Below are 115,343 nucleotides of genomic sequence, written 5' to 3' on the forward strand. Positions count from 1 at the left end.
GTTTTGGGCGTAGTGCTCTTTCAAAGACGGCTTCTGCGTTGCCGGCTGAACCGCTCACAATGCGGTCATTACCTTCTGGTAAATCTTCGGGAATAGCACTAAGGTCTTCGGTATGGATTGCCATGCGACAAGTGTAGTGCTTATTTTGAGAGTGTACTTTTAGACTTGAGAATTAGGCTTTAGAGAGATACTTCAAGCCCATTCGAATCCCGTCAGAAACAGTGCAATCTGGAGGAATTTGTTTGAGCGCCAGTTGCGCTTCTTTTTCGGAATAGCCTAATGCCAAGAGTGCCTGCAATACCTCGCTGCTTGTTTCAATAGCCTGAGGTTTGCCGCCGGTCATTCCTAAGTCTGGCGCTAACTTACCTTTCAGCTCTAAACAAAGTCGTTCAGCTGTCTTTTTGCCAATACCAGGCACTTGAGTTAGGCGACCCGCTTCTTGCATCGCAATGGCTTGGACTAATTCATTGACGCTCATGCCGGAAAGAACGGCTAATGCTGTACGTGAGCCTACGCCACTGATCTTGATTAGCTGCCTAAATGCTTCACGCTCGGTTTCTGTGGCAAAGCCAAATAGTTGTTGAGCATCTTCACGCACTTGGAAATGCGTGAGTAGGGTGATCTTTTGATTGATCTCAGGTAGTTGATACAAGGTGCTCATGGGCACATCGATCTCATAGCCAACGCCTTGGCAATCTACCAGGAGGCGAGGAGGGTGAACTGAAACGAGAATGCCTTGAATGCGACCAATCATAAGAAGATCTTAACCTGTTTATATTGTGATTGCGTAATGGTATGAGGTCTTACTTGCTTCGCTTCTTGGGTGCAAATGCCGTAGTAATTGCCTTTGGAATCTGTGCATGGTGCGCAGCGCAAATAGCTACCCCTAAAGCATCTGCTGCATCTGTTCCAGGGGCACGGCTTAAGCGAAGCAACCGTTTCACCATTTCTTGAACTTGGGGCTTGGTGGCGCGACCTGTACCGACAATGGATTGCTTGACTCGGAGTGCGCTGTATTCGGCAACAGGGAGTTTGTCTGAAACTAGTGCTGCAATGACGGCACCTCGCGCTTGTCCCAGCATGAGGGTTGAGCGTGGGTTGACATTGAGGAAGACTTCTTCTATTGCCGCAGATTCCGGGCGATAGGTTTCCAGAACCTCTTTCACTCCAGCGTAGAGAGCGCCTAATCGCTCTGGCAATCCCTTTGCAGGATCGCCGCTTTCAATCGTTCCAGAGGCTACATAAGTCAGCTTTTGGCCATCCACATCGATCACTCCGAAGCCAGTGGTTCGAAGGCCTGGGTCGATTCCTATCCAACGCATCAATTTGTTATCGATTCTGTGTTTACTTGTTAATGACGGAAGTGACGAATGCCGGTAAAGATCATGGCAATACCATGCTCGTTTGCTGCTGCAATGATTTCATCATCACGCATGCTGCCACCGGGCTGGATGGCGCAACTTGCCCCACCATTCACGACAATATCTAGGCCATCGCGAAATGGGAAGAAAGCATCACTCGCTACCGCTGAGCCTTGAAGGCTTAAACCCGCATTCTCTGCCTTAATGCTGGCCATGCGTGCAGAGTCTACGCGACTCATTTGGCCTGCACCAATACCGAGAGTCATGCCGTTAGCGCAATACACAATGGCATTGGATTTCACAAACTTCGCAACACGCCAAGCAAACATCATGTCATGCATTTCGGTGGGGGTTGGCAAACGTTTGCTAACAACGCGCATTTCCTGTTCAAGTACATTCTTGGCATCGGGAGACTGCACTAGTAAGCCACCGCCAACCCGTTTGAAATCAAACCTGTTGAATGCGCTACCTAAGGAGATCTCTAAAAGGCGAACATTTTGTTTGGTAGCAAAGATCGCTTTAGCTTCATCGCTAAAACTAGGGGCAATCAGCACTTCCACGAACTGTTGAGAGATCGCTTCAGCTGCTGCACCATCACACGGCACATTAAAGGCGATGATCCCGCCGAACGCTGAACTGGGATCCGTCTGAAATGCTTTTTGGTAGGCTTCAAGAGGATTAGCGCCAACAGCTACTCCACACGGATTGGCATGTTTGATAATGACGCAGGCGGCAACGCCGCTAGCATTGCCAGTAAAACTCTTAACGCATTCCCAAGCGGAGTCCGCATCAGCGATATTGTTATACGAAAGTTCTTTACCTTGGAGTTGTTTGTAATTCGCGAGTGCACCCTCGACTGGCTCAATGTCTTTATAGAAAGCGGCAGATTGATGGGGGTTCTCACCATAACGCATCTCCTGTACTTTTTCGAATGCCAGGTGCAAGGTTTCTGGATACGCAGAGCGTTTCTTGTGATCTAAGTCATTTCCTAATGCAGACAAATAATTGGCGATGGCGCCATCATATTGAGCGGTATGCGCAAAAACTTTTTTAGCTAGACCTAGATTCGTCTGATAGGAAACCATATTCTGGTTGGCTTTCATCTCCTGCAGCACAGGTGCGTAATCTTCTGGCGAGATGAGTACGGTGACATCCTGATGATTCTTAGCGGCAGCACGCAGCATGGCTGGGCCACCAATATCGATGTTCTCTACAGCATCTTCAAAAGAGCAATCAGCTTGAGCAACAGTTTCGTTAAATGGGTAGAGGTTAATCACGAGCATATCGATGGTATCAATGCCATGCTTTTTTAAAGCAGCCATATGCTCAGGAAAATCTCTGCGTGCTAGTAAGCCGCCATGCACCATCGGGTGTAAGGTCTTAACACGGCCATCTAGCATTTCCGGAAACTGAGTTAATGAGGAGACCTCCACTACGGGTAACTTATTTTCAGCTAAGAGTTTTGCGGTCCCACCTGTAGAGATCAGCTTGACGCCTTGCTCATGCAGTGCTTTAGCCAAAGGGACAATACCATTTTTATCAGAAACAGAAAGTAGGGCTGTACGGATCATATTGAGCAGGTAGTTTGATTGAAAGAGAATTCAGTTTTTAGTAATTGAGTATTTAGTTTTGGGCAGACTTATTTCAAAAGTTGGTGTTCAACCAGCTTTTTGTGAAGGGTGTTGCGGTTAATGCCGAGGTACTGAGCGGCCAAGGATTGATTTTGCTTAGCATGTTGCATGACGAGTTCAAGCATAGGCTTTTCAACCACTGCTAGAACCATTGGGTATAGGTCAGATGGCGGCGTTCCTTTAAGGTCATCCAAATACTGCTGTAGCTGGGTTTCAATACATTCGGTAATGGGGTGCTTATTAGTCATAGAAAAAGTAATTAATTGAAAACGGAATTTAAGCTGCTTCTAAAAATAACAAACGATCTGAATGGGATTTCATTTCATCAAAAAAATCATTCACCATTTGCAATTGAGTCTTGCAATCATCAGCGGTATTCATTCTTTGGCGAAAGGCATGAGAGTTACGCAAGCCCTTGCAGTACCAACCGATGTGCTTACGTGCTGTACGTAAGCCAATGTATTCACCATAAAACTCATAGTGGTCAATAAGGTGTGCATTCATGATGTCTTGTATCTCATTGATCTGGGGTGTGGGAAGTTTTCCGCCTGTTTCTAGGAAATGATTAATCTCCCGAAAAATCCAAGGGCGTCCCTGGGCTGCCCGGCCAATCATGATGGCATCAGCGCCGGTCTCTTGTAAAACGAATGCTGCTTTTTCTGGGGTGGTGATATCGCCATTCGCGACCACTGGAATAGCAACGCTGCTCTTTACAGCGGTAATCGTTTCGTATTCAGCCTCACCAAGGTACAGGTCCGCTTTCGTGCGGCCGTGAACCGTGAGCATGGAGATGCCGGATCTTTCTGCAATACGGGCTATGTTGAGCGCATTCTTATGTTCGCGATCCCAACCCGTTCGAATCTTTAAGGTAACCGGTACGGCATCAGGTCCGATACCTACTGCTTGGACTACGGCTTCCAAAATTTGCTGTACTAAAGGCTCATCTCTTAAAAGTGCCGAGCCAGCTGCTACATTGCAGACCTTTTTGGCGGGACAACCCATATTGATATCAATGATCTGGGCGCCATGATCGACATTGAGTTTGGCTGCTGCAGCCATCATCGCGGGATCAGCGCCAGCGATTTGGACGGCGATCGGCTTAAATTCACCTTGGTGATTAGCGCGACGCTGAGTTTTTTCACTCTTCCACAGTAAGGCATTGGACGCGACCATTTCTGATACCGCATAACCAGCCCCCAGTTTTTTGCATAGCTGCCGAAATGGGCGATCAGTTACCCCAGCCATGGGAGCAACAAATAATCTATTGGCGAGCAGGTGTGGGCCAATCTTCATGTCTTTTGGGTTGGGGATGGGTGAAGGTATTAGTGAGGATCTAATTGCGCGAAAGGATGACACTTTAGCACAAATCTGCCTAAAAAATAGGCAGATATAGTAATTTAGATCAAACCAGACAGGCTGGTGTTTTAGAGGCGATATAAGCGGCTTAGCGCCTACCAAACATCATCTGGCGAGCTAAGGCTGTTTTGACTGGGGGGAGCCACTGCAGAGCCGATAAAGCCAATCCACGACCGATCACAATCGGAAATAGATTGGCGGTAAAGATTCTGGCCATGAAATCAGTAAGACCAATAGTGGCAGTCCGGTCTACTTTGCGACTGGAAGCATATTCTTGCAATGTTGCCTCAATCGCTACGGCGGTTTTTTGATCTTCTGATTTAGAAAAAAGCGCGCTGAGTTTTTCAGCTAAGAGATAAGCATCTCTTAATCCAAGGTTGAGGCCCTGTCCTGCAACGGGGTGCAAAGTCTGAGCCGCGTTGCCAATCCAAACTTCATTACCTTGAGTAATGTTTTTGCGGTAATTAAGGCCCAACTCATAGAGGCGGCGATCTTGAATTTTGAGGAATTGACCAATTCGTGACCCAAACTCCGCTTGTAAGCTTTTTAAGAAATCCGCATCACTCAGTTTTAGTCGCGTCTTTGAAGATATTGGAGATCCGCACCAAACAAGATTCAAAATATTAGGACCATAGTGACTCGGTAAAACGGCTAAGGGACCTTCAGAGGTGAATCGCTCCCATGCTTGATGGGGCTGCGCATTCTCAACCTCCACTAAGCCTACTAATGCAGATTGTTCATAGTCTCTACCAGTCTCCACCCAATCCTGGGTTTTAAATAAACCCCCTTCAGCATGCACAATACATTTCGCCTGAATAGAATTCATGTCTGTATTGGAGTCAATATGCCGCCAAACAAAATTCGGGCTTTGGCTTTGAATTGCTCTTAATGCGCTTCGTAGTGTGAAGTGAATATCACGGTAACGAATAATATGACCAAGAGCCTCTTGCTTAAGCTCTTCACGCGTCATGAGCGCACGACCAAAGCGGCCTGCTTGTGAGACGTGTACGCGATGAATATCAGCGCATTCACTTGGCCAAGCATTGATCGTGTCAAGCAAGAGTTTGCTACCGTGCGACAGTGCCACACCTCGAGTGTCTGCAGCAGTTAAGTCAGCATCATCAACTGGATTGCGATCCAATAATAGGATCTTGGCATCTGGAAATTTTTGTAGGTACCACGCAGTACAGGCAAGGCCTACTGGCCCACCACCTTGAATCACCACATCGAAATTTTCTACTTGCATATTAATTATTTTTCATCAACGCTTCAATTTCATCGGGCTTTACTGGGACTCCACGAGAAATTAATTCGCATCCAGCATCATTCACTACTGCATCATCTTCAATGCGGATGCCGATATTCCAGAAGCGCTCATCTACATCATCTGCTGGCCGCACATATAAGCCTGGCTCGATAGTAAGGACCATGCCAGGCTTGAGAAGACGCCATGGCTTTTCTGAAGAATCTGTTGCTGCGCCAAGTGGTTCGCGATAAGAACCCACATCATGTACATCCATACCTAGCCAGTGCGAGGTACGGTGCATATAGAAACGACGATAGGCCCCAGTCTCAATTGCATTTTCCAGAGAACCTAATTCCGCAAGCTTGAGAAGCTTTTCGTCGAGTAATCCTTGAGTCAGTACTTTAAGTGCAGCCTCATGTGGCTGCATAAAAGTATTACCTAGCTTTGTCACAGCAATTGCAGCCTCTTGTGATGCTAGTGTGATGTCATACAAGGCACGTTGTGGGCCGGTAAATTTTCCATTCACCGGGAATGTCCGCGTGATATCAGAGGCATAACCATCTAACTCACAGCCAGCATCGATCAGGCACAGTTCGCCACTGTGGAGTTCAGCATCGCTAGCGCGGTAGTGAAGAATGCAAGCGTTGGCACCACCAGCAACAATGCTGTTGTAAGCAACACTTTGTGCACCGCTGTAACGAAACTCGTGGAGTAATTCAGCTTCGAGATGGTATTCACGCAATCCTGGCTTACAGGCTTGCATAGCCCGGATATGGGCTCGTGCAGAAATGGCTGCGGCACGACGCATGATGTCAATTTCGTGAGCGTCTTTAAAGAGGCGCATTTCATGAATCAAGCTTTCAACATCATGAAACTCGGAAGGTGGATTGATGCCGGCACGTGCTTGGCTTCGCACTTGCTTCATCCAATGCCGTAAACGTCTATCGGTTTCTGCACTCTCGGCAAGGCGAAGGTAAATCGCTTCTTGGTCTGCTAATAACTCAGTCAACTTAGTATCTAGCTCATCAAGATTATGGGCGTATTCAAGGCCCAACACTTCCGGCGCTGCTGCTGGCCCTAGGCGAATGCCATCCCAAATCTCTCGCTCAGCATCTTTGGGTCTGCAAAATAAATGGGACTCTAATTGGGGTTGTGAGTTTGATCCTGCGATTTTTAGAACTAAGGTTGAACCAGGTTCATCAAAGCCAGTAAGGTAGAAAAAATCACTGTCATGCCGATAAGGAAATTCACTATCTCGATTGCGGGCAGTTTCAGGCGCTGTAGTGATGATGGCAATGCCACCCCCCGTTTTAGAGCAGATCAGTTTTGCCAGTTCAATTCGGCGTTGTTGGTAAATATTGGATTTATTCATTAGCTGCATTGAGCTCTTGTAAGCGTTGTGGCGTACCTACATCGTGCCATGTTCCAGTATATTTTTCACCGGACACGCTATTTTCAAGCATGACCTCTTTAAGTAGGGGTGCTAGCTTGGCAGGAAGGCCGATTTCTATGTCTTTAAAAAGGTCTCGGTGGTAAAGCCCAATTCCTGAAAAAGTCAGCTTTTCAGCGCCACTGATAGGCTTATTAGATACTTGGGAATCTTTGAGGTAAAAGTCCCCATCAGGATGTTGGATGGGATTGGTCACCATGACAAGATGGGCTAATGGCGGATGTGGCTGTTTACGCAGCTGATCTAACTTGGAAATTAGTTGCTCCACTGGGAAATTAGGGCAAAAGACATCTCCATTAATCACTAGAAAATAGTCTTCTGGATTGAGCAGGGGTAATGCCTGACGAATGCCCCCCGCAGTTTCCAAAGCATGGGCTTCCGGGGAGTAGGTGATATTGACGCCAAATTGACTGCCGTTACCCAAAGCATCCTCAATCTTCTGGCCAAGCCATGCGTGGTTAATCACCACTGTATTCAAACCTGCCTTACACAAGCTTTCTAGATGCCAGGCTAATAGAGACTTATGGTTGATCGTGAGAAGTGGTTTAGGTAGCTCATCCGTTAAAGGACGCATGCGCTCCCCTCGACCAGCAGCAAGTAATAAACAGGGAATGCGATTACTTTGGTTCATCATGAATTAAAGATCATTCCTTAGTTGGACGGGTCGCTTCTAAAATGCGCGCTAAGGGCTTTAATTCAATATAGCGGTGAGCAGTAGCAATCGCATACTCGAGTACTAATGGAATATCTCTGAGATACCCCTCCTTGCCATCACGATAAAAAAGTCTCGCAAAAATACCTAAGACTTTAAGGTGGCGTTGTAAACCCATCCATTCGAAGTCACGATAAAACTGCCCAAAATCATCCGTCATTGGTAGGCCTGCCTTGCGACCTTCTTCCCAAAACTTGATAACCCAATCAATAACTCGTTCTTCTGGCCATGCAATGTAGGCATCACGCCAAAGAGAAGCGATATCGTAAGTAATGGGTCCATACACTGCATCTTGAAAATCAATCACTCCTGGATTATTTTTCTCAGTCACCATGAGATTGCGTGAGTGATAATCACGATGAACATAGACTTTGGCTTGGGCTAAATTATTTTGAATAATTAATTTAAACGCTTGCTGGATTTGAGAATTCTGAAGTTCCGTTAATTCGATGTGTAAATGTTTTTTTAGATACCACTCCGGAAATAAATCTAACTCACGTTGTAACAACGCTTCATCGTAGTTGGGTAACACATTAGGAGTGCTTGCCAATTGCATTTGCACTAAAGCATGGCTTGCGTCTTGATAGAGAGAATCTGCCGTCTCTTTGTTTAATGCTGCTAGGTAGGTTTCATTGCCCAGATCAGTGAGTAAAAGAAAGCCATCAGCAACATTTTTTTCTAGGATCTTAGGAGCATTTAAACCTGCATTTTCGAGCAATAAATCCACCTTGATGAAGGCATCTAGAGGCTCATATTGGGGTGGAGCATCCATGATGATCAGAGTCGGGAAATCTGGGTTTTTGGACTCTATCCGAAAATACCGCCGAAAGCTGGCATCTGCCGAGGCTGGGGTCAAAGTGGGGAGATCTAATTGCCAGCGAGGTTCGAGGCCTGTTAGCCAGTTGTTGAGGGTGTCTAAGCGAGAGTCAGTCATGGTCGATTCGTATAATAAGACGGGTCTGTATCTATGAGTCATTATCGCCGTTGCGCTGGCCGTTGCGCCCCTCTTTTTTTAGCTGTCACCCTGCGCATAATGCTGGGGGTCGCATTGTCACAATTTTCGCTTTTAGCATGTGCTCAAGCCCCTGCTCCTTTGCCCCAGTCGGCACGGTCCTTAAGTAACTCTGCAAACTCTATTTTGATACCCGATCGTGGTGACGTTACTGTTTTAAAGCTGGACGATCAACTGCGGGTTGGAAAACCGATTGAGGATGGCAAAGCATTGACCTTCACTTCTAGTGATTCAATTGATGGAATTGTCGATCGGGAAATGCGCCTAAAAGGACGTGCACAAATTCGTCGGAACGGAACTGTTATCAAAGCAGATGAGATTAAATATGATCCGGATTCTGATGTGGCAAATTTATCGGGCAATACTGAGTTCTCAAAAGGAAATGTAATCTTTAAGGGACCTAAAGCACGTTTCAGAGTCGATGCGCGAGAAGGTGAAATGGAAACCCCGAATTACGAACTGCGTGATAACCGTGCTAGGGGTAATGCCAAAAAATTAACGATTGAAACATCGGATATATTTGTATTTGATAAAGCTACTTACACCACTTGCACTCCAGAAAATCTCGATTGGTATTTCACGAGCAGTACTCTCGAGATTGATAATGAGCAAAAAGAAATGGTGGGTACTCACGGTGTGATGCGATTCTTTGATGTGCCTATTGCATACGTTCCTTATTTCACTGCACCCACCTCTAATCAGCGTCGTTCCGGAATATTGTCGCCAGTAGCTGGCTATAACTCCAATAATGGTATTGATGTAACTCAACCGTATTACGTCAATATTGCGCCCAATCGCGATTTGCTATTACTACCCCGAGTGATGGGTCAGCGTGGCGTTCAGTTAGGTGCAAAATATCAATTCATAGACAAGCAATACACGGGTAGTTTGGGCGGAGACTATCTTCCTTATGACCGCAAAATTGGAAGGGATCGCTGGCGCTATGACTGGCAGCAGAGACAAAACTTTAGTGGCGACTTATTGGGATTGGGTGGAATCCCTATTGCTGGTGCATGGACGGGTTATGCCAATATTGCGCGGGTTTCCGATAATTTGTACCCCACAGACTTCTCGCAAAGTATTGCGGGCGCAGTAACCAGTCAGTTCCGGCAAGAGGTTGGTACGACTAAAAACTTGACGGGTAGCTTGAGTAATTGGACTGTGGGTGCGAGGGCAACGACCTTCCAGACCTTGCAGCCAGATCCAACGGTAACGGTGCAGTCCCCATACAATATTTTGCCGAACATTACAGCTACTTATAACAATCGTTTAACGCCAGCAGTTGCTGATACCAGCGGAAAATACATTACCTTACCAACAGGCCCTGCAACGACTTTTTCAACCGATTTCACGCGCTTTTCTTACAACATTGGCGGTAACTTGGCAGCAACTGCTCCGGGTGCTTACAGCCAAGCTGATCGAACAGTCATTAAAGGTGGCATGGCCCTCCCCCAAATTACGCCTGGCTACTACATCACCCCAAAGATGAGTTTTCAGTCAAACACCTATAACGTAACGCCCTACAACCCTGTCGGTGCGCCAGCTGTACAGGGCTTTACTATCCCTACATTTAGCTTGGATTCAGGGCTAGCGTTTGAAAGAGATGCGGCTGAGCTGAAAGGTTTTTTTGGTCGCGATATGCTACTCACTATGGAGCCAAGAGCTTTTTACGTTTACACACCATTTCAGAGTCAAGCTCAAACCCCTTTGTTTGATACCGCGGATGCCGGTTTCGGTGTTTCCCAGATATTTAGTGAAAATACTTTTGTGGGTAATGACCGTATCGCAGATAACAATAAGCTTACTGGTGGTTTAACTAGCCGCATGATTGAGGCGAGTACTGGTGCAGAAAGGGCTAACGTCACTCTCGCTCAGCGACAGGCCTTCGCAGGACAGAAGGTAGGTCTAAATGGCACTATCGCCAACCCAACAACTTATTCTGATACCTTAGGCTCTGCTTCAGTACGCCTGCTGGGTAACTTTAGTACAGACGTATTTGGCCAGTACAACACCCAGCTGAATCGTTTAGTGCAGACAACCGTAGGCGGAAGTTGGCGCCCTACGCCTGGAAGAAGTTTGAACTTTGGCTATAGAAATGTGTGGAGCCCACCAACACAAGCATCCGTTCAAAATAATCAGCCTTTTGTCCCTTCAGCAACCACTACAGATCAATACAATATTTCAGGACAATGGCCTTTAACCCGTGAAGTATCTGTTTTAGCTCGCTGGGGTTATGACGCTTTAACAACTAAAACGCTCAATACGCTTGTAGCCCTTGAGTGGACGCGGGATTGTTGGACTTTGCGGGGAGCCTATTCTCAGATGCTCAATACCTCACAAATAACGACCACCCAAGTGTTGTTCCAATTAGAATTTAGGGGTTTTGGTAGCGCTGGAAGTAATCCAGTTGATATCATGAAGCTGAATGTTCCTGGATATATGCCTACTTCTAAGCCCATACCACCTTCAATATATGAGAACTATCAATGATGCGTAGGAATCGATTGAACCAAGTGCTTGTAGCCGTAATATTGGCAAGCACTGCTTTATTTCCCCAGTTCGCCTTTGCACAAGATAGTTCGAAGACTTCGGCAGACAGCAAAATTCGTAATATTGACGGTGTCGCGGCTGTGGTAAACACGGGTTACGTCACGCGTAAGGAAATTGACGACCGTATTGCTGCGCTTCAAAAGCAGGGAGGCAAACTGCCTGATGCCGCTACTTTGCGTAAGACTATTCTTGAGCGTCTCATTATCGAAAAGATTCAGCTACAAAACGCGGATCAAGAGGGTGTTCTAGTAAGCAATAAAGAGCTCGACAAAATTATTGCTGATATTGCGGCTAAAAATAAATTAACGATCGCTGAATTAAAGGTCAAGATAACTGCCACTGGCACCACCTATGATCGCTATCGTCAATTATTGAAAGATGATGTGATTATCAGCCGCTATCGTGAGCGCGAAGTAGAGGGCAAGATTAAAATTTCTGATGCGGAAATTGATAACTTTATTACTGATCGAAATCGTGAGATCGCTGGCGGAGGCAAAGTAGCGCGCTCAACTCCTGCCGCTAAAGGTGAACTAGAGGAGATCGATGTCGCACAGATTTTTATTCCTGCTGATGCAAATGCAGGTGCCGGTGCTCAGGCTGAGGTAAAGAAAAAAGCGGAATCACTCTTGCGTGAGGCACGCGGCGACGTGGATTTCTTGCAACTAGGCGCAATGGCTGCAAAAGAGAATCCGAAGATTAAGTTTCAAGATCTGGGATATCGCACCCCAGACCGCCTGCCGCAACTATTTTACGAAGCAGTTAGAAACACTGGTAGCAATCAGGTCGCCAACACAGTCGTGAAAAGTCCTGCTGGCTATCACATTCTTAAGGTTCTAGATCGTCGTGCACTAGTTGCAGGAGCATCTGAGGCTCAACAGGCTGCCCCACAGGAAAGCGCTTCCTCAGTGCCACAAAATATTATGGTGACACAGACGCTATCCCGCCATATTTTGTTGCGTAGTCGCGAGGGATTAACTGATCAGGATGCGGAAAGACGTTTGGCAGGTTACCGCGATCAGGTTCGTGCAAAGACTGCGGATTTTGGTGAGTTAGCTAAAAAATATTCTGAAGATGGATCTGCCGCAAATGGTGGAAATTTAGGCTGGATGGGTCCTGGTGATCTGGTTCCAGAATTTGACCAGGCAATGAATCGCTTGCAAATTGGTGATGTTAGCAACCCAGTAAAGACAGAGTTTGGTTGGCACTTAATTCAAGTGCTCGAGCGGCGTGATGCTCAGTTAACCGTAGAGAAGCAGCGTCAATTTGCTCGTGCAGCTATTCGGGAGCGAAAGTTTGAACAGGCTTATCAAGATTGGTTGCGCGAATTACGCGATACTGCCACGGTGAAGATCATTAATGCAGATGATCCAGCAGCCAGCCCCCGTTAATCTTGCCATTAGCTCTGGTGAGCCCGCAGGAATTGGTCCAGAGATAGCTATCTCAGCTGCACTTGCCTTCTTGCAAGAGCAGCCAGTAGCGACCATTACCTTGCTGGGTGACTCCAGTCTATTTCCAATAGCTTCATTGCCGGGGGAGCTAGCAACCCGCTTGAGGGTCGAGTCCGTTCCAGTAGCCTTACCAGTAAAGCCCGGGCAGTTAAATCCCGCCAACGCTCAATATGTTCTGAATCTCCTCGATGCTGCAGTAAAGGGATGTCTTGATGGTCGATTTGATGCCATGGTGACTGCGCCTATTCAAAAGAGTGTGATTAATGAGGGATTTACTAAAGGCGAGACCCTTTTTACTGGACATACAGAATATCTCGCCAAACGATGTAATCAAGATCACGTCGTCATGATGTTGTGCGCAACCTTGCCACCAGGCTTTTTAGATCTTCACAGCAGTCGTGAGCTGAGAGTGGCCCTAGTCACAACCCATCTGCCGTTGAGAGCGGTGCCTGATGCGCTCGATCAGAAGCATATTCTGGAAACGATACAAATCGTTGAGCATGATTTACGTACCAAATTTGGGCTTACTAAGCCTGTGATTCGGGTTGCGGGTGTTAATCCTCATGCGGGTGAATCCGGTTATCTGGGGCACGAAGAAATTGATGTGATTGCACCAGCCATCCAAGCAGCAAAAGACTTAGGTATTCAGGTAAGCGGGCCTTATCCAGGTGACACCATGTTTGATGCTGGCTGCCTAGAGAAAGTAGATGCATTCATTGCGATGTATCACGATCAAGGTTTGGCACCATTCAAATTTGTGAGTTTTGGTAGTGGTGTTAATGTTACTTTAGGCCTGCCCATTATTCGTACTTCGGTGGATCATGGCACTGCGTTAGATATTGCCGGTAAAGGCATTGCTGATTCTGGTAGCATGCTCGAAGCCTTAAGGCTGGCTTATCGCTTGGCGGTCAATTCCCGAAATGTCCGTACATGATGCATCGCGCCCGTAAGCGATTCGGTCAAAACTTTTTACACGATTCAGGTGTCATCTATTCCATCGTTGCTGCAATCAATCCAAGCGAAAATATGCATGTGATTGAAATTGGTCCCGGCCTTGGTGCGCTGACTAAGCCTTTGCTGACTAATCTTGGGCACTTGGATCTCCTCGAAATTGATCGGGATTTAGTTGCTTATTGGAATCAAGAAAACCTCCCGGGCTTGAATGTGATTGAGGGAGATGCCCTCCAGTTTGATTTCTTGGGATGGGCAAATACCCGACCTACTAATAGCGGCTTGTGTAAGGTGGTTGGTAACTTGCCTTACAACATTTCCTCGCCATTACTCTTTCATCTGGTATCCGCTGCCTATGCAATTGATGAGCAGGTATTTATGTTGCAGGCTGAAGTGGTAGAGCGAATGGTCTCTAAGGCGGGTGGATCAGAGTTCAGCAGGCTATCTGTGATGCTACAAGCGAGATATGACATGGAGCTAGTACTTGAGGTTCCTCCTGAAGCATTTGATCCTCAGCCTAAAGTGAATTCTGCAGTAGTGCGCATGATTCCTCGACAAGACTTCGATTTAAGTGCCGCCCAGTGGCTTGCTTTAGAAAAAGTAGTAGCAGCGGCTTTTTCTCAGCGAAGAAAAATGCTGCGTACCAATTTATCCGCTTTCGCTGATCGATTGACTTTGACGGAGTCTGAATTAAAAGCGCGTGCCCAAGATATCTCTGTGGAGCGCTACATTGAATGGGCTAAGCTCTTAGCCACACCAATTACAAAATAGTAATAGGCTGCTACTTACTAGTATGCAGTCGGATCGATTACTCGCATTTCATCTTCGATCCACTTTTCTACTTCACTGTGAAGTTGACCACCCGTTTTACCAGCAGAAGTGATAGCGGGGCCAATTGAAAAGATCACCGTTCCAGGCTGTTTCAGAAACTGATTCTTTGGCCAGCAACGACCCGCGTTATGGGCAATGGGAATGACCAATGCTTCTGTGGCGCTCGCAAGCCTGGCACCACCTTTGTTATAGGGCTTATGGGAGCCAGTAGGTGTTCTAGTTCCTTCGGGAAATAATAAAATCCACTTGCCTTCACTAAGTCGTTTTCGGCCTTGGCCTACCACTGAAAGTGCGGCAGTTTCTTTACTATTGCGGTTAATGTGGATCATTTTGAGCAAAGCTAAGGCCCAGCCAAAGAAGGGGATCCAGAGTAACTCCCGTTTAAAGACAAAACAGAGTTGTTTTGGGAGTAGGGCAATAAATGCAATCGTTTCATAAGCAGATTGATGCTTACTGAGGACAACTACAGGTTGATCGAGTACTGCCAGCATATTTTCCATGCCACGAATTTCATAATGAATTCCGCAAAGGGGTTGCAAAATCCAAATCACCACTTTGTTCCAGAAGCCGATAAAGCGATACCGATTCTCAGGATTTAAGAATGGAAAAACGAGGATGCAGAGTACAGACCAAATTGGCGTGAATATCAGCAAGAAGAGGGCAAACAGGGTGGAGCGGATCAAAGTCATATTGGTATTAAACCTGATCTTGTAAGAGCGCATGAGCAAAAGCCATGAGATCGGCATGAATTTGCGTGTCCTCCGGCAGATCTCCTTTTTCGAGCGTTTTTCTACCTTTGCCCGTCAATACCAAATGTGGGCTTGCACCCAAGCTCACTCCTGCCTGTAGGTCACGTAAGGAGTCACCTACAATCGGGACGCCCAATAATGGAGAGACATGATTATTTTTTTTGTAACGCAGGGCAATTTCTTTCATCATCCCTGGTAGTGGCTTGCGGCAATCACAAGCATTGGCATCAGCATGGGGGCAGAAGAAAATACTATCAATATGGCCGCCCAGCGGTTTGAGTAGTTTATCCATCTTGGCGTGCATCGCATGTAGATCATTGATATTGAAATACCCGCGCGCCAAACCGGATTGATTGGTTGCCACTGCAATTTGATAGCCCGCTTGATTGAGGAGTGCAATCGCTTCGAGGCTTCCCGGCAAGGGAACCCATTCATCGACTGACTTCACATAATCATCTCGATCTTCATTGATCACGCCATCACGATCGAGAATGATGAGTTTGGAAGAGCTCATGCTAATTTGCCGAGATCGGCAATGAGATTCATTTTCTGGTGGAGATGTTGCAGGAGGGCTAGGCGGTTATCGCGTAACTCTGGATTAAGATCCATCACCATGACGTCGGCAAAGAATTGATCAATTGGAGCGCTCAGCGCTACCAGTGCTTTTAGTAGGTCTACAAACTGACGTTGTTCATAAGCAGCAGTAAGTGTAGGGCTAATTTTTTCAAGCGCCTGATGCAATGCAATTTCAGCGGGCACTTGCAATAGCGTACTTGAGCAATGTAAAGGAATAGCCGTAGCGTTCTTTTTTAAGATATTGCTAATACGCTTGTTGGCGGCAGCTAGTTGGGTAGCTTCGGGCAGGGCATTAAATTCACGTAGGGCCGTCAAGCGCTCAATTAAATCATTGAGCTGGGCAGGAGACTGACTTAAGACCGCATCAATTTCTTCGGTAGTAAATGGCTTTCCAGCCACTGCTTGATCACGTAAGTAAGCGCGCAGACGATCAATGATGAAGCTATAGATCTCTTCAGCATTTGCTTTATCTTGAACCTCTTTCTGCGGAAACTGCTTGCGAGCAAGCTCAATTAAATTAGGTAAATTTAAAGCAAGATTCTTCTCTAGTAAGAGACGGCAGATGCCCAAAGCATGACGACGTAAAGCGTAGGGATCCTTGTCACCGGTAGGAGCTAGGCCAACACCCCAAATACCTACGAGGGTTTCAAGCTTATCGGCAATCGCTAGAATAGTGCCTGTTTGGGTTTGTGGCAGAGTATCGCCAGCAAAGCGGGGCATGTAGTGCTCGCTACAAGCCGCTACTACTTCTGCATTTTCCCCATCATGAGTGGCGTAGTAACCACCCATAATGCCCTGAAGTTCAGGAAACTCCCCAACCATGTCAGTGAGCAAATCGGTTTTAGCAATTTCAGCGGCACGGCTAGCCAATCCTTCATCAGAAGATAAGGCTTTGGCGATTCCAATAGCGATTCCTTGCACACGCTTAGTGCGATCTAATTGATTGCCTAATTGGTTGTGATAAACCACTTTACCCAGGTCGGCTACCCGAGAAGCCAGCGGACGTTTTTGATCCTGCCGAAAGAAGAAACGCGCATCAGATAGACGTGGACGAACCACGCGTTCATTACCAGAAATGATGGCCTGTGGCTGATCAGTCTCAATATTGGAAACGATTAAAAAGCGATTCCGTAACTGGCCTTGCTTGTCTGTCAAGGCAAAGTATTTTTGATTGGTTTGCATCGTCAAGATCAAGCATTCTTGTGGAACTTCCAAAAACTCTGGATCAAAGTGGCATTCATAAATTGCTGGCCACTCAACTAAGGCGGTTACTTCATCTAATAAACTATTTGGCATCAGCACTAAGTCATCGCCCGCAGCCTTTAATAAGGCGGACTGAATATATTCATGGCGAAGATTGAAGCTAGGAATTACTTTTGCTTTATTACTGAGATCGGATTCGTACTGATCTGCAGAGCTAATCGTGATGACACCCGGAGCAAGAAAGCGATGACCTTCAGTTTGATTGCTAGCATCAATGCCTAGCGCGCTGATGTTGAGTATGTTCTTGCCATGCAATGCAATGATGCGATGCGCTGGACGAGCAAATTCAACCTCTACTAACTCACCATTTTTCTTTCGCACTTGGTAGTGCATCATTTTGGCGATAGGTAATTTTTTTAAGGTTTGCTCTAGTGCTTCTTGTGTAGTCAGCTCTAATGTCGCACCTTTTGCGATAGCATTAAGAAAAAGGGCTTCATTTTTTCCTTCGCCTGATTTTTCTAGAGTGGCGAGGTCAATGTCACTATAACCCAGAGCGGCTAATTTCTTTTGTAGGGGCGCAGTGGGTTTTCCCTCGGCATCAAATGCAATGCTAGTAGGTAGCAGTTTCTCCCGCACTGGATAGTCGGGTGCCTGACTCAAGACATGGGAGATCTGAACTGCTAGTCGACGCGGTGTCGCATAGCTAGTCGCAATGGAGTTCTGACTGAGAAGGCCTGCAGCTTGGAGAGTGGAGTACAGACCATCACTAAATGCATCACCTAGACGACGTAATGATTTAGGTGGCAGCTCCTCAGTAAATACTTCAATCAGAAGATGATCTGATGGCAAGAGGGGGTTTGAAGGGTTCGAAGAGTTCGGTATGCTCATCTTGAGATTACGCCTCTAATACTTTGGATTGGCGGTGGCACATTGGAAATCCCAACTTCTCTCTAGACTCAAAATAAGCCTGCGCTACTGCACGCGAAAGATGGCGGATGCGACCAATATAGGCCGCACGCTCTGTGACTGAGATAGCGCCACGGGCATCTAGTAGATTAAAAGTATGCCCAGCCTTGAGTACCATTTCATAGGCAGGCAAAGCTAATGGCACTTCCATTAGGCGCTTGGCTTCACTTTCATAGTTTGTGAAATTTGCAAACAGCAGTTCGGCGTTCGAGTGTTCAAAGTTGTAGCAGGATTGCTCCACTTCATTTTGGTGATACACATCACCATAAGAAATACCATCTGCCCAAACTAAGTCATACACGTTGGAACAATTTTGGATGTACATCGCTAGGCGCTCAATGCCGTAAGTAATTTCACCTAAGACCGGTTTGCAGTCAATGCCACCTACTTGCTGGAAATACGTGAACTGCGTCACTTCCATGCCGTTTAGCCACACTTCCCAGCCCAGTCCCCAAGCACCCAAGGTTGGGTTTTCCCAGTCATCTTCTACAAAGCGTACATCGTTCTTTTGAAGATCTAGGCCCAAAGCAGAAAGGGAGCCTAAATACAGTTCAAGGATATTTTCTGGAGCCGGCTTCAGAACGACTTGAAACTGGTAGTAATGCTGGAGCCGGTTTGGGTTCTCACCATAGCGACCATCTTTTGGCCTACGTGAAGGTTGTACGTAGGCAGCCTTCCATGGCTCTGGACCAATAGCCCTCAAAAAAGTAGCCGTATGGGATGTCCCGGCGCCAACCTCAAGATCAATAGGTTGTAAAAGGGCGCAACCTTGTTGGTCCCAGTAATCCTGAAGTGTGAGAATGATTTGCTGAAAAGTAAGCATGATTAACCTGGCTAAGCCTTTGATTTTACATGGCTTAGCGAGCAAACCAGGAAATAAGAGTTAAATCCGTCTTTGGCGAATGAACCCTAGGGCTAGGAGCAGGCAAGAAAGACTCAAAATGGGGGCATTCCCCCAAAACACATAAGGAGTCGTACCGGAGTAAGGTTGGATATTCGTCTTTAGGACGCCTTGGGTAAATTGGGGAAGTTCTGCCAAAATTTTCCCATCTGGACCTAATGCTGCTGTGATGCCAGTATTGGTAGCACGAAGTGCAGGCAGACCTGTTTCTAGCGAGCGCAATTGTGAGAGTCGTAGTTGTTGTGCTGGTGCTTGGGAATTCCCAAACCAGGCGAGGTTTGTCATATTGATCAGTAGATTAACTGGCTTACTGCTCTGATGAATTCTGGTGGCTAATTCCCCACCAAAGACATCTTCATAGCAAATTGTGATCGCGGCATTAATGGTTTCTTTGCCGGTACGAACAATGCTAAAGGGAGGTTGATCTAACTGGCCACGTGCAAAGTCACTCATCGGTACATGAAAGGCATTCACAAACCAATGAAAGCCCGGCGGAATAAATTCTCCAAAAGGTACCAAGTGGGATTTATCGTATTGGTAGGTAGCTAAGTTAGGGGATAGTCCAAGCGCACGGTTGGTGTATTTCACTTCAGAAGAACCTGAGCTTTCACCAATCACACCAAGCAAGATATTGCTGGATGTCTTGTTAGAAAACTGTTGAATAGATCCTATGAGTCCGGCAGGAAGATTACTCTGAGGCCAGGGATACGCGATCTCTGGGGTGATGATGATATCGGCCGGCTCACTCTCAATGGCAACAGTATAAAAACTAAACTGGTCTTCAATAGCCTGGGGATTGAATTTCAGACTTTGCTCAAAATTACCCTGAATTAAACGAATACTCAACGGTTCACCAATGGGTTTGATGAAAGTCCACAGGCCGGCGAGCTGTGAAAGGACGATGGTAGAAATGATGCAGACTCCACTAAGGAGAATATTTTTCTTTAGTTGCAAAAACTCCCAAGCAACCCACACTACTAGAAAGGTGCAGGCTAGACCACCGAAGAATGGAGCGACTGGCGCAAATGGGCCATTAAACTGGGATTCCGCAAAACCCATCCAAGGAAAGCCTGTCAGTACCACGCTGCGCAAATACTCAATCAGGACCCAGCTAGACGCGAGCATCAATCCTGTAAGGCGATTACGTTGAGTGAAGTAAAGGGGAAGACAAGCACTTGAGAAAAATAAAGCCATTCCTGCTGCCAGCAAGAAAACTGCCATACAAGAAACAACCGGATGCATTCCACCAATATCGTGCAAGCTGATATAAATCCACCATAAACCGAGAACAAAATAGCCTAGGCCAAATGACATTCCCGCCAGAAATTGTTGTTTAGCGGATGCGGTTTCTTGTTGGCTAATCTGCCACCAAATCAAGCTCAAAATCGGAATCTGTATCCAACCGCCATAGGGCAGCTCTGCTGCTCCGGCTAGCATTGTTCCAAGAATAAATAACACTACCAAGTTGATGCTGTTACTAGGCTTGGGTAAAGACCAATCAGTCAATGGAGCTCTCAGGCAGACTGTTTGGGAAGTTGGCGTGCGAGCAGAATGTGAATCTGTCTGGGATCGGCACGTTGAACCTCAAATTCAATCCCATCGATCTCAATGAGCTCACCCATTTTAGGTACTCTACCCAGATGCTGAATCACAAGACCAGCAACAGTTTCAATATCTTCGATATCAAATTGAGTGCCTAATCTCTCATTAAATTGCGCAAGTTCGGTAATGCCCTTAACGCGAATGTCGCCATTGTCTAAAGCAATAAGATTGTCTGCTTCTTCATCAATGTCATGTTCGTCTTCAATATCTCCCACGATTTGCTCAAGAACATCTTCAATAGTGATGACACCGGCAACGCCGCTATATTCATCGACCACAATAGCTAAATGATTACGATTATCTTTGAAGTCGCGTAGCAAGACGCTTAAACGCTTTGATTCTGGAATAAATACTGCAGGACGTAACCAGTCTCGTATCTGAAAGTCTTTTTCAGAAGAATGGCGTAATAAATCTTTTGCTAGCAAGATCCCAATGACATTGTCACGAGTGCCTTCAAACACTGGAAAGCGCGAGTGAGCAGCAGTGATCACATTTTGAATGATCTCTGACAACGGTAGGCTGATATCAATCCAGTCAATCTGTGCTCTAGGTATCAAAATATCGCGTGCGCACAATTGACCTACCTGGAAAACTCCCTCAATCATGGAGAGTGCATCTGCATCAATCAAGCCATCAATCTGAGCTTCTCTGAGGGTGTCAATGAGCTCTTGGCGGCGCTCAGAAGTACTAATGGGTTTAGGCGTTAGAAAATCAGCCAGGCGTTCTAAAAGGGATTTATTGGGGTCAGGCATATAGCAAGAATATCGTAGAAATAAGTAAATTCAATGAAGTGGCGAGGAAGGCTACTTTAAATCGAAGTGTAGGGGTTAGAAAAGCCGAGCAATTTCAAGAGTTTGATTTCTTGAGACTCCATTTTTTGGGCCCCTTGATTATTCTCATGATCTAGGCCTTGTGCATGCAAGCAGCCATGAATAATCAGATGAGCTAAATGCGCTTTGACGGTCTTGCCTTGCGCTGATGCCTCTGCTTGAATCACTGGAAGGCAGAAAACAATATCAGCAACTAAAGTCCTCTTAGTCAGTTCGTAGGGAAAAGTTAGCACATTGGTTGCTTTATCTTGAGCACGAAAAGCATAGTTCAGTTTTTTTCCTTCGGCTAGATTGACAAAGCGAAGCGTGATGGAGCCAAAGTGCTTGTTAGCCTGCTTAACCCATTTTTTGATTACAGCTGGAGATGCAATTGCATTCACTTTGGTTTTAATGGCTGAGCTGGCATATTGAATATCAATCACCAACTTGATTGCAGGGGCAGATTTACTAGACATCTTGCTTGGCATATGCCTGAATCAGCTCACCTCTGAGGGTGTAATTGAGTACTTCAGTAATATGAATATCTACCATTTGTCCTATGAGAGATTCAATCTCTTCATCTGGCGCAGTAAAGTGGATAACACGATTATTCGCAGCTCGACCTTGCAGATTCACACCATCTTTTGCTAAGCCTTCAATCAGAACTTTCTCTGTGTTGCCCAACATATTCTGGCTAATCTGAGTTGCCTGTGACTCAACGAGTGCTAGTAATATTTGCAGTCGTTTAAGTTTGACCTCATAAGGGGTGTCATCACTTAAATTGGCTGCAGGCGTCCCGGGTCTCGCGCTGAAGATGAAGCAAAAGCTATTATCAAAATTCAGCTCTTCAACCATTTTTAGAAGCTTGGCAAAGTCCTTATCAGTTTCTCCAGGAAAACCCACAATGAAATCGCTAGAGAGCGTTAGATCTGGCCGTACAGCGCGCATCTTGCGAATGATGCTCTTGTATTCCAGGGCGGTATAACCACGTTTCATAGCGGATAGTACTGAATCTGAAGCATGTTGTACTGGTAGGTGAAGGTGGCTGACTAGCTTGGGAACTTTTGCATAGACGTCAATCAAGCGCTGCGTAAATTCCTTAGGGTGGCTCGTTGTAAAGCGAATTCTTTCTATTCCCGGAATTTCTGCAACGTATTCAATCAGTAGTGCAAAGTCTGCAATTTCCTGGGTATCCCCCATCTTACCTAGATAGGCATTGACGTTTTGCCCTAACAAGACAATTTCTTTAACGCCTTGATCAGCAAGGCCGGCTACTTCAGTAAGTACATCGTCAAAGGGACGTGAAACCTCTTCACCCCGTGTATAAGGGACCACACAATAACTACAGTATTTTGAGCAACCTTCCATGATGGAGACATAAGCAGAGCCACGTGTTTGTCGTGATGCGGGTAGGTGATCAAACTTTTCAATTTCTGGAAAAGAAATATCTACTTGCGGCCTACCTGTCTCACGACGCTTTGTCAGCAGATCTGACAGGCGATGCAATGTTTGTGGTCCAAAGACGACGTCGACATAAGGTGCCCTGCTAATAATTTGCTGACCTTCTTGACTGGCAACACAACCACCTACGCCGATCAATAAATCAGGCTTTAATTTTTTGAGCTCACGCAGACGGCCTAAGTCAGAGAACACTTTATCTTCTGCTTTTTCACGAATAGAGCAGGTGTTCAACAAAACTACATCAGCATCCTCGGGAGTATTGGTTACGACCATGCCTTCATCGGCATGTAATAGATCGGCCATCTTGCCCGAGTCGTATTCGTTCATTTGACAGCCAAAGGTTTTGATGTAAAGCTTTTTCATATGCCGTTCTCAGGTTTATAGCTGGGGGCGAAGATCAGATTCTACGGGATAAAGCTTCTAGAGTAGGCGTAAGGCAAGAATGGCAACAATCGTGGGCGGAATTGCTGATAACAGGAGTAATCCCGCAGAAACCGTAGCATTAGGGAAGTGGCTACGCAAAATAGCAATACCTGCTGGATTAGGCGCATTAGCAATCACGGTTAAGCCACCACCAGCAACTGCGCCCCCCACTAAAGCCAGCTTAAACTCAGGCGAGGTTCCTTGCACTAGCGAGCCTAAATACGTGAGTGCCGCATTATCAGTAATTGCCGTCAGGACTAGGCTGCCATAAAAGACTGCAGTAGGACTCATATTTTGCAGGATGGGTTGAAGCCACCAACCTTGAAGCGCTCCCAAGACAACTAATCCAGCCAAGAAGAATCCCACTAACAAGGCTTCACGCAAGATCAGTGGGTTTTGATGTTTAGGATAGGCTGTTGTAAATCCAATGAAGAAAAGCAGTAGCCACATAAATATTACAGGGTCATGAGCAAACCCTACAATGCCACCCAAGAACAAAAGATGGATTGCGGTAATGTCAATAGGAATGCGAGTAACTGCTTTTTTAATTTCGGGCTCAACGAGTTGCTTATGAAAAAGTAAAGTCACTATCAATGCGTTGATAAAAATAGCAACGCATGCCTCAAAGCCGAAGTTCTGAAACATAAATATGGTATCCCAGCCCCAAGTAGAAGCCACCATTAACACGGGAGGGGCAGCAAAGTTCGTGAGCGTGCCGCCAATCGAAATATTGACAAACAGTACGCCGAGCGTACCAAACATTAAAGGGGTAGAGCATTTATGGCGATAAACGAGGTCACGCAATAAGAAGGCTGCCAGCGTCATGGCTGCTGGCTCAGTAATTAATGAACCTAATAATGGCGTAACGCTCAAGGTCAAAAAATAGAGTGTTGACGCCTGTTTGGTACGCAAAACAATTTGCAGGCCAGATCCCATTTTATGCAAGAGCTGCGTCGCGAAATGCAGAATCGGTTTGCTGCCCGCCACTACCATAATAGAAAAGACAAACAGCGGCTCAGTAAAATTTCGTTTGGCAGCAAATTCTTTGGCGGTTTCTAAATCGTTTGCAAGCCACATAAAGATAATGAGAATGGCGGCCCAAAATCCAAACACGATTTCCACTTCACCTAACAGATGCCATAAACCTGAATGCCTAGATGACTTTTTAGCAAGGGTCTCAAAATAGGAGGTGCAGAAGGTGTGCAGTACTGCGATGGCGAAAATAATGCTTGCGCCAAGCTCTGTAGGGGTAAAGTTCATAGAAACATATTATCAGGGGATTATTGCGAACTTTGCCTTAAGATTGACCAAATAAAAACGTTGGCAATTTAGGAGATTTTGATGAAATTGAAATTAGGCTATCAAGAATTGATTGCCCAAGCGATGGCTCAAATTGACACTCTTTCTTTGGCCCGAGCGCATGCGCTTTTAAATGACGAAAATACCGTTTTTGTGGACATCCGTGACATCAGGGAGTTGGAGCGTGACGGCATGATTCCGAATGCAATTCATGCCCCTCGCGGTATGTTGGAGTTTTGGGCTGATCCTGATAGCCCTTATTACAGACCTGTTTTTGGTGAGGGTAAGCGTTTAGTGCTGTATTGCGCTTCAGCTTGGCGCTCTGCTTTAGCAACTGAGGCCCTCCAAAAAATGGGGGTTCCAGGTATTTGCCATCTAGATGGGGGCTTTAATGCTTGGAAAAAGGCTGAATTGCCCGTGGTTGAGAAACCCGCAAAGCCTCAGCCTAGCTAAATTCTTAGTCGTGTAGATCTTGAAATGCGGTAATTAGGCCCCATTTACAGAAGGTTAAGTTCATTAATGAAGAGGGTATTCGTATGTCTGTAGCTAGCAAAGAAACATTGGGATTTCAGGCTGAGGTAAAGCAACTTTTACAGCTGATGATTCATTCCTTGTATTCCAATAAGGAAATTTTTCTCCGTGAGTTGATTTCCAATGCATCTGACGCATCCGACAAATTGCGTTTCGAGGGCATTGAGCATCCCGATTGGTATGGCGATGATCCTGAACTGAAGATCAAGGTGAGTGTCGATAAGACCGCAAGAACAGTAACTATTGCTGATAATGGTATCGGCATGAGCCGCGATGAAGTGATCTCTAATCTGGGAACCATTGCCCGCTCTGGTACTAAAGAGTTTTTCTCAAAACTCTCTGGCGATCAGCAAAAAGATGCTGCATTGATTGGTCAGTTTGGCGTAGGTTTCTATTCCGCATTTATTGTGGCTGACCGCATTACTGTGGAAACCCGTCGTGCAGGCTTACCAGCCAGTGATGGAGTTCGCTGGGAGTCAGATGGCTCAGGTGAGTTTACGGTAGAAAACATTGATCGCCCACAGCGTGGCACATCAATCACTATGCATCTACGCGAAGGAGAGGATGATTTCCTTTCTACGCATCAGCTCAAATCCATTATTCGCAAGTACTCCGATCACATCTCCTTGCCTATTCAAATGAATAAAGAGGAGTGGGACGCCGAGAAAAATGAACAGATTGTTAAGGATGAGCTGGAAAGTATTAATCAATCGAGCGCTCTATGGGCGCGTCCTAAATCTGAAATCACAGAAGAGCAATACGCTGAGTTTTATAAGCATCTATCGCATGATTATGAAAATCCTTTGTGTTACTCCTTAAATAGAGTTGAGGGTCGCAGCGAATTTACACAACTACTGTATGTGCCAGCACGCGCCCCTTTTGATTTATGGGATCGCAATAAGCGCGGTGGTATTAAGCTCTATGTGAAGCGCGTGTTCATCATGGATGATGCGGAGCAATTAATGCCGATGTATCTCCGCTTTGTAACGGGCGTGATTGACTCAACCGATTTACCGTTAAATGTCTCTCGTGAAATTCTGCAAGAGTCACGTGATGTCAAGATCATTCGTGAAAGCTCGACCAAGCGTGTGCTGAGTATGTTGGAGGATTTAGCTAACAGCGATGATGATGTTAAGAAAGAAAAGTACCGTACTTTCTGGACTCAATTTGGCCAAGTACTCAAAGAGGGCATGGGGGAAGACCAGCCGAATCAAGATCGCATCCTCAAGCTCTTGCGTTTTGCAAGTACGCATTCCGATTCATCTGATCAAACGGTTTCTTTGGCTGAGTATGTTGCGCGCATGAAAGAAGGCCAAGATAAGATCTATTACGTGACTGGTGATACCTTTAATGCGGCTAAAAATAGTCCCCATTTGGAGATCTTCCGTAAGAAGGGTGTTGAGGTTTTATTGCTGTCTGACCGAGTGGATGAGTGGATGCTCTCTTTCTTCACCGAGTTTGATAGTAAACAGATGACCTCCGTAGCTAAAGGTGGACTGGACCTTGGCAACTTAAGTGATGAAAAAGAAAAGAAGGAGCACGAAGAAACTGAAAAGAGCTTCAAGGATCTGCTCGATCGCATGAAGTCCGCTTTAGAAGATAAAGTGAAAGATGTTCGCGTGACTTTCCGATTAACGGATTCTCCAGCATGCTTGGTCTCTGATGAGAATGAGCTTTCTGGTAATTTATTACGGATGCTTAAAGCGGCAGGTCAACAAGCGCCGGATACAAAGCCGATATTAGAGATCAATCCAGAACATCCTTTGCTCTTGAGGCTGAAAGCAGATGATCAGCATTTTGATGAATGGACACAGGTTTTATTTGATCAGGCTCTTTTGGCTGAAGGTGGTCAGTTAAATGATCCTGCTGCTTATGTAAAGCGGATTAATCAGCTACTACTTTCCTAATTTGCTAGAGCCTCAAAGAAAAACCCGACTTGAGAATTAATCAAGCCGGTTTTTTTGTTCTTCTAAGACAGGCTATTAGTTAGGCGATTTTGCTGGCTGATTATTTTTACCAGCGTTGTAACCCGAGTTGTACTCAGAAGCTTGTTCTTTTTTGTAGGCATCATAAACATAACCAGACGCTGCACCAACTGCTGCACCACCTACTGCACCCCAAATGGGGTTGCCATGGAAAATGGCTGTACCAACTGCACCAGCGGCAGCGCCGATACCGGCACCAGATAAAGTACGCTGCTCAGTGTTGCTCATATTTGAGCAGCCAGCGATAGCTACAGTTGCAGCGGTAATGGCGATAATTTTTTTCATATCAACAGTTCCTTAAGTCTAGGTATTGAATTAGCTAAATGGCTTAAATTATTTTTTGGCGCAAGGAAAGCGTGCTGCCAAAAAGCCCAAAAAGACACCAGATGCAGGTCTATCAGAAACCGGTTGGTTGCCTTGAGCAAATTTTACAAAATCACCAATTACTTCATCACGTGATGGGGCTGGTTGCTTAACGCAAATATAGGGTTTTGCGTGCTGTGGGTGGCGAGTCGCTAAATAAGTGTCATAAATAGCAGTTGTATAACCAATACAGAAACTGCGGGATTCTGGGCTTGCTGGCAATTTGCAAACATTCACGAGCTCTTGAGTACTCAGCACGGGAATTTTTTCTTGGGCTTGGGCTAGGCCACTAAAAGCGCCTAGAGCGACCAATAAAGCTAAATTTTTTTTCATGGATTTTTCCTTGGGTGTTAATAAGCGAATCATAAACCATATTAATGGCATTAATTTGCACTAAATAGGTGCATTATTGCCCGCAATAGATCTCACTATTCCCCATAATGATGCAAAAACATAAAGGGGTTATTTCAATGGACACTTTAAAGTCAGGCAGTGACGTTCTATTTATCTTGCTTGGTGCCATCATGGTTTTGGCGATGCACGCGGGTTTTGCTTTTCTCGAGCTAGGTACTGTTCGCAAAAAGAACCAGGTCAATGCCTTGGTCAAAATCTTGGTCGACTTTGCAGTATCGACCATTGCCTATTTCTTCATTGGCTACAGCATTGCTTATGGCGTGGACTTTTTCTCAGGTGCGGAATTACTAGCCCAGAAAAATGGCTATGAACTGGTTAAATTCTTTTTTCTATTAACTTTTGCTGCTGCTATTCCCGCCATTATTTCTGGTGGCATTGCAGAGCGCGCGAAGTTCAATCCTCAATTAATTGCCACATTTATTTTGGTTGGTTTTATCTACCCTTTCTTTGAGGGCATCGCTTGGAATCAGCACTATGGTATTCAGGCATGGATTAAGTCATTTACTGGCGAAGAATTTCATGATTTTGCCGGCTCAGTTGTAGTGCATGCGGTTGGGGGTTGGATCGCATTACCCGCAGTCATTTTGCTTGGTGCGCGAAGAGGTCGTTACACCAAAGACGGCAACGTTGCTGCACATCCTCCTTCTAGTATTCCATTCTTAGCCTTGGGCGCTTAGATATTGGCAGTAGGTTGGTTTGGTTTTAATGTGATGAGTGCACAGACGATTGATAAGGTCAGCGGCTTAGTGGCGATGAACTCACTCATGGCCATGGTTGGCGGTACATTGGCTGCCTGGGTGATTGGGCGCAATGACCCTGGCTTCACCTATAACGGTCCTTTAGCTGGTCTCGTTGCCGTGTGTGCTGGCTCAGATTTAATGCACCCCATGGGCGCATTGGTAGTTGGCTTAATCGCTGGTGCTCTATTTGTCTATATGTTTACCTTGGTACAAAACCGCTGGAAGATTGATGATGTTCTAGGGGTTTGGCCTTTGCATGGCTTATGCGGCTTGTGGGGTGGTTTGGCAGCAGGTATTTTTGGAGCCAAAGCACTCGGCGGTATTGGCGGTGTGACTTTCTTAGCTCAGTTGATTGGCACTAGCTTAGGAGTGGCGATTGCGCTTATTAGCGGTTTTGTGGTCTATGGATTGTTAAAAGCAATTTTAGGTATCCGGATGTCGCAAGAGGAAGAGTATGAAGGTGCCGATTTGAGTATTCATCGTATTTCATCAACGCCAGATCGTGAGCCTAACTGGTAGGCTTCCTTAAATATAGCCATTACCTATAATGAGTCATGGCTATATTTGAACTAGACGGAAACATCCCCCAGTTGGGCGAGGGTACTTGGGTTGCTGAGAGCGCTGAAGTCATCGGTAGGGTTGAGCTACATAAGAACGCTAACGTTTGGCCCAAGGTCGTTATCCGTGGTGATAATGATCTGATTCAAATCGGCGAGGGCAGTAATGTGCAAGATGCTTCTATCTTACATACGGATCCTGGTTACCCCCTTATGATTGGCAAGCAAGTCACTGTTGGACACCAAGTGATGTTGCATGGTTGCCAAATCGGCGATGGCAGTTTAGTGGGGATTGGTGCGGTGATTTTAAATGGCGCCAAAATCGGTAAGCACTGTTTAGTGGGTGCTGGCGCTTTAGTGACCGAGGGTAAAGAGTTTCCCGACGGCTCCATGATTTTGGGCTCACCTGCTAAGGTGGTAAAAACACTGACGGCAGAGCAGATTGCTGGTATTGAAGACATTGCTGGACGCTATGTTAAAAATGCTCGGCGCTACCAACAGACTCTAAAGAAGATTGCTTAATCTAATAAAGCACACCTAAATTGTTCTACGTCTTCAATGTCGTCTTTCCCGTATTTGCCCTTATTCTGATTGGTTATGTTTGTGGCAAAACGGGTAAGTTAGGTGAGAGCGCATCAATCGAGTTAAATCGTTTTGTCATCTGGCTTGCGCTCCCTGCGCAGTTATTTAATTTCGCAGTGAGCAGTAGTTGGCAAACGCTATGGCAACCGGGTTTCATTGCTGCTTTTTTTCTGAGTTGTTTAATGGTATTCATTCTCATATTGATAGTGAGCTGGGTACGTAATCGAGATTTGGCGGCAGCCAGCTTTGCCGGATTAAGCGCGTCTTACTCCAACACCGGTTATATGGGGATCCCGCTGTGTGTTTTGGCGCTGGGTCAAGATGGTCTAGCGCCCGCAATCATTTCTACTTTTATTGTTTTTATTATGTTTGCCTTAGCTACTGTGCTGATCGAGATTGGAATTTTGTCACACAAAAAATCCCATGAAATTATTTGGAGCGTACTGAAGTCACTTTGCACCAATCCATTATTAATTGCGCCAGTGGCAGGTTTACTGTGGGCGTCAACTGATTTAGTGTTGTATGACCCGCTTGCACAAGTCATTGCATTTTTAGCTGCAGCTGCCACGCCTTGTGCGCTGGTCTCTATCGGACTCTTTCTTATACAAAAAGAAAGCTCTGCACCCCAGCAGGTTTGGGGCATTAGTTTTGCAAAACTGATTATTCAGCCGCTGGTCGCCTGGTGCATTGCTGGACCGATTTTGGATTTATCAGAATTGTGGATCAGTGCAGTGGTGATACTGGCAGCCCTTCCTACTGGTACGGGCCCATTTATGCTGGCCCAGTATTACAGTGCCGATAGCCGAATTATTTCCCGAGTCGTGCTCTTAACTACGATGGGTTCTTTGTTAACGCTGTCTTTATTCCTCTGGTGGAGTAGGGGGGTTTAATCCTTCAGCATCAATTTGTTTTTCCCAGGAAGCATTGATGAAGGCAGGCAACTGCATGCACTCGCGATAGATTCTCATTAAGGTTGGGAAGTCTTTCATATCCATCTTTGCACTGAGCGCATTAAATATTTGCGGTACCAAGCAGATATCGATCAAGCCAGGTTGATCCCCGTAAGCAAAGCGTCCCACCCTTGAGTCTGTGCTTAATTGGGTTTCAAGACTGGTTAGGCCTAAAGACATCCAGTGTTCATACCAGATATCTTTTGCCTCCACGCTGATGTTTAAGTTCCTTACTAGATAACGCAAGACTCGTAAATTACTTAAGGGGTGAATATCAATAGCGATGTCCATCGCTATTGCGCGCACCCAAGCTCGATCGATTGCGGTCTGAGGCAGTAGTGGGGTGCTTACTTGAATCTCATCTAGGTATTCAATGATGGCGAGTGATTGATGAATAGTATGCGTGCCGTCGGTATAGAGAGGCACTAAAAGATTGGGATTTTTATTGGCGTACTCAACAGAAATCTGTTCACCACCCTGCCGAACCAGGTGCACCGGAATTACCTCATAATCAAGGCCTTTTAAATTGAGGGCAATTCGCACCCGAAAGGCTGCTGAGCTACGCCAAAAACTATAAAGCTGAGTTTTCATTCAAGATTCCTTAAGAGTATTGCCCTTAGTATATTCAGGGCTTCATTGATCGACTGACTTCAGTGATTTAGACTAAGCCCTATGGATCAAATTAATTTCTGGATTGGCATCATCGCCACCATTGCTTTTGCAGTCACAGGTGTTCTGGCTATCGCTGATCGTGGCGTCGATCTTTTGGGAGTGTTGGTGCTAGGTGTGATTACCGCGATTGGCGGTGGAACACTGCGCGACATTTTTTTGGATGTGCCGGTATTTTGGTCGATCACCCAAATTTATATTTGGGTTGCCTTGGGCGCGTGCGTCGTCACTTTTGTGGCCGAATCTTTTTTTACCCAACCACAGATTTATCGCTGGATGCTTTACATTGACGCCTTAGGTGCTGCCTTATTTGGTATTCAGGGGGTCGATAAGGTATGGAACTTGGGATTTGGATTACCAGTAGCGCCGGTCATTTTAGGAGTGATCACGGCGATCGGCGGCGGTCTGTTGCGCGATATTTTGGCAGGAAGAAAGACCTTGTTTATGTCGCATGAGCTTTATGCGATCCCGGTCACCTTAGGCTGTTTTATCTATGTGCTGATTTTAAATTTCTTACCCCAGTACACCTTAGAGGGATCGGTGCTTTGTATGCTGGCCATTTTTGGATTACGCGCAGCTGCCATTCGCTGGGATCTGCGCGTACCCAAGTTCTTCATCACTAAAACGCGCTAACCGCGCCATCACTGCGAGGATCCCAACCGCCATGCAAAGTGCCAGATGGATCGCGAATAATGCAGCCTGCATGACCTACTGTTTCATCAAAGGCATCGAGCATTTCAATCTCATGCCCTAGTGCATGGAGTTCTTTTGCAACCCATGGGCTAAAGCGGGATTCTAGTTTTAAGCTATCGCTAGTCTGACCCCAGGTGCGACCCAAAAGCCAACGTGGGCGACTAATCGCGTCTTGTGGGTCGAGTCCATAAGTTGCTGTGCGAGTAAAGACGGCACATTGCGTTTGGGGCTGGCCATCCCCGCCCATCGTGCCGTACACCATAGACCGGCCATCCTTCAATAAAGCCATTGCTGGATTCAATGTATGAAATGGTTTGCGATAAGGTTCAAGGTGATTGAGTGTCTTTGGATCAAGAGAAAAACTACAGCCACGGTTCTGCCAGTTCACACCAGATTGGGGCAGCACAATGCCGGCACCAAACTCGTGATAAATACTTTGAATAAAGGAAACACAATTACCATGGCCATCAATCACACCCATCCAAATCGTATCAGCCGGTCCTTTGCCTTGACCCCAAGGTAATGCTTTCTCAGGATTGATATTCTTGGCTAGTTTTTTGAGAAACGCAGGCGCTAAAAATGATTGCGCATTTCTTTTCATGTATGCCGGATCAGTCACAAATTGATCACGCACTTTGAATGCTTGCTTGGTGGCTTCAACACAGTGGTGAACATACTCTGCGCTGTCGACTTTGAAGCGCTTGAGATTGAGCTGATCTAGGATGCCGATGATCATCAAGGACACCACGCCCTGGGTGGGTGGCGTCATGTTGTATACATTACCTAAACTATGTTTTAGTTCAAGTGGATCAATCAGTTTGGCCTGATGACGGCGAAGGTCTCCTAGTCTGAGTGGGCTTCCAATCCCAGTGAGTTCTTTCGCTAGTAATTCGGCTAAATCACCGCGGTAGTAATCCTCGGTTCCCTTTCGGGAAATTTGACGCAAAGTTTTAGCCAGTCGCTCTTGTTTGAAAATAGAGCCTACTGCTGGCGCCTTTCCGTTCACTAGAAAGGTCTCCGCAAATCCAGGAATAGGCGTTAACTCGGCTCGCTTTTTTTCAGTCAGGCTTGATTGGCTATACGTTACCGGAACACCGGCTTCAGCATAGTGAATCGCATCTGCTAGGAGACGGGAAAGCGGTAGCTTGCCCCCAAGACCTTGTTGCGATAGTTTCTGAGCCGCACCCCAACCAGAAATAGTTCCTGCGACCGTATTGGCTGCAACAGCTCCTCTAAAAGGAATGGCCTGAGTGATTTCACGCTCCGCGTACCACCGTTTAGTGGCTAAGCCGGCTGCTGCACCACAGGCATCAATGCCACCCATGGCCTTACCAGGTGAGTGAACTACCCAAAAAGAGTCTCCGCCAATGGAGTTCATATGGGGATATACGACAGCAATGGTAGCTGCTGCTGCGACCATGGCCTCTAAGGCATTGCCACCTTCTCTCAGCACTGCCAAAGCAGACCCAGATGCCAGGGAGTGTGGCGCTACCGCCATCCCTCGGATACCCCATTTTTGTTGCATTACTTAAACCCCTTTGACAACCATCTGAAGATGGATTGTTATTTATTTTCTCGTAGCTGACGTTCAATGTCAGAGCTGGAGTCTACTGTAATCTCATTTTGTTCGACACCGGCTAATGGATCAACCGATGGCCCGTTGGTATCAAAAACAGCGGCAGGTTGATCAATGAAATACGTTACCGTTTCAGGGACAAAGATAATGATGGCAACCAAGATCAGCTGCAAGCCAACCCAGGGAAGTGCCCCATAATAAATATCAGAGCTCTTCACCGATTTTGGCGCTACCCCTCGCAGATAGAACAAGGCAAAACCGAATGGGGGATGCATAAATGATGTTTGCATATTGGCTCCCAAAAGCACGCCAAACCAAATGAGGTCAATACCAAGCTTTTGAGCAACGGGCGCTAATAAGGGGATGATGATGAAAGCGATCTCGAAGTAATCTAAGAAAAAAGCCAAGAAGAAAACAAATAAATTCACCGCAATCAAGAAGCCAACTTGTCCGCCTGGAAGTCCTGAGAGAAGATTTTCAATCCAAAGATCGCCATCCACACCTCTAAAAGCCAAGCCAAATACAGTTGAGCCAATCAGAATAAAAATGACCATGGCATTGATGCGCATGGTGGAGGTCATGGCCTCCCAAACCAACGGCTTGTGAAGGCGCTTGTTCATGGCTGCTAGAACTAAGGCGCCTACTGAACCCATGGCGCCACCTTCGGTTGGTGTAGCAAGACCCATCAGGATGGTGCCAAGCACTAGGAAGATCAGAGCGATCGAGGGAACAATGCCCCACAGAATCCGTTTGAATAATTTCCAGTCAATCTTAGGACGAGCCTCTGGGGGCAGGGCAGGTACATCTTGTGGTCTAAAAATCGATAGGAAGAAAATAAATAAACAAAATAGAACGATTTGAATAATAGATGGCCCAATAGCACCGGCATACATATCTCCAACCGATTTACCTAACTGGTCAGCCAGCACAATTAATACGAGTGATGGCGGAATGAGTTGAGTAATCGTTCCAGACGCTGCAATAACGCCAGTAGCTACGCGTGGGTTATATCCATAGCGCAACATAATTGGCAGAGAGATGAGACCCATCGCAATGACGGAAGCTGCGACCGTACCCGTGATTGCGCCGAGAATGGCGCCCACAATAATCACTGCATAGGCAAGTCCACCACGGATTGGGCCGAATAATTGCCCTAGTCCCTCAAGCATGTCCTCTGCTAAGCCACACTTTTCAAGAATGGCTCCCATAAAGGTAAAAAAGGGAATGGAGAGTAAAAGGTCATTTGAAAGAATGCCAAAGACTCTGTCGGGCAGGGCTTGTAAAAAAGTGGGCTGGAACATGCCCATTTCAATACCGATGAATGAAAAGAATAAGCCAACCGCGCCAAGAGAAAATGCAGCCGGATATCCAATTAATAAAAATACAATGAGGCCCCCAAACATAATGGGGGCCATCAGATCATGACTAATCATTGCAAAGGTCTTTCGTACTTGGGATCGATTTTGATCACGCCAATGATGGCTGCATAGCGTTTAATAATTTCAGAGAAGCCCTGAAGGGTGAGCAAGAAAAAGCCTAAAGTAATAGCGCCACGCACCGGCCAGCGAATGAGGCCACCTGGATTGCTCGAGGTCTCATTGAGGATTACCGAGTTGATAAAAAATTCCCAAGAGTAATAACCAATCACCATAGTGACTGGTAAGAAGAAAATGATGCCACCCCAAAAGTCTAGCCAGAGGCGCGCTCGATTGGGGTACATTGCATAAAGAACATCCACGCGAACGTGTTCATTCAGACGAAACGTAGTGGAGGCGCCGAGCATCACCATTCCAGCAAACAAATACCACTGCGCTTCTAACCAACCATTTGAGCTGATGTTAAAGCCGTACCGGATCAGCGCATTTGCAGTGCTGACCAGTACGGCAATTAATACCAACCAACTCGCCAATACTCCAAAACGATCATTTAAACGATCAACGAAACTTGAGAAAACTAATAATTGTTTTGGCATATCAACTTATTGGTAGGTTCTTATTTGACTGGATTCGTCAACATAAAGCTCATCAGCGTCTGTTCCGCAACTTTGTTCCACAGCATTTGATCATTACGGAATTTCTTCCATGGCTCATAAATCTTCTTGAAGGAGGGATTCTTAGCAGCCTCTTCTTCATACATCTCAAAGGCAGCATTCGAAGCTGCTTTCATAATGTCTGTTGAGTAAGACTGGAGTTTGACGCCATTCTTGATCAGGCTTTGCAAGGCGATTGGGTTTTTGTAGTCATACTCCGCCATCATGTCGATGTTGCATTCTGCGCAAGCAGAGGAGAATGCCTCTTGGTATTGCTTCGGTAGCTTCTCCCACTCTTTAATGTTCACATACATAGAATACATAGAGCAGGCTTCCCACCAACCTGGGTAGTAGTAATAAGGCGCGATTTTGTAGAAGCCCAATTTTTCATCATCATAGGGGCCTACCCACTCAGCTGCATCAATGACTCCCTTCTCAAGGGCTGGGTAAATATCGCCACCAGCGATTTGCTGTGGGATTGCGCCCAGACGTGACATGACTTCGCCGCCAAGGCCGGCGATACGCATTTTTAGACCTTTGAGGTCTGCCACAGTTTTGACAGGCTTCTTAAACCAGCCGCCCATTTGGGTGCCAGTATTACCGGCTGGGAAAGAGACGATGTTGTAGTCACGTAAAAATTCTCGTTGGAGCTTTAAGCCGCCACCCCAATACATCCAGGCATTTTGTTGGCGCTGGTTCATACCAAAGGGCACAGTGGTATCAAATGCGAAAGTCTTATTTTTTCCAACAAAGTAATAGCCAGCGGTGTGGGTGCACTCTACCGTGCCTTGCTGAACGGCATCTACTGTGCCAAAGGCCGGGACAATCTCGCCGGCTCCAAAAATACGAATTTGAAACTTGCCATCGGTCAGAGCCGCTACTCGCTTGGAGATATATTCACCGCCACCATAAATAGTGTCTAGGCTTTTAGGAAAACTCGAGGCACAGCGCCATTTCACTTCAGGCATGGATTGCGCGATGGCCGGAGCTGCTAGTACACCAGCGGCAGCGCCTAATGCAGATTTGCTTAAAAAGTCACGTCTTTTCATTTGTATTGCTCCTTGATGAGTTAATTTTTAGTGCACTGCCAAAAATTGATTACAAAGGCTATTAAATCGGGGTGCTCATGGGCGCTTAATCCCATATGCACCTGAATTGGGCTGCTCGCAACATGTTGGTGCAAGTGCGATTAATAAGCATGCAACGAATGCGTTGCAACAATTCCACAGTTCTAGGGAAAACCCTTATGAATTTTGATGGGGAATTACCCTAAGTGCCCGATTTCTTTGGTTTTTTCCCCCTCATAATCGCTGAGTTGTTTTTTATTTCAATAAAAATAGTTAGGAGCTACTGATGTCAACATCAACTAAAGCAGCCCCAATGACCGCCGCTGAGCGCAAAGTTATTTTTGCTTCCTCATTAGGTACGGTTTTTGAGTGGTACGACTTTTATCTTTACGGCTCTTTGGCTGCCGTTATTGCCAAGCAGTTTTTCTCAGGTTTAGATGCGGGCTCTGCCTTCATTTTTGCCTTGTTAGCATTTGCTGCCGGTTTTATCGTTCGCCCATTTGGCGCTTTGGTATTCGGTCGCTTAGGCGATTTGATCGGCCGTAAGTACACCTTCTTGGTAACGATCCTGTTGATGGGTGGTGCAACCTTCATCGTTGGTCTATTGCCTAACTATGCAACCATTGGTGTTGCTGCTCCGGTGATCTTGATCGCATTACGTATGTTGCAAGGTTTGGCTTTGGGTGGTGAGTACGGTGGCGCGGCAACTTACGTTGCCGAGCACGCTCCTCAAGGTAAGCGTGGTGCATACACATCCTGGATTCAGACAACAGCTACTCTTGGCCTGTTCCTTTCTTTGCTGGTGATTTTATTCACCCGTGAATTCACTGGTCCAGACTTTGATGTTTGGGGCTGGCGTATTCCTTTCATCGCTTCTATTGCATTGTTGGCAATTTCTGTGTGGATTCGTTTGTCCATGAATGAATCGCCTGCTTTCAAGAAGATGAAAGATGAAGGCAAATTGTCTAAAGCACCTTTGACAGAATCATTCGGTCAATGGAAAAACTTGAAGATTGTGATCTTGGCATTGTTTGGTCTGGTTGCAGGTCAAGCGGTGGTTTGGTACACAGGTCAGTTCTACGCTTTGTTCTACCTGACTCAAGTATTAAAGGTGGATCCTAAGACTGCAAACTTGTTGATTGCTGCTTCATTGGTAATCGGCACACCATTCTTCGTGATCTTTGGTACTTTGTCAGATAAGATCGGCCGTAAGCCTATCATCATGGGCGGCTTATTGTTAGCTATCATTTTGTACATCCCGAACACACCGGTTTCATTGTTCAATGGACTAACTCACTTTGCTAATCCAGCATTGGAAAAAGCAATGGCAGCTGCACCAGCAAGTATTACCGCTGATTTGAACGAATGTACTTTCCAGTTCAACCCAACGGGTACTGCGAAGTTCACGAGTTCTTGCGATATTGCAAAGCAGGTGATGGCCTCTAACTCTGCAAGCTACACAACGATTGCTGGCCCAGCGGGCGGTACTGCTGTTGTGAAGATTGGCGATACAGAGATTGAGGGTTACTCGGCTAAGGGTATGGCTCCAGCAGATGCGAAAGCAAAAGATGCCGAGTTCAAGAAAGCCATTCGTGAAGCATTGAATGCCGCTGACTATCCTGCAAAGGCTGACTCTGCTGCGATTAATCTTCCTGCAGTTCTGGGCATCTTGGTTATCTTGGTTATCTTGGTAACGATGGTTTATGGCCCAATCGCGGCGATGTTGGTTGAGATGTTCCCAACCCGCATTCGTTACACCTCGATGTCCTTGCCGTACCATATTGGTAACGGTTGGTTCGGCGGCTTATTGCCAACGATCTCCTTTGCCTTGGTTGCGCAAAACGGCAATATTTACTACGGTCTCTGGTATCCAATCATCATCGCTGCGATGACATTGGTAATTGGCGTACTGTTTGTGAAAGAAACGAAAGACGTAGATATCTACGCAAAAGACTAAGCTGCACTAGTCTGTATCAAAAACTAAACCCGATCACTTGGTGGTCGGGTTTTTTTATTGCCAAAATTAATCCCAGGGATTTAATCCCAAAGATTCTTTTGATTGCCCCGATTAAAGAGTGCTTTGTTTTGGTCCGCAATTGAGGTGAGTCTTTCGCCTGGGATGACTTTGATTTCTTCACCGGCTGCAATCATTCCTACTTGATTCACTCGCAAGTACCAACCGCTAAAGCCCGATTGCAACATCGCCTTTGCCGCGCCTTTGTATTTCATCTTGGCATTGAATTTAAAACAGGGCTCACGTAGTTTGGTTACGGTAAATTCAAGGTCACCCATCTGAATTCTGTCCCCAACAAAGATCTCCGTTTCCAGGAGACCCTCAACAGTAAAATTTTCGCCAAAAGAGCCTGGTAAAAGATTGGCTTGCTTCTTTGTTTCTCGAGTGAGTAATGCATTCCAAAAGGCGTAGTGCTCAACCGGATAAACATAAATGGCCTTCTCTAGTCCGCCATGTACTGATAGATCTGCTTGCTCATCTCCCACAATACCCAGCTTGTTGATTTCTATTACCAAAGGACGATCCAAGTTGCTGATCGATTTTTTATCGATGGCAGAGGCTACGCTTGAATAGTTTGGATGATGAGAGCCAAAGAGCGGCATTACTTTTCCAGAAGAGATTGATAGAAGTCGCATAGGCTTAAGTGAGGTTCAGGTAAATTAATCTAGCTAGGAAATGAAATGATGCCTCTTTATCGCTTAATGTGGATCATATTTTTTCCGTCATAACCGTAACGAGTGAATCAGCACTTTTTTCTTTTAAGGGAGCACTAGGATTTCCCCGATGTATTTATTTTCTGATTCGCATATGATGACGAATCTGCTTAAAGGAGTTCAGCGTGTCAAATCAAAATCACGATATTCTCGGTCGTCGGAACGCAATCAAGCTGGGCGTTGCATCGCTGTCCTCGGTGGGGATGGTTGCTGTTGCTCAGGCTCACAAGTCCGATGATTCAATTAAAATCCCTTTTGTGGTTCCACAAACATTCATCCCGATTGCGGGTAGTGATGCTGAGTTTCCTGTCCGCCGTATTTACTGCATTGGCAGAAACTATGCAGCCCATGCGCGTGAGATGGGGTCTGACCCTACTCGTGAGCCACCATTCTTTTTTCAAAAGCCGACAGATGCCATTCAGTTTGTCGCTCCCAATAAAATTGTGGATCACCCATATCCATCACTGACTAAAAATTATCACTACGAGGTTGAGTTAGTTGCCGCCTTGAATAAAGGCGGCAAAAATATTCCTGTAGACAAAGCCCTTGAGCATGTATTTGGTTACGCTTTAGGTCTGGATATGACGCGCCGTGATTTACAGCGCTTTATGGGGGATCAGAAAAAGCCTTGGGAAATCGGTAAGTCATTTGACCATTCCGCTCCAATTGGACCGGTCTTTCGAGTGAGCCAGGTTGGCCACTTTACCAAAGGCACTATTGCCCTGTCTGTAAATGGAGTCGTGAAACAACAGGCAAATTTAGATCAAATGATTTGGTCGGTGGCAGAGCAAATTGCCAAGCTATCGGAAGCAAACGAATTATTTCCTGGTGACATCATTTACTCTGGCACGCCTGAGAATGTTGGGCCGGTTGTCCGTGGCGATGTCATCCGTTGCAGCATCGATAATTTGCCTGATTTAACTATTAAGGTCGTTTGATAAATTGTTTTACCGGGTCGAACTGGACCAATTGAGCATTTTGACCAAATAAGCTAAAATCTGACCTTCGGCGATTTAGCTCAGTTGGTTAGAGCGATGGAATCATAATCCACAGGTCCGGGGTTCGAATCCCTGAATCGCCACCAAATCAAAAGGCCATTGCCCACCGGCAGTGGCTTTTTTCTTGGAAGACTTGCTGAGGTGTGATCGATGGCTAAATTTTGGAATTTCGTACTGTTTCAGGCAGGTTGGTTCGCATGCATTATTGGGGCGGCCAACAATGAGGTCTTATGGCCTGTTCTCATTACTCTTTTGTATCTAGCCATTCATATTTGGCGCTCAGAGCATCCAAGGTTTGAGTTAAAGCTTATATTAAAGGCGGTTTTATTAGGAGTGAGCGCTGACACACTTATAGTGAATTTAGGCTTTTTACACTTCAATGATGCTTGGCCTAGCCCCTATTTATCTCCTGTTTGGATGTGGACACTTTGGGCATTGGTAGCCAGCACCATTAATGGATCTTTATGTTGGTTGCGTGGCAAACCGCTATTGGGGGCAATCTTGGGGGCTATAGCTGGTCCATTGTCCTATGAGGCAGGCATTCGCATGGGCGCAGGCTCATGGGGGGTTGATGGGCAATTGGGCGGCCTAGTGTGCCTAGCAATTATTTGGGGTGCTGCGATCCCGCTGTTCTTTTATTGGCATCATCGCCATATCAGAACAAGCCTAGAACAAAATCAGTAAATTCTTTTTAAAAGTTACTTGCAAATAGTACTGTTTTTATATACAGTAACTTCATGTTAACAAAAAACTCAAAAACCTCAAAAAATAGCCCATCAAACAGTGAAAAGGGAGTGAACATGGCCTTCGACGACAAAAGAAAATCAGCCTCATCCGAATTTGACGGTATGAGCGGAGATAAGCAAAAAGCGCTAACGGCAGCCTTGGCGCAAATTGAAAAGCAATTTGGCAAGGGCTCAATCATGAGATTGGGCGATGCAGAGATAAATCAAGACATTCAAGTGGTATCCAGTGGTTCATTGGGTTTAGACATCGCCCTAGGAGTTGGAGGATTAGCGCGCGGTCGCGTGATTGAGATTTATGGTCCCGAGTCTTCAGGAAAAACAACCTTGACATTGCATGCCATTGCCGAGATGCAAAAAATTGGTGGAACATGTGCCTTTATCGATGCTGAGCATGCCTTGGATGTTCAATATGCCTCGCGTCTTGGTGTCGATGTGAATAATTTATTAATCTCACAGCCAGATACTGGTGAGCAAGCGCTAGAAATTGCTGACGCATTAGTGCGTTCAGGCTCTATCGATTTAATTGTGATCGACTCTGTAGCAGCCTTGGTTCCAAGGGCGGAGATCGAGGGTGACATGGGGGATTCATTGCCAGGCTTACAAGCCCGTCTCATGAGTCAGGCCCTACGTAAATTGACTGGCGCAATCAAGCGTACCAATACAACAGTCATTTTTATTAATCAGATTCGAATGAAAATTGGTGTGATGTTTGGTTCACCAGAAACAACTACAGGTGGTAATGCATTAAAGTTCTACGCTTCTATGCGTTTAGACATTCGACGCATCGGTAGTATTAAGAAGGGTGACGAGGTTGTGGGTAATGAGACACGCGTGAAGGTAGTGAAGAATAAGGTCTCCCCTCCATTCCGGGAAGCCATTTTCGACATCATGTACGGTCAAGGTATTTCTAGAGAAGGTGAAATTATTGATATGGGTGTTGAAGCCGATATCGTTGAGAAATCAGGCTCTTGGTATAGCTATAACGGTGATCGCATTGGTCAAGGAAAAGACAATGTTCGTGAGTTCCTAAAAGAAAATCCAGCTATTGCGCAAGATATTGAAGCCAAGATTCGTGAGAAATTAGGTGTGAAGGCTGGTACAGCGGTTATTAGCGATGTTGTGAGCGAAGAAGAGGAAGCGTAAGCTTTCAATGTCAGAGTCCAGCAGCACTGTAAAAAAAAGTAAACAACAAAGCCCGAGTCTCAAAGCTCGGGCTTTGCGCCTTTTATCGATGCGCGAATACAGTCGAAAGGGTTTAGCCGCTAAGCTTGAAGAATCCGCAGCAAGAATGTTGAAACTGAAGCCAGTTGATCAGGATGCTGAAGCCTCAGTAACAGAAATACCCCTCAAGGTTCAAATAGAGGCGGTTTTGGATGATTTTGAGGCTCGGGGTTGGCTTTCTGACCAGCGCTTTGCAGAAGCTCTAGTTCGACGCCGAAGCGAGCGGTTTGGAACCCGAAAAATACAAGATGAGTTGCTGCAGGCTGGGGTAGATGGCGCCAAGACAGCAGATCTCCTCAGAAATCTCAAAGAAACTGAATTTCAACGCGCGTATGAGCTATGGGAGCGCAAGTTTGGTGAGCTGGCAACAGAGCAAAAGGAGCGAGCCCGTCAGTACCGTTTTCTGGCTTCTAAGGGCTTTAGCTCAGATGTAGTCTCTAAGGTGGTGGCAGGACGAGGTAACTGAGCGGGTTAACAGCCAAAATGGTGTGTTGCGCTACTGCAGGATGATAAAATTGTGAATTCGGTCAAGCCAACCCCCCCTTTAGTAAATGGGTGAATAAGGTGAAATCGGTTTAATTAATCCTCATCGCTTGCTAAAAAGTCCGTTTCAGGAGTAACAATGAAAATTCACGAGTACCAAGGTAAAGAACTATTGCGCCAATTTAATGTGCCTGTTCCTAATGGCATACCAGCGTTTAGCATTGACGAGGCAATCAAAGCTGCTGAAAAACTGGGTGGTCCAGTGTGGGTCGTGAAAGCACAAATTCATGCGGGTGGTCGCGGTAAGGGTGGGGGCGTGAAATTAGCCAGAAGCATGGACGAGGTGAAGCAATACGCTACTGAGATTCTGGGTATGCAACTCAAAACCCATCAAACTGGACCAGAAGGTCAAAAAGTAAATCGCCTATTAATTGAAGATGGTGCTGATATTAAAAAAGAGTACTACTTCAGTATCGTTACAGACCGTGGCACCCAGAAAAATGTGATCATGGCGTCTAGTGAAGGCGGCATGGACATTGAAGAAGTTGCTGAATCTCACCCGGAAAAAATTATTAAAGTATTCGTTGATCCATTGATTGGTTTGACTGATGCTGACTGCCAGATTATTGCCAAAGGTATTGGTGTTCCAGATGCTTCTATTCCAATGGCAAGCGATGTATTCAAGAGCTTATACAAAACCTATTGGGAAACAGATGCTTCTTTAGTCGAAATCAACCCATTAATTTTGGAGGGCAATGGCAAGATTAAAGCGCTGGATGCAAAATTCAATTTTGATCCAAATGCCCTATATCGTCATCCAGAAATCGTGGCTTACCGCGATATCGACGAAGAAGATGCTGCTGAAATCGAGGCTTCTAAATTTGACCTGGCATACATCTCCCTCGATGGCAATATTGGTTGCCTGGTAAATGGTGCAGGCTTAGCGATGGCGACGATGGATACGATCAAGTTGTTCGGCGGCGAACCAGCAAACTTTCTAGACGTTGGCGGTGGTGCTACTGCAGAGAAGGTGACAGAAGCCTTCAAGATCATGCTTAAAAATAAGAGTGTCGAAGCAATCTTGGTGAATATTTTCGGCGGCATTATGCGTTGTGATGTGATTGCTGATGGCGTAGTTACGGCCTGTAAGGCAGTGAACTTAACCGTACCGCTGGTTGTGCGCATGAAGGGCACTAATGAGGATTTGGGTAAGAAGATTCTTGCTGACTCAGGATTGCCAATCATTAGTGCCGATTCAATGGCTGAGGCTGCTACTAAGGTAGTGGCTGCTGTTGCGAAAAACAAATAATCAAGGAAATCAAAATGTCTATTTTGGTAAATAAAAATACTAAAGTAATTACTCAAGGTATTACTGGTAAGACTGGTCAATTCCATACGGAGAAGTGCCAAGAATACGCAAACGGTAAAAACTGTTTTGTTGCTGGCGTAAATCCTAAAAAATCAGGCGAGTCTATTTTCAACATTCCCATTTATGGAACTGTAAAAGAAGCTGCTGCGCAAACGGGTGCTACGGCTTCTGTCATTTATGTACCACCTCCCGGGGCTGCAGCTGCCATTTGGGAAGCGGTTGAAGCAGATCTGGATTTTGTTATCTGCATCACCGAAGGCATTCCAGTCAAAGACATGCTAGAAGTGCGTAATAAGATGACCGCAAAAGAAGCTGCTGGTGGCAAAAAGACGTTATTGCTTGGACCTAATTGCCCAGGAATCATTACCCCAGACGAAATCAAAATCGGCATCATGCCAGGACATATTCATAGAAAAGGCCGTATTGGCGTTGTTAGTCGTTCCGGAACGTTGACTTATGAAGCAGTCGGTCAATTAACTGCAATTGGCTTAGGGCAATCCACTGCAGTTGGTATTGGTGGCGACCCAATTAATGGTTTAAAGCACATCGACATCATGAGGATGTTCAATGAAGATCCAGATACAGATGCCATCATTATGATTGGCGAAATTGGTGGGCCAGATGAAGCTGAAGCAGCTCGCTGGTGCAAGGCCAACATGAAAAAGCCGGTAGTTGGCTTTATTGCTGGTGTCACAGCGCCTCCTGGAAAGCGTATGGGCCATGCTGGCGCATTGATTTCTGGTGGCGCAGATACTGCCGATGCTAAGCTTGCAGTTATGGAGGAGTGCGGATTTACGGTAACTAAAAACCCTTCAGAAATGGCTGCCTTACTCAAAGCGATGTTGTAATTGATTTAAGTATGCTGATTCGTCAGCATATTGTTTGTAGTACCTAGTAATTAAAACTAAAGTAGTTAAAACTAAAATAGATAACAGTACGGAGACATGATGGATTTTTCAGCATTTTCAGATGCTACCTTTTGGGCAGCTCTACTCTCAATTATCGTAGCCAATATTCTTTTATCTGGTGATAACGCCGTTGTGATTGCTTTGGCATCCCGCAACTTACCACCAGACCAACAAAAGAAGGCAATCTTTTGGGGTAGTGCTGCAGCCATCATCTTGCGTGTAGTGCTTACCATCACTGCAGTCGCTTTACTAAGCCTCCCTTATCTCAAAATTGTTGGCGCTATTTTGCTTGTCTATATTGGCGTACAGTTATTAGCTGACAGTGACGGCGAAGAGCATATGGAAGGCAAGACTAGTATTTGGGCAGCCATTCGAACAATCTTAATTGCCGACTTAGTGATGAGCTTGGACAATGTGTTGGCAGTTGCAGCAGCAGCTCAAAAAGGCCCACAAGAGACCCAACTTTTGCTGTTGATTATTGGCTTAGGTATGTCTATCCCTCTAATCATTTTTGGCAGTGCGATGCTGCTCAAAGTGATGGAACGTTTTCCAATTATTATTACTCTAGGCGCTGGTCTACTGGGCTTGTTAGCTGGCGGTATGTTGGTAGAAGACCCTGCAATCAAAGACAATATTCAGGAAGCGCTGGGCGATGCTAAGTTGGCTTTTGAAGTGATCGGTGTGGCGATTGTGATTCTTCTGGGGACATATATGAAGAAAAAGAACGCAGCTACAAAAGCGCATTAACTTTCTCTCGTATTGATCAGAAAAGCCAGCCTTCAAAGCTGGCTTTTCTTACATTGGGACATGTTGAGTCTCTTGGGTATAGACTGGATGATGAGGGATTCAACCCTCAGGAGCTAATGAATATGTCTACACAAGATCAACAAACAGAATCTGGTTTTACCTTAATTGAAGTGATGGTGGTGGTGGCCATCATTGGTATCTTGGTGGCCGTAGCAGTTCCACAATATCAAGATTACATCGCTCGTAGTCGTATTGTGGAGGGTATGAATCTTTCCTCTAGCGCAAAGTTGGCGGTCACAGAAGCGTTTGCAAGTAGGGGTACTGTAACAATGGATGAGGCAACCAACGGTTCATTTACTTTTGTGCCAACCCGGAGCGTCAAATTGATTGAAATTACGCCATCGGGAGCAATTGCGATCGACTTTCAAAATAATGTCGCGCCAGAAAATAAAAATACGCTGCATCTCATACCGACTAATGATCCAGATGCCAATACTCCAAAAGCGATTGATCTATCCAAGCCAGAGGGATCGACTTGGGCTGGTGGTTGGTCCTGTCGGTCTACTGAAACTAATCTACTACCCCAGTTACTTCCTTCAGAATGTCGCATCACGAAATAAGAGGGTTATCCGTATTTCATAAGAAATTAAGCCACTCTTTGGTGGCTTAATTTCTATTTCGGGGCTATCTATTGGGCCTTCCACTCGCCTGACTTACCCCCGCTCTTCTCCAGCAGGTGGATGTCACCAATCACCATGCCCCTATCAACCGCTTTAGCCATGTCATAGATGGTAAGTAGGGCTACTTGGACTGCGGTGAGCGCTTCCATTTCTACTCCAGTAGGACCAGTCGTTTCTGCTCTTACCTGGCAAGCAATACTGCTGGTATCTTTGCTTAGGGCAAACTCAAGACTAACGTGTGTCAGTGCTAAGGGGTGACAAAGGGGGATCAGATCTGATGTTTTTTTGGATGCTTGGATGCCTGCAATTCTGGCGATACCTAGCACATCCCCCTTTTTGTGGGTTCCTGCCTCAATCATGTCGAAGGTCTCCGGAAGCATAGTGATCTTACCGCTTGCAATGGCAATTCGGTGGGTATTGGGCTTATCCCCAACATTAACCATATGGGCTTGGCCGCTAGCATCAAAATGAGTTAGTTTGTTCATGGGATAAGTTTTACCATATAGGGATGCAAGTTATAAAGACATCACAAAAATCTTCATTACTGAAACGACTTTTGGCTGGCCAATTGATTTTATCCTTGGCTTGGCCCAGTGCCAGCTTGGTCTATGCCGCTGGACCAGGATCTCCGTCTGTAACGGGGGATGTCTCAGTACAAGGCGAGTCCGCTGCTTTGCAAAACTTAGGTCGGGCGGTGCAATCTCCTGAGGCCCGTTCTTCTAACTTGCCATCACGTAATGCGCCCCAAACTCAGGCAACCTTTGTTCTGCCAGATATGGGTGATCCCGGTGGAGATAGCCTAAGCCGCTTGGATGAGAAAAAATATGGCGAGATGATCATGCGTCAGATTCGTCCTGACCCTGATTATTCAAATGATTTGCCTATCTACGATTTTCTCAATCAAATGGAACGTCGGTTATTGGAGGCTGCAAAACGGTTGCAACTGGGTGGTGCTAATGAGCAGGGGAGCGGCGCTTATAACTTTGAAGTATTTGCTGTTAAAGACAGCAGCATTAATGCATTTGCATTGCCAGGCGGATTTATAGGTTTTCATACGGGCTTATTAGTGAGCGCTGAATCCGATTCTGAAGTGGCTTCCGTCATGGGACATGAGACAGGGCACGTTTTGCAGCGACATTTAGCGCGTCAAATGGATAAGCAGACTACTAATATGATGATTGCTTTGGCTGGTATATTGCTGGGCGCCTTAGCAGCTTCACGTAATCCAGGTGCAGCATCGGGCCTAATGCAGGGTGGTCAAGCAGTTGCTGTTAATAACCAGCTTTCCTACTCGAGGGATGCAGAACGTGAGGCTGATCGCATAGGCTTTCAGATACTTGCTGCTAGTGGCTATGATGTGAATGGGGCACCAGGTTTTTTTCAGCGCCTACAAAAGGCCACCGGCATTATGGATAACGGTGTTCCTGCTTATGTGCGGACCCACCCCTTAACTACTGATCGTATTGCAGATATGCAAGATCGTGCACGCAATATCCCCAATAGAAATGTTTCCACTGCGGTGGAGTTCTATTTTATTAAAGCACGCGCGCGTATGGAGCAGTCCGGAGGATCTAGTCAGATGTATGACTTAAGAAATACCTTTGAGGGTTTAAGTAAACAGCCCACTCCTGGAAGGCAGATGGAAGGTGTTTATGGACTTGCGCTTATCGCTCAAAAACAAGGCAAGGTTGATCAGGCAGCAACCTATTTACAGCAAGCGCGCACTTTAGCTAACACCGCTAGCGCACCTGGGTCACCTATCCAGAGACAAAGCCTTTCGTTGGACATTACCGCATCAGAGCTAGCTTTGGCTAAAGGAAAGAATGAAGAGGCGCTACAAATTGCCCAGGCAACTTTAAAAGCATATCCGCAGTCTTATGCAGCCGGTGCAGCGATGATGAATGCCTATCTCAAACTCGGCCGAACAAATGATGCGATCACGTGGTTAAAAGCCCGCACTAAGGTGCAGCCCAATGAAATCGTTTGGTGGACAATGCTTTCTAATGCATATGATCAAGCTAATAATGTGCCCATGCGTCATTACGCGCTTGGGGAAAAGTATGCTCTTGAGGGTGCGTGGCCCTCAGCAATTGAGCAGCTTAAAATAGCCAGATCCTCTGGCGGTGCAGATTTTTATCAAGCATCCAGCATTGATGCGCGCCTGCGCGAAATGCAAAAGCAATACCGAGATGAATTAAAGGAGCAAGGCAAAAATATGCCCGGCTAATTAACTACTTGGTATTTTGATGAAGTGAAAGCGTTGACTTAATTCTTCAGAATGGATGGGCTCAATGGGTAGATCTTTGCCATCCCATTGCCAAGATCCTTTGAAGGTACAAGCATCTTCTTGTACCTTGGACTGATTTGAGAACAGATCTAAATCATGATCATGAAGAAGCGCAACCGATAGAGATTCTGCTTTAGTAAAAACAGAACTATCGACCTGATCCGAATGGGATTCCAGAATAGTTCCAGTGATGTAGATATTACCTTTTTCGTCACTGAGAGCGCCGTGGGGTTTAATTTCTGTTCCGCATTGAGTCAATAGTTGAGGGCCATTTTTACTCGGAATCATTCTGGCAATCCAGGGGGTGGCATCTAGTGTGATAAACACTCTTTGAGGACCATTCTGAAAAAAATATCTTCCCAAGGAATCACGCGCGTAATTTCTGGAGATAAATTCATTTAAGGCTACATGTTGAATTGGGCTGCCAGGCAAATGATTTGCTTGGGCATATTCATCTCGCATGCGCCATTGACCGCGACGATCCAGCGCCAACCAGCCAAAGCAGTTAGGAACACGCGGCCATTTAATCAAAGACTTTAGTACTTGCTCATCCATGTGGCGGCAATCTATTCACGATCCGTTTTTAATGCAAACCATGCAGAGTGGTTGGTACATCAAATGTATCCTCAGTAGAGTGACTAGCGTGAAGATGCGCAATCCGCCAGCCTTGACTATCCTGTAGAAGAACTAAGGTGATGTTCAAGAAGAACGCTGCTTCAATTTGATCGGGCTTTAGGTGAACTGCTTCAGTAGTATCGTAGACGGCAGCGCCCAGAACAGAATGGCTAATACAGGCAATTGGCTCAAGAAAGAGGGCTTGCTTGGCTAAAAGGCGCTCTAGACCCGCACGAATTTCTGCATGACCACTCAGGCGTTGACCCTCCGGAAGAACACAAGTGATGGAATCATCATCCAGCCAAATTGCTAAAGCACCTTTGACGTCTCGATATTTTAAAGCATCACGCCATGCTTCCACTACTTCATCGGCATTATGAAAGAGTCTCGCAAGTTTAGACATGGCTTACTTTCTAGTGATTGGGCGTAAGTAAAAATGAATCAAGTGATTGAATGGCGCTGAATACCATTTTTGGTGAGATATCTCGGAGGCATTTCAGATGTCCCAGTGGGCATTCTCTCTGATGGCAGGGGCTGCACGGCAAGTTCAGCCAAATGACTTTAGCTTTATCAGATAATGGTGGAGTATGACTTGGATCGCTTGAACCAAAAATGGCCACTTGCGGAATTGTCAATGCCGCACCGATATGCATTAAGCCAGAGTCATTGCTGATCACTGCTTTACTCATGCCGATGAGTGCAATGGCTTCATCAAGCGATGTATCGCCACACCAGTTATGTATTTGCGAAGCGTTTTTTACTTCAGTCTGAATTAGCTCTCCCATGACATGGTCTCTCTGACTGCCTAGAAGAATCAAATGCGCATCTGGTTCATGATTGATTAATAGCTGAGCGAGATGAGCGAAGTACTCTGCAGGCCAACGTTTGGTGGCCCCATACTCAGCGCCAGGGCAAAGTACATAGATGGATTGCGCATAAATGCCAGCCGCCTCTAATTTAGAACGCACTGCTTGCTTGGCCGCAGTCGAAACCTTAAGCCTCGGATTTGCTGGATGATTGGAATCAGCTGCTATAGATTGATCTAGCGTATTAATGAGTGCAAGGTAATGACTCACCATAGGTGGGCGATTCACTTTGCTTGGATTTTCTAAAGCAAGGTTAATGAGACCAAAGCGGAGTTCTCCTCGGTAGCCGATGCGGAACGGTATCTTGGCAAGCCAGGGAATGAGCGCAGACTTTAAGCTATTAGGCAATACAAAGCAGGTGTCATACTGATTCTTTTCAAGCTGCTTTGATAGTTGCTTACGTAAGCCCCATTGCAATTTTTTGTGCTCAAGCTTAGCTTCGATTACTTGGTTTACCTCTAGGCACGCTCGGTAAATTGATGCGACCCAAGGGCTCGCTAAAACATCAATCTGACACTGCGGGTAAAGTATTTTGAGATTGGCCAGTAGTGGTTGAGACATGACGGCATCTCCAATCCAATTCGGGGCGATGATCAGAATACGATTCATATGAGGTATCCCGATACAGCACCCCATGCTGGGATGCTGATGGGCTTAGTGCCCGCGGGGCTCAGTACCCGGAATAAGTTTGTACTCTGTGCCGCAATATGGGCACTTCGCCTCACCCGTTTTAGCAACATCTAAAAATACACGTGGATGTGAATTCCAGTTAGGCGTATTACTGGTTGGGCAATGTAAAGGCAAATCTTTACCATCAATCATCACAACTTGAGCTTCACTCATTATCTATTTTCTCGTTACTTAACGTAGGTTAGCCAGGACTTGTACTGATCATTTCTGCCATAAACTGCATCAAAGTAAGTCTTCTGAATTTTCTCGGTAATAGGACCGCGCTTACCGTCACCAATAGTTCGATCATCTAGCTCACGAATAGGCGTTACCTCAGCTGCAGTACCGGTAAAGAAGGCCTCATCTGCTGAGTAGACTTCATCTCGAGTGATGCGTTTCTCGCGTAATTCATAGCCAAGGTCTTTGGCGATTTGGATAATGGAGTTACGGGTAATGCCGTCCAAGCAAGATGCCAAATCCGGGGTGTAAAGAATGCCGTTATTCACTAAAAAGATATTTTCGCCAGAACCTTCGGATACATAACCCTCTGTATCAAGCAGCAGAGCTTCATCGTAGCCATTGGCAGTCACTTCTTGGTTTGCAAGAATAGAGTTGATGTAGTAGCCAGAGGCCTTGGCGCGTACAAGTGAGGAATTTACAAAGTGACGGGTAAACGAGGAGGTTTTGACGCGGATGCCCTTGTTAATGCCATCTTCTCCCAAATAAGCACCCCATTCCCAAGCAGCGATAGCGGTATGGATAGTGTTGCCTTTTGGAGAAATCCCTAGCTTTTCGGATCCAATAAAGATAATAGGGCGGATATAGCAGGCTTCCAGCTTATTGCTATTGACGACGTCAATGATGCCGCTGGTGATTTCAGTTGGGGTGTAGGGCATATTCATTTGGAAAATCTTGGTTCCATTAAATAGGCGCTTCACATGCTCAGGAAGGCGGAAAACAGCGGTACCTTGAGGCGTTTTGTAGGCACGAATACCTTCAAACACACCCATCCCGTAATGGAGACTGTGGGTTAGCACATGAATATTGGCCTCACGCCAGGGAACAAGCTTCCCATCGGACCAAATAAAGCCATCGCGGTCAGACATCGACATTTTCTCTACCTTTTAAGTGTTTATGAGCTTGGGTAAATCAATTCAGTAAAACAGTGGTACCAGGCCGCCAGTGTGGCTAAGCGCCTAGAATGCGTAAATGTTGTTATTGTAGAGCAGGTAGAACAGGTAGAGCAGGCAGATAGCTTGATTCCTCTAGGGTGCTTAGTCCGGAGGATTTAGAATGAGACATTCCTCAAAAATCACCCAATTTACCCATTCTCATGCCGGACTCTCTCTTCAAAGTAAAACGCCTTAATGAACTGGCTGCAGCAGGCCTTTTAAAGGGAAAGCGGGTTTTTATCCGCGCAGACCTCAATGTGCCCCAAGATGACGCGGGCAATATTACTGAAGACACTCGCATTAGAGCCTCCATGCCGGCAATTCAGATGTGTTTGGATGCTGGTGCGGCCGTCATGGTTACTTCCCACTTGGGCCGCCCAACTGAGGGTGAATTTAAACCTGAAGATAGCTTAGCACCGGTGGCTGATCGGATTGCAAATCTATTAAATCGGAAAGTTCCCTTAATTAGTGATTGGGTCGATGGTAGATTTGAAGTCAATTCAGGCGAATTAGTATTGCTCGAGAACTGCCGCCTCAATGTGGGCGAGAAAAAGAATAGCGATGCCTTATCAAAAAAGATCGCGGCTCTATGTGATGTCTACGTCAATGATGCCTTTGGTACTGCACATCGTGCCGAGGCTACTACCAATGGCGTAGCCAAATTTGCTCCAATCGCTTGTGCAGGCCCGCTAATGGCAGCGGAGTTGGATGCTTTGAGTCGCGCTCTAGCAAACCCTAAACGTCCTTTAGTAGCGATCGTAGCGGGCTCTAAAGTATCTTCCAAGCTCACTATCTTGAAAGCTTTGGCTGACAAAGTGGATGAGTTGATTGTAGGCGGAGGTATTGCCAATACCTTCATGTTGGCTAAAGGTTTACCGATCGGAAAATCTTTGGCTGAGCCAAACTTGGTTAATGAGGCTCGCGAAATTATGGAAATCATGGAAAAGCGCGGAGCGCATGTTCCTATTCCTGAAGATGTTGTTGTTGCAAACGAGCTCTCTCCATTAGCACGTGCAAACCGAGTTTCTGCAGATCAGGTGGCTGATGACGACATGATCCTGGATATCGGTCCTAAAACAGCGGCCCGTTTGTCTACTATGTTGGCGCATGCGGGTACGATCGTATGGAACGGCCCATTAGGTGTATTTGAAATTGACCAGTTTGGTGGTGGTACTAAGATGTTGGCGGCAGCGATTGCCCATTCACCGGCGTTTTCAATTGCTGGTGGTGGTGATACCTTGGCAGCAATTGCGAAATATGGCATTGAGAATCAAGTGGATTACATTTCTACTGGTGGTGGTGCTTTCTTAGAGTTCTTAGAAGGTAAAACCTTGCCAGCCTTTGCAGTGCTTGCTGAAAGAGCGAAAGACTAATATGTTAAGAGCAACTAAAATCATTGCCACATTAGGCCCTGCTTCAGAAAAGCCCGAAGTATTGCGCGAGATGATTCGTGCAGGGGTGGATGTAGTGAGAATGAACTTTTCTCACGGCACTGTGGCAGACCATCAGGCGCGCCACAACCTAGTTCGGAGCATTTCAGCAGAAGTTGGGAAAGAGGTTGGCATCATGGCCGATCTTCAGGGCCCTAAAATTCGCGTCGGCAAATTTGTTGATAGCAAAATCCTCTTAAAAGAAGGGGCGAAATTTATATTAGATGTGGCTTGCGAGCTTGGCAATCAAGAGCGGGTGGGTTTGGACTATAAAGAACTTCCAAGTGATGTGAAGCCCGGCGACCGCCTTCTACTAAATGATGGGTTAGTAGTGCTTCGTGTAGAAGGTGTTCAAGGCGGTGAAATCTTGACCCTAGTTGAGCAAGGTGGCCCACTCTCTAATAACAAAGGTATTAATCGAGCGGGTGGTGGGTTAACAGCTCCCGCTTTAACAGAAAAAGACATTTCTGATCTGGATGCAGCAATTGCTATGGGCGTCGATTTTCTGGCAATTAGCTTTCCAAAAGATGGCGCCGATATGGCTTACGCCAGAAAGTTAGCGGATGCGGCAAGTGCAAAGTATGGCGTTGGCAAAGTTCGTACGATTGCCAAAGTAGAGCGTGCCGAGGCAATCCTCCCTGATGCCTTGGATAGCATCATTGCTGAAAGTGACGGCATTATGGTTGCACGCGGTGATTTAGCTATTGAGGTAGGTAATGCTGCTGTCCCAGCTCTACAAAAGCGCATGATTAAATTGGCGCTTGAGGCTGATAAGTTTACGATCACTGCAACACAGATGATGGAGTCCATGATTAATGCTCCAGTACCAACGCGTGCTGAAGTGAGTGATGTAGCGAATGCAGTACTCGATGGAACAGATGCCGTCATGCTGTCTGCAGAATCTGCTGCCGGCTCCTATCCAGTTCAAACGATTAAAGCAATGGCTGAGATTTGCGTTGAGGCTGAAAAGTCTGACCGTGTAAAGTTAGATACTGATTTTTTAGATCAAACTTTTGCACGTATCGATCAGACTATTGCGCTGGGGGCTTTATTTACTGCGCATCACCTACACGCCAATGCTATTGCTGCTTTGACGGACTCTGGATCTACTGCAGTCTGGATGAGTCGCCATAACATCCATGTGCCTATTTTTGCGTTAACTTCAAAGATCTCAACACAGCGTGCCTTGAGCACTTATCGCAACGTATTTCCGATTGGCCTCAACTACACTAAAGAGCGGGATACTGCTTTACAAGAGGTAGAAGATTGCTTAAAGAGCTTGGGCGCGGTGAAGAGGGGTGATGTTGTTGTTCTGACTTCAGGTGAGCCAATGGGTGAGCCAGGTGGCACAAATTCACTCAAAATTATTCAAGTGAAGTAATTCATTTTTAAATATTGCTTCAATCATTTATCACTCATCTTTCAATTAAGAGATCATCATGGCTTTAGTATCTTTACGACAACTCTTGGATCACGCTGCTGAAAACGGCTATGGTTTGCCGGCATTTAATGTGAATAATTTAGAGCAAGTCACAGCAATTATGGAAGCCGCTCATGAGGCTGATTCTCCAGTGATCATGCAAGCTTCTGCTGGCGCTCGAAAATATGCAGGCGAGTCTTTCTTGCGTCACCTCATTGCTGCAGCAGTCGAGGCCTATCCGCATATCCCCGTTGTCATGCATCAGGATCATGGTCAAAGCCCCGCAGTTTGTATGGCCGCAATCAAGAGTGGCTTTACCAGTGTGATGATGGATGGTTCATTGGAGGCTGATGGCAAGTCTGTAGCTAGTTATGAATATAACGTCGATGTGTCTAGAGAGGTGGTGAAGTTCTCTCACTCTATTGGGGTTACTGTAGAGGCTGAGTTAGGTGTACTAGGCTCGCTAGAAACGATGCAGGGCGATAAAGAAGATGGTCATGGCGCCGACGGTAAGATGACGCGTGAGCAGTTACTCACTGATGTAGAGCAAGCAGCTGACTTTGTAAAGGCCACACAGTGCGATGCTTTGGCAATTGCGATTGGCACTAGCCATGGCGCCTATAAATTTACTAAGAAGCCCACGGGTGACATCTTGGCAATTGAGCGCATTAAAGAAATTCATACCCGTATTCCGAATACACACTTGGTAATGCATGGTTCTTCTAGCGTTCCACAAGAGCTACTTGCAGAGATTCGTGAGTTTGGTGGCGACATGAAAGAAACTTATGGTGTTCCTGTTGAAGAAATTCAAGAAGGAATTAAGAATGGAGTGCGTAAGATCAACATCGATACTGATATTCGTTTGGCGATGACTGGCGCTATCCGTCGATACTTATTTGAGAACCCTAGTAAGTTTGATCCCCGTGATTATCTCAAGCCTGCACGTGAAGCAGCGAAGAAGGTCTGTATCGCACGTTTCAATGCATTTGGTTGCTCAGGTCAAGCGTCCAAAATTAAGCCAATTCCTTTGGAAAAAATGGCAGAGCTTTACAAGAGTGGCAAATTGGCTCAGATTGTGAAATGAGATAAATATGCCCGCTTTGTACGCTACCTCTATTCAGTCGCTGCCTTTGCTTTCGAAAGGAAAGGTGCGTGATGTTTATGCGCTTGGAGATGACAAGCTACTAATGATTACTACAGATCGGCTATCCGCCTTTGACGTAGTAATGGGTCAGCCCATCCCGGAGAAGGGGATTGTGCTAAATCAAATGGCGAACTTTTGGTTTGAGAAGTTGGCTGATGTCATTCCCAATCATTTGACTGGCATCGACCCGGTTAGCGTAGTTTCTGCTGAAGAAATAGAGCAAGTGCAAGGTCGCGCAGTGGTTGCAAAACGCCTGAAGCCGATTTTGGTCGAAGCGGTGGTGCGTGGCTATCTCGCTGGTAGCGGTTGGAAGGATTACAAGGAGTCTGGTCGGGTTTGCGGCATCGTATTACCAGAGGATTTAGAAAATGCCCAGAAATTACCTGAGCCTATTTTTACTCCCGCTGCAAAAGCAGATGTTGGCGAGCATGACGAAAATATCTCCTTTGAAAAAGTCATCGAGATGATTGGTGAGAAGCTAGCCAATCAAATTCGTGAAGTCAGTATTCGTCTTTACAAAGAAGCCTCTGAATATGCCGCAACACGTGGAATCATCATTGCTGATACCAAGTTTGAGTTTGGTTTAGATAGTGCGGGACAGTTGGTATTGATGGACGAGATCCTGACTGCTGACTCTTCCCGCTTTTGGCCTGCTGAAACCTATTATGTGGGCGCAAACCCTCCCTCCTATGACAAGCAGTTTGTTCGGGATTGGCTCGAAACAGCCATGGTTGACGGCAAGCTTTGGCCAAAAACGGCTCCAGCACCGGCTTTACCGGCAAACATCATTGATAAAACGGCAGAAAAGTACCGCGAAGCCCTGGCTCGCTTAACAAAGGTCTAATTTCCTAGGGACCCTAAAAGGCTGGGATAATAGGCGCTCACACAGATTAACAGAGTCAGACCAGGGTATTTGGAGAGGTAAATGAGCAAAAAGCCAATAGTCGGAATAGTAATGGGCTCCAATTCAGATTGGGAAACTATGCAACACGCTGCCCAAATGCTTGAGCAATTTGGTGTTGCCCATGAGGCTAAAGTCCTCTCAGCTCATCGTATGCCTGATGACATGTTCCAGTATGCCGAGAATGCTCGAGCAAATGGCCTGCAAGCAATTATCGCGGGCGCTGGTGGTGCCGCACATTTACCGGGTATGTTGGCATCTAAAACGATTGTTCCTATCTTTGGCGTTCCTGTCGCAAGTAAATATTTACGTGGTGAAGACTCTCTTTATTCAATTGTGCAGATGCCCAAAGGCGTTCCAGTAGCAACATTTGCTATTGGAGAGGCAGGCGCTGCAAATGCAGCCTTGCATGTGATTGCCAACTTAGCCATCAATGATCCTGCTTTAGCAAAACAGCTAGAAGAGTTTCGTGCAAAGCAGTCCGATACTGCGCGCTCGATGAATTTGCCGGGATATTAAAAAATGGCGGATCGCTCGGAACCCGTTTTGCCGGGTTCTTATTTGGGAATTTTAGGTGGCGGTCAACTGGGGCGGATGTTTACTCAAGCCGCTCAGGCGATGGGTTACAAGGTGTGCGTCCTCGATCCTGGTTCGGATAGTCCTGCTGGTTCGATTGCTGAAAAATTCATTCAAGCCGATTACACCGACTCTGCCGCTCTAAAAGAGATGGCGGCTTTATGTAAATCGGTCAGCACTGAATTTGAGAATGTTCCTGCCCAAGCCTTAGATGAGCTCGAATCATTAGGCGTCTTTGTGGCACCCCGTAGTAGCTGCGTATCTTTGGCTCAAAATCGGGTTGCGGAGAAAAAGTTCTTAGCCACTTGGAGAGCGGAGACCAATATTGGTCCAGTTCCATACTGCGTCATCGAACATGATGCAGATCTTGAGCACGTAGATGCTGATTTATTCCCCGGTATTCTGAAGACCGCTCGTATGGGTTATGACGGCAAAGGCCAGATTACGGTTTATGAACCTGAAAACTTAGTGGCCGCTTGGGCTGAATTAGGTCGTGTCCCCTGCGTTCTGGAAAAGCGGATGGATTTAGATTTCGAAGTGTCTGCTTTGGTGGTGCGCGGTGACGATGACGCTGTCGTTGCCTACCCCGTCTCTCAGAATATCCATCGTGATGGTATCTTGCATACCTCTACTGTACCGGCACCTTCACTAAAGCCTGGGCAAGAGAAGAAAATTGTTGAAGCGGCTAAAGCACTGATTAGGAAGATTGATTACGTAGGAGTTTTATGCGTAGAATTTTTTGTACTTAAGAATGGCGACATTGTGGCAAACGAAATTGCGCCACGTCCGCATAACTCGGGTCACTACACTATAGATGCTTGTGTCAGCAGTCAATTTGAACAGCAAGTCAGAAGTATGGCGCGCTTACCTTTAGGTGACACCCGTTTGCTAGCCCCAGTCTCTATGCTCAATCTCTTGGGGGATCTCTGGTACGAAGGTAGTGAAGATAAAGTTAGGGAGCCTGCTTGGGATCAAGTGCTCTCTCATCCGGATGCTAAGTTGCATTTATACGGCAAAGCTGATCCACGCATGGGTCGCAAGATGGGTCATATTAATTGCTTGGGTGAATCACTTAATCAAGCTCGGCAAAATTGTGCTGCCGTCGCTGTAGACTTGGGAATCGAACCCTAGCAATGTCCAGTGAGAGTGGCTCGCCGCAATTAGCTGTGGTGATTAATGAAGCAGTGCAGACCTTGCGAGAGGGTGGCTTAGTCGCTTTCCCAACAGAAACAGTTTACGGCTTGGGGGCAGATGCGAAGAACCCAGATGCAATCAAAAAGATTTTTACTGCCAAAGGTAGACCTTCTAATCACCCGCTGATTGTCCACTTAGCCGCTCCGGATCGATTTGATCAAGCTCAAGTTGATTGGATGCCGGTATTAGCCCCATGGGTCAGAGATTTATCAGAGGATGCGCTGAAGCTGATTCATGCTTTTTGGCCAGGCCCACTCACCCTAGTCTTTAAAAAAGATAAAAGTGTGTTGACTGAGCTCACAGGTGGTCAAGACACGGTAGCGATTCGTGCGCCAGCACATCCTATCGCACAAGAATTACTGCGTAAATTGAAGGGTGGCGTTGTAGCTCCCTCAGCGAATCGTTTTGGCAAGGTATCGCCAACGAGCGCGGCTGATGTCCGAAGTGAGTTTGCAGGTCTGCTAGATCTGATGATTTTAGATGGCGGTGATTGCGAAGTCGGAATTGAATCCACCATCATTGATTTATCTTCGGGTACTCACCCAATTTTATTGCGGCCTGGCCTCATAACCCCTACTGAAATTTTTGCCAAGACAGGCATTAGGGTGTATTCACCCGGCGAAAGTAATCTTAGTGAGCAAGAGTCTAGCTTGCCAAGAGTATCTGGAAGTCTACGTGCGCATTACGCCCCAAGGACTCCATTAAGAATGTATTCATCTGGAAGAGTGTTAGATGCACTCAGCGAGTTTCCAGATACCAAGTCCCGCGTAGCAGTTGCAGTGTGGGATTCGGATTCTTCATTAGGTGATGATGGTCATCCATCCGTGCATTTTGAAGAGGTGCTGGTGCCTAGCGATAGCACGGCATTTGCGAGTCGCTTATATCGCACCTTGCGAGATCTAGATCAACAGGATTGGGATCTCATTCTATTTCCAGAGCCGCCTTCCGGCGAAGAGTGGGATGGCGTGAGAGACCGACTTCAACGCGCGTGTTTTGGTTCCGGCCCATCGTCTAGTAGCCACGCCAATAATTGATCATGTACTTCTAGACCTCTCCAAGCATTGGGGTGGTTGATGAAAGAGGTCACAGCGTACATCTTTCCAGATTTACTGACCACATAACCAGAGATTGCCCTCACATCAGCCAGAGACCCGGTTTTGATTCGGGCTTCAGGTTTTTTCTTGAGATGTAGAAATTTTCTGAGATGAGTCATGAGGCGATTTCTCATCGTGCCATCCGTACCTGCTATCGGTAGGCTGTTATAAAAAGTATCAGCTACAGATAGATTGCGGGCTGTAACTAATAATTGATTCAGATGTTCCGCGGAGATGGCTTCCTTACGAGATAGACCCGAACCGTTTTCAATCACTAGCTCTGGAAACTGAAAGCCTAAGTTTTTCAGCCAGTTCTGTATAACAAGCTCACCATTTTCAGTGGTTGCTGGTTTCCCCATTTTTTGTAAAGCCAAGGTCAGCATCAGTTGCTTGGCCATTACATTATTAGAGTATTTATTGATGTCCTGCACATCATCACCAAGAGCGATGCCTTCAAATGGCAGTATTAATCGAGATAAAAGAGGAACATTTCCAGACTTTCCTGTAGGTGCCTTAGCCCAACTACCGCCCGCCAGCTCCCATGCTGCTGCAAATCCTTGGGTGAGAAAAGTATTGGCATCTATAGCAACGACGTTGTAGCTCACGTCCTTACAGGACTTGGGGAAGCTTCCAGAGAACTGGGCAGTAATGAGTTGATTCGTAGGGGTCCCATCTCCATCAGGCTCTAAGTTGAATCGCATATTACCTTTCCAGCTATCGCAAGATTGATCAACCAATTGCAGCTGGTTAATTACTTTTAACTGGGATAGTGGTGGCGTATAGCTAATATCAATGAAATCTGCTGTACGTGATTTACCGAGTTGAAATGAGAGTGTTCTAAAGGCGTAAAGAAGTGGATCTGGAGGAACGTTATAGGCACGAAGAGATTCGCCATCGATGGTGTTGTGCTCCATCACATTGGTGGCATAGGCACTCCGATCAAAAAATAAATCACCATCAATTTTTTGAATGCCAAGGTTTTGTAAGGCCTTCATCATTTTGGCCAGCTCTTCGGGGATCAGCTTAGGATCACCTGTACCTTGCAAATATAGATTTCCTTTGAGGGTGCCCTGACGAATGAACCCATCCGTATAGATGTTCGTTCGCCAGCGATATTGAGGGCCTAAGATATCTAGACCGGCAAGGGTGGTGACAAGTTTCATCGTTGAAGCAGGGTTCATCGCTTGCTGTGAGCGCCAATCTAATGCAGTTTTGCTTGCTATCTTTCCAGCGTGACTTGGCTCAATTTCCATCACAGAAATACTGATCGCCTCTTTAGGGATCTGGTTTTTTTCAAGAGTATTAGCAATAGCCTTAGGGATTTTCTGGAGCGGGGTCTCTTGAGTCCTTAAGTCGGCAGAGTAGGCTTGGTTTGTAATCAGTAGGCCAGCCCATAGGAAAGCCAGCAGACTGAGGACGGGGGTCAGAGAGGAATGGGCGCGCATGTACCATAGAATAAACCTTAGTTTGAAGCTGGCTAGCCCCCTACTAATGAATGACGATATTTTTTCTTATAAGTCTCGATGATTTGGTTTTGTTCTTCTAGGAGGGCAGTGAGTTGCTCAATACGCCCGAAAAGTGGTCCGCTAGCCTCCAGTTTTTTGCAGGCATTGATAAATTGAGAGGCCCCTAGCAGTTGCGCCCCACCTTTCACCTTATGGACTAAGCTCTGAAATTGCGCTTCATCGATTGAACTCTTGTTGGCGGTTGAACAGAGCTCATCAAGAATTGCCATATGAACCTTCTTAATCTCTTCCAAAATCACAATAATTTGATATGGATCATCTTTAATGAGGTTAGCGAAGGCATCAAAAGAGTATGTCTCTCCACTACAAGCCGATGGGTTACTAGAGTCAAAGTAGCGCATAAGCTCATTTTCAAGGGCGCCTAAGCTCAGTGGCTTAATGAGGACGCCATTCATACCGGACGATAAAAATTGATGGCGAGAATCTAGGGCATAAATATCTGCTGTGACGCCAATAATGATTAAGTCCTGGTTGCCGGCTATCCGGATCTGTTTTGCTAGATCAGATCCTTGCATGCCGGGCATTGATTGATCCGTAAGCATCAGATCAAAGTGAGCCTCACACATGAGTTCTATCGCTTGGTTAGCATTCTCACAAATCCAGGTTTGAATTCCAAGCGCCTCTAATTGCAATGAGAGAATTTGGCGACTTGCAGGATGATCCTCGACTACGAGTGCATGAAGGGGTTGATTAGATTGCCCAGATTTTTTAGAGATCAGCCTTTTGGTAGATGGCGTCAGTGAATCAAAAAAAGAAACCTGTGAAGCGGCAATGCTCGTTCTAGGAAGTGCGACTGAAAAATGAACGTTACTACCAAATCCCGGGGCACTCTCAAAATAGAGGTGACTATTCATAGAGTTAATTAAATGATTCGTGATAGTGAGCCCAAGGCCCGTGCCTCTCTTATGCTCACATAGAGAGGATTCTTGCGTAGCGGGTAGTTGCTCAAAGGCTTGAAGCGCTAATTCAATTTGCTCGCTTCCCATCCCAATGCCCGTATCAATCACCCTAAACTCAATAAGCTGCCCTGCATGATCATCCGCAAGCACGGTAATGGAGAAGTAAACCTCCCCTTGTGAGGTAAATTTAATGGCATTACTCAATAAATTTTGTAGAACTTGTCGAAGACGCAAGGAATCAATCATTAGTACTTCAGCGATTCTGGGATCAATCGAAGTATGGAGTAGCAAGTTTTGCTTCTTGGCTACCGTGGTGAATGCAGCATGAATATCCATGATTAATTGATGTGGATTGCAGGGTTCTAAATTGAGGGTGAGCTTGCCGGCCTCAATCTTAGAAATATCTAGTACTTGGTTCAGCATGCCCAAAAGAGATTCGGCAGAAGCTTGAGCACTTTTTAATAATGGTTTATCTTTTTGGGGAAATTGCGCGCTCCCAAGAAGCAATTCCTGAACCCCCAAAATAGCATTCATGGGCGTGCGAATTTCATGACTCATGGTTGCTAGAAAAGCAGACTTTGCGGCATTTGCTTTTTCGGCCAACTCCTTTGACTGTAGCAATTCAAGGGCGGTTTTTTTCTGATGGAAATATTTTCTTTGGAGTTGGTAAAAAAGAACTCCGCCAATCATCAAGATGAGAATAGCACTAAGCCAGGGCAGTACAGTTTCTGATAGGCCCCGTGCTTTAAGTGTCTGCACTTCACCAAATGCAAAGAGCTGGCGTGATGCAATAGGATCAAGGTCATCCAGGAAGTGCGTCAGTACATTGTGTAAGGGCCTATCGTGATCTGAGATCAACCAGCGATACGCAAAAGGATCCCGACTATATAGACCATCGACTTTCAAATCAAGATCTTGAGTGCCTTGTATCAGTTGATGTGCCAAGCGAATAGGCATTACTAGCGCCTCGACATCACTTCTAATGAGTGATTGAATTAACTGGCTAGGTAAATTTTTTGTAGTATCTATGCCATCGGCACTCGAGGGTGCATTTTCAAAGCCTCGATCAAAGTATCCAATTTTTAGATTGGGTAAATCTAAGTTGCTAGATGATTTGGAAACAATCGCATCTTGTCCCCAGAAGATTGCTTTTGAGAGAGAGCCAAACTGTAAAATGTGTTCGTTCATCCCGGGTGGATCAATCATGAAATCTACTTCACCTCGACTTAATTGTTTTAAGCCTTCTTGATCTGATTTTCTCCAAATCGGAAGAAATTGCTGTTGAGTGCATTCTTCTATTGTTGACAGCAGAGTTCTAAATACACCAGCCTCTTTTGGATTGCTTGATTGAGCTAGATAAGGTGCATATTTTTCATGAATACTAAAACGTACGATAGGATGGGCATCGATCCATGCTTGTTCCGCTGTGCTGAAAGGTCCGGCATGAGCCATGCTTGAAGCAAGACAGCAGATAGTAAAAGCGTTTTTCGATATGAATCGATGCATACTTGCTTTAGCTTTCGATGATATTGTTCATGCGGCAGAACAAGATCAAATCGGCAATATTATTAATACCTAGTTTGTCAAACACCCTGGTCTTATAGGTTGCCACTGTCTTATTGCTAATGTGTAATAAGTCTGATATTTGTTGGTTAGTATTACCTTTTCCGAGATATTTCATCACTTGTAATTCACGATCAGATATCAAGGCTAATTTGTCATCATCGCTCAGTGAAGTGTTGCCATTTTTACCATGGGTGAAAAATGTATACCCCTGTGAAATAGCGACACAGGCTGCTAATATGACATCTGCCCCTGCAGTCTTGTTCACAAAGCCATGTGCACCTAAAGATCGCACTCTACCGCCATAGACTGCTTCATCTAAGCTAGATAACACGAGTATGCGAACCTCTGGGTGCATTAAGCCAATGCGACGGATGACATCAAACCCATCTGTTTTTGGCATATCCAAATCTAAAATCACCATATTTGGATTTACTTCCTTAATTGAACGTAGGCACTCTTCACCATGTTGCGCCTGTCCTGCTATCTCAAAAAGCAATTGGTCCTGCAACATACTTTTTAAAGCCATCAGCATAGCTGGATGGTCATCTACCAACATCACGCGTTTTCTCATTACTTGTCTCCGTTTTGGTTTTTATGAGGGTGCAGCGAAAAAATAGCTTTAGCGATACGGCTATCACTAATGTGTAGCATTTGATGGCGACTGACTGGAGGCATCATGAGTCCGCCATAGCCATGTTGAGCCCCTAATGCAATGATGTTTTCTAAATCTTTAACTAAAGTAATGTTGCTGGCATAGATTTGAGATTGGAATTTCTCGCCAAGAGAAATGATTGAAGTTGGCAAGCCATCCCTGCGAAATTGACCCATTTCCAGATGAATGCCTTCGGGCTGTATTGCTTCCATCCAGGATATTTGTGAGTTAGCCCCTGAAAAATCGAGCAGATGGATTGCGACGCCAAGCCGCCGCATTCGTAATAGGCCCTCCATACAGGAATCCATCGGCTCTACATCATTCAGTTGGCGGATTCCCAGGCTGACTAATCCAACCGGTAATCGTGAATTGAGAATGAGGTCACTCAAGGCATCTATCAGATCGCTTGAGGCTAGATGCTGTGCTGAGATAGGCAATATACCGGGAATAAAGCGACCGCTTCGATACCAGTAAGTGATTGTGTCTAACCCCTCCATGAATAGTCTCAGGAGTTGTGTATCTGTTGCGGTCAGTAATGGTCTAAATAATGAGCTCGTCAGCTTTGTTCCTTGGGTATTAAAGATGGGTTCGTTACTAATTGCTTGTCGTTGGAACCAAGATTGGTGCTCTTCGAGCACCTTGTTACTTAGGCCAAGCCAGGGCTGGCCGCAGGCATCACGTACCTCTTGGAAGGGTTTGTTCTTCCAAGCCTTTACAAGCGTGTACAGCCGGGATTTCGGGCTCATCAGCATTCTCCAATCAGTGATTAGCCAGTCTAGGCATGACAGATTGGAGTAGTAAGGGCTTAAGGCTTATTTATATGTAGGAAATTACCTACTGGCCTGTCCCTATTATAGAAAATACGGGAAACCCTTTTAAAAATTAAGGAGAATTTGCCCTTGAAATTACTAGATTCAGACCTATATAATCAGCACTCTATCCACGCGAGTGCTAAATTAGGCCGATTCGGTTTAAAAGTCTAATGTATTCGTGTGAAGAGAATGCAACATATTGATTTATATTAGTTTTTTAATTAGTTAACACTTACTAACATAGGAGAAGGAATGAATCTGCGTCCTTTACATGATCGCGTAATCATTAAACGTTTAGATCAAGAATCAAAAACTGCCTCTGGAATCATCATTCCAGATGCTGCTGCTGAAAAGCCAGATCAGGGCGAAGTATTGGCAGTTGGCCCAGGCAAGCGTGATGACAGCGGCAAGCTGAATGCACCAGACGTCAAGGTTGGTGATCGCGTGTTATTTGGCAAATATGCAGGTCAAACAGTTAAGGTTGGCAGCGATGAACTTCTTGTAATGCGTGAAGAAGACATCATGGCTGTTGTACAGAAGTAATCGGTACCTAAGAAAGGAATTCAATCATGGCAGCAAAAGACGTCGTATTTGGAGATAGCGCCCGTACCAAAATGGTAGAAGGTGTCAATATTCTCGCGAACGCAGTTAAAACAACTTTGGGACCAAAAGGTCGTAATGTCGTCATCGAGCGTTCATTTGGCGGACCAACCATCACTAAAGATGGCGTATCCGTAGCAAAAGAAATCGAACTAAAAGATAAGCTCCAGAACATGGGCGCGCAGATGGTGAAGGAAGTGGCTTCTAAAACTGCAGATATCGCTGGTGACGGTACAACAACTGCTACCGTTTTAGCTCAATCCATCGTTCGCGAAGGCATGAAATACGTAGTTTCAGGTCACAATCCAATGGACTTGAAGCGCGGTATTGATAAAGCAGTGACTGCCGCCCTTGAGGAACTCAAGAAAATCAGCAAGCCCTGCACAACTAACAAAGAAATTGCTCAAGTTGGTTCTATCTCAGCCAATAGCGACCATAGTATTGGTGAGCGTATCGCTGAAGCAATGGCAAAAGTAGGTAATCAAGGTGTAATTACTGTTGAAGATGGCAAGTCATTGGAAGATGAGCTTGAAGTAGTTGAGGGTATGCAGTTTGACCGCGGCTACCTCTCCCCATACTTTATTAACCAACCTGAAAAGCAAGTTGCCGTATTAGAAACTCCATACGTGCTCTTGTTTGACAAGAAAGTCAGCAACATCCGTGATTTGCTCCCAGTACTCGAGCAAGTAGCAAAGTCTGGCCGTCCATTGTTGATCATTGCAGAAGATGTTGAAGGTGAAGCCTTGGCAACATTGGTTGTGAATAACATTCGCGGCATTATTAAGACTTGTGCTGTTAAGGCTCCAGGCTTTGGCGATCGTCGTAAGGCGATGTTAGAAGATATCGCGATTTTGACTGGTGGCACAGTCATAGCTGAAGAAATCGGCCTCACACTCGAGAAAACAACTCTTGAGCATTTAGGTCAAGCAAAGCGCATCGAAATAGGCAAAGAGAACACAATCATTATTGACGGTGCTGGGGATGAAAAAGCAATCGAAGCTCGTGTGAAGAACATCCGTGTTCAGATCGAAGAGGCGACTAGCGATTACGATAAAGAAAAGTTGCAAGAGCGCGTTGCTAAGTTGGCAGGCGGTGTTGCAGTGATCCGCGTTGGCGCTGCTACTGAAGTTGAAATGAAAGAAAAGAAAGCCCGCGTTGATGATGCATTGCACGCTACTCGCGCTGCAGTAGAAGAGGGGATTGTTCCTGGTGGTGGTGTTGCTTTAATACGTGCTATGCAGGGTATCAAGGGCTTGAAAGGCGCTAACGCTGATCAAGATGCTGGTATCAGCATCGTATTGCGCGCCATGGAAGAACCTCTTCGAATCATCGTTTCAAATGCAGGAGACGAAGCAAGCGTAGTAGTTAATGCTGTCTTGGCTAGCAAGGGTAATAACGGCTACAACGCAGCAACTGGTGAGTATGGCGACCTCGTGGCTCAAGGTGTGATCGACCCAACTAAGGTAACAAAAACTGCACTAGTTAATGCGGCTTCTGTAGCAGCCTTATTGTTAACTACCGATTGCGCTATCTGCGAAGCACCAAAAGATGATTCTTCTGGTGGTGGCATGCCTGATATGGGTGGAATGGGTGGTATGGGTGGAATGGGCGGCATGATGTAATAGCCTGTAATTTCCTCAGCTACCTAGCTGCAGAAACTAAAACGCCCAGTTCAAAAGACTGGGCATTTTTTTTGTGCCGCAGATGATAAAAATACTCTAAGGCGGCCTTTTATTAATGGTAGAAATTTTGGCCTACCGACTTCACTATATTTTCTACAATCTTCTTCGCATTACAAAAGAGCATCCTAGTTTTATCCATAATGGACGAGATTACTGCCAAAGAATTTAGAACCTCGGGCACAATCTGAGGTTATTGATCACTAGATTGGATTTGCTATGAACAAAAATGAGAGCAGCTGGATGCTTGTTTATGCTCACTTTTGGAGGGTTAAGCTTTCAACTAATCTAAGAAGAGCTAAGCCCTGTTTTGTATTCTTTTTGGGTAGCTTGTTGACGACCCAAATTGCTTTCGCCCAAATAGCCAAACCTTTGACAGTTATCGTTCCTTTTCCAGCGGGTGGGACTATAGATGTACTGATGCGCTTATTAGGCACAAAGATGAGCGCAGATTTTCCAGGGGGAGGGAGTGTTGTGATCGAAAATAAGGCTGGTGCTAGCGGTAATATTGGCGCAGAGTTTGTTTACCGATCAGAGGCTAATGGGAAGACATTGCTCGCTTCACCCCCAGGATCGATTGCAATCAACCATCACCTCTATAAAAAACTGAATTATGATCCCACTCGCTGGCAGCCCATTACAGTTTTTGCTACCGCGCCTAATGTTTTGGTAGTTGGTCCTACGATACCGGCTAAAAATGTTGCCGAGTTAGTTGCATACCTCAAGGCTAATCCTGGCAAAGTTACTTATGCATCTCAAGGTAATGGCTCAACTTCACATTTGACTGCCAGAATGTTTATGCAGCTCACCAGTACAGAAATGCTTCATGTACCCTATAAAGGTACCGCACCAGCCTTATTTGATTTAATGGCTGGCAATGTCGATATCTTTTTTGATAACCTAAGCTCAGCCATCCCATTTCATCAAAGCGGGAAACTGCGTATCCTAGCCGTAGCTGATCGTCAGCGTTCAAAAGCTTTGCCACAAGTACTTACGTTTGCAGAGCAAAAATTACCTAGTATGCAAGCCACTACCTTTTTTACCTTAGTCGCGCCTCCTGAGGCTTCTAGCGCAACAGTGGATACTATTTATAAATCAGTATCACAGGCTTTGTCTGATACTGAAATTCAGAATAAATTTTTAGAGATTGGTGTGCAGCCGAAGATGTTGACCCCTGAACAATCTAGTAAATTCATCCGAGATGAGTCAGAAAAATGGCAAATGGTCATTAAGAGTGCCAATGTCTCACTAGACTGACTTTTTAAATGCTCAGATTCCAAGTGAGCTACATCATTTTCTGAAGGGCAGCTTTAAGCTCAGCAAGTGGCGTTTGCCAATTGCCCAATCTAGGCTGAGTAAAAATATGGGTATTGGGATACCACGGCGTCTCATCGGTATGCTCTAACCAGCGCCACTCTCCGGCATAGCGATTGAGCAGGGCAACGGGTGTATTTAAGCCGCCGGCTAAGTGCACCATAGATGAGTCAATCGAGACCACTAAATCCAGATTGCTAATGAGCGCAGCCGTATCAGAAAAGTCTTCTAACTCTGCAGTCCAATCTAACCACTTACCTTTAGGCATTTGATTGCTGCTAGGAATATCATTCGCCTCTTTCTGCAGACTTACCCAAGTAATGTCTTCAATCTCAAACAGTGGCGCTAGATCCTGAAACGCCATACTGCGCAGGCGATCAAACTGATGGCTTGAGCGTCCCATCCAAGCAATGCCAATGCGTTTCTTTTGGGTCTTAGCCTTTGCAAGGCGCTCTTGCCAAAACGCTTTCTTCTGGGCCGATGTTTTCAAATAGGGCGCCTCACACGGAATAGTATGTAGTTCTGTTCCCATTGCCAAGGGCAGAGACATCAAATCACATTGCCAGTGCCAGCCTTGCTGTAATTCTTGGGTATTGCCAATGATCGATATTTGATCACCAAAGGAATCAAGTAAGACTTGGTAGGTTTCTTTGGAGGAGGCAAAACCCACTTTTGCAAAGCGTTGCTTAAGTAAAGGTAGATAACGCGAAAACTGAAAAACATCTCCGTAACCTTGCTCAGTAATCACGACAAGATTTTGTTTTTGAGTATTAGACTCGCCTCGCCAATTCGGCAGATTAGTAGAGAAGCGTTGTAATTTACCGCTGACTGCTTCACTCGAAACACTCCAGCGATAGTCATAATTTTTCCAGCCCTCTTTAAATTCTCCGAGTTTGAGCTGGGCAAAGGCTAAATTGATTCGCACGGCATCAAAGCGCGGCTCAATATCGAGCGCAGTCAGTGCACATGCTTTGGCTTTAATGGTTTGACCAGTCGCTAGTAATGCAGCTGATTTATTGTTTAAGGCATCTAAAAATTGGGGGTAGATTGCCAAGGCTTGATCAAACTCTTTGAGGGCGCCGAGAAAATCATTTTGCTCAGTTAGGGCAATCGCTCTATGATTAGCCGCTTTTGCTGCCTCTAATACATTGGGGTCAATTGCGCTTGGCAAATTGCTACCGGAGCTACTTTGTTGTTGCAGTATTTGTGCTACTTGATTAGCAAAAACAGTGGGCAAATCTTTCCGCAAGATCTTGCCATTATTGTTGCGGGGCAAGGAGTCAACTGAAAAATAACGCTCTTGTAAAAGAGCTTGCTCGTTTGGATTGCTTGCTAAGGCTTTTATAATTTTCTCTTCGCTGGCGACAAATGCACCACACAGCACCTTGGCACCCTCAACATCTATAGCAAAGACGGCACATTCTGTAATATCACTGTGATTGATGATCTGTGACTCAACTTCAATGGGGTTGAATTTAAGTCCATCTAAATTCACTAGATCATCCATGCGACCTTGGACAAAAAGGTAACCGTTTTTGTCTATATAACCTTGATCGCTCGTATAAAACCAGCCATCTTTAAAGCGCTCTTTACTCAACATTGGATCTTTATAATACTCAGTGACCATGCCAGCGACTTGAACTCTAAGGCGACCTACTTCTCCGGCCGGCAGAATGTTGTCTTGTTCATCAATCACCTGCGCTTTGCTCCAGGCTTTGACTTTGCCGCTGGTACCCGGATATTCTTTAAGCATGGCTGGGGTAGCGATAGCAATAGCCCCTACTTCGGTAATCCCATAAGGAAAATACACATTCGGTGAAATACGACTTAGCAAGGTACTTACTAAAGATTCTGACAAGCCTGAACCGAAGGGTCGCAAATGCCTAATCCACGGAAAAACAATACCCTGTTTTGGCAGATAAGGAGTCATCCCATGCAAGATATGGGGCGGTAGAAGAACGTGAGTAGCGGCATAAGTACTTAAGTCAGTCATGAGCTCTGCGTAGGTATTCATTCTGGCTAGAACAATTGCACCACCTGCAAATAAAGAGCCTAATAAAAAAACATTACCCAAAATGCTACTCATGTCAGGACAAATCACGCGTGAGTTTTGGTCGAGAGCATCTACAGTTTTGTCTACCCGCTCGATCCATGATGCTTGGGTATACAGGAGCGCTTGACACTCTCCAGTAGTGCCAGAGGTGAGCATAAAGCGGGCTGAGTCCTCGGCTTGGGGTTCAGTAAGACCGTGGTCGACTACATTAAAGACGTGCTCACCTTCAGCAAAACTAATTTTCCCAAACTGAATATTTTTGATGCCAGCAATCTCGGGCACTTCACTGCCCCGAATAATAAATTCCACTCCAAATCTGGTAATTGTCTTGGTTAACACATCAGTAGGTGTTTGAGGAGGAAGACCCACTGAGACAGCCCCCAGTTGAGCTAGCGCCACAATCACGGCAGCATGAAGTGCCGAGTGATCCATACAAATGCCGACCACGACTCCTTTACCAATACCCGCATGATGTAATCCTTTGGCTGACAAAGCAACCAGCGAAACAAACTGACCATAGGTCATGGCCCCTTGATGGGATATAAATGCTGGGGCCGCCAGATTGATATTGGCCCCTGCCATTACCTTTTGATAAACATTCATCGAATCAAATAAGGCCAAGTGTGCATAGCCAGCAGTATAGAGGGGACTGGGTTCAATTTCAGATCGAATCATTTACTTCTAAAAACTTCTAATTATTGTGATCTTTTTTGGTGCAAGACTAACATCAACACTAACAGGGGAAGGGGAGATTTGCTAGCTCAAGAAACTGTATTATTTGTCGTAAATAATAACTATACCCACTGTATTTGCTTCATTCACTAGTCTGCCTTCATGAATCAAATCTACCGCGTCATTTTTAGCAAAGCTGCAGGCTGCTTTGTTCCGGTCGCGGAAAATGTCACTGGTCAAGGCAAAGGTAAGAGTCAATCAACTCTCATCGGTACCAGAACAGCAGCGGTACCAAATCCTGCTGTATCCAAATCGATTCCATTTAAGCAAAAGTTACTGTATGCGTTGATGTGCGCAGGTCTAAGTGCAGCTGGGTTGTGGAGTCAACAGGCCTCTGCAGACACTTTCATCGCTACCGTTGAGTCTGCAGGCATACAGCAATCTACGTCGACTTTCTCTAGCGCGGGAATGGAGACTTTTGATGCTAGATCTGTCCCCAATTTTTCAACTAATTTTGGAACTCAGCTTGGCACTACTCCTCTGACTGCCGGAATAAGCGGATCAGTTTCTGCTGGAGGCCTGAATAGTGCTGACTTATATGGTGGAGCCGGCGGTACTGGAAAATACGCATTTCAGGGTGGAACTCTTTCTCTATCAAGCCCTGTGAACTACTTTGGCCTTTGGATTTCTGCATTGGATGCGAATACTATTACCTTTTACTCTAGCCCTGGGGGAAGCTCTCTATATTCTTTTGGCACCGCAACAATGAGAGATTTGGTTGGCAGTAGTTCTGCTACTAACGGCTATTACGGAAACCCAAATTACATCCAGCTTGGGCGGCCTGACAGATTTTCAGCTGATGGTAATGAACCATTTGCTTTCGTTAACTTTTATAACACAACAGGAACATTTTCCTATATCACGTTAACAGGTGGCGGATTTGAGTCTGATAACTGGACCGTTGGTACTTATACCTCCATCTCTGGTAGGAGTCCAAACGCGAGTGATATTGTTAGCGGTACTAATAGTACCAATCTCGTTTCAAATCTAAATAATACGATCAACCCTGTTTTTGATGGTGGGACTTTAAAGGCTTCAGCATCTGAAGCAATTGCATCCAACTTTACGATTGCTACAGGTGGCGCGACGATTGATTCAAGTGGTTATTCATTAATCGTATCTGGAGCTATTACCAATGCATCCGGGGTGACCGGCTCACTCATAATTAAGAATAGCACCGGTAATGGAAGCATCACCTTAGGCGGGATCAATACGTATACCGGCTCAACTACTATTGATTCAGGCGCCTCGCTCAAGCTGAGTGGAAGCGGGTCAATTGCCTATTCTAGCGGACTCGCCAATAGTGGCTCCTTTGATATTTCTGCTACTACCAGCGGAGCTTCACTAAAAGATATTACTGGCTCCGGAACAACCGCATTGGGTAATCAAACTCTAACGCTAACAAATCCATCGGGTACTACTTATAGTGGAATCATCAGCGGTGCCGGTGGAATAGTAAATATTACTAGTGGCACGAAAATCCTTTCAGGAGTAAATACCTATAGTGGCGGCACACAAGTGCAAACTGGCGCAACTCTGCAAGTTGCTTCTAGTTCAGCGATTGGCACTGGGGCATTAACTCTTAATGGCAATAGCACCACAGCAGCTACTTTTAAACCAACTGCCGATATGGTAGTTAGTAACGATATTAAGATTTTCGCTAATGGCATGATTGATCAATTGGGTAATACTGTAACGCTTGCCGGTCAGGTAGTGAATGATGTGTCTGGCGCAGGTAAGCTCATCATTATTAATACTGGTGCGAACCAAGGTGCTGTCATATTGGCAGCGAACAATACCTATACTGGTGGCACAGAAGTAAACGCAGGCGCGACTTTGAAGATTACCTCGGCGAGCTCCATTGGTAGCGGTAAGCTGGAGTTGATCGGATCGCCAACTGTAGCGGCGGTCCTCAAATATGGCAACGATATGACCTTTACTAATACCATCGGAGTATCGGGTGACCCGACCTTTGATGTGACGGGCAAAACAGTAATTCAGTCAGGTGCCATTACCGATATTCTCGGTCAACCATCGGGCGAAGTTGTGGTGACTGTCACAGACCCGACTCAGCCCGGTACTTATATTTTGACTACAGTCAATACCTATACAGGCGATACTAAAATTGATCCAGGCTCTACCTTGGTTCTCAGTGGAGCTGGCTCAATCGCCACTTCAGGCACCGGTACTGGCTGGACCGGAGTCATTAACAACGGCACCTTTAATATTGCGCCGGTAACTAGTAATACCGTCTCCTTAGGTAAAAACTACACCCAATCAAGCTCGGGTACTTTAGGCATGAACTGGTATCAAACACTGAGCATCCCTGGTACGGCCAGTCTAGCTGGCAGCTTAACCCTCTTTAATAGCAACAATAGTTCTTACTCATTGGGTCGCTACACCTTAGTCGCTTCTACAGGCGCTTTATCTGGAGCCTTTAGCACCCTAAACACGGCTAATCTGTCAACACGTTATAAATACTCACTTAGCTATGATGCCAATGATGCGTATTTAGATATTGCTGCAGGTGGCCCACCCCCAGACTACACCCAGCAATCCCTAGTTAATACCGCCCAAGCCCTCCAAGGCACCTTTGCCTTGCAAAACAGTATTTTGAACAGTAGCCTAGGTTACGACTGCAATGTGTTCGGCCCGAACGGCATTTGCATCTCCGCTGGTGGACGCAATACCGCAGTACAAGCAGAAGGTATTAATAACACCAGCGCGCTCCTCATTGCCGCTTATAAAGCAATGCCAAATGTACGTATTGGGGCTTATGCCGATCAAAACCTCTCTACCCAAGGACCGGGTACAGTCAAGTTAGGAAACAACACCCCACTACTAGGGCTCTTTGCTGCTTGGAATGAAAAAGATGATGGCACTGGGCTAGAGCTCAAAGCATCAGCGTCTTATGGCCAAAAAACCGCCACTGTCACGCGCGGTGTCGTCGTTACTTCTGAGCCCGGTAGTGGCAGTAGTAATCTGACCACCCAAGGTGCGCAGATATTAGGTAGATACGGCTTTGCAGTAACGCCTAGTACATTAGTTACTCCCTATCTTGGTTTGCGCTACGGTCAAACCAATCTGGGTGGCTATACCGAAGGAGCGAGCACCAGTGTGACAGCGCCTCTGACATACCAAGCCTTAAACACCAATGCCACCACAGTATTGGCTGGCGCAAGTGCAAGCCATCAACTCACTCCCAAGACCACGGTCTTTGCGAGTGCGGGTATTGAGTCTGATACCAACACAAGTAATGGCTCTTACTCAGCTACTAGCCCCAACATTGCAGGCCTTACCCCCATTAACTTTAATCCGACTGCAGTCAAAAATAGACCGACTGCTACAGTTGGTGCCTATTACGATCTAGAGAAGAATCAGCGCCTTGCACTGACAGCTGGCTATACTCAAACACCGTATCGAGCCGTGTCAACGACGACGGTGATGACGACTTATACGATTGGATTTTAAGAAGTTAAAAGGCTGCTATGGGTCTTGCAGGATGATGCTGACTGTGGGACAGCTTTTCTAGCTATAGCGGACGGTAGCCACAGCTTGCACTCCTCAGCACCAATACTTTCTATTTCTTGACTGCTTTTTTTAAAGCTTTATTTAAATGAAGTCATACCTAAAAAGCTTAGTATTAAACATATAATCGGCCGGCATTTCCTCATGTCTGTCTTTGGTATTCCCGGATAATTTTTTATATTTTAAGGCAATAAAAAACCGCCCTAAGGCGGATTTTTATTAAGTTAATGCTGAGTTATTGCTTAGCTTACCGACTTCACCATATCTTCAACAACCTTCTTCGCATCACCGAAGACCATCATGGTTTTATCCATGTAGAAGAGTTCGTTATCCAAGCCGGCGTAACCTGCAGCCATGGAGCGTTTATTAACGATGATAGTTTTGGCTTTAAATGCTTCTAAAATCGGCATACCGAAAATGGCGCTGCCTGGGGTGCGAGCAGCGGGATTCACCACATCGTTTGCACCAAGCACCAGGACCACATCAGCCTGACCAAAGTCACTATTGATATCTTCCATTTCAAATACTTGATCGTATGGAACTTCAGCCTCTGCGAGGAGAACGTTCATGTGACCAGGCATACGACCTGCAACTGGATGAATCGCATACTTTACGGTAACACCGTGATGAGTCAGCTTTTCCGTCAATTCTTTGAGCGCGTGTTGAGCACGGGCAACAGCTAAACCATAGCCCGGAACGATGATGACGGTGTCTGCATTTTCCATTAGGAAAGCGGCATCTTCTGGTGAGCCAGTCTTGTAGTTCTTTGGGCTGCCATCATCACCGGCGCCGGCGGATGCTTCAGCGCCAAAGCCACCCAGCAATACGGCAACAATAGAACGATTCATCGCCTTACACATGATGTAAGACAGAATGGCGCCAGACGAACCTACGCAAGCACCAGCAATAATCAATACTGGATTGTTTAGCGTGAAACCAATACCTGCAGCCGCCCAACCAGAGTAGCTGTTTAGCATAGACACCACTACAGGCATATCTGCACCACCGATTGGAATGATGAGAGTTACGCCCAAGACCAATGCAATCGCACACATGACTAAAAAGGCTTCGTGACTTCCTGTCATAAAGTACATGACGCCGCCAGAAACCATTCCTACTGCCAAGAGGAGATTTAGTAAATGCTGGCCAGCAAAGGTGACCGGTTGACCGCTTACCTTGCCAGACAATTTTCCAAAGGCGATGACCGAGGCGGTAAAGGTAATGGCGCCAATAAATGCACCGATAAAGAGTTCAATCTTTTGTACACCAGTATGATCTTGCGCTGGATTAAATACTGCGGCAATCGCAATCAGTACAGCGGATAAGCCAACAAAAGAGTGCATTAGCGCTACGAGCTCTGGCATCTTGGTCATTTGCACGCGCTTTGCAGCAAGTATTCCAATGATTGCGCCTGCAACAATTGCACCAATAATCAACGAGAAGACTGGCTTGAAATCAGGAATTAGGAAGGTGGTAATCACGGCTAACAGCATGCCGACCATACCAAAGGTGTTACCTTGGCGTGAAGTAGTTGGTGAAGATAGTCCGCGCAAGGCGAGGATAAATAGCACCGAAGAAATGAGATATGAAATCGCGGTTATGTTTAACATGATTGAGGTCTCTATATGGATCTTGTTTTGGTTTTATTTAGTGCCAGTCGCATCGGCCTTTGGGGCCTTTTTCTTGAACATTTCAAGCATGCGACGAGTGACCATAAAGCCACCAAAAATATTGATTGAGGCTAAAAACACGGCTACTGCACCAATGATGCTGGTGAGGGTGATTTCATCACCACCAATCACTTCGGTTTGTAGCAATGCGCCCACAATAATGATTCCAGAGATGGCATTAGTGACAGCCATGAGTGGGGTATGTAATGCAGGGGTGACGTTCCAAACGACGTGATAGCCAACAAAAATGGCCAATACAAACACGGTGATGTTTTGGACGGTAAGTATGCTTTGAAAAGCAGCGAGATCCATGATGTTTCCTTCGAATAAGGTTGTATTAGTTTTTGCGGACAGCTTGGCCATCACGACACATTAAACAGGCCGTAACGATATCGTCATCTGTTGGAATAACTAATTTCGCTTCTGCATCAACGATGAGCTTCATAAAGTCGAGCAAGTTGCGTGAATACAAAGCAGAGGCATCTGCAGCAACCATGCTTGCGAGGTTGGTGTAACCAATAATCTTCACACCATTCTTCACGACGATCTTGTCTGCTTCTGTCAAAGGACAATTACCGGATCCGTTATCACCACGTCCAGCAGCTAGGTCAATCACGATCGAGCCTGGCTTCATGTTGGCCACCGTGTCGCTATGCAATAAAACTGGTGGCTTACGACCAGGAATCAAGGCGGTAGTAATTACGATGTCAGCTTGTTGAGCACGTTCTGCAACCAGTGCTGCTTGACGCTTCATCCAGGCTTCTGGCATTGGGCGAGCATAGCCTCCAACACCTTTCGCAATTTCACGTTCTTCATCGGTCTCGTATGGCACGTCAACAAACTTTGCGCCGAGGGATTCGATTTGTTCTTTTGCAGCGGGGCGTACATCCGATGCTTCAATAACAGCACCTAATCGTTTAGCAGTCGCAATCGCCTGAAGACCAGCAACACCAGCACCCAAGATGAGTACGCGCGCTGCTTTTACTGTTCCTGCTGCGGTCATGAGCATTGGCATAAAGCGCTGGTATTCATTTGCGGCAACCATCACGGCTTTGTAGCCGGCAATGTTAGCTTGGGATGACAGTACATCCATGCTTTGAGCGCGAGTAGTTCGTGGGGCAGCCTCAAGCGAGAATGCAGTCACACCTTGAGCGGCCATCGCAGCAATATTATCGCTATCAAATGGATCAAGCATGCCCAGCAGCACGCTACCCGATTTCATTTGCTTGAGCTCTGCTCCTTCTGGAGCACGCACTTTGAGAACAATCTCAGCCCCAAGCGCATCCGCTGCGCTACCAATAGTTGCGCCTACGGCTTCATAGGCAGAATCTGGTTGGCTAGCTGTAACGCCCGCATCTTTTTGAATGACGACTGTATGGCCTTGACCAATCAGTTTCTTAACCGTTTCTGGTGTGGCGGCAACACGAGTTTCCCCGAGCCTAATTTCCAGTGGTACTCCTATGCGCATGGCATGTCTCCAAATGCAAGTTTTTCGAAAAATCTATTTTAGTGAGTTAGGCGAAGTTGCACCTATCTAATTACTCTGATCGCCATTTATTTCGTTTTTCTCCAAATCTCGTAAATCAGGAGCAAGACTTCTACAATGGGATCTTTAGCTTTATAACGAATTCTCGCATTTTTTTGATGACCCCCTTCAAATCTTCTTCAATACCTGCCTCAAACCCATCCAAAGTCGTGATTGGGATGTCTGGAGGGGTAGATTCGTCGGTTGCGGCCTGGATGCTCAAGCAGCAAGGCTATGAGGTGACTGGCCTTTTCATGAAGAACTGGGAGGATGACGATAGCGACGAATACTGCTCTTCCCGTCAAGATTGGCTGGATGTCGTATCAGTGGCTGATTTAATTGGTATTGACGTTGAAGCGGTCAATTTTGCTGCTGAGTACCGTGAGCGTGTTTTTGCGGAGTTTCTTCGGGAATATGCTGCCGGAAGGACTCCCAATCCCGATGTTTTGTGCAATGCAGAAATTAAGTTTAAAGCCTTCCTAGATCATGCTGTTAGCTTGGGGGCAGATGCGATTGCTACCGGGCACTATGCACGGGTTCGTCATGAGAGCGGCAGCGTTCAATTATTAAAGGCGCTAGACGCTAGCAAAGACCAAAGTTATTTCTTGCACCGCCTGACGCAAGCTCAGCTAGCGAATGTTCTTTTCCCTTTGGGAGAAACCCCGAAAATTGAGGTTCGTCAGATTGCTGAGCAGATTGGCTTGCACAATGCCCGGAAGAAAGACTCCACTGGTATCTGCTTTATTGGCGAGCGACCCTTCCGCGAGTTCTTAAATCGTTACTTGCCCCGCACCCCTGGCCCTATTAAAACGCCCGATGGCAAGACGGTGGGAGAGCATATGGGGCTTGCTTTCTTTACCTTGGGGCAGCGTAAAGGAATAGGTCTAGGCGGTAGTCAGGATGGTAATGGTGATGCTTGGTACGTGGCTCGTAAGGATATGGCGAATAACACCCTGTACGTCGCCCAAGGCCATGAACACCCATGGTTGTTAGCTAATGAGTTATCAGCGATCGACGCCAGCTGGGTTGATGGCACTGCACCTTTACCAGGACAGTACTCGGCCAAAACCCGCTATCGTCAAGTCGATTCTGCCTGTTCGTTGATCTCTGGAGTTCGGGAGTCTCCGAGTTTTGAGTTGACATTCCCGGATCCGCAGTGGGCAGTGACCCCAGGTCAATCTGCCGTTTTATACGATGGGGACATCTGCTTAGGCGGTGGAATCATTTCCGCCTGAGTAGTATTTCTCTGATTTAGGCTGATGGCGGGGCTGTTTCTACAAAAGAGGGCCTTTGCATCAAATTTTGGTAGAGGGTGTCAAGGTTGGGATATTGTGCTTGCCATACAACGGTTGGGAAGCGAAATAACAAATAGCCTAAGGCGCAACCGACCGCAATATCAGCCAAAGTTATTTGATTTCCATGGCACCAAGCGTTTTCACTTAATTCGCGGGACATTTGGGCTAAAGCGGAGTCAATCTTACCCATTTGACGCTCAACCCAGGCCGGACTCTGCTGATCTGCAGGGCGCAAGGTGACCTCAAGACGAGCCAAAATTCCAGCATCCATAATCCCATCAGCCAAGGTTTCCCAGGTTTTGACGGTGGCACATTCGCGATTGCCTGAGGGTATCAATTTGCCTACCGAGCTCAAAGTATCTGCGTATTCTGCAATGACGCTTGAGTCATAAATTACCTCACCATCATCTAGAAGTAGGCACGGCACCTTCCCCAAGGGGTTGATGGTGCTCATTTTGGTGTCTGGAGCCCATACATTCTCGAGTTCTAGATCAACGCCTACCTTTTTTTCTAAGAAAACGATGCGTACTTTGCGTACATAGGGGCTAGTAAGGGATCCGATTATTTTCATAGGCTTCAGTATAGTCATGCTGAGGCTGTAGTTCCAGATCCAGAACGCATTAAAATCAGGGATTATTGACACATTCAATGTAAAGGCAATATTCGTGAGTCAGCCGATTTCTACCCTCAATGCACTTTCCCCTTTAGATGGTCGCTATGCCGGCAAACTTGATGCCTTAAGGCCATGGTTGTCCGAGGCGGCATTTATGCGTCAGCGGGTTTTTGTAGAGATTCATTGGCTGCTGGCTTTGGCCGCAGCAGGTTTGCCCGATGTGCCCAAAATTAGCGCAGCGGATGAGAAATTTTTATTATCTTTATCAGAACACTTCTCCGATGCAGATGCCCAGCGCATTAAGGATATCGAGGCAGTTACTAACCACGATGTCAAAGCGGTGGAGTATTTTTTAAAAGAAAAAGTAGCTGGTCGCCCAGACTTATTAAAAGCCAGCGAGTTCATTCACTTTGCGTGCACCTCTGAAGATATCAACAATACCTCGCATGGTTTGATGTTGCGCGGCGCTAGAGATGAAGTCCTATTGCCACAACTCAAAAAAGTACTTGCCGTATTAACGGATTTAGCGCTCGCGAATGCTAAAGTGCCTCTGTTATCACGCACTCATGGCCAACCTGCCTCTCCCAGTACTCTAGGTAAGGAGCTGGCAAATATTGCCAAGCGTTTAGAGCGTGCGATTGCGACGATTGCGGCAGTTCCGCTGCTAGCTAAAATGAATGGTGCCGTTGGTAATTACAACGCGCACTTGTCGGCCTACCCCGATTTTGATTGGGAAAACTTTTCTAAGAATGTAGTTGAGAAACGGCTAGGCTTGACCTTTAATCCGTACACCATTCAGATCGAGCCGCATGATGGCATGGCTGAGTTATTTGATGCGATTGCTCGTGCTAATACGATTCTGTTAGATATGGACCGCGATTTCTGGGCTTACATTTCGATTGGTTACTTTAAGCAGCGCACTAAGGCGGGTGAGATAGGTTCCTCTACGATGCCGCATAAAGTTAATCCAATTGATTTTGAAAACTCCGAAGGTAACCTTGGTGTGGCAAATGCTTTACTGCGCCACTTGGCTGAGAAGTTGCCAATCTCCCGTTGGCAGCGTGACCTTACTGACTCTACTGTTTTGCGGAACCTAGGCCCAGCATTTGGTCATAGCGTGTTGGCCTATGACAGCGCTTTGCGTGGCCTTGGCAAGCTGGAAGTAAACCATACTGCGATTGCCGCTGACTTAGACAACTGCTGGGAAGTATTAGCTGAGCCAGTACAAACCGTGATGCGTCGTTATGGCATTGAAAATCCTTACGAGCAACTTAAAGAATTGACACGTGGCAAAGGTATTAATCAGGCTGATTTGCAAAATTTCATTCGCGGTTTGAAAATTCCAGATGATGCAAAAAAGTTACTACTCGAAATGACACCTTCTTCTTATTTAGGTAAGGCGGTCGAATTGACCGAACGTCTGAAAAAGTGAGTTTGACTCCAAGCCTTGGGCCCGTAGCGCAAGATTCTGAATATGGTGCCCGCCCCAAGATCTGGTTTTTTATTTATCAACTGCTATGGCATCTGCTCTTGCCTTTGGCATTCATTCGCTTAGCTTGGCGTACACGACACTCCAAAGAGTATTTGCATCACTTCGCTGAGCGCCTTGGTTTTTCTTACGGAAAATCGAATGTGCAGGGATCTGTTTGGATTCATGCAGTATCGGTTGGAGAGACCAGGGCCGCTCAACCCCTAATTGATGCCTATCTCGCACGCGGCGAAACTATTTTGTTGACCCATATGACGCTTAATGGGCGTCGAACAGGTGCTGGATTATTTAGCAAGGCAATTGCTGCAGGCCAACTACGCCAAGTCTATTTACCGTACGACCTTTGCTGGGCCGTGGCGAATTTTATTCGGACCTTTAAGCCAAAGTTGGGTTTATTTATGGAAACAGAAGCCTGGCCAACGGTTGTGTTTTATTGTGCAGAAATTGGCCTACCTTTATTTTTAGTGAATGCCCGCTTATCTGAACGAAGCGCTCGGCGCGTGAATCAATTTGGCAAAGCAGGGCGCGCTCTATTTCAGGCCTTCGCCGGTATCTTGGCGCAAACTGAATTCGATGCCCAGCGCTATCGTAGTCTTGGCGTCAAAAAAGTAGAGATTGTTGGGAACCTCAAGTTTGATGTACCACTCGATCCTAGATTGGTTGAGCTAGGTAAAGCCTGGCAACTTGAGTTGCATGGCAATCAACGTCTAATGGTGTGTGCTGCCAGTACGCGGGATGGCGAAGAAGTAATTATCCTTAAGGCTTGGAAGGATTTACTTCTGAGCAATGCTTTTAAGAATGCGCCATTGCTTTGTCTCGTACCACGTCATCCTGAACGCTTTTCTGAGGTAGCAAAGCAAATCCATGAGGCTGGCTTGAGATATCGGCGTCGAACAGAGTGGCATGGTGCACCTCAAGGCATTACCGATATAGAGGTCATTCTTGGTGACTCGATGGGTGAGATGCCAATGTATTACAGTGCTGCCGATTTGGTATTGATGGGTGGTAGCCTACTCCCCTTTGGCGGTCAGAATTTGATTGAGGCTTGTGCTGCTGGGTGCCCAGTGTTGCTAGGTGAGCACACTTATAACTTTCAACAGGCGGCTTTAGATGCCACCCAGATCGGCGCAGCAAAGCGGATTACAGGTGAGCTCGTATTAAGTGAGCCAACTGCCCTAATAGAAAGTTTAAAAAGTTTGTTATTAAATACCGCCGTGTTGGCGAAGATGTCGAGCGCTGCAAAGGCCTACTCGATTGAGCATCAAGGCGCGACTAAAAGAATGCTAGCCGCCCTTGATCAGCGGAGTTAATTCAGAATCCTGCTTGATTAAACCTGCGCTCCAAAGTTCGGATCATCGTTACGGGCCACATCATCTGGCTTACGTTCGCCTTTTACTAGATCTTCACGGGTGACACCCAGCCACATCGCTAGTGCTGCCGCTACGAATACTGAAGAGTAGATACCGAACAAAATGCCAATAGTGAGTGCCAGCGCAAAATAGTAGAGTGTTGGACCGCCAAAAATTAACATAGCCAAGACCATCATCTCCGTACTGCCGTGAGTAATTACGGTGCGGCTAATGGTGCTGGTAATCGCGTTATCAATAATCTCACGGGTATTCATCTTGCGGTATTTACGGAAGTTTTCACGAATACGGTCAAAGATCACCACAGATTCATTCACGGAGTAGCCTAATACAGCCAGCACTGCCGCTAATACAGAGAGGGAGAACTCCCACTGAAAGAAGGCGAAGAAACCCAGAATGATGACGATGTCATGTAAGTTGGCAATAATGCCAGCCAGTGCAAACTTCCACTCAAAGCGGAAAGACAGGTAAATCACAATGCCGATGACGACAAAGAGTAAAGCCAATAATCCGTCTATCGCCAGCTCACGCCCCACTTGTGGACCGACAAACTCTACACGCTGTAATTTCACGCCAGAAGTAGTGGGTTCAAGGACTTGCATTACTGCGGCACTTTGATCGGCTGAGGAGATCATTTTTCCGCTAGCATCCTTTTGGAGTGGCAGACGAATCATCACATCTCGTGAGCTACCAAAGTTCTGAATCTGGGTATCGGCGTAACCCAACTTTTCTACATTCGTTCTAATGGAATCCAAGGGGGCTGTTTGTGGGTAAGTTACCTCCATCACGGTGCCGCCAGTAAATTCAATTGACAGGTGCAGGCCGTTATGCCAAAGAAAGAAAACAGCCGCTAAGAAGGTAAGTAAAGAAACCGCATTGAGCGCCAATGCATGACGCATAAAGGGAATATCTTTTTTAATTCGGAAAAATTCCATGACTTAGCTCTCCTTTGGGCGCCAAACTTGGCCAATAGCGAGTTTCTGAACTTTCTTGCCCCTGCCGTACCAGAGGTTTACGATCCCGCGCGAGAAGAAGACGGCTGAGAACATCGATGTCAAGATACCAAGGCAATGTACCACTGCAAAACCTTTGATCGGTCCTGAGCCAAATGCAAGCAATGCCAGACCAGCAATTAAGGTGGTAACGTTGGAGTCTAAAATTGTCGCCCAGGCTTTATCAAAGCCGACTGCGATTGCCGTTTGAGGCGCTGCACCGTTACGCAGCTCTTCACGAATACGTTCATTAATCAACACATTGGAGTCAATTGCCATACCTAATGCGAGCGCCATTGCGGCAATACCCGGCAGGGTTAGAGTAGCTTGCAACATGGATAGTATAGAAATCAAGAGTAATAAGTTCACCGCAAGCGCCACTACTGAGAATGTGCCGAACAACAGGTAGTAGGCAATCATGAAAACAGAGATCGCTGCAAAGCCAATAATGAGGGAGGTAAAGCCCTTCTCAATATTTTCTGCGCCAAGACTAGGCCCAATCGTGCGCTCTTCGATGATTTCCATTGGCGCCGCTAATGAGCCAGCGCGTAATAGGAGGGCCAAATCATTTGCGCTCTCGGTAGTTGGCTGGCCAGTTATCTGGAATTTAGATCCGAATTCACCTTGAATAGTAGCGATCGTGAGCACTTCACCTTTGCCCTTTTCAAATAAGATCATTCCCATCGGCTTACCAATATTTTCACGGGTAACTTCTTGCATCACGCGTCCACCGGCAGCATCTAAAGAGATGTTTACTGCAGGGCGTTGACTCTGATCGAACCCGGCGCTTGCATCGGTGATGCGATCACCGCTAAAGATCACCGATTTTTTGAACACGCCTTGACGGGTTTCGCCGAAACGGAACACATCCATGCCTGGTGGCGGAGTCTCTCCAATCGCAATCGTCGAAACGATAGGATCAGCCAGCCTAGACTCCAAGGTTGCAGTGCGACCAATAATATCTTTAGCACGAGCAGTATCTTGTACGCCTGGTAGCTGCACCACAATCCGTTCTGCACCTTGCTGTTGAATTACTGGCTCTTTGACAGCCAATTCATTTACCCGCTTATTTAGCGTGACGATGTTTTGCTTTACTGCATTGTCTTGAATTTCTTTCAAGGCGGTAGGTTTAATCTCCCCCACCAGTTTTGGAGAAAGGCCAGTAGGTTTCACCTGCCAAGTGAGATCGGGTTGACTAGCCATCAGCACTGAGCGTGCTTTCTCAGCCTCTTCGGTGCTTTCAAACGTCAGGGTAATCGTGTCTTGCCCTCGTTCGATGCCTTGTTGGCGTATCGATTTATCGCGCAACTGGCTGCGAATATCCGTTGCTAAAGCAGTCACCTTCTTTTGAACCGCCCCCTTCATATCCACTTGCAGTAAAAAGTACACACCGCCTCGTAAGTCAAGACCGAGGGGCATTGGTAAGGCATTGAGTGCATTTAACCAGCTTGGTGTATTGGAGAGTAAATTTAATGCGACTGTGAAATTAGGATCGTTTTGATCAAAGTTCAGCTTTTGTTGCAATAGATCGCGTGCGCGCAGTTGAATATCGGTATTGTTAAAGCGAATTTTGATAGAGCCTGCATTGCCAGTAGATTCAAAGAAAATACCGGTATTGCTAATACTGTCATCAGCCAGAATCTTCTCGACTCGAGACTGTGTCGCCAAATCAACCTTGATGGTTGGTTTGGCGGACGAGACTTGAACCGCTGGCGCCTCTCCGTAGAAATTGGGTAATGAATATAGTCCTCCGATCAATAAGGCGATCAGGATGACAATATATTTCCAAAGAGGGTAACGGTTCATATTGAGATACTTTTAAGCAAATAGATTAAGCAGACTTCATTGAGCCTTTTGGTAATACCGTTGTGATGGCGCCTTTTTGCATTTGTACTTCAGTGCCTGCAGAAATTTCAACAGTAACCACTTGATCTTTCAAAGCGGTTACTTTGCCGATAATGCCGCCAACAGTCACTACCTCGTCACCTACTGCCAAAGACTCCAACATGGCTTTAGTTTCTTTTTGACGCTTCATTTGTGGGCGAATCATGATGAAATACAGCACTGCAAACATCAGCACCAAGGGAAGGAAGCTCATCAAGCCACCAGAATCTGCACCCGCGGCTGGAGCCTGGGCAAACGCATTACTAATCCACATACAAAACCTCCATTAATTACCAATTGGAAACTGCTTCAGGAAACTACATCAGATTTCGGCTTTTTAATTAAAGCCTTAAACCCGCAATTCTAAACTGTATGGGGCTTGGAGGACTGATTTACTCCCCTGAGGGGATTAATCCTGACCAGGCTCTACACCGCGTTGACGATTCCGATGAAATTCCTCGCGGTAGGCGCTAAAACGATCCTGAGCCAAGGACTCCCGAACCTCTTCCATCAGCTGGAGATAGTAAGAAAGGTTATGGATGGTGTTGAGCTGAGATCCAAGGATCTCATTCGCCTTTTGGAGATGATTTAAGTAGGATCTGGTGAAGTTTTGGCAGGTGTAGCAGGAACAAGTTGGGTCGACAGGGCGATCATCTTCTCGATAGCCTGAGTTACGGAGCTTAAGGTCACCAAAACGGGTAAAAAGCCAGCCATTACGGGCATTGCGGGTGGGCATGACGCAATCAAACATGTCTATACCCAGGCTAACGCCTAACATCAGGTCTTCAGGTGTCCCAACCCCCATGAGGTAGTGGGGCATATGCTCAGGCAACTTAGGGGCAGTGAAATTCAGAATGCGCTCAAACTCGGGTTTTGGTTCTCCAACAGATAGTCCGCCAATCGCAATGCCATCAAAACCTTGCTGGCTGACAGCATCCAGGGAAAATTCACGCAGGTTTTCAAACATGCCGCCTTGGACAATGCCAAAAAGACCATTGCCGGTTTCTAACTCCCGAAAGCGCTTCAAAGAACGATCACCCCAACGCAACGACATCTCAAGTGAGGCGCGGGCCGTTTTTTCTGAGGTCGCTTGTCCTTTGACTTCGTAAGGAGTGCATTCATCAAACTGCATGGCAATATCGCTATTGAGCACTGCCTGAATTTCCATGGACACTTCTGGAGACATAAATAACTTATCACCGTTAATCGGCGATGCAAAAGTCACACCTTCCTCAGAAATTTTTCTGAGAGCCCCTAAGCTGAAGACCTGAAAACCACCAGAGTCAGTCAAGATCGGCTTGTCCCAACCCATGAAGCGATGTAAGCCACCATGCTTCTTGATGACCTCTAAACCCGGTCTCAACCATAAGTGAAAGGTATTGCCCAAGATGATTTGCGCTTTAGCTTCCTTTAAATCTCGCGGGGTCATTGCTTTGACGGTGCCATACGTTCCCACTGGCATGAAGATTGGTGTTTGTACACTGCCGTGAGGAAGATCAAGCTGGCCAAGGCGTGCAGGGCTCGCGGAGTCATGCGCTAAGATGTTGAAGTGAACCGGTTTTGTCATGAGTGTGTATTGGTAGAGCGACTTAAGAACATCGCATCGCCATAGCTAAAAAAGCGATATGCATTATGAATGGCATGTTGATAGGCATTGCGGATATTATCCACGCCAGCAAAGGCGCTAACCAACATGAGTAAAGTTGATTTTGGCAGATGAAAGTTCGTTAGCAAGCAATCGACAGTTTTGAAGGTGTATCCCGGTGTAATAAATAAATTAGTTTCACCACTATTTTTTTGCGTTTGTGCCTGACTCTCAAGGGCGCGTAGGCTAGTTGTTCCAACCGCAATCACCCTGCCTCCCGCCTGATGGGTAGCTTCAATTGCTGTGATCGTTTCTGCGGGGATCGAAAACCACTCGTAATGCATCTTGTGTTTACTAAGATCTTCTTCGCGAACGGGTGTAAAAGTCCCCGCACCAACATGCAGGGTGACGCTGGCCTGTTTGACGCCGAGCTCTTGGAGTTGATTCAGAATCAGCTGATCAAAATGGAGACCTGCAGTTGGGGCTGCAACAGCGCCAGGATTTTTAGCTAGCACCGTTTGATAGCGATTGGCATCTTCTTGGTTTGGTTGGTGTTCGATGTACGGGGGTAAGGGTAGCTCGCCAAAATGCTCTAACAAAGAAAAAATATTTTCCGGAAAGCGCACTTCATAGAAGCGACCATCATAGCCAATCATTTCTACGGGAAAAGTCTCGCCGGCCCGATTATGAATATGCACAATGCTGCCAGTCTTTGGAACTTTAGAGGCCCGTATTTGAACCCAAGCCTGTTTATCGCCAGTGATTCGTTCAATCAATAATTCGACATTGCCACCAGTCTCTTTTTTGCCATGGAGGCGAGCTGGAATGACTTTGGTGTCATTAAAGACTAGTAAATCTCCAGGATTAACTAGGTTTAGGATGTCTAGAAATTGCCGATCGATTAACTGGGTGGCATTACTCCCGTCGGCCTTAACCTCTAAGAGGCGGCTATCCGTTCTATTGGCCAGGGGATGCTGGGCAATTAGCTGGGTTGGGAGGTCGTAATTGAAGTCGGAAAGTTGCATAGCATTACCATCAGGTATTAGATTTTAACGACGATGACTAAGAGACCACCAACTGCACTCGAAAAAATGGGTTTAAACAGCCCTATGGCCCTTGCTTTGCATCTGCCATCTCGTTATGAGGATGAGACTGAGCTTTTCACAATAGAGGAGGCCTTGGGCCTAGGAAGATTCCATTCCATCCAAACTCAGGGTGTGGTGATTCGTAGTCAAGTGATGTTTCGCCCTAGAAGGCAGTTGTTAGTGACGATTGAGGACGATACCGCCTCTCTGCAGCTCCGCTTCCTTAATTTCTACCCTAGTCAGCAAAAGCAAATGGCAGTGGGTAGTCATGTGCGCGTGCGTGGAGAGGTGCGAGAGGGCTATCTTGGCGCAGAGATGGTGCATCCAACCGTCCGTATGGTTACTCCGGACTCACCATTACCTACTAGCTTGACCCCGGTGTATCCAGCAAGTGCCGGGATCTCGCAAACGATTATTCGTAAGGCAGTTTTACAAGCGCTGCGTGATGCTAGCCTCAAAGATAGTTTGGGAGAATTTTTACCACCCAAGCTCTTAGCGGAAATATTGCCAACAAATGATTGGCCCCCCTTGCAGGAAGCCATTACCTATTTACACCAGCCACCTGCTGATGCGAATACTCAGTCATTACTTGAGCGTACCCATCCTGCGTGGCGCCGTGTGCAGTTTGAAGAATTATTAGCGCAGCAAATCTCTTTGAAGCGGGCCCATGCGATTCGTAGAGAAAGACATGCGCCTAGTTTTGAAAAGATCAAACAAAAATCCAATGTAGCACCGAGTATTGAAGAGGGATTATTTAAGGCCTTACCTTTCGAGCTGACTGGTGCTCAAGCGCGTGTCTGGTCTGAAATTGGTCTCGATCTATCGAATACCTTTCCAATGAATCGCTTATTACAAGGCGATGTAGGTAGTGGCAAGACTGTCATTGCTGCACTTGCAGCTGCACGGGCAATGGATCACGGCTATCAAGCTGCGATCATGGCACCTACAGAAATTCTGGCCGAGCAACATTATTTGAAGATGAAAGAGTGGTTTGAACCTCTAGGCATCAAGATTGCTTGGCTATCAGGGAGCCTAAAGGCCAAAGAAAAGAGATTGGCGCAAGAGATGATTGAGGGCGGTGATGCACAACTCATTATCGGCACACATGCACTCATTCAGGATAAAGTGAGTTTTGCGAAGTTAGGTTTGGCGGTAATCGATGAGCAGCATCGCTTTGGAGTAAGACAGCGTTTAGAAATCCAGCAACGCGTTGGCTCCGAATTATTTTATTGCCATCAGCTTATGATGTCAGCCACCCCTATTCCTCGTACGTTAGCAATGACTTACTATGCTGACTTAGATGTTTCGGTAATCGACGAATTACCTCTCGGGCGTAAACCCATCTCTACCAAAGTAGTGAAGGCTACTCGCAGGGATGAGGTAATTAGTGGCTTACAGGATTGGTTAGATAAAGGCCTGCAGGCCTATTGGGTTTGTCCATTGATTGAAGAGTCTGAAGTATTGCAACTGCAAACGGCAGTAGATAGTTTTGAACAGCTCACTCTAGCATTACCTCATTTCAAGGTCGGCTTAGTCCATGGTCGATTAAAAGGCGAAGAAAAAGCCGCTGTCATGGCCGCTTTCAAGGCAAATGAGATCCAGTTACTGGTGGCAACCACAGTGATTGAAGTAGGTGTGGATGTACCTAATGCAGCGTTGATGGTCATTGAGCATGCCGAACGATTTGGCTATGCACAGATTCATCAGCTCAGGGGACGAGTAGGGCGCGGCTCAGCTGATTCAGTCTGTATCTTGATGTATGCAGAGCCATTGTCCTTAGCAGCAAAGGAGCGATTACAAACTTTGCGAGAGACCTCAGATGGTTTCGTGATTGCAGAGCGGGACTTATCACTCCGTGGTCCAGGTGAGTTGCTAGGAGCCAAACAATCCGGTGATGCGATGTTGCGTTTTGTCGATCTGCAACGGGATGCCTGGTTGATCGAATTAGCTCAAGTTGCTGCAGAGCGTTTGTTAACTGAGCATGGGGATTTAGTTGAAAGACATCTGGAGCGCTGGCTGGGTTCACGCACAGAGTTTTTAAAGGCCTGATAATTACTCCATGACTATGGAAAAACCGTTCATCTTATGCGCGCTCGCTTAATCGCTTACGCCCACTTAATTCGTCTCGATAAACCAATCGGGACGCTCTTATTGCTCTGGCCAACCTTATGGGCGCTTTGCTTAGCGAGCAGTGGTTTTCCTGAATGGCATCTCCTGATTATTTTTGCTCTGGGAACCTTTTTAATGCGCAGCGCGGGTTGTGCCATGAATGACTTTGCTGATCGTGATATTGATCGCCATGTTCTGCGTACTAAAGATCGTCCTATTACGAGTGGTAAGATTTCTGGCAAAGAGGCATTACTAGTGGCTGCTGCTCTTGCGCTAGTCGCTTTTCTTCTCATTCAACCTTTGAATACCTTGACCAAAGAACTGTCTTTCTTTGCGCTGGCAGTGGCAATCATTTATCCCTTCACCAAACGCTTCTTCGCTATTCCACAAGCAGTTTTGGGTATTGCTTTTGGTTTCGGCATTCCTATGGCTTATGCAGCGGTACTGGATTTTATTCCCGCAGAGGCATGGATTTTATTTATCGGCAATATCTTTTGGGCTATTGCCTATGACACTGCCTATGCCATGGTAGATCGTGAGGATGATGTGCGTTTGGGCTTACGAACCTCTGCAATTACCTTTGGTCGCTTTGATGTTCTTGCTATTGCTGCGAGTTACGGCATCTTATTTCTGAGCCAGGTGTGGGTTGCCCAACTGGCTAATCTCAGCAATTACTTCTGGGTGGGATGGAGTTTAGCGCTTGCTTGCGCGATCTACCATCTCAAGCTCATTTCTACTCGTGAGCGGGATAATTGCTTTAAGGCCTTCCGTCACAACAACTGGTTGGGGGGATTCCTATTTTTAGGCATCGTCCTTGGACTAATGATTAACTAGTTTTTACCTAACTCATCACCCATCGTTTTACCGCGCTGGTTAGCGGCATCAATTGCTTTTTCAAGGGCACCATGCCAATCGAGCTGCTTGAGCGTATCAAGTGCTGCAGCAGTTGTGCCACCCTTTGAAGTGACTCTTTCCCTCAATACGCCGGCATGCTCATCCGAGTTATGGGCGAGTTGGGTTGCGCCTTCGAGAGTGGCATAAGCCAGCTTGCGGGCAGTTGCTGCATCAAGCCCAAGCTTTTCGCCACTCGATTGCATGGCCTCTAAGAAAGCAAAGACATAGGCAGGTCCGCTTCCGGAAACAGCAGTAACGGCATCCATCAGCTTTTCTTCATTGACCCACACTGTTTGACCTACTGCATTGCAAATGGTTTCCGCCAGGGTACGGTCAGCGGCATTTACCGCCGGATCTGCAAATAATCCCGTAATCCCCTTACCGATGAGAGCGGGGGTATTGGGCATCGCACGAATACAGCGTTCGTGATCAAGCCAGCGACTCATATCTTTTATGCGGATACCGGCAGCAATGCTGAGAATCAATGGTCCAGGCCCTGTCGCATGTTTAAGATTGGCGCTCAAGGACTTGGCAACGATATTGAAGTCTTGCGGCTTGATGGCCATGACTACGACATTATTTTTGGAAAAGTTAAAAGCAATTTGCTCTAAGGCGGCAATAATCTGCACACCAAAATCATGATGGAGTTGCAGGCCAGTACTGGCATTGGCTTCGACTACAGATAGTTGATTAGCTTGAACTCCATTAGCCAGTAATCCGCTAATTAAAGCGCGGCCCATATTTCCGCCACCAATAAAGGTGATGTGGGTATTCCGATCAATTTGTTGTGCGTTCATGCTTTAATCTTATCGCGCTTCCCAAAAATAGCGCTTCCTATCCGTACCAGCGTGCTGCCTTCAGTAATCGCAGCTTCCAAATCATCAGACATTCCCATAGACAGGGTGTTAAAAAAGGCATATCCAATATCGTTTGCATGTTTTGCCTGAATCCCGGAAAAACACTCTCGAACAGCTGCAAATGCCTGGCGTTGTTGACTTATCTCATCGCTTGGCGCGGGTATGGCCATGAGTCCACGCAGAGAAATATTGGGTAATTTAGCGATTGCGTCACACAGTATCTCGACTTCTTTGAGCGAGATACCACTTTTACTTTCTTCTTCACTGACGTTAATTTGGACGCAAACCTGAAGCTTACCTAAGTCAGGGAACTCACCGCGCTGACTAGAGAGACGTTCTGCAATTTTAAGTCGGTCAATGCTGTGGACCCAATCAAAATGCTCTGCTACCTCTCGGGTCTTATTACTTTGGAGTGGGCCAATGAAGTGCCACTGAAGCCAGGGCCGTAATTTGGCTAATTGCTGAATTTTCTCAACACCTTCTTGAACATAGTTCTCACCAAAAGCAGTTTGTCCTGCATCCATTGCCTCTTCTACCGCTCTTGATGGAAAGGTTTTGCTTACAGCTAGTAGTTGAATATCCTTTGGCTCACGCTTAGCTGCAAGCGCTGCTAGCTCAAGACGTTGTTTGACCAACATGAGGTTAGCCGTAACCTGATTCATTATTGAGTCAACAGTTTTTGGGTGATTAACTGATCCACTATCTCAATCCAATGCAGTACTGGTGTGTCATCTTGTTGAAGGTGCATGATGCAGCCAATATTTCCGGAGACAACGAGTTGGGCACCAGACTCTTCGCAAGCGGTTTGCAGGTGGCCTAATTTGTTTTTGCGTAATTGCTCGGATAATTCAGGTTGGGTGACTGAATAGGTGCCTGCAGAGCCACAGCAGAGATGACTATCAGCACAGAGGCGGACGCTAATACCAATATTCGTTAAAAGACCTTCTACTTTGCCTCGAATTTGCTGGCCATGTTGTAAGGTGCAAGGTGGGTGATAGACTACTCCAGGTTTAGGGTCCGCTCCTACGAGGGTCAAGAGTTCGCTCTGTAGTTCAGGCAATATTTCTGAAATATCTTTCGTGAGATCAGAAATCTTCTTGGCCTTTACTGCATATTGTGGGTCGTTCGCAAGCAGATGGCCATAGTCTTTCACCATGACGCCACAACCAGACGCAGTCATCACAATGGCTTGTGCGCCTTGTTCAATCAGCGGCCACCAAGCATTGATATTTTGCTTGGCGTTCTCTAGTCCACCCGCTTGATCATTTAAGTGATGACGCAAGGCGCCGCAGCAAGTCGCTTTCGGTGCGCTAATCAATTGGATTTTAAGGGCGTCTAATACGCGGGCAGTAGCGGAGTTGATGTTGGGCAACATGCCAGGTTGAACACACCCTTCTAGCAGTAGCATCTTGCGGGAGTGCGTCGCTTGAGGTCTTGCATATGGATTAGTGTTGCCTGCCAACGCTTTATTTTTGACCGCAGGAATCTTGCGTTTGATCCCGCTAGGCATCACTGGGCGAACTAGGCGACCAATCGCCATGGCCGCATTAAATAACTTCGGACTAGTCAATCCTTCTGTGAGAGCCCAACGTGTCAGACGCTGACCAATGGGGCGCTCGGGGGTATTTTCTTCTGCCCACTTACGACCAATATCAATTAGGTTCCCATATTGCACGCCGCTAGGACAGGTACTCTCACAATTTCTACAAGTGAGGCAGCGATCTAGGTGCAGTCGTGTTTTCTCAGTCGGTGCCTGGCCTTCAGCCATTTGTTTAATGAGATAGATGCGACCACGAGGCCCATCTAATTCATCACCCAGAATTTGGTAGGTCGGGCAGGTAGCAGTACAGAAACCACAGTGGACACATTTTCCAAGAATTCTGGCAGCCTCAATACCTTCAGGGGTATTGGCAAATTGGGGGGCGAGTTGAGTTTGCATAAGAAGACTAAAAGAGGTTCTTAGGGAAGGCGTGCAGTTGCAAATACACCCGCTGGATCCAAGGAGGATCTGAGGCGAGCTTGAACCGCTTCAAGGGCTACCGAGTGTGCTTGTTCGCTCAATAGAGTAAAGCGTTGCTTAGCTGGGTCAACCTCAGTGCCTTGCTTAAAACGAGTGGCATGTCCACCATGCGTATTAGCAAGGGCTTTGATGGATGCGAATGTCGCATCATCACTTGGCGCTGTCAGCCAGCGTTGCTGACCATGCCACTCTAATACGATGACATCACCCATATTGACGATTGCAATGGGACCGCATGCTGCAGGTAGTGCCAAGCGATAGAGGGTATTAGTGCTGTTGAGATTCTGAAAGGCAGGCAGCTGTTGCTCGCGTAAGCTTCTCCAAAATTCTTCTGCTGTTTTTGGGTCTAATTCCACTGCATTCACTGCGGCGTTCATCAAAGGAATCGCTGCTTTGACAGCCGCGGCAGCGCCAGCTAAGCGCAGGGTGAGTTCACCATCACCACCCTCTGAGTTTCCGATCCAGCAACTGGCAGATAAGGGTAGCGGTTGCCCGGCCCACTCATTGGTCAGTTTCAAAGCACGCGCTTGAGAGATCTGACAGCGTAGGGTAGTTGTTGCAGCTGGTCGGGGCAGTACTTTTACAGAGGCTTCGAGTAGGAGCGCTAAAGTACCCATTGACCCAGGTAGTAAGCGTGAGACGTCATAACCCGCAACGTTCTTCATCACTTTGCCTCCAAAGGATAAGTCTTGCCCTTTGCCATCTAGGATGCGGGCGCCCAGCACAAAGTCTCGCAAGTTACCAACGCTAATTCGTCCTGGGCCCGCCAATCCTGCAGCAATGGCGCCACCAAAAGTTGCTGTCTCACCAAAGTGGGGCGGCTCGAAAGCGAGCACCTGATTCTTGTCGGCAAGGGCGGCTTCAATTTCTTGTAAAGGGGTACCAGCGCGCGCCGTAATCACCAGTTCTTCTGGTTGATATTCTAGGATTCCGGAGTAGGGGCGTGTATCTAAAGTGGTAAAAGTATTTGCGTTGCCGTACCAGGCTTTAGTGCCACCACCTTGAATCGAAAGCGGTGTATTCGTTTTGGCCGCTGCCAAAATGTGTTCTCGAAATGAATCAATCTGGGTATTCGGGTGATTTTCAGAATTCGACATTAAAAGCGCTCTAATTCAGGATGCGGTAAATTACCTCCGCTGATGCGCATACGACCATACTCGGCGCAACGACTTAAGGTGGGAATCGCTTTATCCGGATTGAGTAGTCGCTCTGGATCAAAGGCGCTCTTCACACCCCAAAAAGATTCCCGCTCGCCTTCACCAAATTGAACACACATTGAATTAATTTTTTCAATCCCAACACCATGTTCACCAGTGATCGTGCCATCAAGCTCAACACAAGCTTCTAAAATTTCAGTACCAAATTCTTCAGCACGATGCCATTCTTCTTGATCGGCACCGTTAAATAAAATTAATGGATGCATATTTCCATCGCCCGCATGAAATACATTCAAGCAGGCGAGACCATATTTCTTTTCCATACCCTGAATTCTTTTGAGTAATGTGCCAATATTTCTACGGGGGATAGTGCCATCCATGCAGTAGTAATCCGGTGCCAATCGCCCGGCTGCAGGGAAAGCATTCTTGCGACCGCTCCAAAATTGGAGTCGCTCAGCTTCATTCTGTGAGATCCGGATACCGCTGGCACCTGCTTTCTCAAGCACTTGAGTCATGCGCTCGATTTCTTCAGCGACCTCTTCTGGTGTTCCATCAGATTCGCACAGCAGAATAGTTTCGGCTTCAAGGTCATAGCCCGCATGCACAAATTCTTCAACAGCGCGGGTAGTGGCTTTATCCATCATCTCAAGGCCGGCAGGAATAATGCCCGCAGCAATAATGGCAGCAACTGCATTTGCACCTTTTTCAATATCGTCAAAGCTAGCCATGATGACGCGAGCTAATTTTGGTTTGGCGATGAGCTTGACCGTGACTTCAGTCACTACGGCAAGCATTCCTTCGCTACCCAGCACAATCGCTAATAAGTCTAGTCCTGGAGCGTCTGGTGCAAGGCTACCAAACTCCACGATCTCCCCATTCATTAAAATACCACGCACCTTCAATACATTGTGCAGAGTCAAGCCATACTTTAAGCAGTGCACTCCACCCGAGTTTTCATTGACATTACCGCCGATGGAGCAGGCAATCTGCGAAGAGGGGTCTGGCGCGTAATAGAGGCCGAGATGGGCGACCGCTTCGGAGATCGCTAAATTACGCACACCGGGTTGTACTACTGCAGTGCGAGTGAAAGGATCAATGTTGATGATTTTCTTCAACTTGGCCAAAGAGAGTACGAGACCCTGGGAGATCGGCATAGCGCCGCCGGAGAGGCCTGTCCCCGATCCTCGTGGGACGATAGGGACTTGCATGTCAAAGCAAATCTTCAAAATTTGGATTACTTGCTCTTCGGTCTCTGGCAGGGCAACAGCCAAGGGCATGCGCCGATAGGCGGCTAAACCGTCACATTCATAGGGAATCGTGTCCTCAGGCTCCCATAGCAAGGCATGTTCCGGGAGGATTGGTCTTAAGGCTGAGACCAACTTAGATTGAAGGGCGGTAATAGCCGCGAGTTCGGGGGGTGGGGTCACCATGTTCATAGGCATCATTTTAGCCATTTACCTATAATTAGTTTTATGGGAAATCGACTTTCAAAAATAGCCACTAGAACTGGCGATGCAGGCATGACTGGGCTTGGTGATGGCAGCAGGGTCGAAAAGGATCATTTGCGCATCTGCGCTATGGGCGATGTCGATGAGTTGAACTCCGAAATTGGGGTTTTGATGACAGAATCCATTCCTGCAGCCATTGAGGATGAGTTCAGATCCTTATTTTTTCAGGTTCAACATGACTTATTTGACTTGGGAGGCGAGCTTTGTATTCCCAATTACACCTTGCTGAAGCCAGAACAGGTGGCGCAATTGGATATTTGGCTAGAACAATACAACGCCACTCTGCCCCCGCTAACGGAATTTATCTTGCCGGGCGGCACTCGTGCTGCTGCTCAGGCGCATGTCTGCCGTACGGTTTGTAGACGCGCCGAGCGATCGATTGTGCGCTTGGGTTGGGAAGAGTCTTTATATGATGCCCCCCGTCAATACGTGAATCGTTTATCCGATCTTTTATTTGTCTTGGCACGCGTACTCAATCGTGCGGCGGGTGGCCAAGACATTCTATGGAAGCATGAAAAAAAAGAGACTAAATAAATTAGTCTCTTTTCAGCATCTCCACGAAGCAGGTTTTATTTCTTTGTTTTTCTACGATTCTTCACGGCCAAAGCTAAACGTTGCAACACATTGACTGAATCTTCCCAGTTAATGCAGGCATCCGTAATACTTTGACCATATTCCAATTTATTGGGATCGTCTTTTCCAGGTGAGAACTTTTGTGCCCCATCCTTGAGATGACTCTCAATCATCACACCAAAAATTTGATGTGAGCCAGATTCAATTTGCTCAGCAATATTCTCTGCCACCACAATTTGGCGCTCATGTTTTTTGCTGGAATTCGCATGCGACAAATCCACCATCAAACTGGCTGGAAGCTTTGCTGCTGTTAGCTCAGCGCAAGCAGCTTGAACATACTGCGCTTCATAGTTTGGCTCCTTACCGCCACGCAAAATGACGTGGCAATCTTGATTACCCTTCGTTTCTACGATAGAGACTTGACCATTCTTATGAACTGATAAAAAGTGGTGTGGGCGGCTGGCCGCTTGAATAGCATCAGTTGCGATCTTAATATTGCCGTCAGTGCCGTTCTTAAAACCAATAGGTGCAGAGAGTCCCGAAGCAAGTTCGCGGTGGACTTGACTCTCAGTTGTACGTGCGCCGATAGCGCCCCAAGAAATGAGATCCGCAATATATTGTGGAGATATCACATCAAGAAATTCACTACCAGCCGGCATGCCAAGTCGATTAATTTCCATCAGCACTTGACGTGCCATGCGTAAACCTTCTTCAATACGATAGCTCTCATCTAGATAGGGGTCATTAATCAAACCCTTCCAGCCAACCGTAGTGCGCGGTTTTTCAAAATAGACGCGCATCACAATCTCAAGCTCTCCAGCAAAGCGATCACGTTCAGCCAGTAAGCGCTGGCAGTACTCTAAAGCTGCACGAGGATCATGAATGGAACAGGGTCCAATAATGACTAAGAGGCGATCATCCTTGCCGTGAATGATGTCGCGAATCTTTTTACGGGTTTTGCTGATGAGCGCTTCAGTAGGCGTTCCCGCAATCGGGAAGAAACGGATTAAATGCTCTGGTGGAGGCAGAACAGTAATGTTATGAATGCGTTGATCATCTGTATCTGACGTTTTATCGACGGCAGCGTACCAGTTGGCGGGATTAGTGTTTTGTTGGCTCATGCGGATATTTTAAGCCGTATTAAGCCGTCCCCCCGACAGTCAGGCTGTCAATACGTAAAGTAGGCTGCCCAACGCCCACGGGCACGCTTTGACCTTCTTTGCCGCAAACCCCGATTCCACCATCTAATTTCAGATCATTTCCGATCATGGAGACCTGTTTTAAGGACTCAGGACCGCTACCAATGATGGTGGCGCCTTTGACTGGGTATTGAATTTTGCCGTTTTCGACCCAGTAAGCTTCAGAGGCTGAAAATACGAATTTACCGCTGGTAATGTCGACTTGACCACCTCCAAAGTTGACCGCATAAAGACCGCGTTTAATGCTAGCGACGATTTCTTGGGGATCATCCTTGCCTGCTAACATATAGGTATTGGTCATACGGGGCATTGGTAGGGAGGCAAAACTCTCTCTACGACCATTGCCGGTGAGGGGCATATTCATGAGGCGGGCATTGAGGCTATCTTGGATATAGCCCTTCAAAATACCATCCTCAATCAGTGTGGTGCATTGGGTGGGGGTACCTTCGTCGTCAATATTGAGTGAGCCACGACGACCTGATAGAGTGCCGTCATCCACTACGGTGACGCCTTTAGCGGCAACGCGTTGTCCAATACATCCGGCAAAAGCGGAAGAGCCCTTGCGATTAAAGTCACCCTCGAGTCCGTGGCCAACCGCTTCATGCAGCAGTACTCCAGGCCAGCCTGGCCCCATAACGACAGTCATTGGGCCAGCAGGAGCAGGGCGCGATTCAAGATTGATCAGTGCTCCATCGACAGCTTCATCAACATATTGATTGATGAGTTCTGGATTGAAATAGTGGTAATCATGGCGTGCACCGCCACCTGAGGATCCGGATTCACGACGACCATTTTGCTCGGCAATCACCTGAACAGAGACCCGCACCAGCGGACGAACGTCTGCAGCTAACAAGCCGTCAGCCCGCACTACGAGAACCACATCAAATTCACCAGCTAGGCTGGCCATCACCTGAATGATGCGCGGGTCACGTGCTTTTGCACGACGTTCAATGCCTTCAAGCAAGGCAATTTTTTCTTGTGGCGAAAGTGAGTCTAGGGGATTTAAGTCTGAGTAAAGACCATTAGAGATAGGGGTAAAGATTTTGCTTGCAATGTCTCTTTTGCCGCCTTGAGGGCCAATCACTCGAGTAGATTTTGCTGCTTTATTCAAGGCCTCTAAATTAATTTCATCGGAGTAAGCAAAGGCGGTTTTATCTCCATAAATTGCTCGCACACCGACACCTTGATCAATGTTAAAGCTTCCGGATTTAACAATCCCTTCTTCAAGGCTCCAACTCTCACTACGGGTATGTTGAAAATAGAGATCAGCATCATCTAATTGGTGTGTGAACATATTGCCAAAGGTGCGATGCAAATCCTGCTCAGAGAGACCGGTTGGCTCAAGCAAAATGGATTGAGCTAGGTTAATAAGATCAGCCTGTTTTCTGGGCTTAGTCCAATCACTTGGGAATAATGCTTCTGGTGCATTCATCTTGTTCTGCTGAACTTTCTTTATTAAAACTTGCGGTGTTTGAGTGCAGGTAACTTAGAGCGTACCTCTTTTAATTTATCTTTGCTTAGCGTGCCCATAATAAAACCCTCGCCTTGGGGTAGATGGGTCAAAACCTGTCCCCAGGGGTCAATCAGCATACTGTCACCCCAAGTCCGTCGTTGATTGAGGTGGGCACCACCCTGTGCTGAGGATAGTACGTAGCACTGATTTTCAATGGCTCGGGCGCGCAAAAGAATTTCCCAGTGATCTTTACCGGTGGTGTAAGTGAATGCAGCGGGAATAATATGGCAATCAACCGAGCCTAGAGCCCTATAAAGCTCTGGAAAGCGCAAGTCATAACAAATACTTAAACCAAACTGCCAATCTACTGAATGGAGAGTAATTTGGAAATGGCCTGGTTGGCTCCCAGGTGCAATCGTTTCAGATTCTTCATAGCGCTCTGTTTCAGTTTGAAAACCAAATAAATGAATTTTGTCGTATCGAGCAATTTGCTTGCCTTCAGGATCAAATACTAGCGAGGTATTCAGCACTTTGTTAGATTCTTTAGCTTCTAGCGGGATAGAGCCGGCTACTAAATAGATATTATTTTCTTGCGCGATTTCAGCGAGCCGCGCTTGAATTGGACCAGACCCAACCGCCTCTCGCACACTAACCTTATCCGTATCTTTTAGCCCCATGAGGCAAAAATACTCTGGCAACACTACAAGCTGAGAGCCAGCTTCAGACGCGGCTTTAATCAAGCGCGCCGCAACCTCAAGATTTTCATTGAGCTTGGGTGTCGATACCATTTGTATCGCTGCAATTTTGAGGTGCGAAGCATTGACTAAATCATTCATGATGGGCTAACTCAGAATTTAGAGGGATGAACTTGGACTGAGAGCGGGAGACGTTGGTGCTGAATTGGGTAAGCTTGGTTTGGTTTGCTCTTTGAGTAGATTTTTCGTGCGAATAGTCTCTAGCGTTTTAGCATCCAATGGTTGACCCTTTTGATCGAGTGGTACCACCTCTGGATTCTCCCAAGAGCCCTGTATTAGATAGTCTGTTTGCATTGTGCGGTTAATTTGATTGGTAATCAGATATTGACCTAATACCGCGCCTAAACCAACGATGGGATTGATCACGAATGCAGCAAGCGAGCCTGCAGTAGCATCAATAGTGGGAAATATGGTGATACGAAGATCCTGAGTTTCTTTAGGGACATTTATTTGCCCCGTCATGGCTACACGCGCTTGATCCAAAATCATGGTGAATTGCTTGGTTTGCGCAATTCCTTGTTTAATTTCAAAAGCACTATCAATAGAATTAAAAGGCGTACCTTTGGTTGCGAGGTTGCCTAAGCTGCCCTTTAGGTCTAGGGTTGCAAATCTAAAGAGACTCTGAAGGCTCAGAACATCTAGCAACTTTGCCCCGTCGGTGTTCACTTCCAACAATCGACCCTTGGCTAAATTCAGGTTGACGTTACCAGCAAGTGAATCATAAGCTGGAGAAAAGAGGGGTCCAGACCACGAAAGAGAGGCATTCAGTTTTCCTTCTCCACCCTCTACAGATTTAGAGCGACTCCAATGAGAAATGATTTGCCCCGCATCCTTAATATTTACGTCAGCAGTGAAGGTGCTTTGATCTGTGCTACCTGGAGTACGACCTACCCATTGACCCTTGATTGATGAGCTTCCTTGTGGATTATCAATTTGAATAGAATCAAGCTTTAGTAGATCGCGGGTAGTTGTAGATTTAATCCTTACTGCCCCGAGTTGCGCTTTTGTCCAGCTAAAATTATCAATCACCAAATCTAAACTAGGAATAGCGTTTGGGCTAGTAGGAGTTTTGAGGGCGCCAATCTTTTTCGTAGAAGCCTCTTTGGATGATGGATCGATAGGTATCAGTTGATCAGGCAATGCGAGACGAGAAAGTTTTCCAGCAATCAAACCGCTTGGCTGTTCATTATTACTGGGGTGCCATTGCACCTGACCAGCAATTTGGGGTGAAGTTAAACGAACTTGCCAAACTTTATTTTTTTCTTGGGAATTTAGGTTGACGTCAGTCCATTCGCGATCAAATGCAATCAACTTCTTGAGTTGAGCAGAGATTTGAATGTCGCCCTCTGACGCATCTGATTTTTTGATCTCACTCACTTTATTTGTCGGTTTTCCTGAGCTTAAAAACTCTAGCCATTGATCCAGATTGAGTTCGTTGGTCGCTAAGTACAGTGCAAGGCCCTGCTGTGGCAGTGGGGCGGAAGACCCAATGCCCACGATATTCCTTATTCGATCATTGGCATCGAGATTTCCTTGAATGAAGTATTGGTCCCCCAACTTTCCGGACCAATCCGCACGTACTGGATTTAATTTGCTGGTAGGGTAAGTTTTTAGACTCAGCTGACCAAGCATAGAGGCTCCGGCCAATTTCTTTGCCGGGGCTGGTGCAGAGCTAGCCCAATTACGCAAATCAAACTTGAGATTAGTTTGACTTCCTGATTTATTAAAATTGATAAGACCGTCATATTTGGCTGACCCACTCATTGCATTTAGCAGTGCAGGACTAATCTGCGATATGAGATTTTTTGAAGCATATTTTTTAATCAAGCCTGCATTTATGTCTCCACTAATGCTGTAACTTGAATTGCCTTCAGCCGAGTTGGCGCTAGAAACTTGAAGTCTACCCCCAAGGAAATTTGCAGTGATGTTGTCAAATTCCGGGTTTATTTCGGTAATGCGCACTTTCCCCTGAAGATTTTCTAGCGGAGGGACAGTCCCCCACTGAGCTGTATTGCCTTCTAATGTCAGCTTGGCATCTACATTGACATCGTTGTTTCCAGTAAGCGGAATTTTTAATCCCAGGTCAAGATTGACGGGGCCAGTTAGCGTGAAGTTTTTAACTAGGTTTGGCTGCTTCACGCCAAGGGGCGAGGCAACGAGGTATTCCAAAAATTCAGATCCTTCACCATCAGCCTGACCATTAATTAGTAGGGTAAGCTGTTTGGCATTGAGATTTGGTATTTGTGAATGCACATTACTAAGCGTAACTTTTTTATAATTTGCCTGGTCAATATCAACCCTGAGCTCGGCTTGTTTCATATTAATATTGCCGCTGACATTATTGAAGGCCGTCCAAACCCCTTGTTTGGCTGGTAGCAAAGGCGCTGGCTTAAAGCTTGCTTTTGAAAATGGCAGATGCAAGGTGAATTCACCTGCCGCTCCTGCTGGGAATGGAATCTGATTCGGGTCGCCTTTAATGTGTAGGGATCCATTTTGAATATCGCCAGACTCAAATGCTTTACTCAGGTACTGTCTGATTTCCTGATTGATCTGAGCGGGAAGATAGTGATGCACTTTAGCTATCTTGGCCTCAACAAGATCCATATCCAGCGTCATTTGATTAGCTTGCTGAGGACCCGTTACTAGATAGTTGAGATCAAAATTAGTAGTGATCTCAGAGTTACTCAGTTGCATTCTCTTGGCGTTGATCAGCCAGCCATTTTTTTGTTTTGACCAGCTGATATCGCCTTTTGCGCGATCCAATTGAACTTGAGACGCAGATAAAAAATCGCTGATCTCTAACACAAGGTTGCTTGAGTCTAATGTGAGATTACCTTGCTTCTGATTGCCGACAAGGTTACCGGATAAATTAGAAACCGAGGGCATTGATTTATTTATCCCGGTGAAGCTAATCGCATTGAGTTTTGCGCTGATCGAGAAATCGAGCTTATCAGCAGAAAACCAATTCCCCGGTATTGGTATGGCAGACAAAGCGGATTTACTTTCGGACCAATTGATTTCTAAATTCTGCAGCTCTCCATCCGCCTCGGAGCGCTTGATCCATTGATGAATTTTTTTCGGCAAAGGGAGATTGAGCGCAAAACGTGCCATATCTGCCAGCTGTATTTTCGGCGAAGAGAAGCCAAACTCTTTGAGTTCGTCACCACCTTTAATTGGACGCCAGCGAAACGTAATAGGGCTTAATTTTTCAAGAGGTGCAGAGCTCAGGCTATCAATATTGCGCCATGCCAACGTTTTTGTGGTGATTGAATTGAGGCCGCCGTCTGTATCTTGTACAAGATCCGTTTCAAGCCTCCCAAACTCGATAGGATCCTCATCTTGATTCAACTGCACCTTGAGGCGATCTGCAGTTAAAGACATCTGCCCACCATCCGCCTTACCGCCATCGAGCTTCAGGATTCCTGTGGAGTGTATTTTTCCACCTAAGCTGTAGGGTGGAAGGACAATATCTTGTGAGATTTGGCTAAGACTCAGATCGGTGAGATCCCATGAAAAGGTTCCTATCCAGTTATGCCAATCACCTGCTTGGCCACTAAGCTGATGAACAAAGTTGGCCTTCACGTTGATGGGGTTTGGGCTCCAAGGAGTTTGTGCAATCAATTGGCCTTGGTGTTTACGAATCCCATTTATTAAGTAAGCACTTTGAACATCAAACGAAGTCTTTAACTTGCGACCTTTTTGGTCCTCCCAAAAAATTTTGGCATTGTTAATTTGAATAGCATTTTGATTGAGTAGCCAGGTCTCAGTAGAGAAGTCATTGCCCGTGTTTTTAATTGGAATTCCGGCGACTGAGACGACTCCTTTTGCATCGCGTTCTGCATATAGCTGAATCTGGTCAAAAGTGATTTGATGAAAATAGGGTGCTAAGTGATACAGGGAAAGCCAACTCAGTTGCCCGCTGATAGTTTGAATAAGCAGAGGGCTAGGTGAGGTAGTTGAATGATTCAAGCTTAAGCCGGTTATGACGAAGCTTGGACGCATCCCGGTCCAAGATGTTTGGACATCATCCACCGTAACATTGACGCCCAAGTGATTGCTTATTAAGCGTTCTAAGGCAGGCTTTGATTTCTCAATCTGGGGCCACACTAGAAAACGCACTCCAAGATGACCTAGTACAAAAAAAGCCGTAGTTATACCAGCAAGAATCAGGGCGCGTTTACGCCAGCGACCGCCATAAACTGGAGGACGTTTTTGAAGCACGCTCTGCAGGCGGGTCCGGATGATGTTTCTCAGCATGGTTCTATTATCCTTCAGCCCTCAGTCGATCACCAAGCTTCCCCGATTCCAGTCTGGAGACAGATTAAGATGGAGAAATGACAGATTTTGCCGACCAAATTGAATTTCTAAAGCTGCACTCGAGCTATGCGCAGCGCTGGCTGAATTCTCGCCCCGAATGGCTGGATTGGCTCAGCATCCAAGGCAGCAAAAAAGTAGATATTGATGGGATTCAGTACTTATTGAGTTCTTGCCAAGAAGCCCTAGCAGGTCCGGAACAGAATGAGGCTCAATTTATGGCGGACTTGAGGCTCGCTAGGCAGCGCCTCATGCTCTGGATTGCCTTCCGAGATCTCAATGGCATGGCTGATCTAAAAGAGGTTACACATGCCCTCAGCCATTTTGCACAAGCAGCAGTCGCCTTATCGATTGCCTATGTACGCGAGGATCTCCGTCAACGCTTTGGCCTTCCTTGGAGCACGGTGACTGACTCAGAGATGCCCTTAATGGTTGTTGGCATGGGTAAGTTGGGGGGTTTAGAGCTTAATCTTTCATCTGATATTGACCTCATCTTTTTATATGAGCATGAAGGAGAAACCCAGGGTGCGCCCAAGAGTTTGTCCTATCACGAGTGGTTCACTCGGATGGGTAAGCGCTTGATCAAGCTGTTGGCGGAGCATGATGAGAATGGCTTTGTATTCCGGGTAGATATGCGCTTGCGACCCAACGGAGATTCTGGTCCTTTGGTTTGTAGTCTCGATATGCTCGAAGAATATTTACTAGTACAGGGTAGAGAGTGGGAGCGCTACGCATGGATTAAGGGAAGACTGATTTTTCCGCTGCCAAGCTCGCCTGCATTTGCCTATTGCGAGCGCGAGCTAGATCAACTCATTCGCCCCTTTGTATATCGACGTCATTTGGATTACGGGGTCATTGCCTCGATTCGAGAGCTGCACGCACAAATACAACATGAAGCGGAGAAACGCTCCTCAAATCATCATGGCCGCTCAAGGGATATTAAGTTGGGCCGTGGTGGGATCCGTGAGATTGAGTTTTTAGCGCAAATGTTCCAGTTGATGCGTGGTGGCACAGATCCCCGCTTTCGCATTCGCCCAACTTTAGAGGTGTTGGAGTTAGTGAAACAGCAAGGCATTTTTCCTGCCGAAGAGGTTGATAGACTAAAAGCGGCCTATGTTTTCTTGCGGCGCTTAGAGCATCGTATTCAAGTGTGGGAGGATCAGCAGACGCACTACCTACCTGAGGATGAGAGTTCCCGTAGCCGCTTGGCATCTAGTAGAGTGAATTCTGAAAAGACTCAAGACCTAGCGGCCTTCTTGAGAGAGCTCGACCAACATCAATCGGCCGTTGCCCAGTATTTTGAAACCGCATTCGTACTGGATGATGCTGCGCGCTTAGATAATGCTTCCTTGCCAGTAGATTGGGAACCAGATGGGATGCTCTTTCCGAAATCTCAGGCTCGCTGGTTAATTTGGGTTGATAGCCCTAAGCAAAGACAGTTGCCAGAGAAAAGTAGATTAATTTTCAATAACCTCATTCGTAAAGCTGTCGATAGCTTGCAAACAGATCAGTCTATTTCGGTTGGTGCGGATCTGACCTTACTGCGCTTCTTTGATTTGTTGGAGGCAATTGCGCGGCGTAGTGCTTATTTATCTATTTTGTCTGAATACCCTCGGGCACTATCGAATGTGCTGGATCTCCTAAAGGCCTCGCAATGGGGTGCTGAATATTTAACTCGGCATCCCCATCTACTGGATTACTTACTCAACTCCCGCACTGAGAGGGCTCTGATTGAGTATCCCGAGCGATATTGGGAGGAAGTAAAAATCACATTGGATATGCGTCTTGATGATGTCATGGGAGGAGCGGATGGCGCAGAACAAGCGATGGATATTTTACGTATCACCCATCACACCGAAACCTTTATTACCTTGTTGGCGGATTTAGGGATTGGGGTGGATCACGAACTGCCCGTAGAGAAAGTCAGCGACCATTTATCTGCTTTAGCAGACTTAATTCTGCAGACCACATTGGAGCGTGTTTGGCCTAGTGTTGCTAAGAAGTTTGGCTTATCTGCAGACGCGAATGCACCATTTGCTGTGATTTCCTATGGCAAGTTAGGGGGTAAAGAGTTGGGATATGCCTCGGATTTGGACTTAGTTTTTTTATACCAAGCCGAGGAAACTGATTTTGTAGCCCAAGAAATTTATGCCTTGCTCGCAAAGCGGATGATCAGTTGGCTTACTACCTACACTTCGGCCGGCAGTTTATTTGAAATCGACACACGCCTTCGCCCGAATGGATCTGCTGGATTCTTGGTAACTGACGCAGATGCATTTAAAAAGTATCAATTGCGTGAAGGTAACAATGCAGCCTGGGTTTGGGAGCACCAAGCTTTAACAAGAGCAAGATTTTCTGCAGGGAGTCAAGCAGTTGGGACATTTTTTGATGATGTCCGCTTTGAGATCTTGAGTCAGAAACGGGATGTTGAGCAGCTACGCTGTGAGATTTTAGAAATGCGTCGCAAAGTCCATGCTGGCCATCCTAACTCGAGTACTGATTTTGATTTGAAGCATGATGCCGGAGGTATGGTGGATGTTGAGTTCATTGTGCAATTTTTAGTGTTGGCGTTTTCAAATACCCACCGACAACTGATTAGAAATCTCGGAAATATTGCCTTACTCCGTATCGCCGGGGAGGCGGGATTAATTCAGATACAAATTGCCCTCAAGGTTGGGGATGCCTATCGCCTACTTCGATCGCGACAACATCGTTTGCGTTTAGATGGTGCAGAAAAGACGCGTGTCAATTTAGGTCTTGAGCCACAACTAGTCGAGGCTAAAGAAGTGGTATTGAGTTTATGGCAAGAGGTGTTCCTTGCCCCCTCTAGTATTTGAAACAGTTTAGTTTTGCTCTAGTAGTTCGCGCGCATGACGGCGCGTAGTATCAGTAATCGTAGTCCCGCCCAGCATGCGAGCTACCTCTTCTACTCGTTCGGATCTTGCTAATGGACTTACTTGCGAGAGTGTTTTATCGCCCGCCTGAGATTTGCTCACTTTTAAATGAGAGTTGCCTTGTGCAGCCACTTGCGGCAAATGCGTAACGCAAAGAATTTGATGGGATTCACCGAGTTGGCGCAATAATTTACCAACAGTCTCTGCAACTGCACCACCAATACCGGCATCTACTTCATCAAATATGAGTGTCGGGGTAAATGAAGCTTTGCTGGTGATGACGCTAATGGCTAAGCTAATACGAGCGAGCTCGCCACCCGATGCGACTTTAGCCAGTGAACGTGGAGTGCTGCCAGCATGACCGGCAACAAGGAATTCAATTTGCTCAAGTCCATGAGCCCCCCCTTCCACCAAGGGAAGTAGAGCGATTTCGAGCTGCCCACCAGCCATCGATAAGTCTTGCATGGCAGCAGTAACTTGCTGGCCTAAGTCAACGGCGGCTAGTTTACGTTTTTGCGAGAGCTGTTTGGCAAGCTTCAGATAAGCCGCTTCTTCCTGTTTCACTTTTTCTCGCAGGGCCTCCATATTTTGGGAGGCAGTGAGCGCATCTAAGCGTTCCTCAGTTTCATTTAGGAGTGCGGGTAAATCATCAGCCTCAGTACGATATTTTCTGGCAGCGCTATGGAGCGCTTGCATTCGCTCCTCAACTTCGCTGAGGCGTCCGGGGTCCAATTCTAATTTTTGTAGATAGCGATTAAGATGATGAACTGCTTCATCAATCTGAATTTGTGCTGTCTCTAGCGCTTGACTAATGTCGCTTAGCGCAGAGTCATGTTCTGCTAAAGCACTCATATTGCTACTGGCTTTAGAGAGGGTAGACTCGACTGAATTCTCTGCATCACTTAAAACATCAATGGCCTCTTGGCAGCCACTCATAATTTTTGCGCCATTGGCTAAGCGTGCATGCTCGCTTTGAATGGCGGCCCATTCACCTAATTGTGGAGATAGTTCGGCAAGCTCTTCTAGCTGCCATTCCAAGCGTTCCCGCTCCCGTTCAATATCTTGTCCAGCATTCTCCGCTTGCTCTAGTCGGCGACGAGAATCCTGTAGCGTTTTGAATGATTTAGTAACGTCACTGACTAGGTCCATGTGATTAGCATGGCGATCCAGCAATTCGCGTTGCGCGCCGCCCTTGAGTAAGAGCTGATGAGCATGTTGGCCATGGATGTCTACTAGCTGATCACCGGCTTCCCTTAACTGCGCTAGGGTTGCTACGCTGCCATTAATGAATGCGCGACTACGTCCATTCGATTCGACAGTTCTCTTAAGCAGCAGGCTTTGTCCCCCGTCTTCAGTGGGGAAACCCATCTCATCAAGCCAATGATTGAAGTGTAGAGCTTGTTGAGGATCAATCCGAAATAGGGCGCTAATTTCAGCGCGGTGAGCGCCTTCGCGAATCTGGCTACTATCTGCGCGCTCTCCTAAAACCAGACTAAGGGCGTCTAATAGAATAGATTTACCAGCACCCGTTTCGCCAGTCAGTACCGTAAAGCCAGAAGCAAAGTCGAGCTCTAATTGATCAACAATGACAAAATCACGGAGCGCGAGAGTCTGAAGCATATGTTAGCGTACTGAGCAATTCGACATCAGAATGTCGATGGATACTCATTCCAATGTAACTTCTCTCGCAAGGTTTTGTAGTCGCTGTGGGCGAGAGGGTGAAGTAAGGTGATTGTTTTTTTGGATTGGCGCACTTCAATGATGTCGCCTGCTTGCAAATTGGTTTGGGTTTGCATATCAAAGTTCACAATAACCTCTCTGCCATCAATCACCTTAATGCTCACCACAATATCTTCTGGCAACACAATCGGGCGATTGGATAGGGCGTGCGGTGCAATTGGCACTAATAAAATTCCAGCGACCCGAGGATGGAGAATGGGTCCACCAGCTGATAAGGCATAGGCGGTTGAGCCGGTAGGGGTTGACACAATTAAGCCATCAGATCGTTGGTTGTACATGAATGAGCCGTTAACGCGAACGGCGAGCTCAACCATTCCAGAAATTCCAGAACGATTCACGACAACATCATTTAAGGCCAAAGCGCGATTAATGACCTGGTCCTTGCGAAGCACGACAGCATCAAGCAGGGTTCTCGCATCCGCTTCATATTCACCAGCAATAATTTGGGGAAGTATGGTTTCAACATTCTGAATGGGAATATCGGTCATGTAGCCCAAACGCCCCATATTGATTCCAACCAAAGGAACATCACTGCCAGCTAACTGACGCCCAATTCCGAGCATGGTGCCGTCGCCGCCCAAAACGACCGCCAAATCAATCGCCCCAGTAAATGCCTCTGCTGTTTTGGAGGGATAGGTGGTTAGGTTTAAATGAGACGCGGTAGAGGCCTCTAGAAAGACCTCGCAGCCCTGCTTGGCTAGGAGTTCAGCAAGATCCTTTAGGCGCTCTTGCATGCCATCAGCCTGATATTTGCCAACAAGCGCAACCCGGCTAAAGGCCTTTTTGGTGGAATTTGAGGATGGGCTTAACATATAACGATTAAACCATACGCATAAAATCCCTTCTACTATGGATGATCGATCCCGCGCCTTACTAAAAACCCTCATCGAGCGTTACATCGAAGAGGGGCAGCCTATTGGCTCTCGGACCCTTTCTCGGTTCTCTGGGCTAGATCTGTCAGCGGCTACGATTCGTAATGTGATGGCTGATTTAGAAGAAATGGGCTTGGTGACTAGTCCACACACCTCTGCTGGCCGCATCCCCACCCCAAGAGGCTATCGCCTGTTTGTGGATACGATGGTCACCGTCCGACCCTTAGAAGAAATTGCCGCCCGTGAGATGGAAAGGGGGCTCTTGCCAGACTCCCCACAGAGGGTAATGAACTCCGCTGCGCAAATTTTGTCCAATTTGACCCATTTTGCCGGCGTGGTCATGACGCCTAAGCGGGCCCAAGTTTTTAAGCATATTGAGTTTTTAAGATTAGGTGAGGGTAAGATTTTGCTCATCATGGTGACTCCAGAAGGAGATGTCCAAAATCGCATTCTGCCGACCACGCAGGATTACACGCCGAGTCAGTTGGTGGAAGCAGGAAATTACATCAATATGCAATTTGCCGGCAAGAGTTTTGCTGAGGTGCGTGCGCATCTTGCTGCGGATTTGGATAATCTTCGCTGTGACATCTCTGGATTGATGGCCTTGGCACTGCAAAGTGGTGTGAGTGACTATGGCATGGGTCAAGGGGATATGTTGCTGTCCGGAGAGCGCCGCTTGCTCAATGTGGGCGATCTGAGTACGAACTTAGATAAGCTTCGGAAGATGTTTGACATGCTCGAGCAAAAATCAGTATTGATGCAGTTATTAGATGTCTCGAGCCATGCGGATGGTATTCAGATATTTATTGGCGGTGAAAGTGATCTGTTGCCCTATGAAGACTTAGCAGTGATTAGCGCGCCTTATAGTGTGGATGGTCAGATTGTTGGTACTTTGGGAGTAATTGGCCCAACCCGCATGGCTTATGATCGCGTCATTCCGATTGTCGATATCACTTCTAAATTATTATCAGGCGCTCTGAGCTCCTGATGACGAAAATTTTTTCTTTTAGCTTTTTTAATTAAGACGGACCCTCATTGAATCAAAATCCTCACCTACGCCCTTCGAAGACAGCAGTTTTATTGCTGAATCTAGGCACACCTTCCGCGCCAACAGCGAAAGCGGTAAGGTCTTATTTGAAAGAATTCTTATCCGATCCTCGTGTAGTAGAAATCCCAAAGTTCATATGGTGGTTGATCCTGAATGCCATCATTTTGCCGATTCGTAGTGGTGCCTCTGCCAAGAAATATGCTTCGATTTGGTTGCCGAAATTAGGCTCACCTTTAATGCATTACTCGCGTTTGCAAGCGAAAGAATTGGGCGATCAATTCGCTCAACATGGGGAGGTGGTGTTGGTTGATCTGGCGATGCGATATGGCGAGCCCTCTACCCAACAAGCTCTCGAAGCCCTTCAGGCACAGGGTATGGAGCGCTTATTACTGCTGCCACTCTATCCACAGTATTCAGCAACAACTACCGCCTCAAGTTTTGATGAGGTATTTCGTGTTCTGGGAACCTGGCGTAACCAGCCAGAGCTGCGTTTGATCAAGCACTATCATGACAACCCTGCTTACATTGCCGCATTGCGCGACCAAGTCTTAAGTGCATGGGATAAGGATGGGCGCCCTGATTTTGCTAAAGGGGATCGCTTGGTAATGTCTTTTCATGGGCTACCTAAGCGTAATTTAATGAAGGGTGACCCCTACCATTGTGAGTGCTTAAAAACAGGCCGCTTGCTTGGCGAGTCTTTGGGCTTAGTGCCTGGACAGTATTTAGCTACTTTTCAATCCCGCTTCGGCAAGGCTGAATGGCTCAAACCCTACACAGCGCCAACAATTGAAAAACTTGGCGAAGAAGGCTGTCAGCGAGTCGATATTTTTTGCCCAGGCTTTCCGGCGGATTGTTTAGAGACTCTGGAAGAAATTGCCATGGAGGCACGCGACATTTTCTTGGAACATGGCGGAAAAGATTACCGCTATATTCCTTGCCTCAATGGCAGCCCAAAGTGGATTGAGGCAATGTATGAGATTGCTCAGCAGCATTTATCTGGCTGGAGTTTGGGTGTTGAGTCCGACGCAACTTTAGTTGAGCGTAATCGCTTGGCTGATTTAGCTGCTGCCAAAACTACCTCAAGTTAGATGTACTTGAAATTATCTCGATTGACCCCATATGGTTGAGAAGTAGTCATTCTGATAGAAAAGTGAGATTGTCCCCATGACCCAAGAAAATCAACAACCCAGTTCTGAGCAGGAAAATATCGCCTCAGATACTCCGGCTGAAGGTAGTGCTGAAGCATCAGTTTCCGAAGCAAATACTCCAGAACAAGAAATTGCTGAGTTAAACCAAAAGCTTACAGAGATGCAAGACAATTTCTTGCGCGCGAAGGCTGAGGGTGAAAACATTCGTCGCCGTGCAGCAGAGGATGTCTCCAAAGCCCATAAGTTTGCAATTGAGAGCTTTGCAGAACATCTTGTGCCCGTAACGGATAGCTTGTATGCCGCCCTGACTGCTGAGGCAGTCGATGCCAAAGCCTTTAAAGAGGGCTTAGAAATCACCTTGAAGCAGTTACTTTCGGCCTTTGAAAAAGGCCGTATGACTGAAATTAACCCTGCTGTGGGGGATAAGTTTGACCCTCACCATCACCAAGCCATCGCCTCAGTGCCTTCAGACCAGGAGGCCAATACCGTGGTTTCAGTACTTCAAAGGGGTTATTCCATTGCCGATCGTATTCTGCGCCCCGCATTGGTTACGGTCAGTGCGCCCAAATAATCCTTAAATCCTGCTTAATCAGCGGTTTTAGCGGGTTTCTAGGCCAAACAAGGTAAAAAGGGCAGATTTCTGCCTTTTTTACTCTTTTGACCCTTGAATTCCTTCTTTTCAACCCCATTTATTGATTATCAATTTAATAGCAGTTTTACTAAATTACACCTAACCTAATTTTTTTGGAGCCATTATGGGAAAGATTATCGGAATTGACTTGGGAACCACAAACTCGTGCGTTTCCGTTGTTGAAAACAATGCACCTAAAGTTGTCGAGAATGCCGAAGGCGGCCGTACAACGCCATCCATCATCGCTTATGTCGAAGATGGTGAAGTGTTGGTTGGTGCGCCTGCCAAGCGTCAATCAGTAACCAATCCTAAGAACACGATCTATGCCGTGAAGCGTTTGATGGGTCGTAAATTTACCGATGCTGAAGTGCAAAAAGACATCGGTTTGATGCCTTACAAAATTGTTCAAGCAGATAACGGGGATGCTTGGGTTGAGGCGCGCGATAAAAAAATGGCACCACAACAGGTGTCCGCAGAAATTCTGCGCAAAATGAAAAAGACTGCCGAAGATTATCTTGGCGAAGAAGTGACTGAAGCGGTGATTACGGTGCCGGCTTACTTCAATGATAGCCAACGTCAAGCAACTAAAGACGCTGGTCGTATTGCTGGCTTGGATGTCAAGCGCATCATCAACGAGCCAACAGCAGCTGCATTAGCGTTTGGCCTGGACAAACAAGACAAGGTTGATCGCAAGATTGCGGTTTATGACTTGGGTGGCGGTACATTCGACGTATCCATTATTGAGATTGCTAACGTAGACGGTGAGAAGCAGTTCGAAGTACTCTCCACGAACGGTGACACCTTCTTAGGTGGCGAAGATTTTGACCAGCGCATCATTGATTGGATCATTGCTGAGTTCAAAAAAGAGCAAGGCGTAGATTTAAGTAAGGATGTATTGGCCTTGCAACGCCTGAAAGACGCTGCTGAAAAAGCCAAGATCGAATTGTCCTCCGCTCAGCAAACTGAAATCAACTTGCCCTATGTGACTGCTGATGCAAGTGGTCCTAAGCATTTGAATCTCAAGTTGACTCGCGCCAAGTTAGAGTCTTTGGTAGAAGAGTTGATCAACCGCACTGCCGGTCCTTGCTTAACTGCAATTAAAGATGCTGGTGTGAATCCTGCTGAGATTGATGATGTGATCTTGGTTGGTGGTCAAACCCGTATGCCTGCTGTTCAGGACAAGGTAAAAGAAATTTTTGGCAAAGAGCCCCGTAAGGACGTGAATCCAGACGAAGCGGTTGCTGTTGGTGCAGCGATTCAGGGTTCAGTATTGTCAGGAGATCGTAAGGATGTATTGCTCTTGGACGTGACTCCCTTGTCATTGGGTATCGAGACCTTGGGTGGCGTGATGACCAAGATGATTCC

The 115,343-nt window shown here is 46.4% G+C and carries 99 protein-coding genes, 1 tRNA gene and 1 pseudogene (2 of these 101 cut by a window edge); 43 read left to right on the top strand and 58 right to left on the bottom strand.

Translation table 11 applies throughout. From position 1 onward, the window contains the following. The 10 genes from ruvB to ICN15_RS00970 form a co-directional block, all read right to left on the bottom strand. Positions 1-124 carry the beginning of a Holliday junction branch migration DNA helicase RuvB gene (gene ruvB / locus ICN15_RS00925; RefSeq protein ID WP_216200633.1) on the bottom strand. The gene continues 953 nt to the left of window position 1, outside the view, so 124 of the gene's 1,077 nt are visible here — the first part of the coding sequence; it begins with the start codon at positions 122-124; the stop codon falls past the left edge of the window. A gap of 48 nt (positions 125-172) precedes the next feature. Then, positions 173-754, bottom strand: a complete 582-nt coding sequence (gene ruvA, locus ICN15_RS00930; RefSeq protein WP_216200634.1) for a Holliday junction branch migration protein RuvA — start codon at positions 752-754, stop codon at positions 173-175. Positions 755-803: 49 nt separating this feature from the next. Beyond that, positions 804-1,322: a crossover junction endodeoxyribonuclease RuvC gene (gene ruvC, locus ICN15_RS00935; RefSeq protein ID WP_216200635.1), complete on the bottom strand. Its 519-nt coding sequence runs from the start codon at positions 1,320-1,322 to the stop codon at positions 804-806. Positions 1,323-1,351: 29 nt separating this feature from the next. After that, on the bottom strand, positions 1,352-2,932 hold the full coding sequence (purH, locus tag ICN15_RS00940) for a bifunctional phosphoribosylaminoimidazolecarboxamide formyltransferase/IMP cyclohydrolase (RefSeq protein ID WP_216200636.1): 1,581 nt from the start codon (positions 2,930-2,932) through the stop codon (positions 1,352-1,354). Positions 2,933-3,000: 68 nt separating this feature from the next. Then, the gene (locus tag ICN15_RS00945) at positions 3,001-3,240 is read right to left on the bottom strand and encodes a helix-turn-helix domain-containing protein (RefSeq protein ID WP_216200637.1); all 240 of its coding nucleotides are present in this window, start codon (positions 3,238-3,240) and stop codon (positions 3,001-3,003) included. Positions 3,241-3,268: 28 nt separating this feature from the next. Further along, a complete protein-coding gene (gene dusB, locus ICN15_RS00950) occupies positions 3,269-4,285 on the bottom strand; it encodes a tRNA dihydrouridine synthase DusB (RefSeq protein ID WP_216201481.1) in 1,017 nt (338 codons plus the stop codon). Between the two features lie 151 nt (positions 4,286-4,436). Next, the gene (locus ICN15_RS00955) at positions 4,437-5,594 is read right to left on the bottom strand and encodes an FAD-dependent monooxygenase (RefSeq protein ID WP_216200638.1); all 1,158 of its coding nucleotides are present in this window, start codon (positions 5,592-5,594) and stop codon (positions 4,437-4,439) included. Between the two features lies 1 nt (position 5,595). Beyond that, a complete protein-coding gene (locus ICN15_RS00960) occupies positions 5,596-6,966 on the bottom strand; it encodes an aminopeptidase P N-terminal domain-containing protein (RefSeq protein ID WP_370625377.1) in 1,371 nt (456 codons plus the stop codon). Further along, on the bottom strand, positions 6,959-7,678 hold the full coding sequence (murU, locus tag ICN15_RS00965) for an N-acetylmuramate alpha-1-phosphate uridylyltransferase MurU (RefSeq protein WP_370625378.1): 720 nt from the start codon (positions 7,676-7,678) through the stop codon (positions 6,959-6,961). The genes ICN15_RS00960 and murU overlap by 8 nt, the downstream gene beginning before the upstream one ends. 10 nt (positions 7,679-7,688) lie before the next feature. Then, positions 7,689-8,690, bottom strand: coding sequence for an aminoglycoside phosphotransferase family protein (locus ICN15_RS00970; protein ID WP_216200640.1), 1,002 nt, complete (start codon positions 8,688-8,690; stop codon positions 7,689-7,691). A 33-nt stretch (positions 8,691-8,723) separates the two neighbouring features. Here ICN15_RS00970 and ICN15_RS00975 point away from each other — a divergent pair, with 33 nt between their 5' ends. The 4 genes from ICN15_RS00975 to rsmA are packed head-to-tail and all read left to right on the top strand — an operon-like array spanning position 8,724 to position 14,488. After that, a complete protein-coding gene (locus tag ICN15_RS00975) occupies positions 8,724-11,258 on the top strand; it encodes an LPS-assembly protein LptD (RefSeq protein ID WP_216200641.1) in 2,535 nt (844 codons plus the stop codon). Continuing rightward, entirely contained in the window at positions 11,255-12,706 is a 1,452-nt protein-coding gene (locus tag ICN15_RS00980; protein WP_216200642.1) for a peptidylprolyl isomerase, read from the top strand. The genes ICN15_RS00975 and ICN15_RS00980 overlap by 4 nt, the downstream gene beginning before the upstream one ends. Continuing rightward, positions 12,675-13,700, top strand: a complete 1,026-nt coding sequence (pdxA, locus tag ICN15_RS00985; protein ID WP_255532815.1) for a 4-hydroxythreonine-4-phosphate dehydrogenase PdxA — start codon at positions 12,675-12,677, stop codon at positions 13,698-13,700. The genes ICN15_RS00980 and pdxA overlap by 32 nt, the downstream gene beginning before the upstream one ends. Continuing rightward, entirely contained in the window at positions 13,700-14,488 is a 789-nt protein-coding gene (gene rsmA, locus ICN15_RS00990) for a 16S rRNA (adenine(1518)-N(6)/adenine(1519)-N(6))-dimethyltransferase RsmA (protein ID WP_216201483.1), read from the top strand. Before pdxA ends, rsmA begins: the two co-directional genes overlap by 1 nt. A 17-nt stretch (positions 14,489-14,505) precedes the next feature. Here the strand turns inward: rsmA and ICN15_RS00995 are convergent, their stop codons facing one another. Genes ICN15_RS00995 through ICN15_RS01035 form a run of 9 tightly spaced genes read right to left on the bottom strand, consistent with a single transcriptional unit; the run spans position 14,506 to position 24,498 of the window. Next, positions 14,506-15,237 carry a 1-acyl-sn-glycerol-3-phosphate acyltransferase gene (locus ICN15_RS00995; RefSeq protein ID WP_216200643.1) on the bottom strand — a complete coding sequence of 244 codons (732 nt, stop codon included), beginning with the start codon at positions 15,235-15,237 and terminating at the stop codon, positions 14,506-14,508. A 7-nt stretch (positions 15,238-15,244) separates the two neighbouring features. After that, positions 15,245-15,811, bottom strand: coding sequence for a D-glycero-beta-D-manno-heptose 1,7-bisphosphate 7-phosphatase (gene gmhB, locus ICN15_RS01000; RefSeq protein ID WP_216200644.1), 567 nt, complete (start codon positions 15,809-15,811; stop codon positions 15,245-15,247). Continuing rightward, positions 15,808-17,964, bottom strand: a complete 2,157-nt coding sequence (glyS, locus tag ICN15_RS01005; protein ID WP_216200645.1) for a glycine--tRNA ligase subunit beta — start codon at positions 17,962-17,964, stop codon at positions 15,808-15,810. The genes gmhB and glyS overlap by 4 nt, the downstream gene beginning before the upstream one ends. A gap of 7 nt (positions 17,965-17,971) precedes the next feature. Further along, positions 17,972-18,865 carry a glycine--tRNA ligase subunit alpha gene (gene glyQ, locus ICN15_RS01010; protein ID WP_216200646.1) on the bottom strand — a complete coding sequence of 298 codons (894 nt, stop codon included), beginning with the start codon at positions 18,863-18,865 and terminating at the stop codon, positions 17,972-17,974. Positions 18,866-18,925: 60 nt separating this feature from the next. After that, complete coding sequence (gene lnt / locus ICN15_RS01015; protein WP_255532816.1) at positions 18,926-20,449, bottom strand: apolipoprotein N-acyltransferase; 1,524 nt, start codon at positions 20,447-20,449, stop codon at positions 18,926-18,928. Positions 20,450-20,457: 8 nt separating this feature from the next. After that, positions 20,458-21,297 carry an HlyC/CorC family transporter gene (locus tag ICN15_RS01020; protein ID WP_216200647.1) on the bottom strand — a complete coding sequence of 280 codons (840 nt, stop codon included), beginning with the start codon at positions 21,295-21,297 and terminating at the stop codon, positions 20,458-20,460. A gap of 56 nt (positions 21,298-21,353) precedes the next feature. After that, positions 21,354-21,830 carry an rRNA maturation RNase YbeY gene (ybeY, locus tag ICN15_RS01025; RefSeq protein ID WP_216200648.1) on the bottom strand — a complete coding sequence of 159 codons (477 nt, stop codon included), beginning with the start codon at positions 21,828-21,830 and terminating at the stop codon, positions 21,354-21,356. After that, the gene (miaB, locus tag ICN15_RS01030; RefSeq protein WP_216200649.1) at positions 21,823-23,178 is read right to left on the bottom strand and encodes a tRNA (N6-isopentenyl adenosine(37)-C2)-methylthiotransferase MiaB; all 1,356 of its coding nucleotides are present in this window, start codon (positions 23,176-23,178) and stop codon (positions 21,823-21,825) included. Before miaB ends, ybeY begins: the two co-directional genes overlap by 8 nt. 57 nt (positions 23,179-23,235) lie before the next feature. Next, positions 23,236-24,498 carry a putative Na+/H+ antiporter gene (locus ICN15_RS01035; RefSeq protein ID WP_216200650.1) on the bottom strand — a complete coding sequence of 421 codons (1,263 nt, stop codon included), beginning with the start codon at positions 24,496-24,498 and terminating at the stop codon, positions 23,236-23,238. 81 nt (positions 24,499-24,579) lie between these two features. Here ICN15_RS01035 and ICN15_RS01040 point away from each other — a divergent pair, with 81 nt between their 5' ends. Both ICN15_RS01040 and htpG read left to right on the top strand, forming a co-directional pair. Continuing rightward, positions 24,580-24,990, top strand: coding sequence for a rhodanese-like domain-containing protein (locus ICN15_RS01040; protein ID WP_216200651.1), 411 nt, complete (start codon positions 24,580-24,582; stop codon positions 24,988-24,990). An 83-nt stretch (positions 24,991-25,073) separates the two neighbouring features. Further along, the gene (gene htpG, locus ICN15_RS01045; RefSeq protein ID WP_216200652.1) at positions 25,074-26,975 is read left to right on the top strand and encodes a molecular chaperone HtpG; all 1,902 of its coding nucleotides are present in this window, start codon (positions 25,074-25,076) and stop codon (positions 26,973-26,975) included. Positions 26,976-27,050: 75 nt separating this feature from the next. On the opposite strand, the gene ICN15_RS01050 is transcribed toward htpG, so the two are convergent. Together ICN15_RS01050 and ICN15_RS01055 are read right to left on the bottom strand one after the other, a co-directional pair. Continuing rightward, complete coding sequence (locus ICN15_RS01050; RefSeq protein WP_216200653.1) at positions 27,051-27,338, bottom strand: glycine zipper domain-containing protein; 288 nt, start codon at positions 27,336-27,338, stop codon at positions 27,051-27,053. 48 nt (positions 27,339-27,386) lie between these two features. Further along, positions 27,387-27,749, bottom strand: coding sequence for a Rap1a/Tai family immunity protein (locus ICN15_RS01055; protein WP_216200654.1), 363 nt, complete (start codon positions 27,747-27,749; stop codon positions 27,387-27,389). Between the two features lie 137 nt (positions 27,750-27,886). Between ICN15_RS01055 and ICN15_RS01060 the strand changes: the two are divergent. The 3 genes and pseudogenes from ICN15_RS01060 to ICN15_RS01070 all read left to right on the top strand — a co-directional run bounded on the left by ICN15_RS01060 (position 27,887) and on the right by ICN15_RS01070 (position 30,599). Beyond that, positions 27,887-29,089, top strand: a pseudogene (locus tag ICN15_RS01060) (ammonium transporter). Positions 29,090-29,124: 35 nt separating this feature from the next. Continuing rightward, entirely contained in the window at positions 29,125-29,649 is a 525-nt protein-coding gene (locus tag ICN15_RS01065) for a gamma carbonic anhydrase family protein (protein WP_216200655.1), read from the top strand. A gap of 20 nt (positions 29,650-29,669) precedes the next feature. Further along, a complete protein-coding gene (locus ICN15_RS01070; RefSeq protein WP_216200656.1) occupies positions 29,670-30,599 on the top strand; it encodes an AEC family transporter in 930 nt (309 codons plus the stop codon). Here ICN15_RS01070 and maiA read toward each other — a convergent pair. Further along, a complete protein-coding gene (gene maiA / locus ICN15_RS01075) occupies positions 30,570-31,250 on the bottom strand; it encodes a maleylacetoacetate isomerase (protein ID WP_216200657.1) in 681 nt (226 codons plus the stop codon). The two genes, ICN15_RS01070 and maiA, sit on opposite strands and share 30 nt — an antisense overlap. 81 nt (positions 31,251-31,331) lie before the next feature. Here maiA and ICN15_RS01080 point away from each other — a divergent pair, with 81 nt between their 5' ends. Then, positions 31,332-31,961, top strand: coding sequence for a trimeric intracellular cation channel family protein (locus tag ICN15_RS01080; protein ID WP_216200658.1), 630 nt, complete (start codon positions 31,332-31,334; stop codon positions 31,959-31,961). Here the strand turns inward: ICN15_RS01080 and ICN15_RS01085 are convergent. From ICN15_RS01085 to ICN15_RS01100, 4 genes are read right to left on the bottom strand one after another with little or no spacing between them, the layout of a single operon-like run. Beyond that, positions 31,948-33,546, bottom strand: coding sequence for a gamma-glutamyltransferase family protein (locus ICN15_RS01085; RefSeq protein WP_216200659.1), 1,599 nt, complete (start codon positions 33,544-33,546; stop codon positions 31,948-31,950). The genes ICN15_RS01080 and ICN15_RS01085 overlap by 14 nt on opposite strands. Positions 33,547-33,584: 38 nt before the next feature. After that, a complete protein-coding gene (locus tag ICN15_RS01090) occupies positions 33,585-35,027 on the bottom strand; it encodes a TRAP transporter large permease subunit (protein WP_370625408.1) in 1,443 nt (480 codons plus the stop codon). Continuing rightward, positions 35,027-35,569 (bottom strand): TRAP transporter small permease subunit, encoded by a 543-nt coding sequence (locus ICN15_RS01095; protein ID WP_216200661.1) that lies wholly within the window; start codon positions 35,567-35,569, stop codon positions 35,027-35,029. The genes ICN15_RS01090 and ICN15_RS01095 overlap by 1 nt, the downstream gene beginning before the upstream one ends. Before the next feature lie 20 nt (positions 35,570-35,589). Continuing rightward, positions 35,590-36,675 carry a TRAP transporter substrate-binding protein gene (locus ICN15_RS01100; protein WP_216200662.1) on the bottom strand — a complete coding sequence of 362 codons (1,086 nt, stop codon included), beginning with the start codon at positions 36,673-36,675 and terminating at the stop codon, positions 35,590-35,592. Between the two features lie 304 nt (positions 36,676-36,979). Between ICN15_RS01100 and ICN15_RS01105 the strand changes: the two genes are divergently transcribed. Next, positions 36,980-38,650, top strand: coding sequence for an MFS transporter (locus ICN15_RS01105; RefSeq protein ID WP_216200663.1), 1,671 nt, complete (start codon positions 36,980-36,982; stop codon positions 38,648-38,650). Between the two features lie 80 nt (positions 38,651-38,730). On the opposite strand, the gene ICN15_RS01110 is transcribed toward ICN15_RS01105, so the two are convergent. Next, entirely contained in the window at positions 38,731-39,342 is a 612-nt protein-coding gene (locus tag ICN15_RS01110; protein WP_216200664.1) for an MOSC domain-containing protein, read from the bottom strand. Between the two features lie 281 nt (positions 39,343-39,623). Here ICN15_RS01110 and ICN15_RS01115 point away from each other — a divergent pair, with 281 nt between their 5' ends. The 9 genes from ICN15_RS01115 to ICN15_RS01155 all read left to right on the top strand — a co-directional run bounded on the left by ICN15_RS01115 (position 39,624) and on the right by ICN15_RS01155 (position 46,512). Next, entirely contained in the window at positions 39,624-40,358 is a 735-nt protein-coding gene (locus tag ICN15_RS01115; protein ID WP_216201486.1) for a fumarylacetoacetate hydrolase family protein, read from the top strand. Positions 40,359-40,427: 69 nt separating this feature from the next. Beyond that, positions 40,428-40,504 (top strand) — tRNA-Met (locus tag ICN15_RS01120). A 64-nt stretch (positions 40,505-40,568) separates the two neighbouring features. Next, a complete protein-coding gene (locus ICN15_RS01125; RefSeq protein ID WP_216200665.1) occupies positions 40,569-41,102 on the top strand; it encodes a DUF2878 domain-containing protein in 534 nt (177 codons plus the stop codon). A 116-nt stretch (positions 41,103-41,218) separates the two neighbouring features. Beyond that, on the top strand, positions 41,219-42,307 hold the full coding sequence (gene recA / locus ICN15_RS01130) for a recombinase RecA (RefSeq protein WP_216200666.1): 1,089 nt from the start codon (positions 41,219-41,221) through the stop codon (positions 42,305-42,307). A 7-nt stretch (positions 42,308-42,314) separates the two neighbouring features. Further along, entirely contained in the window at positions 42,315-42,851 is a 537-nt protein-coding gene (locus tag ICN15_RS01135) for a regulatory protein RecX (RefSeq protein WP_216200667.1), read from the top strand. Positions 42,852-43,007: 156 nt separating this feature from the next. After that, positions 43,008-44,177 (top strand): ADP-forming succinate--CoA ligase subunit beta, encoded by a 1,170-nt coding sequence (sucC, locus tag ICN15_RS01140; protein ID WP_216200668.1) that lies wholly within the window; start codon positions 43,008-43,010, stop codon positions 44,175-44,177. Between the two features lie 14 nt (positions 44,178-44,191). After that, on the top strand, positions 44,192-45,085 hold the full coding sequence (gene sucD, locus ICN15_RS01145; RefSeq protein ID WP_216200669.1) for a succinate--CoA ligase subunit alpha: 894 nt from the start codon (positions 44,192-44,194) through the stop codon (positions 45,083-45,085). 99 nt (positions 45,086-45,184) lie between these two features. Beyond that, positions 45,185-45,892 carry a TerC family protein gene (locus tag ICN15_RS01150; RefSeq protein ID WP_216201487.1) on the top strand — a complete coding sequence of 236 codons (708 nt, stop codon included), beginning with the start codon at positions 45,185-45,187 and terminating at the stop codon, positions 45,890-45,892. Between the two features lie 122 nt (positions 45,893-46,014). Beyond that, positions 46,015-46,512 (top strand): pilin, encoded by a 498-nt coding sequence (locus ICN15_RS01155; protein ID WP_304609508.1) that lies wholly within the window; start codon positions 46,015-46,017, stop codon positions 46,510-46,512. A gap of 68 nt (positions 46,513-46,580) precedes the next feature. Here the strand turns inward: ICN15_RS01155 and moaC are convergent, their stop codons facing one another. Continuing rightward, the gene (moaC, locus tag ICN15_RS01160; protein ID WP_216200671.1) at positions 46,581-47,057 is read right to left on the bottom strand and encodes a cyclic pyranopterin monophosphate synthase MoaC; all 477 of its coding nucleotides are present in this window, start codon (positions 47,055-47,057) and stop codon (positions 46,581-46,583) included. Between the two features lie 23 nt (positions 47,058-47,080). On the opposite strand from moaC, the gene ICN15_RS01165 reads away from it, so the two are divergent. After that, positions 47,081-48,799: a M48 family metalloprotease gene (locus tag ICN15_RS01165; RefSeq protein ID WP_216200672.1), complete on the top strand. Its 1,719-nt coding sequence runs from the start codon at positions 47,081-47,083 to the stop codon at positions 48,797-48,799. Here ICN15_RS01165 and ICN15_RS01170 read toward each other — a convergent pair whose 3' ends face one another. From ICN15_RS01170 to ICN15_RS01190, 5 genes are read right to left on the bottom strand one after another with little or no spacing between them, the layout of a single operon-like run. After that, entirely contained in the window at positions 48,800-49,414 is a 615-nt protein-coding gene (locus ICN15_RS01170; protein WP_216200673.1) for a DUF2946 family protein, read from the bottom strand. Positions 49,415-49,442: 28 nt separating this feature from the next. Beyond that, positions 49,443-49,877, bottom strand: coding sequence for a nuclear transport factor 2 family protein (locus ICN15_RS01175; protein ID WP_216200674.1), 435 nt, complete (start codon positions 49,875-49,877; stop codon positions 49,443-49,445). Positions 49,878-49,887: 10 nt separating this feature from the next. Then, positions 49,888-50,949, bottom strand: a complete 1,062-nt coding sequence (gene waaF, locus ICN15_RS01180; protein ID WP_216200675.1) for a lipopolysaccharide heptosyltransferase II — start codon at positions 50,947-50,949, stop codon at positions 49,888-49,890. A gap of 45 nt (positions 50,950-50,994) precedes the next feature. Further along, entirely contained in the window at positions 50,995-51,183 is a 189-nt protein-coding gene (locus ICN15_RS01185; RefSeq protein WP_216200676.1) for a zinc-finger domain-containing protein, read from the bottom strand. Positions 51,184-51,197: 14 nt separating this feature from the next. Continuing rightward, a complete protein-coding gene (locus tag ICN15_RS01190) occupies positions 51,198-52,121 on the bottom strand; it encodes a branched-chain amino acid transaminase (RefSeq protein WP_216200677.1) in 924 nt (307 codons plus the stop codon). Between the two features lie 221 nt (positions 52,122-52,342). On the opposite strand from ICN15_RS01190, the gene ICN15_RS01195 reads away from it, so the two are divergent. The 7 genes from ICN15_RS01195 to ICN15_RS01225 all read left to right on the top strand — a co-directional run bounded on the left by ICN15_RS01195 (position 52,343) and on the right by ICN15_RS01225 (position 59,880). Then, positions 52,343-53,554: a phosphoglycerate kinase gene (locus ICN15_RS01195; protein ID WP_216200678.1), complete on the top strand. Its 1,212-nt coding sequence runs from the start codon at positions 52,343-52,345 to the stop codon at positions 53,552-53,554. Position 53,555: 1 nt separating this feature from the next. Then, positions 53,556-54,992, top strand: a complete 1,437-nt coding sequence (gene pyk, locus ICN15_RS01200; RefSeq protein WP_216200679.1) for a pyruvate kinase — start codon at positions 53,556-53,558, stop codon at positions 54,990-54,992. Between the two features lie 58 nt (positions 54,993-55,050). Then, on the top strand, positions 55,051-56,115 hold the full coding sequence (gene fba / locus ICN15_RS01205; protein WP_216200680.1) for a class II fructose-bisphosphate aldolase: 1,065 nt from the start codon (positions 55,051-55,053) through the stop codon (positions 56,113-56,115). Positions 56,116-56,122: 7 nt separating this feature from the next. After that, on the top strand, positions 56,123-57,019 hold the full coding sequence (locus ICN15_RS01210; RefSeq protein ID WP_216200681.1) for a phosphoribosylaminoimidazolesuccinocarboxamide synthase: 897 nt from the start codon (positions 56,123-56,125) through the stop codon (positions 57,017-57,019). Positions 57,020-57,100: 81 nt separating this feature from the next. Further along, positions 57,101-57,595, top strand: a complete 495-nt coding sequence (gene purE / locus ICN15_RS01215; RefSeq protein ID WP_216200682.1) for a 5-(carboxyamino)imidazole ribonucleotide mutase — start codon at positions 57,101-57,103, stop codon at positions 57,593-57,595. A 3-nt stretch (positions 57,596-57,598) separates the two neighbouring features. Continuing rightward, entirely contained in the window at positions 57,599-58,783 is a 1,185-nt protein-coding gene (locus tag ICN15_RS01220; protein WP_216200683.1) for a 5-(carboxyamino)imidazole ribonucleotide synthase, read from the top strand. A 2-nt stretch (positions 58,784-58,785) separates the two neighbouring features. After that, complete coding sequence (locus ICN15_RS01225; protein WP_216200684.1) at positions 58,786-59,880, top strand: L-threonylcarbamoyladenylate synthase; 1,095 nt, start codon at positions 58,786-58,788, stop codon at positions 59,878-59,880. On the opposite strand, the gene dacB is transcribed toward ICN15_RS01225, so the two are convergent. The 4 genes from dacB to ICN15_RS01245 form a co-directional block, all read right to left on the bottom strand. Beyond that, positions 59,826-61,385, bottom strand: a complete 1,560-nt coding sequence (gene dacB, locus ICN15_RS01230) for a D-alanyl-D-alanine carboxypeptidase/D-alanyl-D-alanine-endopeptidase (protein ID WP_216200685.1) — start codon at positions 61,383-61,385, stop codon at positions 59,826-59,828. The genes ICN15_RS01225 and dacB overlap by 55 nt on opposite strands. 32 nt (positions 61,386-61,417) lie before the next feature. Continuing rightward, entirely contained in the window at positions 61,418-63,817 is a 2,400-nt protein-coding gene (locus tag ICN15_RS01235; protein WP_255532819.1) for an ATP-binding protein, read from the bottom strand. 61 nt (positions 63,818-63,878) lie between these two features. Then, on the bottom strand, positions 63,879-64,502 hold the full coding sequence (locus tag ICN15_RS01240) for a response regulator transcription factor (RefSeq protein ID WP_216200687.1): 624 nt from the start codon (positions 64,500-64,502) through the stop codon (positions 63,879-63,881). Further along, entirely contained in the window at positions 64,502-65,329 is an 828-nt protein-coding gene (locus ICN15_RS01245; protein ID WP_216200688.1) for a diguanylate phosphodiesterase, read from the bottom strand. The genes ICN15_RS01240 and ICN15_RS01245 overlap by 1 nt, the downstream gene beginning before the upstream one ends. A gap of 318 nt (positions 65,330-65,647) precedes the next feature. Between ICN15_RS01245 and ICN15_RS01250 the strand changes: the two genes are divergently transcribed. The 3 genes from ICN15_RS01250 to ICN15_RS01260 all read left to right on the top strand — a co-directional run bounded on the left by ICN15_RS01250 (position 65,648) and on the right by ICN15_RS01260 (position 68,931). Beyond that, entirely contained in the window at positions 65,648-65,938 is a 291-nt protein-coding gene (locus ICN15_RS01250; RefSeq protein WP_015421939.1) for a co-chaperone GroES, read from the top strand. A gap of 26 nt (positions 65,939-65,964) precedes the next feature. Next, positions 65,965-67,617: a chaperonin GroEL gene (gene groL, locus ICN15_RS01255; protein ID WP_216200689.1), complete on the top strand. Its 1,653-nt coding sequence runs from the start codon at positions 65,965-65,967 to the stop codon at positions 67,615-67,617. Positions 67,618-68,094: 477 nt separating this feature from the next. Further along, on the top strand, positions 68,095-68,931 hold the full coding sequence (locus ICN15_RS01260) for a tripartite tricarboxylate transporter substrate binding protein (RefSeq protein WP_255532863.1): 837 nt from the start codon (positions 68,095-68,097) through the stop codon (positions 68,929-68,931). 28 nt (positions 68,932-68,959) lie between these two features. Here the strand turns inward: ICN15_RS01260 and ICN15_RS01265 are convergent, their stop codons facing one another. Continuing rightward, positions 68,960-71,716: an AMP-binding protein gene (locus ICN15_RS01265; RefSeq protein WP_216200690.1), complete on the bottom strand. Its 2,757-nt coding sequence runs from the start codon at positions 71,714-71,716 to the stop codon at positions 68,960-68,962. A gap of 159 nt (positions 71,717-71,875) precedes the next feature. Here ICN15_RS01265 and ICN15_RS01270 point away from each other — a divergent pair, with 159 nt between their 5' ends. Then, positions 71,876-75,244 (top strand): autotransporter domain-containing protein, encoded by a 3,369-nt coding sequence (locus ICN15_RS01270; RefSeq protein ID WP_216200691.1) that lies wholly within the window; start codon positions 71,876-71,878, stop codon positions 75,242-75,244. Positions 75,245-75,543: 299 nt separating this feature from the next. On the opposite strand, the gene ICN15_RS01275 is transcribed toward ICN15_RS01270, so the two are convergent. The 3 genes from ICN15_RS01275 to ICN15_RS01285 are packed head-to-tail and all read right to left on the bottom strand — an operon-like array spanning position 75,544 to position 78,439. Continuing rightward, positions 75,544-76,911, bottom strand: a complete 1,368-nt coding sequence (locus ICN15_RS01275) for an NAD(P)(+) transhydrogenase (Re/Si-specific) subunit beta (RefSeq protein WP_216200692.1) — start codon at positions 76,909-76,911, stop codon at positions 75,544-75,546. 33 nt (positions 76,912-76,944) lie between these two features. Then, complete coding sequence (locus ICN15_RS01280) at positions 76,945-77,283, bottom strand: proton-translocating transhydrogenase family protein (RefSeq protein ID WP_114691891.1); 339 nt, start codon at positions 77,281-77,283, stop codon at positions 76,945-76,947. Between the two features lie 25 nt (positions 77,284-77,308). Continuing rightward, positions 77,309-78,439, bottom strand: coding sequence for a Re/Si-specific NAD(P)(+) transhydrogenase subunit alpha (locus tag ICN15_RS01285; RefSeq protein ID WP_216200693.1), 1,131 nt, complete (start codon positions 78,437-78,439; stop codon positions 77,309-77,311). A gap of 176 nt (positions 78,440-78,615) precedes the next feature. Between ICN15_RS01285 and mnmA the strand changes: the two genes are divergently transcribed. Continuing rightward, positions 78,616-79,731, top strand: coding sequence for a tRNA 2-thiouridine(34) synthase MnmA (mnmA, locus tag ICN15_RS01290; RefSeq protein ID WP_216200694.1), 1,116 nt, complete (start codon positions 78,616-78,618; stop codon positions 79,729-79,731). A gap of 16 nt (positions 79,732-79,747) precedes the next feature. On the opposite strand, the gene ICN15_RS01295 is transcribed toward mnmA, so the two are convergent. After that, the gene (locus tag ICN15_RS01295; RefSeq protein WP_216200695.1) at positions 79,748-80,362 is read right to left on the bottom strand and encodes a glutathione S-transferase C-terminal domain-containing protein; all 615 of its coding nucleotides are present in this window, start codon (positions 80,360-80,362) and stop codon (positions 79,748-79,750) included. Positions 80,363-80,456: 94 nt separating this feature from the next. Between ICN15_RS01295 and purB the strand changes: the two genes are divergently transcribed. Together purB and ICN15_RS01305 are read left to right on the top strand one after the other, a co-directional pair. Continuing rightward, positions 80,457-81,836: an adenylosuccinate lyase gene (gene purB / locus ICN15_RS01300; RefSeq protein WP_216200696.1), complete on the top strand. Its 1,380-nt coding sequence runs from the start codon at positions 80,457-80,459 to the stop codon at positions 81,834-81,836. A 59-nt stretch (positions 81,837-81,895) separates the two neighbouring features. Next, on the top strand, positions 81,896-83,203 hold the full coding sequence (locus tag ICN15_RS01305) for a 3-deoxy-D-manno-octulosonic acid transferase (protein ID WP_216201489.1): 1,308 nt from the start codon (positions 81,896-81,898) through the stop codon (positions 83,201-83,203). A 17-nt stretch (positions 83,204-83,220) separates the two neighbouring features. Here the strand turns inward: ICN15_RS01305 and secF are convergent, their stop codons facing one another. The 5 genes from secF to queA form a co-directional block, all read right to left on the bottom strand. Then, positions 83,221-84,195: a protein translocase subunit SecF gene (gene secF, locus ICN15_RS01310; protein WP_216200697.1), complete on the bottom strand. Its 975-nt coding sequence runs from the start codon at positions 84,193-84,195 to the stop codon at positions 83,221-83,223. 3 nt (positions 84,196-84,198) lie between these two features. After that, positions 84,199-86,058 (bottom strand): protein translocase subunit SecD, encoded by a 1,860-nt coding sequence (gene secD, locus ICN15_RS01315; RefSeq protein WP_216200698.1) that lies wholly within the window; start codon positions 86,056-86,058, stop codon positions 84,199-84,201. Between the two features lie 25 nt (positions 86,059-86,083). Continuing rightward, positions 86,084-86,410, bottom strand: coding sequence for a preprotein translocase subunit YajC (gene yajC, locus ICN15_RS01320; RefSeq protein WP_216200699.1), 327 nt, complete (start codon positions 86,408-86,410; stop codon positions 86,084-86,086). A 135-nt stretch (positions 86,411-86,545) separates the two neighbouring features. Beyond that, on the bottom strand, positions 86,546-87,703 hold the full coding sequence (gene tgt / locus ICN15_RS01325; RefSeq protein WP_216200700.1) for a tRNA guanosine(34) transglycosylase Tgt: 1,158 nt from the start codon (positions 87,701-87,703) through the stop codon (positions 86,546-86,548). Then, complete coding sequence (gene queA / locus ICN15_RS01330; RefSeq protein ID WP_216200701.1) at positions 87,700-88,746, bottom strand: tRNA preQ1(34) S-adenosylmethionine ribosyltransferase-isomerase QueA; 1,047 nt, start codon at positions 88,744-88,746, stop codon at positions 87,700-87,702. Before queA ends, tgt begins: the two co-directional genes overlap by 4 nt. Before the next feature lie 33 nt (positions 88,747-88,779). Here queA and recG point away from each other — a divergent pair, with 33 nt between their 5' ends. Further along, positions 88,780-90,855 (top strand): ATP-dependent DNA helicase RecG, encoded by a 2,076-nt coding sequence (recG, locus tag ICN15_RS01335; RefSeq protein WP_216200702.1) that lies wholly within the window; start codon positions 88,780-88,782, stop codon positions 90,853-90,855. Positions 90,856-90,891: 36 nt separating this feature from the next. Next, on the top strand, positions 90,892-91,749 hold the full coding sequence (ubiA, locus tag ICN15_RS01340; RefSeq protein WP_216200703.1) for a 4-hydroxybenzoate octaprenyltransferase: 858 nt from the start codon (positions 90,892-90,894) through the stop codon (positions 91,747-91,749). Here the strand turns inward: ubiA and proC are convergent. The 5 genes from proC to ICN15_RS01365 are packed head-to-tail and all read right to left on the bottom strand — an operon-like array spanning position 91,746 to position 97,288. Continuing rightward, positions 91,746-92,606, bottom strand: coding sequence for a pyrroline-5-carboxylate reductase (gene proC / locus ICN15_RS01345; protein WP_216200704.1), 861 nt, complete (start codon positions 92,604-92,606; stop codon positions 91,746-91,748). The two genes, ubiA and proC, sit on opposite strands and share 4 nt — an antisense overlap. Next, complete coding sequence (locus ICN15_RS01350) at positions 92,603-93,328, bottom strand: YggS family pyridoxal phosphate-dependent enzyme (RefSeq protein WP_216200705.1); 726 nt, start codon at positions 93,326-93,328, stop codon at positions 92,603-92,605. The genes proC and ICN15_RS01350 overlap by 4 nt, the downstream gene beginning before the upstream one ends. Further along, the gene (glcF, locus tag ICN15_RS01355) at positions 93,328-94,605 is read right to left on the bottom strand and encodes a glycolate oxidase subunit GlcF (RefSeq protein WP_216200706.1); all 1,278 of its coding nucleotides are present in this window, start codon (positions 94,603-94,605) and stop codon (positions 93,328-93,330) included. The genes ICN15_RS01350 and glcF overlap by 1 nt, the downstream gene beginning before the upstream one ends. A 20-nt stretch (positions 94,606-94,625) precedes the next feature. Beyond that, positions 94,626-95,783 (bottom strand): glycolate oxidase subunit GlcE, encoded by a 1,158-nt coding sequence (glcE, locus tag ICN15_RS01360; RefSeq protein ID WP_216200707.1) that lies wholly within the window; start codon positions 95,781-95,783, stop codon positions 94,626-94,628. Continuing rightward, positions 95,783-97,288 carry an FAD-linked oxidase C-terminal domain-containing protein gene (locus ICN15_RS01365; protein ID WP_370625409.1) on the bottom strand — a complete coding sequence of 502 codons (1,506 nt, stop codon included), beginning with the start codon at positions 97,286-97,288 and terminating at the stop codon, positions 95,783-95,785. The genes glcE and ICN15_RS01365 overlap by 1 nt, the downstream gene beginning before the upstream one ends. 27 nt (positions 97,289-97,315) lie before the next feature. Here ICN15_RS01365 and ICN15_RS01370 point away from each other — a divergent pair, with 27 nt between their 5' ends. Further along, positions 97,316-97,885: a cob(I)yrinic acid a,c-diamide adenosyltransferase gene (locus ICN15_RS01370; RefSeq protein WP_216200708.1), complete on the top strand. Its 570-nt coding sequence runs from the start codon at positions 97,316-97,318 to the stop codon at positions 97,883-97,885. A gap of 35 nt (positions 97,886-97,920) precedes the next feature. On the opposite strand, the gene ICN15_RS01375 is transcribed toward ICN15_RS01370, so the two are convergent. From ICN15_RS01375 to ICN15_RS01390, 4 genes are read right to left on the bottom strand one after another with little or no spacing between them, the layout of a single operon-like run. Further along, positions 97,921-99,045 carry a 3-deoxy-7-phosphoheptulonate synthase gene (locus ICN15_RS01375; protein WP_216200709.1) on the bottom strand — a complete coding sequence of 375 codons (1,125 nt, stop codon included), beginning with the start codon at positions 99,043-99,045 and terminating at the stop codon, positions 97,921-97,923. A 19-nt stretch (positions 99,046-99,064) separates the two neighbouring features. Then, entirely contained in the window at positions 99,065-100,555 is a 1,491-nt protein-coding gene (gene tldD / locus ICN15_RS01380; protein WP_216862765.1) for a metalloprotease TldD, read from the bottom strand. Positions 100,556-100,578: 23 nt separating this feature from the next. Continuing rightward, a complete protein-coding gene (locus tag ICN15_RS01385; protein ID WP_216200710.1) occupies positions 100,579-101,412 on the bottom strand; it encodes a carbon-nitrogen hydrolase family protein in 834 nt (277 codons plus the stop codon). Positions 101,413-101,430: 18 nt separating this feature from the next. Beyond that, a complete protein-coding gene (locus ICN15_RS01390; protein WP_216200711.1) occupies positions 101,431-105,588 on the bottom strand; it encodes a YhdP family protein in 4,158 nt (1,385 codons plus the stop codon). 77 nt (positions 105,589-105,665) lie between these two features. Between ICN15_RS01390 and glnE the strand changes: the two genes are divergently transcribed. After that, positions 105,666-108,482: a bifunctional [glutamate--ammonia ligase]-adenylyl-L-tyrosine phosphorylase/[glutamate--ammonia-ligase] adenylyltransferase gene (gene glnE, locus ICN15_RS01395; RefSeq protein ID WP_216200712.1), complete on the top strand. Its 2,817-nt coding sequence runs from the start codon at positions 105,666-105,668 to the stop codon at positions 108,480-108,482. A 6-nt stretch (positions 108,483-108,488) separates the two neighbouring features. On the opposite strand, the gene recN is transcribed toward glnE, so the two are convergent. Then, positions 108,489-110,159, bottom strand: coding sequence for a DNA repair protein RecN (gene recN, locus ICN15_RS01400; RefSeq protein WP_216200713.1), 1,671 nt, complete (start codon positions 110,157-110,159; stop codon positions 108,489-108,491). Between the two features lie 26 nt (positions 110,160-110,185). Then, entirely contained in the window at positions 110,186-111,091 is a 906-nt protein-coding gene (locus ICN15_RS01405) for an NAD kinase (RefSeq protein ID WP_216200714.1), read from the bottom strand. Positions 111,092-111,128: 37 nt separating this feature from the next. Here ICN15_RS01405 and hrcA point away from each other — a divergent pair, with 37 nt between their 5' ends. The 4 genes from hrcA to dnaK all read left to right on the top strand — a co-directional run. Further along, complete coding sequence (gene hrcA / locus ICN15_RS01410) at positions 111,129-112,139, top strand: heat-inducible transcriptional repressor HrcA (RefSeq protein WP_216200715.1); 1,011 nt, start codon at positions 111,129-111,131, stop codon at positions 112,137-112,139. Between the two features lie 47 nt (positions 112,140-112,186). Continuing rightward, complete coding sequence (gene hemH, locus ICN15_RS01415) at positions 112,187-113,287, top strand: ferrochelatase (protein WP_216200716.1); 1,101 nt, start codon at positions 112,187-112,189, stop codon at positions 113,285-113,287. A gap of 76 nt (positions 113,288-113,363) precedes the next feature. After that, positions 113,364-113,918, top strand: coding sequence for a nucleotide exchange factor GrpE (gene grpE / locus ICN15_RS01420; RefSeq protein WP_216200717.1), 555 nt, complete (start codon positions 113,364-113,366; stop codon positions 113,916-113,918). A gap of 184 nt (positions 113,919-114,102) precedes the next feature. Further along, positions 114,103-115,343, top strand: partial view of a molecular chaperone DnaK gene (dnaK, locus tag ICN15_RS01425; protein ID WP_216200718.1) — the 5' portion only. The gene runs 697 nt beyond the window's last position; only the first 1,241 of its 1,938 coding nucleotides appear in the window; its start codon is at positions 114,103-114,105; its stop codon lies off the right edge, out of view.

The sequence above is a fragment of the Polynucleobacter sp. CS-Odin-A6 genome, from assembly GCF_018882095.1.
GTDB lineage: Bacteria > Pseudomonadota > Gammaproteobacteria > Burkholderiales > Burkholderiaceae > Polynucleobacter.

Bases quoted from the DNA above. Each gene is read 5' to 3' on its own strand.
- ruvA (WP_216200634.1), bottom strand. From the start codon at position 754: ATGATTGGTCGCATTCAAGGCATTCTCGTTTCAGTTCACCCTCCTCGC.
- ruvC (WP_216200635.1), bottom strand. From the start codon at position 1,322: ATGCGTTGGATAGGAATCGACCCAGGCCTTCGAACCACTGGCTTCGGA.
- purH (WP_216200636.1), bottom strand. From the start codon at position 2,932: ATGATCCGTACAGCCCTACTTTCTGTTTCTGATAAAAATGGTATTGTC.
- ICN15_RS00945 (WP_216200637.1), bottom strand. From the start codon at position 3,240: ATGACTAATAAGCACCCCATTACCGAATGTATTGAAACCCAGCTACAG.
- dusB (WP_216201481.1), bottom strand. From the start codon at position 4,285: ATGAAGATTGGCCCACACCTGCTCGCCAATAGATTATTTGTTGCTCCC.
- ICN15_RS00955 (WP_216200638.1), bottom strand. From the start codon at position 5,594: ATGCAAGTAGAAAATTTCGATGTGGTGATTCAAGGTGGTGGGCCAGTA.
- ICN15_RS00960 (WP_370625377.1), bottom strand. From the start codon at position 6,966: ATGAATAAATCCAATATTTACCAACAACGCCGAATTGAACTGGCAAAA.
- murU (WP_370625378.1), bottom strand. From the start codon at position 7,678: ATGATGAACCAAAGTAATCGCATTCCCTGTTTATTACTTGCTGCTGGT.
- ICN15_RS00970 (WP_216200640.1), bottom strand. From the start codon at position 8,690: ATGACTGACTCTCGCTTAGACACCCTCAACAACTGGCTAACAGGCCTC.
- ICN15_RS00975 (WP_216200641.1), top strand. From the start codon at position 8,724: ATGAGTCATTATCGCCGTTGCGCTGGCCGTTGCGCCCCTCTTTTTTTA.
- ICN15_RS00980 (WP_216200642.1), top strand. From the start codon at position 11,255: ATGATGCGTAGGAATCGATTGAACCAAGTGCTTGTAGCCGTAATATTG.
- pdxA (WP_255532815.1), top strand. From the start codon at position 12,675: ATGCAGATGATCCAGCAGCCAGCCCCCGTTAATCTTGCCATTAGCTCT.
- rsmA (WP_216201483.1), top strand. From the start codon at position 13,700: ATGCATCGCGCCCGTAAGCGATTCGGTCAAAACTTTTTACACGATTCA.
- ICN15_RS00995 (WP_216200643.1), bottom strand. From the start codon at position 15,237: ATGACTTTGATCCGCTCCACCCTGTTTGCCCTCTTCTTGCTGATATTC.
- gmhB (WP_216200644.1), bottom strand. From the start codon at position 15,811: ATGAGCTCTTCCAAACTCATCATTCTCGATCGTGATGGCGTGATCAAT.
- glyS (WP_216200645.1), bottom strand. From the start codon at position 17,964: ATGAGCATACCGAACTCTTCGAACCCTTCAAACCCCCTCTTGCCATCA.
- glyQ (WP_216200646.1), bottom strand. From the start codon at position 18,865: ATGCTTACTTTTCAGCAAATCATTCTCACACTTCAGGATTACTGGGAC.
- ICN15_RS01020 (WP_216200647.1), bottom strand. From the start codon at position 21,297: ATGCCTGACCCCAATAAATCCCTTTTAGAACGCCTGGCTGATTTTCTA.
- ybeY (WP_216200648.1), bottom strand. From the start codon at position 21,830: ATGTCTAGTAAATCTGCCCCTGCAATCAAGTTGGTGATTGATATTCAA.
- miaB (WP_216200649.1), bottom strand. From the start codon at position 23,178: ATGAAAAAGCTTTACATCAAAACCTTTGGCTGTCAAATGAACGAATAC.
- ICN15_RS01035 (WP_216200650.1), bottom strand. From the start codon at position 24,498: ATGAACTTTACCCCTACAGAGCTTGGCGCAAGCATTATTTTCGCCATC.
- ICN15_RS01040 (WP_216200651.1), top strand. From the start codon at position 24,580: ATGAAATTGAAATTAGGCTATCAAGAATTGATTGCCCAAGCGATGGCT.
- htpG (WP_216200652.1), top strand. From the start codon at position 25,074: ATGTCTGTAGCTAGCAAAGAAACATTGGGATTTCAGGCTGAGGTAAAG.
- ICN15_RS01050 (WP_216200653.1), bottom strand. From the start codon at position 27,338: ATGAAAAAAATTATCGCCATTACCGCTGCAACTGTAGCTATCGCTGGC.
- ICN15_RS01055 (WP_216200654.1), bottom strand. From the start codon at position 27,749: ATGAAAAAAAATTTAGCTTTATTGGTCGCTCTAGGCGCTTTTAGTGGC.
- ICN15_RS01065 (WP_216200655.1), top strand. From the start codon at position 29,125: ATGGCTATATTTGAACTAGACGGAAACATCCCCCAGTTGGGCGAGGGT.
- maiA (WP_216200657.1), bottom strand. From the start codon at position 31,250: ATGAAAACTCAGCTTTATAGTTTTTGGCGTAGCTCAGCAGCCTTTCGG.
- ICN15_RS01080 (WP_216200658.1), top strand. From the start codon at position 31,332: ATGGATCAAATTAATTTCTGGATTGGCATCATCGCCACCATTGCTTTT.
- ICN15_RS01085 (WP_216200659.1), bottom strand. From the start codon at position 33,546: ATGCAACAAAAATGGGGTATCCGAGGGATGGCGGTAGCGCCACACTCC.
- ICN15_RS01095 (WP_216200661.1), bottom strand. From the start codon at position 35,569: ATGCCAAAACAATTATTAGTTTTCTCAAGTTTCGTTGATCGTTTAAAT.
- ICN15_RS01100 (WP_216200662.1), bottom strand. From the start codon at position 36,675: ATGAAAAGACGTGACTTTTTAAGCAAATCTGCATTAGGCGCTGCCGCT.
- ICN15_RS01105 (WP_216200663.1), top strand. From the start codon at position 36,980: ATGTCAACATCAACTAAAGCAGCCCCAATGACCGCCGCTGAGCGCAAA.
- ICN15_RS01110 (WP_216200664.1), bottom strand. From the start codon at position 39,342: ATGCGACTTCTATCAATCTCTTCTGGAAAAGTAATGCCGCTCTTTGGC.
- ICN15_RS01115 (WP_216201486.1), top strand. From the start codon at position 39,624: ATGGTTGCTGTTGCTCAGGCTCACAAGTCCGATGATTCAATTAAAATC.
- ICN15_RS01125 (WP_216200665.1), top strand. From the start codon at position 40,569: ATGGCTAAATTTTGGAATTTCGTACTGTTTCAGGCAGGTTGGTTCGCA.
- recA (WP_216200666.1), top strand. From the start codon at position 41,219: ATGGCCTTCGACGACAAAAGAAAATCAGCCTCATCCGAATTTGACGGT.
- ICN15_RS01135 (WP_216200667.1), top strand. From the start codon at position 42,315: ATGTCAGAGTCCAGCAGCACTGTAAAAAAAAGTAAACAACAAAGCCCG.
- sucC (WP_216200668.1), top strand. From the start codon at position 43,008: ATGAAAATTCACGAGTACCAAGGTAAAGAACTATTGCGCCAATTTAAT.
- sucD (WP_216200669.1), top strand. From the start codon at position 44,192: ATGTCTATTTTGGTAAATAAAAATACTAAAGTAATTACTCAAGGTATT.
- ICN15_RS01150 (WP_216201487.1), top strand. From the start codon at position 45,185: ATGGATTTTTCAGCATTTTCAGATGCTACCTTTTGGGCAGCTCTACTC.
- ICN15_RS01155 (WP_304609508.1), top strand. From the start codon at position 46,015: ATGTCTACACAAGATCAACAAACAGAATCTGGTTTTACCTTAATTGAA.
- moaC (WP_216200671.1), bottom strand. From the start codon at position 47,057: ATGAACAAACTAACTCATTTTGATGCTAGCGGCCAAGCCCATATGGTT.
- ICN15_RS01165 (WP_216200672.1), top strand. From the start codon at position 47,081: ATGCAAGTTATAAAGACATCACAAAAATCTTCATTACTGAAACGACTT.
- ICN15_RS01170 (WP_216200673.1), bottom strand. From the start codon at position 49,414: ATGGATGAGCAAGTACTAAAGTCTTTGATTAAATGGCCGCGTGTTCCT.
- ICN15_RS01175 (WP_216200674.1), bottom strand. From the start codon at position 49,877: ATGTCTAAACTTGCGAGACTCTTTCATAATGCCGATGAAGTAGTGGAA.
- waaF (WP_216200675.1), bottom strand. From the start codon at position 50,949: ATGAATCGTATTCTGATCATCGCCCCGAATTGGATTGGAGATGCCGTC.
- ICN15_RS01185 (WP_216200676.1), bottom strand. From the start codon at position 51,183: ATGAGTGAAGCTCAAGTTGTGATGATTGATGGTAAAGATTTGCCTTTA.
- ICN15_RS01190 (WP_216200677.1), bottom strand. From the start codon at position 52,121: ATGTCGATGTCTGACCGCGATGGCTTTATTTGGTCCGATGGGAAGCTT.
- ICN15_RS01195 (WP_216200678.1), top strand. From the start codon at position 52,343: ATGCCGGACTCTCTCTTCAAAGTAAAACGCCTTAATGAACTGGCTGCA.
- pyk (WP_216200679.1), top strand. From the start codon at position 53,556: ATGTTAAGAGCAACTAAAATCATTGCCACATTAGGCCCTGCTTCAGAA.
- fba (WP_216200680.1), top strand. From the start codon at position 55,051: ATGGCTTTAGTATCTTTACGACAACTCTTGGATCACGCTGCTGAAAAC.
- ICN15_RS01210 (WP_216200681.1), top strand. From the start codon at position 56,123: ATGCCCGCTTTGTACGCTACCTCTATTCAGTCGCTGCCTTTGCTTTCG.
- purE (WP_216200682.1), top strand. From the start codon at position 57,101: ATGAGCAAAAAGCCAATAGTCGGAATAGTAATGGGCTCCAATTCAGAT.
- ICN15_RS01220 (WP_216200683.1), top strand. From the start codon at position 57,599: ATGGCGGATCGCTCGGAACCCGTTTTGCCGGGTTCTTATTTGGGAATT.
- ICN15_RS01225 (WP_216200684.1), top strand. From the start codon at position 58,786: ATGTCCAGTGAGAGTGGCTCGCCGCAATTAGCTGTGGTGATTAATGAA.
- dacB (WP_216200685.1), bottom strand. From the start codon at position 61,385: ATGCGCGCCCATTCCTCTCTGACCCCCGTCCTCAGTCTGCTGGCTTTC.
- ICN15_RS01235 (WP_255532819.1), bottom strand. From the start codon at position 63,817: ATGGCTCATGCCGGACCTTTCAGCACAGCGGAACAAGCATGGATCGAT.
- ICN15_RS01240 (WP_216200687.1), bottom strand. From the start codon at position 64,502: ATGAGAAAACGCGTGATGTTGGTAGATGACCATCCAGCTATGCTGATG.
- ICN15_RS01245 (WP_216200688.1), bottom strand. From the start codon at position 65,329: ATGAGCCCGAAATCCCGGCTGTACACGCTTGTAAAGGCTTGGAAGAAC.
- ICN15_RS01250 (WP_015421939.1), top strand. From the start codon at position 65,648: ATGAATCTGCGTCCTTTACATGATCGCGTAATCATTAAACGTTTAGAT.
- groL (WP_216200689.1), top strand. From the start codon at position 65,965: ATGGCAGCAAAAGACGTCGTATTTGGAGATAGCGCCCGTACCAAAATG.
- ICN15_RS01260 (WP_255532863.1), top strand. From the start codon at position 68,095: ATGCGCTTATTAGGCACAAAGATGAGCGCAGATTTTCCAGGGGGAGGG.
- ICN15_RS01265 (WP_216200690.1), bottom strand. From the start codon at position 71,716: ATGATTCGATCTGAAATTGAACCCAGTCCCCTCTATACTGCTGGCTAT.
- ICN15_RS01270 (WP_216200691.1), top strand. From the start codon at position 71,876: ATGAATCAAATCTACCGCGTCATTTTTAGCAAAGCTGCAGGCTGCTTT.
- ICN15_RS01275 (WP_216200692.1), bottom strand. From the start codon at position 76,911: ATGTTAAACATAACCGCGATTTCATATCTCATTTCTTCGGTGCTATTT.
- ICN15_RS01280 (WP_114691891.1), bottom strand. From the start codon at position 77,283: ATGGATCTCGCTGCTTTTCAAAGCATACTTACCGTCCAAAACATCACC.
- ICN15_RS01285 (WP_216200693.1), bottom strand. From the start codon at position 78,439: ATGCGCATAGGAGTACCACTGGAAATTAGGCTCGGGGAAACTCGTGTT.
- mnmA (WP_216200694.1), top strand. From the start codon at position 78,616: ATGACCCCCTTCAAATCTTCTTCAATACCTGCCTCAAACCCATCCAAA.
- ICN15_RS01295 (WP_216200695.1), bottom strand. From the start codon at position 80,362: ATGAAAATAATCGGATCCCTTACTAGCCCCTATGTACGCAAAGTACGC.
- secF (WP_216200697.1), bottom strand. From the start codon at position 84,195: ATGGAATTTTTCCGAATTAAAAAAGATATTCCCTTTATGCGTCATGCA.
- secD (WP_216200698.1), bottom strand. From the start codon at position 86,058: ATGAACCGTTACCCTCTTTGGAAATATATTGTCATCCTGATCGCCTTA.
- yajC (WP_216200699.1), bottom strand. From the start codon at position 86,410: ATGTGGATTAGTAATGCGTTTGCCCAGGCTCCAGCCGCGGGTGCAGAT.
- tgt (WP_216200700.1), bottom strand. From the start codon at position 87,703: ATGACAAAACCGGTTCACTTCAACATCTTAGCGCATGACTCCGCGAGC.
- queA (WP_216200701.1), bottom strand. From the start codon at position 88,746: ATGCAACTTTCCGACTTCAATTACGACCTCCCAACCCAGCTAATTGCC.
- recG (WP_216200702.1), top strand. From the start codon at position 88,780: ATGACTAAGAGACCACCAACTGCACTCGAAAAAATGGGTTTAAACAGC.
- ubiA (WP_216200703.1), top strand. From the start codon at position 90,892: ATGCGCGCTCGCTTAATCGCTTACGCCCACTTAATTCGTCTCGATAAA.
- proC (WP_216200704.1), bottom strand. From the start codon at position 92,606: ATGAACGCACAACAAATTGATCGGAATACCCACATCACCTTTATTGGT.
- ICN15_RS01350 (WP_216200705.1), bottom strand. From the start codon at position 93,328: ATGAATCAGGTTACGGCTAACCTCATGTTGGTCAAACAACGTCTTGAG.
- glcF (WP_216200706.1), bottom strand. From the start codon at position 94,605: ATGCAAACTCAACTCGCCCCCCAATTTGCCAATACCCCTGAAGGTATT.
- glcE (WP_216200707.1), bottom strand. From the start codon at position 95,783: ATGTCGAATTCTGAAAATCACCCGAATACCCAGATTGATTCATTTCGA.
- ICN15_RS01365 (WP_370625409.1), bottom strand. From the start codon at position 97,288: ATGATGCCTATGAACATGGTGACCCCACCCCCCGAACTCGCGGCTATT.
- ICN15_RS01370 (WP_216200708.1), top strand. From the start codon at position 97,316: ATGGGAAATCGACTTTCAAAAATAGCCACTAGAACTGGCGATGCAGGC.
- ICN15_RS01375 (WP_216200709.1), bottom strand. From the start codon at position 99,045: ATGAGCCAACAAAACACTAATCCCGCCAACTGGTACGCTGCCGTCGAT.
- tldD (WP_216862765.1), bottom strand. From the start codon at position 100,555: ATGAATGCACCAGAAGCATTATTCCCAAGTGATTGGACTAAGCCCAGA.
- ICN15_RS01385 (WP_216200710.1), bottom strand. From the start codon at position 101,412: ATGAATGATTTAGTCAATGCTTCGCACCTCAAAATTGCAGCGATACAA.
- ICN15_RS01390 (WP_216200711.1), bottom strand. From the start codon at position 105,588: ATGCTGAGAAACATCATCCGGACCCGCCTGCAGAGCGTGCTTCAAAAA.
- glnE (WP_216200712.1), top strand. From the start codon at position 105,666: ATGACAGATTTTGCCGACCAAATTGAATTTCTAAAGCTGCACTCGAGC.
- recN (WP_216200713.1), bottom strand. From the start codon at position 110,159: ATGCTTCAGACTCTCGCGCTCCGTGATTTTGTCATTGTTGATCAATTA.
- ICN15_RS01405 (WP_216200714.1), bottom strand. From the start codon at position 111,091: ATGTTAAGCCCATCCTCAAATTCCACCAAAAAGGCCTTTAGCCGGGTT.
- hrcA (WP_216200715.1), top strand. From the start codon at position 111,129: ATGGATGATCGATCCCGCGCCTTACTAAAAACCCTCATCGAGCGTTAC.
- grpE (WP_216200717.1), top strand. From the start codon at position 113,364: ATGACCCAAGAAAATCAACAACCCAGTTCTGAGCAGGAAAATATCGCC.